93 protein-coding genes and 1 riboswitch (2 of these 94 running past the window's edge) are annotated in these 115,343 nt (G+C 70.6%); of the genes, 64 read left to right on the forward strand and 29 right to left on the reverse strand.

Annotated elements, in window-relative coordinates:
• Positions 1–1,231, forward strand: partial view of a sensor histidine kinase gene (locus ACTWOL_RS27555; RefSeq protein WP_474299484.1) — the 3' portion only. 179 nt of this gene lie to the left of the window's left edge; only the last 1,231 of its 1,410 coding nucleotides appear in the window; the start codon falls outside the window, past its left edge; the stop codon is at positions 1,229–1,231.
• A 163-nt stretch (positions 1,232–1,394) separates the two neighbouring features.
• Positions 1,395–1,826 carry a GNAT family N-acetyltransferase gene (locus ACTWOL_RS27560; RefSeq protein WP_474299485.1) on the forward strand — a complete coding sequence of 144 codons (432 nt, stop codon included), beginning with the start codon at positions 1,395–1,397 and terminating at the stop codon, positions 1,824–1,826.
• 46 nt (positions 1,827–1,872) lie between these two features.
• On the opposite strand, the gene ACTWOL_RS27565 is transcribed toward ACTWOL_RS27560, so the two are convergent.
• The 4 genes from ACTWOL_RS27565 to ACTWOL_RS27580 form a co-directional block, all read right to left on the reverse strand.
• Positions 1,873–2,868: a TAXI family TRAP transporter solute-binding subunit gene (locus ACTWOL_RS27565; protein ID WP_474299486.1), complete on the reverse strand. Its 996-nt coding sequence runs from the start codon at positions 2,866–2,868 to the stop codon at positions 1,873–1,875.
• A gap of 70 nt (positions 2,869–2,938) precedes the next feature.
• Positions 2,939–5,173, reverse strand: a complete 2,235-nt coding sequence (locus ACTWOL_RS27570; RefSeq protein ID WP_474299487.1) for a xanthine dehydrogenase family protein molybdopterin-binding subunit — start codon at positions 5,171–5,173, stop codon at positions 2,939–2,941.
• Between the two features lie 76 nt (positions 5,174–5,249).
• Positions 5,250–6,164 carry an FAD binding domain-containing protein gene (locus ACTWOL_RS27575; RefSeq protein ID WP_474299488.1) on the reverse strand — a complete coding sequence of 305 codons (915 nt, stop codon included), beginning with the start codon at positions 6,162–6,164 and terminating at the stop codon, positions 5,250–5,252.
• A 50-nt stretch (positions 6,165–6,214) separates the two neighbouring features.
• Positions 6,215–6,787, reverse strand: coding sequence for a (2Fe-2S)-binding protein (locus ACTWOL_RS27580; RefSeq protein ID WP_474299489.1), 573 nt, complete (start codon positions 6,785–6,787; stop codon positions 6,215–6,217).
• 279 nt (positions 6,788–7,066) lie between these two features.
• Here ACTWOL_RS27580 and miaB point away from each other — a divergent pair, with 279 nt between their 5' ends.
• Positions 7,067–8,578: a tRNA (N6-isopentenyl adenosine(37)-C2)-methylthiotransferase MiaB gene (gene miaB / locus ACTWOL_RS27585; RefSeq protein ID WP_474299490.1), complete on the forward strand. Its 1,512-nt coding sequence runs from the start codon at positions 7,067–7,069 to the stop codon at positions 8,576–8,578.
• A 369-nt stretch (positions 8,579–8,947) separates the two neighbouring features.
• On the opposite strand, the gene ACTWOL_RS27590 is transcribed toward miaB, so the two are convergent.
• From ACTWOL_RS27590 to ACTWOL_RS27600, 3 genes are all read right to left on the reverse strand, one after another.
• Entirely contained in the window at positions 8,948–9,283 is a 336-nt protein-coding gene (locus tag ACTWOL_RS27590; protein ID WP_474299491.1) for a hypothetical protein, read from the reverse strand.
• Positions 9,284–9,635: 352 nt separating this feature from the next.
• A complete protein-coding gene (locus ACTWOL_RS27595) occupies positions 9,636–9,902 on the reverse strand; it encodes an antitoxin (protein WP_474299492.1) in 267 nt (88 codons plus the stop codon).
• A gap of 23 nt (positions 9,903–9,925) precedes the next feature.
• Positions 9,926–10,183: a hypothetical protein gene (locus ACTWOL_RS27600; protein ID WP_474299493.1), complete on the reverse strand. Its 258-nt coding sequence runs from the start codon at positions 10,181–10,183 to the stop codon at positions 9,926–9,928.
• 264 nt (positions 10,184–10,447) lie between these two features.
• Here ACTWOL_RS27600 and miaA point away from each other — a divergent pair, with 264 nt between their 5' ends.
• From miaA to hflX, 6 genes are all read left to right on the forward strand, one after another.
• Positions 10,448–11,386 (forward strand): tRNA (adenosine(37)-N6)-dimethylallyltransferase MiaA, encoded by a 939-nt coding sequence (gene miaA / locus ACTWOL_RS27605; RefSeq protein WP_474299494.1) that lies wholly within the window; start codon positions 10,448–10,450, stop codon positions 11,384–11,386.
• A gap of 152 nt (positions 11,387–11,538) precedes the next feature.
• Positions 11,539–11,970, forward strand: a complete 432-nt coding sequence (locus tag ACTWOL_RS27610; RefSeq protein WP_474299495.1) for a hypothetical protein — start codon at positions 11,539–11,541, stop codon at positions 11,968–11,970.
• 99 nt (positions 11,971–12,069) lie between these two features.
• Positions 12,070–12,978, forward strand: a complete 909-nt coding sequence (gene dapF, locus ACTWOL_RS27615) for a diaminopimelate epimerase (RefSeq protein WP_474299496.1) — start codon at positions 12,070–12,072, stop codon at positions 12,976–12,978.
• Positions 12,979–13,187: 209 nt separating this feature from the next.
• Entirely contained in the window at positions 13,188–15,299 is a 2,112-nt protein-coding gene (locus tag ACTWOL_RS27620) for a RelA/SpoT family protein (protein ID WP_474299497.1), read from the forward strand.
• Between the two features lie 283 nt (positions 15,300–15,582).
• Positions 15,583–17,037 (forward strand): M1 family metallopeptidase, encoded by a 1,455-nt coding sequence (locus ACTWOL_RS27625; RefSeq protein WP_474299498.1) that lies wholly within the window; start codon positions 15,583–15,585, stop codon positions 17,035–17,037.
• Between the two features lie 375 nt (positions 17,038–17,412).
• Positions 17,413–18,819, forward strand: a complete 1,407-nt coding sequence (hflX, locus tag ACTWOL_RS27630; RefSeq protein WP_474301274.1) for a GTPase HflX — start codon at positions 17,413–17,415, stop codon at positions 18,817–18,819.
• Positions 18,820–18,960: 141 nt separating this feature from the next.
• Here the strand turns inward: hflX and ACTWOL_RS27635 are convergent, their stop codons facing one another.
• On the reverse strand, positions 18,961–20,160 hold the full coding sequence (locus ACTWOL_RS27635; protein WP_474299499.1) for a trypsin-like serine peptidase: 1,200 nt from the start codon (positions 20,158–20,160) through the stop codon (positions 18,961–18,963).
• Positions 20,161–20,462: 302 nt separating this feature from the next.
• On the opposite strand from ACTWOL_RS27635, the gene ACTWOL_RS27640 reads away from it, so the two are divergent.
• The 4 genes from ACTWOL_RS27640 to ACTWOL_RS27655 all read left to right on the forward strand — a co-directional run bounded on the left by ACTWOL_RS27640 (position 20,463) and on the right by ACTWOL_RS27655 (position 27,086).
• Entirely contained in the window at positions 20,463–21,833 is a 1,371-nt protein-coding gene (locus ACTWOL_RS27640) for a diaminobutyrate--2-oxoglutarate transaminase family protein (protein ID WP_474299500.1), read from the forward strand.
• 40 nt (positions 21,834–21,873) lie between these two features.
• Positions 21,874–24,015, forward strand: coding sequence for an IucA/IucC family protein (locus ACTWOL_RS27645; RefSeq protein WP_474299501.1), 2,142 nt, complete (start codon positions 21,874–21,876; stop codon positions 24,013–24,015).
• Between the two features lie 97 nt (positions 24,016–24,112).
• Positions 24,113–24,925, forward strand: a complete 813-nt coding sequence (locus ACTWOL_RS27650; RefSeq protein ID WP_474299502.1) for a GNAT family N-acetyltransferase — start codon at positions 24,113–24,115, stop codon at positions 24,923–24,925.
• 166 nt (positions 24,926–25,091) lie between these two features.
• A complete protein-coding gene (locus ACTWOL_RS27655) occupies positions 25,092–27,086 on the forward strand; it encodes an ATP-dependent DNA helicase (protein WP_474299503.1) in 1,995 nt (664 codons plus the stop codon).
• A gap of 213 nt (positions 27,087–27,299) precedes the next feature.
• Here the strand turns inward: ACTWOL_RS27655 and lexA are convergent, their stop codons facing one another.
• A complete protein-coding gene (gene lexA, locus ACTWOL_RS27660; protein WP_474301275.1) occupies positions 27,300–28,019 on the reverse strand; it encodes a transcriptional repressor LexA in 720 nt (239 codons plus the stop codon).
• Between the two features lie 607 nt (positions 28,020–28,626).
• Between lexA and nrdR the strand changes: the two genes are divergently transcribed.
• The 3 genes from nrdR to ACTWOL_RS27675 all read left to right on the forward strand — a co-directional run bounded on the left by nrdR (position 28,627) and on the right by ACTWOL_RS27675 (position 33,225).
• Positions 28,627–29,139 (forward strand): transcriptional regulator NrdR, encoded by a 513-nt coding sequence (nrdR, locus tag ACTWOL_RS27665; RefSeq protein WP_474299504.1) that lies wholly within the window; start codon positions 28,627–28,629, stop codon positions 29,137–29,139.
• Between the two features lie 168 nt (positions 29,140–29,307).
• On the forward strand, positions 29,308–32,211 hold the full coding sequence (locus ACTWOL_RS27670; protein ID WP_474299505.1) for a vitamin B12-dependent ribonucleotide reductase: 2,904 nt from the start codon (positions 29,308–29,310) through the stop codon (positions 32,209–32,211).
• A 213-nt stretch (positions 32,212–32,424) separates the two neighbouring features.
• Complete coding sequence (locus tag ACTWOL_RS27675) at positions 32,425–33,225, forward strand: uracil-DNA glycosylase (protein ID WP_474299506.1); 801 nt, start codon at positions 32,425–32,427, stop codon at positions 33,223–33,225.
• A 55-nt stretch (positions 33,226–33,280) separates the two neighbouring features.
• Here the strand turns inward: ACTWOL_RS27675 and ACTWOL_RS27680 are convergent, their stop codons facing one another.
• Positions 33,281–33,811 carry a TerD family protein gene (locus ACTWOL_RS27680; RefSeq protein ID WP_474299507.1) on the reverse strand — a complete coding sequence of 177 codons (531 nt, stop codon included), beginning with the start codon at positions 33,809–33,811 and terminating at the stop codon, positions 33,281–33,283.
• Positions 33,812–33,937: 126 nt separating this feature from the next.
• A complete protein-coding gene (locus ACTWOL_RS27685) occupies positions 33,938–34,171 on the reverse strand; it encodes a hypothetical protein (RefSeq protein ID WP_474299508.1) in 234 nt (77 codons plus the stop codon).
• Between the two features lie 91 nt (positions 34,172–34,262).
• Between ACTWOL_RS27685 and ACTWOL_RS27690 the strand changes: the two genes are divergently transcribed.
• From ACTWOL_RS27690 to ACTWOL_RS27705, 4 genes are all read left to right on the forward strand, one after another.
• Positions 34,263–34,868 carry a YdbC family protein gene (locus ACTWOL_RS27690; RefSeq protein WP_474299509.1) on the forward strand — a complete coding sequence of 202 codons (606 nt, stop codon included), beginning with the start codon at positions 34,263–34,265 and terminating at the stop codon, positions 34,866–34,868.
• Positions 34,869–35,030: 162 nt separating this feature from the next.
• On the forward strand, positions 35,031–35,696 hold the full coding sequence (locus tag ACTWOL_RS27695) for a histidine phosphatase family protein (protein WP_474299510.1): 666 nt from the start codon (positions 35,031–35,033) through the stop codon (positions 35,694–35,696).
• Positions 35,697–35,703: 7 nt separating this feature from the next.
• Positions 35,704–36,753, forward strand: a complete 1,050-nt coding sequence (locus ACTWOL_RS27700) for an ADP-ribosylglycohydrolase family protein (RefSeq protein ID WP_474299511.1) — start codon at positions 35,704–35,706, stop codon at positions 36,751–36,753.
• A gap of 248 nt (positions 36,754–37,001) precedes the next feature.
• Positions 37,002–38,906 carry a DUF4153 domain-containing protein gene (locus ACTWOL_RS27705; protein ID WP_474299512.1) on the forward strand — a complete coding sequence of 635 codons (1,905 nt, stop codon included), beginning with the start codon at positions 37,002–37,004 and terminating at the stop codon, positions 38,904–38,906.
• A gap of 174 nt (positions 38,907–39,080) precedes the next feature.
• On the opposite strand, the gene ACTWOL_RS27710 is transcribed toward ACTWOL_RS27705, so the two are convergent.
• Positions 39,081–40,631 carry an MFS transporter gene (locus ACTWOL_RS27710; protein WP_474299513.1) on the reverse strand — a complete coding sequence of 517 codons (1,551 nt, stop codon included), beginning with the start codon at positions 40,629–40,631 and terminating at the stop codon, positions 39,081–39,083.
• A 127-nt stretch (positions 40,632–40,758) separates the two neighbouring features.
• Here ACTWOL_RS27710 and ACTWOL_RS27715 point away from each other — a divergent pair, with 127 nt between their 5' ends.
• The 3 genes from ACTWOL_RS27715 (at position 40,759) to ACTWOL_RS27725 (ending at position 42,985) form a co-directional block, all read left to right on the forward strand.
• On the forward strand, positions 40,759–41,388 hold the full coding sequence (locus ACTWOL_RS27715; protein WP_474299514.1) for a TetR/AcrR family transcriptional regulator: 630 nt from the start codon (positions 40,759–40,761) through the stop codon (positions 41,386–41,388).
• A 161-nt stretch (positions 41,389–41,549) separates the two neighbouring features.
• Positions 41,550–42,257 carry a ribonuclease HII gene (locus tag ACTWOL_RS27720; protein ID WP_474299515.1) on the forward strand — a complete coding sequence of 236 codons (708 nt, stop codon included), beginning with the start codon at positions 41,550–41,552 and terminating at the stop codon, positions 42,255–42,257.
• 107 nt (positions 42,258–42,364) lie between these two features.
• Positions 42,365–42,985: a hypothetical protein gene (locus tag ACTWOL_RS27725; protein WP_474299516.1), complete on the forward strand. Its 621-nt coding sequence runs from the start codon at positions 42,365–42,367 to the stop codon at positions 42,983–42,985.
• A 155-nt stretch (positions 42,986–43,140) separates the two neighbouring features.
• Here ACTWOL_RS27725 and ACTWOL_RS27730 read toward each other — a convergent pair whose 3' ends face one another.
• The gene (locus ACTWOL_RS27730; RefSeq protein WP_474299517.1) at positions 43,141–43,767 is read right to left on the reverse strand and encodes a hypothetical protein; all 627 of its coding nucleotides are present in this window, start codon (positions 43,765–43,767) and stop codon (positions 43,141–43,143) included.
• Between the two features lie 454 nt (positions 43,768–44,221).
• Here ACTWOL_RS27730 and ACTWOL_RS27735 point away from each other — a divergent pair, with 454 nt between their 5' ends.
• A complete protein-coding gene (locus tag ACTWOL_RS27735; RefSeq protein WP_474299518.1) occupies positions 44,222–46,381 on the forward strand; it encodes a RecQ family ATP-dependent DNA helicase in 2,160 nt (719 codons plus the stop codon).
• 87 nt (positions 46,382–46,468) lie between these two features.
• Here ACTWOL_RS27735 and ACTWOL_RS27740 read toward each other — a convergent pair whose 3' ends face one another.
• Positions 46,469–47,158 carry an alpha/beta fold hydrolase gene (locus tag ACTWOL_RS27740; protein WP_474299519.1) on the reverse strand — a complete coding sequence of 230 codons (690 nt, stop codon included), beginning with the start codon at positions 47,156–47,158 and terminating at the stop codon, positions 46,469–46,471.
• A gap of 272 nt (positions 47,159–47,430) precedes the next feature.
• On the opposite strand from ACTWOL_RS27740, the gene ACTWOL_RS27745 reads away from it, so the two are divergent.
• The 5 genes from ACTWOL_RS27745 (at position 47,431) to ACTWOL_RS27765 (ending at position 54,651) form a co-directional block, all read left to right on the forward strand.
• Positions 47,431–49,158: a DUF4192 domain-containing protein gene (locus ACTWOL_RS27745; protein ID WP_474299520.1), complete on the forward strand. Its 1,728-nt coding sequence runs from the start codon at positions 47,431–47,433 to the stop codon at positions 49,156–49,158.
• 264 nt (positions 49,159–49,422) lie between these two features.
• Positions 49,423–50,184, forward strand: a complete 762-nt coding sequence (locus ACTWOL_RS27750; protein ID WP_474299522.1) for an NUDIX hydrolase — start codon at positions 49,423–49,425, stop codon at positions 50,182–50,184.
• A gap of 551 nt (positions 50,185–50,735) precedes the next feature.
• Positions 50,736–51,635, forward strand: coding sequence for a FadR/GntR family transcriptional regulator (locus ACTWOL_RS27755; protein ID WP_474299523.1), 900 nt, complete (start codon positions 50,736–50,738; stop codon positions 51,633–51,635).
• Between the two features lie 526 nt (positions 51,636–52,161).
• On the forward strand, positions 52,162–53,667 hold the full coding sequence (locus tag ACTWOL_RS27760; protein WP_474301276.1) for an RNA polymerase sigma factor: 1,506 nt from the start codon (positions 52,162–52,164) through the stop codon (positions 53,665–53,667).
• A 153-nt stretch (positions 53,668–53,820) separates the two neighbouring features.
• Complete coding sequence (locus ACTWOL_RS27765) at positions 53,821–54,651, forward strand: S1 family peptidase (protein ID WP_474299524.1); 831 nt, start codon at positions 53,821–53,823, stop codon at positions 54,649–54,651.
• Between the two features lie 256 nt (positions 54,652–54,907).
• On the opposite strand, the gene ACTWOL_RS27770 is transcribed toward ACTWOL_RS27765, so the two are convergent.
• Positions 54,908–55,141 carry a DUF7455 domain-containing protein gene (locus ACTWOL_RS27770; RefSeq protein WP_474299525.1) on the reverse strand — a complete coding sequence of 78 codons (234 nt, stop codon included), beginning with the start codon at positions 55,139–55,141 and terminating at the stop codon, positions 54,908–54,910.
• Between the two features lie 448 nt (positions 55,142–55,589).
• On the opposite strand from ACTWOL_RS27770, the gene ACTWOL_RS27775 reads away from it, so the two are divergent.
• The 4 genes from ACTWOL_RS27775 to ACTWOL_RS27790 all read left to right on the forward strand — a co-directional run bounded on the left by ACTWOL_RS27775 (position 55,590) and on the right by ACTWOL_RS27790 (position 61,248).
• Positions 55,590–57,707 (forward strand): DNA gyrase/topoisomerase IV subunit B, encoded by a 2,118-nt coding sequence (locus tag ACTWOL_RS27775; RefSeq protein ID WP_474299526.1) that lies wholly within the window; start codon positions 55,590–55,592, stop codon positions 57,705–57,707.
• A 163-nt stretch (positions 57,708–57,870) separates the two neighbouring features.
• Complete coding sequence (locus ACTWOL_RS27780) at positions 57,871–58,401, forward strand: DUF485 domain-containing protein (RefSeq protein WP_474299527.1); 531 nt, start codon at positions 57,871–57,873, stop codon at positions 58,399–58,401.
• A complete protein-coding gene (locus tag ACTWOL_RS27785) occupies positions 58,398–59,990 on the forward strand; it encodes a solute symporter family protein (protein WP_474299528.1) in 1,593 nt (530 codons plus the stop codon). Before ACTWOL_RS27780 ends, ACTWOL_RS27785 begins: the two co-directional genes overlap by 4 nt.
• A gap of 145 nt (positions 59,991–60,135) precedes the next feature.
• Entirely contained in the window at positions 60,136–61,248 is a 1,113-nt protein-coding gene (locus ACTWOL_RS27790; protein WP_474299529.1) for a CobW family GTP-binding protein, read from the forward strand.
• Between the two features lie 169 nt (positions 61,249–61,417).
• Here ACTWOL_RS27790 and ACTWOL_RS27795 read toward each other — a convergent pair whose 3' ends face one another.
• Positions 61,418–63,871 (reverse strand): DNA gyrase/topoisomerase IV subunit A, encoded by a 2,454-nt coding sequence (locus ACTWOL_RS27795; protein ID WP_474299530.1) that lies wholly within the window; start codon positions 63,869–63,871, stop codon positions 61,418–61,420.
• Between the two features lie 239 nt (positions 63,872–64,110).
• Between ACTWOL_RS27795 and ACTWOL_RS27800 the strand changes: the two genes are divergently transcribed.
• The 4 genes from ACTWOL_RS27800 to ACTWOL_RS27815 all read left to right on the forward strand — a co-directional run bounded on the left by ACTWOL_RS27800 (position 64,111) and on the right by ACTWOL_RS27815 (position 68,919).
• Positions 64,111–65,478: a M16 family metallopeptidase gene (locus ACTWOL_RS27800; RefSeq protein ID WP_474299531.1), complete on the forward strand. Its 1,368-nt coding sequence runs from the start codon at positions 64,111–64,113 to the stop codon at positions 65,476–65,478.
• On the forward strand, positions 65,475–66,878 hold the full coding sequence (locus tag ACTWOL_RS27805; RefSeq protein WP_474299532.1) for a M16 family metallopeptidase: 1,404 nt from the start codon (positions 65,475–65,477) through the stop codon (positions 66,876–66,878). Before ACTWOL_RS27800 ends, ACTWOL_RS27805 begins: the two co-directional genes overlap by 4 nt.
• Before the next feature lie 208 nt (positions 66,879–67,086).
• Positions 67,087–67,255: riboswitch (cyclic di-AMP (ydaO/yuaA leader) on the forward strand.
• A 12-nt stretch (positions 67,256–67,267) separates the two neighbouring features.
• Positions 67,268–68,041: a M23 family metallopeptidase gene (locus ACTWOL_RS27810; RefSeq protein ID WP_474299533.1), complete on the forward strand. Its 774-nt coding sequence runs from the start codon at positions 67,268–67,270 to the stop codon at positions 68,039–68,041.
• Between the two features lie 194 nt (positions 68,042–68,235).
• Positions 68,236–68,919: a GntR family transcriptional regulator gene (locus ACTWOL_RS27815; RefSeq protein ID WP_474299534.1), complete on the forward strand. Its 684-nt coding sequence runs from the start codon at positions 68,236–68,238 to the stop codon at positions 68,917–68,919.
• Positions 68,920–69,165: 246 nt separating this feature from the next.
• Here ACTWOL_RS27815 and ACTWOL_RS27820 read toward each other — a convergent pair whose 3' ends face one another.
• A complete protein-coding gene (locus ACTWOL_RS27820) occupies positions 69,166–69,447 on the reverse strand; it encodes an HPr family phosphocarrier protein (protein ID WP_474299535.1) in 282 nt (93 codons plus the stop codon).
• Between the two features lie 193 nt (positions 69,448–69,640).
• Here ACTWOL_RS27820 and ACTWOL_RS27825 point away from each other — a divergent pair, with 193 nt between their 5' ends.
• The 4 genes from ACTWOL_RS27825 (at position 69,641) to ACTWOL_RS27840 (ending at position 75,195) form a co-directional block, all read left to right on the forward strand.
• Positions 69,641–72,544, forward strand: coding sequence for a bifunctional acetate--CoA ligase family protein/GNAT family N-acetyltransferase (locus tag ACTWOL_RS27825; RefSeq protein ID WP_474299536.1), 2,904 nt, complete (start codon positions 69,641–69,643; stop codon positions 72,542–72,544).
• Positions 72,545–72,583: 39 nt separating this feature from the next.
• Positions 72,584–73,177, forward strand: a complete 594-nt coding sequence (locus ACTWOL_RS27830) for a DUF5998 family protein (RefSeq protein ID WP_474299537.1) — start codon at positions 72,584–72,586, stop codon at positions 73,175–73,177.
• Positions 73,177–74,388: an alkaline phosphatase family protein gene (locus tag ACTWOL_RS27835; RefSeq protein WP_474299538.1), complete on the forward strand. Its 1,212-nt coding sequence runs from the start codon at positions 73,177–73,179 to the stop codon at positions 74,386–74,388. Before ACTWOL_RS27830 ends, ACTWOL_RS27835 begins: the two co-directional genes overlap by 1 nt.
• Positions 74,389–74,544: 156 nt before the next feature.
• Complete coding sequence (locus ACTWOL_RS27840) at positions 74,545–75,195, forward strand: thymidine kinase (RefSeq protein ID WP_474299539.1); 651 nt, start codon at positions 74,545–74,547, stop codon at positions 75,193–75,195.
• A 58-nt stretch (positions 75,196–75,253) separates the two neighbouring features.
• Here the strand turns inward: ACTWOL_RS27840 and ACTWOL_RS27845 are convergent, their stop codons facing one another.
• Positions 75,254–76,033 carry a VOC family protein gene (locus ACTWOL_RS27845; RefSeq protein ID WP_474299540.1) on the reverse strand — a complete coding sequence of 260 codons (780 nt, stop codon included), beginning with the start codon at positions 76,031–76,033 and terminating at the stop codon, positions 75,254–75,256.
• Positions 76,034–76,261: 228 nt separating this feature from the next.
• On the opposite strand from ACTWOL_RS27845, the gene ACTWOL_RS27850 reads away from it, so the two are divergent.
• Complete coding sequence (locus ACTWOL_RS27850) at positions 76,262–77,119, forward strand: sulfurtransferase (protein ID WP_474299541.1); 858 nt, start codon at positions 76,262–76,264, stop codon at positions 77,117–77,119.
• Positions 77,120–77,311: 192 nt separating this feature from the next.
• On the opposite strand, the gene sepH is transcribed toward ACTWOL_RS27850, so the two are convergent.
• From sepH to ACTWOL_RS27865, 3 genes are all read right to left on the reverse strand, one after another.
• The gene (gene sepH / locus ACTWOL_RS27855; protein WP_474299542.1) at positions 77,312–78,340 is read right to left on the reverse strand and encodes a septation protein SepH; all 1,029 of its coding nucleotides are present in this window, start codon (positions 78,338–78,340) and stop codon (positions 77,312–77,314) included.
• A 682-nt stretch (positions 78,341–79,022) separates the two neighbouring features.
• Positions 79,023–80,345 carry a D-arabinono-1,4-lactone oxidase gene (locus tag ACTWOL_RS27860; protein ID WP_474299543.1) on the reverse strand — a complete coding sequence of 441 codons (1,323 nt, stop codon included), beginning with the start codon at positions 80,343–80,345 and terminating at the stop codon, positions 79,023–79,025.
• Positions 80,302–81,546, reverse strand: coding sequence for an MFS transporter (locus tag ACTWOL_RS27865; RefSeq protein WP_474299544.1), 1,245 nt, complete (start codon positions 81,544–81,546; stop codon positions 80,302–80,304). The genes ACTWOL_RS27860 and ACTWOL_RS27865 overlap by 44 nt, the downstream gene beginning before the upstream one ends.
• Positions 81,547–81,770: 224 nt before the next feature.
• Between ACTWOL_RS27865 and ACTWOL_RS27870 the strand changes: the two genes are divergently transcribed.
• The gene (locus tag ACTWOL_RS27870) at positions 81,771–82,913 is read left to right on the forward strand and encodes a ferrochelatase (protein WP_474299545.1); all 1,143 of its coding nucleotides are present in this window, start codon (positions 81,771–81,773) and stop codon (positions 82,911–82,913) included.
• Between the two features lie 66 nt (positions 82,914–82,979).
• Complete coding sequence (locus tag ACTWOL_RS27875) at positions 82,980–83,780, forward strand: inositol monophosphatase family protein (RefSeq protein ID WP_474299546.1); 801 nt, start codon at positions 82,980–82,982, stop codon at positions 83,778–83,780.
• An 88-nt stretch (positions 83,781–83,868) separates the two neighbouring features.
• Here ACTWOL_RS27875 and ACTWOL_RS27880 read toward each other — a convergent pair whose 3' ends face one another.
• Complete coding sequence (locus tag ACTWOL_RS27880) at positions 83,869–84,042, reverse strand: hypothetical protein (protein WP_474299547.1); 174 nt, start codon at positions 84,040–84,042, stop codon at positions 83,869–83,871.
• A 397-nt stretch (positions 84,043–84,439) separates the two neighbouring features.
• Between ACTWOL_RS27880 and ACTWOL_RS27885 the strand changes: the two genes are divergently transcribed.
• The 4 genes from ACTWOL_RS27885 to ACTWOL_RS27900 all read left to right on the forward strand — a co-directional run bounded on the left by ACTWOL_RS27885 (position 84,440) and on the right by ACTWOL_RS27900 (position 88,011).
• Positions 84,440–85,093, forward strand: a complete 654-nt coding sequence (locus tag ACTWOL_RS27885) for a response regulator transcription factor (protein WP_256525659.1) — start codon at positions 84,440–84,442, stop codon at positions 85,091–85,093.
• 4 nt (positions 85,094–85,097) lie between these two features.
• Entirely contained in the window at positions 85,098–86,324 is a 1,227-nt protein-coding gene (locus ACTWOL_RS27890) for a sensor histidine kinase (protein ID WP_474299548.1), read from the forward strand.
• A 427-nt stretch (positions 86,325–86,751) separates the two neighbouring features.
• Positions 86,752–87,048, forward strand: a complete 297-nt coding sequence (locus ACTWOL_RS27895; protein WP_166632484.1) for a DUF4193 domain-containing protein — start codon at positions 86,752–86,754, stop codon at positions 87,046–87,048.
• A gap of 264 nt (positions 87,049–87,312) precedes the next feature.
• Positions 87,313–88,011, forward strand: a complete 699-nt coding sequence (locus tag ACTWOL_RS27900; protein WP_474299549.1) for a hypothetical protein — start codon at positions 87,313–87,315, stop codon at positions 88,009–88,011.
• A gap of 79 nt (positions 88,012–88,090) precedes the next feature.
• Here the strand turns inward: ACTWOL_RS27900 and ACTWOL_RS27905 are convergent, their stop codons facing one another.
• Positions 88,091–88,573, reverse strand: a complete 483-nt coding sequence (locus tag ACTWOL_RS27905; RefSeq protein WP_474299550.1) for a DUF3093 domain-containing protein — start codon at positions 88,571–88,573, stop codon at positions 88,091–88,093.
• Positions 88,574–88,631: 58 nt separating this feature from the next.
• Between ACTWOL_RS27905 and ACTWOL_RS27910 the strand changes: the two genes are divergently transcribed.
• The 7 genes from ACTWOL_RS27910 to ACTWOL_RS27940 all read left to right on the forward strand — a co-directional run bounded on the left by ACTWOL_RS27910 (position 88,632) and on the right by ACTWOL_RS27940 (position 95,653).
• On the forward strand, positions 88,632–89,207 hold the full coding sequence (locus ACTWOL_RS27910; RefSeq protein WP_474299551.1) for a PaaI family thioesterase: 576 nt from the start codon (positions 88,632–88,634) through the stop codon (positions 89,205–89,207).
• Positions 89,207–89,734 carry a dUTP diphosphatase gene (gene dut, locus ACTWOL_RS27915; protein WP_474299552.1) on the forward strand — a complete coding sequence of 176 codons (528 nt, stop codon included), beginning with the start codon at positions 89,207–89,209 and terminating at the stop codon, positions 89,732–89,734. Before ACTWOL_RS27910 ends, dut begins: the two co-directional genes overlap by 1 nt.
• A 1-nt stretch (position 89,735) precedes the next feature.
• Positions 89,736–90,503: a DUF3710 domain-containing protein gene (locus tag ACTWOL_RS27920; protein ID WP_474299553.1), complete on the forward strand. Its 768-nt coding sequence runs from the start codon at positions 89,736–89,738 to the stop codon at positions 90,501–90,503.
• Between the two features lie 375 nt (positions 90,504–90,878).
• Entirely contained in the window at positions 90,879–93,422 is a 2,544-nt protein-coding gene (locus ACTWOL_RS27925) for an ATP-binding protein (RefSeq protein ID WP_474299554.1), read from the forward strand.
• A gap of 179 nt (positions 93,423–93,601) precedes the next feature.
• The gene (locus tag ACTWOL_RS27930) at positions 93,602–94,285 is read left to right on the forward strand and encodes a response regulator (protein ID WP_474299555.1); all 684 of its coding nucleotides are present in this window, start codon (positions 93,602–93,604) and stop codon (positions 94,283–94,285) included.
• 207 nt (positions 94,286–94,492) lie between these two features.
• Positions 94,493–94,900 carry an OB-fold nucleic acid binding domain-containing protein gene (locus ACTWOL_RS27935; protein WP_474299556.1) on the forward strand — a complete coding sequence of 136 codons (408 nt, stop codon included), beginning with the start codon at positions 94,493–94,495 and terminating at the stop codon, positions 94,898–94,900.
• A gap of 3 nt (positions 94,901–94,903) precedes the next feature.
• The gene (locus ACTWOL_RS27940; protein ID WP_474299557.1) at positions 94,904–95,653 is read left to right on the forward strand and encodes a DUF3159 domain-containing protein; all 750 of its coding nucleotides are present in this window, start codon (positions 94,904–94,906) and stop codon (positions 95,651–95,653) included.
• A 185-nt stretch (positions 95,654–95,838) separates the two neighbouring features.
• Here ACTWOL_RS27940 and ACTWOL_RS27945 read toward each other — a convergent pair whose 3' ends face one another.
• Together ACTWOL_RS27945 and ACTWOL_RS27950 are read right to left on the reverse strand one after the other, a co-directional pair.
• Entirely contained in the window at positions 95,839–96,519 is a 681-nt protein-coding gene (locus ACTWOL_RS27945; RefSeq protein WP_474299558.1) for a potassium channel family protein, read from the reverse strand.
• Positions 96,519–97,187: a potassium channel family protein gene (locus tag ACTWOL_RS27950; protein WP_474299559.1), complete on the reverse strand. Its 669-nt coding sequence runs from the start codon at positions 97,185–97,187 to the stop codon at positions 96,519–96,521. The genes ACTWOL_RS27945 and ACTWOL_RS27950 overlap by 1 nt, the downstream gene beginning before the upstream one ends.
• A 374-nt stretch (positions 97,188–97,561) precedes the next feature.
• Here ACTWOL_RS27950 and ACTWOL_RS27955 point away from each other — a divergent pair, with 374 nt between their 5' ends.
• Positions 97,562–99,610 (forward strand): APC family permease, encoded by a 2,049-nt coding sequence (locus ACTWOL_RS27955; RefSeq protein ID WP_474299560.1) that lies wholly within the window; start codon positions 97,562–97,564, stop codon positions 99,608–99,610.
• Between the two features lie 86 nt (positions 99,611–99,696).
• Complete coding sequence (locus tag ACTWOL_RS27960) at positions 99,697–101,019, forward strand: class I SAM-dependent RNA methyltransferase (protein WP_474299561.1); 1,323 nt, start codon at positions 99,697–99,699, stop codon at positions 101,017–101,019.
• 158 nt (positions 101,020–101,177) lie between these two features.
• Here ACTWOL_RS27960 and ACTWOL_RS27965 read toward each other — a convergent pair whose 3' ends face one another.
• From ACTWOL_RS27965 to ACTWOL_RS27980, 4 genes are read right to left on the reverse strand one after another with little or no spacing between them, the layout of a single operon-like run.
• A complete protein-coding gene (locus tag ACTWOL_RS27965; RefSeq protein WP_474299562.1) occupies positions 101,178–101,576 on the reverse strand; it encodes a hypothetical protein in 399 nt (132 codons plus the stop codon).
• Positions 101,573–101,857 (reverse strand): hypothetical protein, encoded by a 285-nt coding sequence (locus ACTWOL_RS27970; RefSeq protein WP_474299563.1) that lies wholly within the window; start codon positions 101,855–101,857, stop codon positions 101,573–101,575. The genes ACTWOL_RS27965 and ACTWOL_RS27970 overlap by 4 nt, the downstream gene beginning before the upstream one ends.
• Before the next feature lie 40 nt (positions 101,858–101,897).
• Positions 101,898–105,776, reverse strand: coding sequence for a caspase, EACC1-associated type (locus ACTWOL_RS27975; protein WP_474299564.1), 3,879 nt, complete (start codon positions 105,774–105,776; stop codon positions 101,898–101,900).
• Complete coding sequence (locus ACTWOL_RS27980) at positions 105,773–106,234, reverse strand: effector-associated constant component EACC1 (RefSeq protein ID WP_474299565.1); 462 nt, start codon at positions 106,232–106,234, stop codon at positions 105,773–105,775. The genes ACTWOL_RS27975 and ACTWOL_RS27980 overlap by 4 nt, the downstream gene beginning before the upstream one ends.
• Positions 106,235–107,138: 904 nt before the next feature.
• Here ACTWOL_RS27980 and ACTWOL_RS27985 point away from each other — a divergent pair.
• The 7 genes from ACTWOL_RS27985 to ACTWOL_RS28015 all read left to right on the forward strand — a co-directional run.
• Positions 107,139–108,170: a 2,5-dihydroxypyridine 5,6-dioxygenase NicX family protein gene (locus tag ACTWOL_RS27985; RefSeq protein ID WP_474299566.1), complete on the forward strand. Its 1,032-nt coding sequence runs from the start codon at positions 107,139–107,141 to the stop codon at positions 108,168–108,170.
• Between the two features lie 30 nt (positions 108,171–108,200).
• Positions 108,201–109,469: an FAD-dependent monooxygenase gene (locus ACTWOL_RS27990; protein WP_474299567.1), complete on the forward strand. Its 1,269-nt coding sequence runs from the start codon at positions 108,201–108,203 to the stop codon at positions 109,467–109,469.
• A gap of 85 nt (positions 109,470–109,554) precedes the next feature.
• The gene (locus ACTWOL_RS27995) at positions 109,555–110,958 is read left to right on the forward strand and encodes an MFS transporter (protein WP_474299568.1); all 1,404 of its coding nucleotides are present in this window, start codon (positions 109,555–109,557) and stop codon (positions 110,956–110,958) included.
• Positions 110,959–111,015: 57 nt separating this feature from the next.
• On the forward strand, positions 111,016–111,864 hold the full coding sequence (locus ACTWOL_RS28000; protein ID WP_474299569.1) for an FAD binding domain-containing protein: 849 nt from the start codon (positions 111,016–111,018) through the stop codon (positions 111,862–111,864).
• Positions 111,861–114,233, forward strand: a complete 2,373-nt coding sequence (locus ACTWOL_RS28005) for a xanthine dehydrogenase family protein molybdopterin-binding subunit (protein WP_474299570.1) — start codon at positions 111,861–111,863, stop codon at positions 114,231–114,233. Before ACTWOL_RS28000 ends, ACTWOL_RS28005 begins: the two co-directional genes overlap by 4 nt.
• Entirely contained in the window at positions 114,230–114,778 is a 549-nt protein-coding gene (locus tag ACTWOL_RS28010) for a (2Fe-2S)-binding protein (protein ID WP_474299571.1), read from the forward strand. The genes ACTWOL_RS28005 and ACTWOL_RS28010 overlap by 4 nt, the downstream gene beginning before the upstream one ends.
• A protein-coding gene (locus tag ACTWOL_RS28015; RefSeq protein WP_474299572.1) for an SRPBCC family protein crosses the window boundary here: on the forward strand, positions 114,769–115,343 show its 5' portion. The gene runs 82 nt beyond the window's last position; only the first 575 of its 657 coding nucleotides appear in the window; it begins with the start codon at positions 114,769–114,771; the stop codon falls past the right edge of the window. The genes ACTWOL_RS28010 and ACTWOL_RS28015 overlap by 10 nt, the downstream gene beginning before the upstream one ends.

The following is a 115,343-nucleotide window of genomic DNA, read 5'->3' on the forward strand; positions in this document are numbered from 1 at the left end:
TCAGGACGAGCGCCGTGAGCGGCTCGTGGAGGAGTTGAGCCGCTACCACGATGTGTACGGGATACAGACCGGCGTCTTCTACCGCAGCGAGGCGGCCATGGCCCGTGCGCCCGTGCGCTGGGAGATCCCCCGGGAGGGCGAGGGACGCCGGGCCTTCCGGGAGGCGTTGCTCGGACGGCGCAGCCACGATCCGCCGCAGGTGTGGCCGTGGCAGGAGAACGCCAGGCTGGTCGTCGCCTCACCGGTGGTCAGGGAGGGCGATGTCGTGGCGGTCGTCGTCACCGACTCTCCCACGGGACAGCTGCGTTCCCGGATCCTGGCCGGATGGCTGGTGATCGCCGCCGGTGAGTCGGGGGCGATGCTCCTCGCCCTGGGTGCGGCGGTGCGGCTCACGGGCTGGGTGCTGCGCCCGGTACGCGTCCTGGACGCGGCCACCCACGACATCGCCACCGGCAGGATGAACTCGAGGGTCGCGGCATCCGGCGGTCCGCCCGAACTGCGGCGGCTGGCACGTTCGTTCAACGAGATGGCGGACAACGTCGAAGAGGTGCTGGAGCAGCAGCGCGCCTTCGTCGCCGACGCATCCCACCAGCTGCGCAATCCGCTCGCCGCGCTCCTGCTGCGGATCGAACTGCTCGCGCTCGAGCTGCCCGAGGGCAACGAGGAGATCGCCTCCGTGCGCACCGAGGGCAAGCGGCTCGCCCAGGTCCTCGACGATCTGCTGGATCTGGCACTGGCCGAGCACGCCTCCGCGGACCTGCGGCTCACCGACATCGGTGAGCTGGCGTCCGAGCGGGTCGCGGCCTGGCGTCCGCTCGCCGAGGAGAAGGGCGTACGGCTCGTCGGCCACGGCCGGGCGGTCACGGCCTGGGCCGATCCCGTGGCCCTCTCCAGTGCCCTGGACGCCGTGATCGACAACGCGCTGAAGTTCACGCCCGGAGGGGAGGAGGTCACCGTGGAGGTCTCGGCGGACGGTGAGTCGTCCACCATCGTGATCACCGACCGGGGTCCGGGCCTGACCGACGAGGAGCTCGGGAGGGTCGGCGACCGCTTCTGGCGCAGCAGCCACCACCAGAACATCAAGGGTTCGGGGCTCGGCCTCTCCATATGCCGCGCCCTCCTCGCGGCCGCCGGGGGATCGATCGCGTACGCGCACAGCGAGCCGTACGGCCTGCGCGTGACGCTCACGGTGCCGCGTACGGGCCCCAGTCCCAAGGGCACCGACTCGTGAACCCGGCAGCAGCGGCCTGAGCCGGATTCCGAGCCCGTCACCGAGGCCGAGAGCCCGTGACCGAGGACGAGCCCATAGCCGAGCCCGAGGCTGCGAGCCCGTGACCGGTGGCCGAGCCGGTAATCGGTGGACCGCTCGCGACGCGGGCTGTTTGGATGCCGCCATGAGCACCGATCTTCCCGCCGGCTACGAGATATCCGCCGATCCCGACCGGCTCGACCGCCCGCTGATCCACGCATGGTTGTCGCAGGACGCCTACTGGGCGCTCGGGCGGAGCCGGGAGAAGCAGGACACCGCCATCGCCGGATCCCTCAACTTCGGTGTCTACGACGTCTCTTCGCGCACCCAGGTCGGCTACGCCCGTGTGGTCACCGACCAGGCCACCTTCGCCTGGCTGTGCGACGTCTACATCGCGCCCGACGTACGCGGGAAGGGCCTGGGGAACGCCCTGGTCGCCGCCGTCCGCGACCACCTCGCTCCGTACGGAGTGCGGCGGGTGCTGCTCGCGACCGCCGACGCGCACACGGTCTACGCCAAGGTGGGCTTCGCCCCGCTGGCGACGCCGGAGAAGTGGATGGTGTTCGGCGAGCAGTGAGCGAGTGAGGACCTCGCACGGCATGTCCGGGGCCTTGCGAAAGGACCTACGGCTTCGCCGAGAGGTAGTACCGCCGGGCGCCTTCGTGCAGGGGCAGCGGGTCGGTGTAGATCGCGGTCCTGAGGTCGACGAGCTGGGCCGCATGTACGTTGTGCCCGATCCGGTCCCGGCTGTTGATCACCGTGCGGGTGATCCGCTCGGTCAGCTCGAGGTCCGCAGCCGTGGTCGTGACCAGCAGATTCGTTACCGCGACGGTCTGCACGGATCCGCCGCGGATCCGCGGATACGCATCGGCGGGCACCACTGCCGAGCGGTAGTACCGCGCCGGGGAGCCTGTGTTGTGCAGCCGGTCGACGAGACGCTGGTCGAGCGGAAGCAGCCGGATGGGCATGCGCTCGGACAGCTTCTGCACCGCGTTGGTGGGCAGCCCACCCGACCAGAAGAAGGCGTCCAGATCGCCCCGTGCCAGCAGGTCCGGCATGGCGTCGATCCCCGCGGAGACCGGCGCGATGTCCTTCGCCGGGTCGAGACCGGCCGCCGACAGGACCCGGTCGGCGATCAGCCGCACACCCGAGCCGGGCTGGCCGACGCCCACCCGCTTACCGCGCAGCTGGGCGGGAGTGTCCACCGGGGACCCCTGGCGTACCACGAGCTGCACGTAGTCGTCGTACAACCGCGCGCAGCCGCGCAGCCGCTCCGCGCCGACCCGTTCGTCCCCCTGGTACTTCGCCACGGCGTCGGCGGTGGCGATGGTGAAGTCGGCCCTGCCCGTCGCCACCCGGGAGAGGTTCTGCTGGGATCCCTCGCTGGTCCGCAGGTCTATCGAGACCTGGGGCAGATCGTGGGCCAGTGCGCCTTCGAGGAGCTCGCCGTACCGGTGGTAGACACCGCTTGTCACCCCGGTGCTGAAGGTGATCCGACCGCTCGGGGTGCTCTCCCTGAGAGGCAGCAGCCACCACAGCAGGAGCCCGCACACCACGGCCAGCGCCGCGGACCCCTGGAGGGCGCGGCGCCGGGTGAGGCGGGGGAAGGCTCGGGGCATGAGCGCGATCCTGCCAGGTCACCGGCCATGATGGCCAGGCCCGCCCGCCGCGGGGATACGGCACCCGGGATCAGAGGACGTCCTCGATGGTGATCGGCAGCTTGCGGATCCTGCGTCCGGTGGCGTTGTGCACCGCGTTGGCTATGGCGGCGGCCGCACCCACCTGACCGATCTCGCCCACGCCCTTCACCCCGAGTGGGTTCACGACGGGGTCTTCGACCTCGACGAGCTCCACCTCCACATCGGGAGCGTCGGCGTTGACCGCGACGAGGTACTCGCCCAGATTCGAGTTCGCCCAGCGGCCGGTGCCCGGCTGCATGTAATTGGCCTCCAGCAGGGCCTGCCCCAGACCCCAGAGCATCCCGCCCATGAGCTGGCTGGTCGCCGTCTTCGGGTTGAGCACCCGGCCGGGGGCGAAGGCGCCCGTCATCCGGCGCACCCGGATCACACCGAGCTCGGGATCGACGGCGACCTCGGCGAACTGTGCACCGAACGTGAGCATGGCGTACTCCGCGTCCGCACCGGGAGGGCTCCAGGACCCGGTGGCTTCCGCATCCGGCTGGAAGGAACGCTGCAGCAGCCCGGCGTACGACTCCTCCGACGTGCCCGCGGTCATGACCCCGTCCCGGACGACGACGTCGACCGGGTTGTGGCCGTGAAGGGGAGAGCCCCTGTCGGCGACGGCCCGGGCGATCATCTGGTTGCGCAGCGCGGTGGCCGCGCTGTGCACCGCGGCGCTGATCATCGCCGCGCCCGCGGAGCCGACCGCGGCCGCGATGCTGGGCAGGTCGGTGTCGCCGTGCTCGAAGCGGCAGCGCTCGTAGGGCATCCCCAGGGCGTCGGCGGCGACCTGGGTCATGACCGTCGCCACACCGGTGCCGAACTCGGGCGTCGCGGCCTGCACGACGGCGGTGCCGTCGGCGTAGATCCGGGCTCGGGCACGCTGCGGGTTGCTGGGCGGGGCGACCGGGTACGCCGCGGCCGCCATGCCCGTCCCGATCAGCCAGGGCCCATCGCGCAGGGTGCCCGGAGAGCTGCTGCGCCGGCCCCAGCCGAAGCGCGCGGCGCCGCGCTCGTAGCACTCACCGAGCCCACTGCTCGACCAGGGCAGACCGGTGTTCGGGTCGTGGTCGCCGTGGTTGCGCAGACGCAGCTCGATCGGATCCAGGTCCAGCCTCTCCGCGAGTTCGTCCATCGCGCACTCGAGGGCGAACATCCCGGACGCCTCGCCCGGTGCGCGCATGAACGTGGGTGTCATGGTGTTGCCGCGGATCAGCCGGTAGACCCCTTCGTAGTGAGGGCAGGCATAGAGCTGCGACGACACTCCCAGGGACGGCTCCGCCCAGTCGTCGAAGTGCGAGGTGACCGAGAGCTTGTGGTGGCGTACGGCGGTCAGCCGGCCGTCACGGGTGGCGCCCAGGGTGACGTGTTGCTCCTGCTCCTCCCGGTGGCCGACCGAGGTGAACATCTGTTCCCGGGTGAGGACCAGTTTGACGGGGCGCCCCACCTCACGGGCGGCCATCGCCGCCAGCGCGCAATGGTTGTGGATCATGGCTTTGGAGCCGAAGCTCCCGCCGGTGAAGTGTCCGATGACGCGGATCTTCGACAAGGGGATGCCGAGCAGCCGGGCGACCGTGATCTGGGTGGCGTTGACGCCCTGGGTCGCGTCGTACAGCACCAGCTCGTCGCCCTGCCATTCGGCGGTCGTGGTCGAGGGCTCGATCGGGTTGTGGTTGTTCGCCGCATACGTGTATCCGGCCTCCACCGTGACGTCCGCCCGCGCGAGGCCCGCCTCGACGTTCCCGCGCTCCACCCGGCCGGGCAGGAACCCGCCGAAGATCGCCTCCGGCTCGTAGGCCTGCTCGCGCCCCTGGCCGATCGTGGTGAGGGAGGGGGATTCCTCGTAACCGACGCGGAGCAGACTCGCCGCGTGCCGGGCCCGCTCGTGGGTGTCCGCGACCACGAGCGCGACCTGCTGACCGGCGTAGTGGATGGCGTCGTCCTGCATCGGGAAGAACGTCTGGCCCGGCGCGGCCGTCCCGGCCAGCGACGGGACGAGCGGCGGCTGCTCCGCGATCCGCGGCAGGTTGCGGTGGGTCAGCACGGCGAGTACACCGTCCTCGGCCAGGGCGGCGGCCGCGTCGATGGACGTGATGCGCCCGCAGGCGATACGGGCGCCGACGACATGGGCGTACGCCAGGCCCGGGATCGGGATGTCGGCGGAGTACCGCGCCGCTCCGGTGACCTTGGCGCGGCCGTCGACGCGGTCGAGGGACTGACCGATCGCCGGGGTTGCGGTGGTCATGTCGGGCTCCCGTCGGCTGCGAGGGACTCCAGCGCGCGGATGATCGCGCGCTGAGCGAGTTCGACCTTGAAGGCGTTCATCGTGGTGGGCCGGGCGTCGGCGAGCTCCACCCGTGCCGCCTGCGCGAAGTTCGCCCGCTCCGCGGCAGCCCGATCAGGAAGTCCTCGGCGTGCCGGGCCCGCCAGGGTTTGGTGGCCACTCCGCCGAGGGCCATCCGTACATCCGCCACGGTGTGGTCCACGAGCGAGAGCGCCACGGCCACGGAGGCCAGGGCGAACTCGTAGGACTGGCGGTCGCGGACCTTCAGATACAGGGAGTTGCGGGCGACGGGTACTGGGGGGACCTCGATGGCAGTGATCAGCTCACCGTGAGCCATGGGGTGCTCACGGTGCGGGGTGTGGCCGGGGAGCAGGAAGAAGTCGTCGATCGGGTGGACATGGTCGCCGTCCGCGCCCTGGATGCGCACGCGCGCGTCCAGGGCCACGAGGGCCACTGCCACATCGGAGGGGTGCGTGGCGATGCAGTGCTCGCTGGTGCCCAGCACGGCGTGACCGCGGCTGAACCCCTCGATCGCCGAGCAGCCGGTGCCGGGCTCGCGCTTGTTGCACGGTGACTCGGCGTCCCGGAAGTACGAACACCGCACGCGCTGCAGCAGGTTGCCGCCCATGGAGGCCATGTGGCGCAGCTGCGCGGACGCCCCGAGCTCCAGTGCCCGGGCGATCACGGGATAGCGCTCGCGCACCACGGGAGAGGCGGCGACCTCACTCATCCTGGCCAGCGCACCGATGCGCAGACCGCCGTCGGGCGTGGTGTCGATGCCGGTGAGCGGGAGGTCGTTGATGTCGACGAGGCGGCGCGGATTGATGACGTTCTGCCGCAGGAGGTCGACCTCTGTGGTGCCGCCTGCGAGGAAGTCGCTGGTGGGGTCTGAGCTGACGGCCGCGACCGCGCTGGCCGCGTCGGGGGCGCGGGAGTAGGAGATGGACCGCACGGCGGGCTCCCTGGGCTCGGTCGATGTCCGGTGTTCGCGTTGTTGCGGGCCTACTCGGTCCGGCCGGTCCGGGGCTCCTGGTCCGCCCGCTCGGCCTGTTCGGCTCCGTCACGGACGGCACGGATCGCGGCCCGGATCCGCGGGTACGCCGCGCAGCGGCAGATGTTGCCGCTCATCCACTCGGCGATCTCGGTGTCGTCGCCGGCGTGCCCCTCCTTCAGGAGGGCCACGGCCGACATGATCTGACCCGGGGTGCAGAAACCGCACTGGAAGGCGTCCTCGGCGATGAACGCCTGCTGCATGGCATGCAGTTCGTCCTTCTCCGCGAGTGCTTCGACCGTGGTGATCCGGTGGCCCTCGCAGGCCATCGCCAGCGTGAGGCAGGCCAGTACGCGCCGGCCGTCGACCCACACCGTGCAGGCTCCGCAGGTCCCCTGGTCGCAGCCCTTCTTGGCCCCGGTCAGATACAGGTGCTCACGGAGGGCGTCGAGCAGACTCACGCGTGGCTCGATCTCCATCGCGTGCTCGGTGCCGTTGATGCGGAGAACGACCTCGGACGGGCCGGGACCGCGCTCTTCCAGAGTATGGCCACGTTCGGTGACGAAAGAGCCACGTTCAGGCATACGCTCCCTCCCGGGCAGCTACCACTCCATGCTGATACCGGTACATTTCGGGTGCAACCGGGTGTTCCATCAGGTGAACGGCTTCGCCCCCGCGAGAGTGCGGGCGGTCGCCGGGGCAGGGCGAACGGGCGGAAGGCGCAGTCAAGTTGAGCCCGGCCGCCCATGGGGGCGCCGGAGGGCCGCCATGGAAGCCGGACCGATGCGGCACATCACCGGTGGTGTCCCAGGGGCCCGGGATCCGGGTCCGGGGAGGTCCGCGCAACCGCCTACTCTTGATGCATGACCAGCAGCGACCGGAGCCAGGCAGTGGACGTCAAGCGAAGCTACGAGATCCGCACCTACGGGTGCCAGATGAACGTCCATGATTCCGAGCGTCTTTCCGGTCTGCTGGAGGAAGCGGGATATGTGCGGGCGCCCGAGGGTGCGGGCGAGGCCGACGTCGTCGTCTTCAACACCTGCGCGGTACGGGAGAACGCCGACAACAGGCTGTACGGCAATCTCGGACGGCTCGCCCCGATCAAGGCGGCACACCCCGGGATGCAGATCGCCGTCGGTGGCTGCCTGGCCCAGAAGGACCGCGACACCATCGTGTCCAAGGCGCCGTGGGTCGACGTCGTCTTCGGTACGCACAACATCGGCAAGCTGCCGGTGCTGCTGGAGCGGGCCAGGGTCCTGGAAGAGGCGCAGGTCGAGATCGCCGAGTCGCTCGAGGCGTTCCCCTCCACGCTGCCCACGCGCCGCGAGAGCGCCTACGCCGCCTGGGTCTCCATCTCCGTCGGGTGCAACAACACCTGCACCTTCTGCATCGTGCCCGCGCTGCGCGGCAAGGAGAAGGACCGCCGCCCCGGCGACATCCTGGCCGAGGTGGAGGCACTGGTCGCCGAGGGTGTCTCGGAGATCACCCTGCTCGGCCAGAACGTCAACGCCTACGGCTCCGACATCGGCGACCGTGAGGCGTTCTCCAAACTGCTGCGGGCCTGCGGAAAGATCGAGGGGCTGGAGCGGGTCCGCTTCACCTCGCCGCACCCCCGCGACTTCACGGACGACGTGATCGCCGCCATGGCGGAGACCCCGAACGTGATGCCACAGCTGCACATGCCCCTGCAGTCGGGATCCGACACCGTGCTCAAGGCGATGCGCCGCTCGTACCGGCAGGACCGCTACCTCGGCATCATCGAGAACGTCCGCGCCGCGATCCCGCACGCCGCGATCTCGACGGACATCATCGTGGGCTTCCCGGGCGAGACCGAGGAGGACTTCGAGCAGACCCTCCAGGTCGTACGCGAGGCGCGCTTCGCGCAGGCCTTCACCTTCCAGTACTCCAAGCGCCCCGGGACCCCGGCGGCCGAGATGGAGGGCCAGATCCCCAAGCAGGTCGTCCAGGCCCGCTACGAGCGTCTGGTCGCGCTGCAGGAGGAGATCTCCTGGGAGGAGAACAAGAAGCAGGTCGGCCGGACCCTCGAGGTGATGGTCGCGGAGGGTGAGGGCCGCAAGGACGGCGCCACCCACCGGCTGTCGGGCCGTGCTGCGGACAACCGTCTCGTCCACTTCTCGAAGCCCGAGGCGGAGGTGCGCCCGGGCGACGTCGTCACCGTCGAGATCACCTATGCGGCTCCGCACCACCTGCTCGCCGAGGGCCCGACCACCGCGGTGCGGCGCACACGGGCGGGCGACGCCTGGGAGAAGCGCCAGGCCGCCCCCGCCCAGCCGGCGGGCGTGCTGCTGGGGATCCCGGCGATCGGTGTGCCCGAGCCGCTTCCGGCCGCGACGGGCGGGTGCCCGGCCGGCTGACGGTCCGGCGCAGGGCTTGCCCGGCGTCGTCGGCGGTGCTGCCGGGGATCCGTGCCCGCACAGAGGTCCCGCACTCGCGGGTATTGCGGGACAGCCCTTAGGCTGCAGATCATGCTTGTCGCGGCCGCCGTCTGCCCCTGCCCCCCGCTTCTGGTGCCCGAGGTGGCCGCCGGCGCGGCGCCCGAACTCGACCCGGCGCGGGCCGCGTGCGTACAGGCGCTGGACGTTCTGGCCCTGGCGGACCCCGACCTGCTGGTCGTCGTCGGACCCGCGGGTCCGGGCGAGACCGGGACGTACGCGCAGGGTGCACGAGGGTCCTTCGGGGGCTACGGCGTCGACGTGGGCGTCCGCCTCGGTGCGTCCGCCGGCTCAGGCCCCGTCGATGTGTCCGCACGGCTGCTTCCCTCGTCGCTCGCCGTCGCCGCGTGGCTGCTCGACCGGGCCCGGTGGACCACCGCCCCCGTCGAAGGGCTCGGCATCGATCCGCTCCTGGCACGGGAGCGCTGCGCGGAGACCGGCCGTGAGCTGGCGGCCCGCGCACCGCGGGTCGCCCTGCTGGTCATGGGTGATGGCAGTGCCTGCCGCACAGTGAAGGCGCCCGGCTATCTGGACGGGCGTGCCGCCGGGTTCGACGCCGAGGTCGCCCGCGCCCTGGGTGCGGCGGACACCGAGGCGCTCGCCGGGATCGACGCCTCGCTCGCGCACGAGCTCATGGTCGCCGGCCTCGCGTCCTGGCGGGTGCTCGCGGCCGCCGCGGAGGGCCCGCGTCCGGCCGGTCGGCTGCTCTACGAGGACGCCCCCTACGGGGTCGGGTATTTCGTGGCCGCCTGGTCGGAGCGCCACCCGCGTCCCTCGTTCCGCGTCCGGGAGCCGGGAGCCGGGAGCCGGGAGCCGGGAGCCGGGAGCCGGGAGCCGGGGCCGGGGCCGGGGCCGGAGAGTGCCACCATGCCGCCGGCGGGCCAAAGCGGACGGCCGCGGAGCCGATCTCGCTCCGCGGCCGTCCGCCGTTGTCCTTCCGCGTTCCTCGCCGCGCGAACGAGGCGTGGACGCCGTGTGCTCAGGGAGCAGGCGGCATGGTGCCCTCGTCCTTGTGGCCCGCGCTGCCGTCCTTGTGGGCGAGGCGGTCCAGTGCCTCCTTGGCCTTGCCGGTGCCCGACTCGATCTTGTCGTGGTACTTGCCCTTGGTCCGGTGGTCGACCTTCGCCGCGGCCCTCTCCAGGCCGTGCTCGATCTTGTCGATCTTGTCCTCGTGCTGGTGCGCGAAGTCGGAGACCTTGTCCTTGGCCGGGGCGAGCTTGGCCTTCAGCGTGTCCAGGATGCCCATGGGTCACCTTCGCTCGTGGGGGACTACTTACGGGCGCCTTCGCCGGCCTCGTTGTCGGCGGCCTCGTCGGCGGACTGCTGCTTGGGGATCTCCACGCTCTCCGCGACCGGGGCCTGCGGCTCACCGGAAGCCGCGTCCGAGACCGTCGCCGCCTCGGGGGACACCCCCGTCGCCTCCGAAGCGCAGGCCGGATCCGATGACTGCGCTCCGGAACCGGGCTCCGTGCCGGACCCGGACTCGGTTCCGGTACGGCCCTCGGTTCCGGTGTCGGATTCGGCCACCGGAGTGCAGGCCGCGCCCTCCTCGGTTGACGCCCCGGCAGCTCCCTTGTCCTTCCGACGAAACCTTGCAAAAACGCCCATATCTTCTCCATAGGGTACTCGGGTGAGTGGAATTCCGCGCTGCCCGGGACGTCCCATTGCGCCCCCGGGAAGCGCCGGTTCGGAAAACCGGCGCGCGGGACCTCGCAACGGGAAACGACCGCGAGGAGGTGTCGTCACGTAACTCGTTCGGGGAGGCCCCGTGATGTTTGCGAGACTGGGCCGGTGAGAAGTGCAGCTCCCGCACCGCGGGTCATCGCCGTCGTCGGTCCCACCGCGGCCGGAAAGTCCGACCTGGGCGTCCATCTGGCCCAGCAGCTCGACGGCGAGGTCGTCAACGCCGATTCGATGCAGCTCTACCGCGGGATGGACATCGGCACCGCCAAGCTGACCCCCGGGGAGCGCGGCGGCGTCCCGCACCACCTCCTCGACGTGTGGGACGTCACCGAGACGGCGAGCGTCGCCGAGTACCAAAGGCTCGCGCGTGCGGAGATCGACCGGCTGCTCGCCGAAGGCCGCACGCCCGTCCTCGTGGGAGGCTCGGGGCTGTACGTCAGGGGAGCGATCGACGCCCTCGAGTTCCCCGGCACCGATCCGGGCGTACGTGCCCGGCTCGAGGAAGAGCTGGCGCAGCGGGGCCCGGGCGTCCTGCACGCGCGACTGGCCGCGGCCGACCCGGACGCGGCCCGTGCCATCCTCCCCGGCAACGGCCGCCGGATCGTCCGGGCCCTGGAGGTCATCGAGATCACCGGTAAGCCCTTCACGGCCAACCTCCCCGGGCACGACTCCGTGTACGACACCGTCCAGATCGGCGTCGACGTCGGCCGCCCCGAACTCGACGAGCGCATCACCGTGCGGGTGGACCGCATGTGGGAGGCGGGGCTCGTCGACGAGGTGCGCACCCTGGAGGAGCAGGGGCTGCGCGAGGGACGCACGGCATCCCGGGCGCTCGGCTACCAGCAGGTGCTCGACGCCCTGGCGGGGGAGTGCACCGAAGAGGAGGCGCGCGCCGAGACCGTGCGCGCCACCAAACGCTTCGCGCGCCGCCAGGACTCCTGGTTCCGCCGCGACCCGCGCGTCCACTGGCTGAGCGGCGCCGCCGTCGACCGGGGAGAACTCTGGGGCCGCGCCCTGGCGTTGGTCGAACGAGCGGTCACAGCCTGATCACGTGATGGCATCGGGACGCGCTGCCCGTCATTCCGATGCCCGGGACCGTGCCATCATCAATCATCGATCCACCAGTGGAGTCCGAGTTGGGAGGGCGCGTGGCGATGGAGGCCGGCCCTCGCGAAAGTGATCAGGGGCCCCGGGAAGGTGTGGCAGGCCTGAGTCCGGACGGTCCTGATGACTCTCTGGACGGCGTCCTGGACGTGCCCGTGGACGACTCGTCGGTGGGGGTCGTGGTCGGCGCCGAGGTCGAGGTCGAGCTGCGACCGCAGCGCAGACTGCGGATCTGGCAGCTCGCGCCCATCGTGGGACTCGCCGCGGTCGGTTCTCTGATGTTCGCCTTCCCGCTCGCCTTCGGTTCCGGTGACGGTGGTGCGGTCGTCGCCATGCTCGGCCTGCTGATCAGCAGCTGCGCCGCCGGCTGGGGTCTGATGGCCGCCCGCCGGGTCGGGCACACCTGGCCGGGGCTCCCCCAGCGGGGCTCGGGAGACCGGCCCGACTGGCGGATGGTCGCGCTCTACGCCGCCGTCACGGCCGCCTTGGTCGTGCTCGCGGTGTGGCGGGTGGCCCGGCTCCGCTGACGGGATCCGCGGCCGGGCCGCCGGCTGCCGGGCTGCCGGACGGAGGTTCTGCCAGAACCGCCGGTCGCGATGTCGTACCCGGACCGTACGATTGACCCCGTGAGCTCAGCACAGACCAGCCCAAACGTGACGTCGCCCGTATTCCTCAAGGGCCACGGCACCGAGAACGACTTCGTGATCGTTCCCGATCCCGACGGCGTCATCGACCTGTCCCCGGCCACCGTTGCCCGACTGTGCGACCGCCGGGCCGGGATCGGCGGGGACGGGCTGCTGAGGGTCGTGCGCTCCGCCTCTCATCCCGAGGCTCGTGCGATGGCCGACCGGGCCGAGTGGTTCATGGACTACCGCAACGCCGACGGATCCGTCGCCGAGATGTGCGGCAACGGCGTCCGCGTCTTCGTCCGCTATCTGGAGCACGCCGGTCTGGTGACCGCGGGGGACGTCCCGGTCGCCACCCGCTCCGGAGTCAAGCAGGTCCACCTCGCCAAGGCGGAGCCCGGCAGCGACAGCCCGGGGGACATCACCGTCGCCATGGGCCGCGCCCGGCTCCCCGAGGACGGGGTCACGGTCAGCGTGGACGGCCGCAGCTGGCCGGCCCGCAATGTGAACATGGGCAATCCGCACGCCGTGGTGTTCGTGGAGGACCTCGACCACGCCGGCCCTCTGTTCTCGCCCCCGCCGTTCGCCCCCGCGGGCGTGTATCCGGACGGAGTGAACATCGAGTTCGTGGTGGACCGCGGCCCGCGGCACGTCGCGATGCGTGTCCACGAGCGGGGCGCGGCGGAGACCCGCTCCTGCGGTACCGGCGCGTGCGCGGTCGCCGTGGCCGCGGCTCGGCGCGACGGCGTCGACCCCGCCGGGACCGGCGCGTCCGTGACGTACACCGTCGACGTCCCGGGCGGCACCCTGGTGATCACCGAGCGCGCGGACGGCGAGATCGAGATGACCGGCCCCGCGGTGATCGTCGCCGAGGGGCGCATCGCCCCCGCCCTGCTGACCGGCGACTGACGGCACCTCCTGGTGCCACGCACCGCCGGCGCACGCGCGGGTGGTGCGACACAAACGGCAGTCCTACCGAGCTTCGCTCGAATGGGTGATCCGTTTCACGCTCGGCGAGAGCTCGACTCCGCCACGTGGTGGGCTCGGTAGCATCAAGCACCGGCCCGGAGGGCAAGCCTGCCCGTCCCACCGCCGGTCGACGTTGCCGGAGGTGCCCCATGAGCGCAGAGGCCCCGGGCCCTGGTGCCCCCAGTCGCCGGCGCCGCGGCCCCAGACTCGACCTTCGTCGGCTGGGCCGTGCCGCACTGCTCGGCCCGACGGCGCGGGACCGGCTGCCCGACGCGATCAGCCATGTCGCCGAAGCCCACCGCGCCCACCACCCCGACGCCGACCTCGCCATCCTGCGCAAGGCATACGTCCTCGCCGAGTCCTCGCACCGCGGCCAGCTCCGCAAGAGCGGCGAGCCGTACATCACCCATCCGCTGGCCGTGACCCTGATCCTCGCCGAACTGGGCGCGGAGACCACGACCCTGACGGCTTCCCTGCTCCACGACACCGTCGAGGACACCGAGGTGACACTCGAGCAGGTACGGGCCGAGTTCGGCGACGAGGTCTGCTATCTCGTGGACGGCGTCACCAAACTGGAGAAGGTCGACTACGGGGCCGCGGCCGAACCCGAGACCTTCCGCAAGATGCTCGTCGCCACTGGAAGCGACGTGCGGGTCATGTCGATCAAACTGGCCGACCGGTTGCACAACATGCGCACCCTTGGCGTCATGCGCCCCGACAAGCAGGCCCGTATCGCACGGGTGACCCGGGACGTACTGATCCCGCTCGCCGAGAGGCTCGGTGTACAGGCCCTCAAGACCGAGCTGGAGGACCTGGTCTTCGCCATCCTCCATCCCGACGAGTACGAACGCACCCGCGCCCTCATCGCCGACAACGCCGATGCCGTCGACGCCCTTGACGCCATCGCCGAACGGGTGCGCACCGTGCTGCGCGAAGCCGGTATCCCCTCCGAAGTCCTCATCAGACCACGGCACTTCGTCTCCGTGCACCGCGTCCGCCTCAAGCGCGGCGAACTGCGCGGCACGGACTTCGGCCGGCTTCTCGTGCTCGTCGGCGAGGACGCCGACTGCTATGCCGTACTCGGCGAGCTGCACACCTGCTTCACGCCGCTGATCTCGGAGTTCAAGGACTTCATCGCCGCCCCCAAGTTCAACCTGTACCAGTCGCTGCACACCGCGGTCGCCGGGCCCGGGGGAGCCGTGGCGGAAATCCTCATCCGCACCCACCAGATGCACAACGTCGCCGAGGCGGGAGTCATCGCCCTCGGGAACCCCTACGCGGCGCCTGCCGACGGCCCCGAGACGGACGCCGCTCGGCAGACGGACCCCTCCGACCAGACCGACGGCGAGCGTGCCGACCCCACGCGCCCCGGCTGGCTGTCCCGGCTGCTCGAATGGCAGGAGTCCGCCCCCGACGCGGACACCTTCTGGACCTCACTCCAGGCGGATCTGGCAGAGGACCGTGAGATCACCGTCTTCCGCGCCGACGGCGGCACCCTGGGCCTGCCCGCCGGGGCGAGCTGCGTGGACGCCGCGTACGCGCAGTACGGGGAGGAGGCACACGCCTGCATCGGCGCCCGCGTCAACGGCCGGCTCGCCACCCTCGGTACGAAGCTCGGCGACGGTGACACCGTGCAGCTGCTGCTCGCCCAGGACGCCGCGTCCGGGCCCTCGCCCGACTGGCTCGACCACGCCCGCACTCCGGCCGCCCGGATCGCGATCACCAGCTGGGTCGCCGACCACCCGGAGGGCGCGAAACCCACGGCCTCGGCCCCCCGGGCGCCTGCCGCCGTCACCGCCGGCCGCCGCGCCGCAGCAAACGCCGTGACCGACCTGCCCGAGGCGCCGGTACGCCTCGCGGGCTGCTGCACCCCCGTACCACCCGATGCGGTCACCGGATTCACGGTGCGCGGCGGCACGGTCACCGTCCACCGGTCCGAGTGCCCGGCCGTGGTCCGGATGCGCGGCCTCGGGCGGGAGCCCGTAGGAGTGCGCTGGGGCGACGCCGGGGAATGCCGGGTCACTCTCGTCGTCGAATCCTTCGGACGGCCACGGCTGCTCGCGGATCTCACCGAGGTCATCGCGACGGCCGGCGCCGCGATCGTCTCCGCCGTCGTGGAGCCGCCGAGCGAGCAGCGGGTACGGCACACCTACACGCTGCAGCTCCCGGACGCCGCGGGACTTCCCGCACTGATGCGGGCCATGCGCGATGTCGCCGGGGTGTACGACGTGAACCGGGCCCAGCACCCCGCGGCCACCTGAGCGAGCCACAGCACTAGGGGGCTTCTGACGGATCTCCGTGGCGTCGCGACGCCCGGCACTCACTCTCGCCGCACCGGCCGAAAGCCCAAGTACGTCCAGTACGAGGGCTGGCCGGCACGCCGAGAGCACGCACCGGACGCCGCTCCTTCCTCCACGGAGATCCATCAGAAACCCCCTAGGACCGGGCCCCCGGCACCCACACCGAAGTCCGTTCGAGTGGGTACGGCGCGCGCCGTCGCCGTACACGCACACCGCGGGCACACCGCGCTGGTAGCGGTGGTGCATGCTGCACACCTCACGACGCCTGCGGGCCGTGCTGCTCGCCGCGGCCTCGGCCACCCTGCTGGCATCCGCCCCACCCGCACCCGTGCCGCTCGGCATCGGTGACCCGCTCTTCCCGCACCTGGGCAACCCCGGGTACGACGTGCTCGCCTACGATCTCGCGTTCAGCTACGGCGGCTCGAACAGCACTCCGCTGGACGCCGTCACGAAGATCGACGCCCGTACCACCGAGCGCCTGGAACGGATCAACCTCGACTTCACCCACGGCACCGTCACGAAGGTACGAGTCAACGGCAGCAGCGCCGAGTTCACGACCGCAGGCGAGGACCTCGTGGTCACCCCGGCGCATCCGGTGGCGGCGGGACGCCGGCTGGACATCACCGTGACCCATACGAGTGACCCGAACGGCAAGAAGGGGGTGGGCGGCTGGCTCAGGACTTCCGACGGGCTGGCGATGGCCAATCAGGCCGACGCCGCCCACCGGGTCTTCCCCTGCAACGACCACCCGGCCGACAAGGCGCGATTCACCTTCCGTGTCACCGCCCCGTCCGAGCTGACGGCCGTGGCCAACGGACTACTGGTGTCGAAGACCGCCACCGGTGAGAACACGACCTGGACCTACCGCTCCCGGCACCCGATGGCGACCGAACTCGCCCAGGTCGCCATCGGCTCCTCGACGGTCGTCGACCGTCCCGGGCCGCACGGTCTGCGCCTGCGGGACGTCGTACCGACGGCCGACCGGACACTGCTCGAACCCTGGCTCGAGCGGACTCCGGGGCACATCGAGTGGATGGAGAGCAAGGTCGGGCCCTACCCGTTCGAGACGTACGGACTGCTGATCGCCGGAGCCGACACCGGGTTCGAGCTCGAGACCCAGACCCTGTCCCTGTTCGAGCGGTCGCTGTTCACTCGCCGTGACCGCCCCGAGTGGTACGTCGAATCGATCATGGTTCACGAGCTGGCCCACCAGTGGTTCGGGGACAGCGTCACCCCCGTACGCTGGGCGGATCTCTGGCTGAACGAGGGGCATGCCACCTGGTACGAGGCCCTGCACGCCGAAGAGCGCGGCAAACAGTCGCTGGAGCAGCGGATGCGTCTGGCCTACACCCGCTCGGACGGCTGGCGCGCGGCGGGTGGTCCCCCGGCGGCGCCCAAGCCAGGGAACCCGGACCAGCAGCTGGGGATCTTCCGTCCGGTCGTCTACAACGGCAGCGCGCTGGTGCTGTACGCACTGAGGCAGGAGATCGGCACCACCGCGTTCGAGCTGCTGGAGCGCGCATGGGTGGCCCGCTACCGGGACGGCAACGCGACGACGTCGGACTTCGTGCGGCTGGCGTCGCAGATCTCGGGCCGCGATCTGTCCGCCTTCTTCACGGAATGGCTCTACGGCGAGAAGACACCGGCCATGCCCGGCCACCCCGACTGGCGCAGCGATGCCCCGAAACCGGCACGGTAGCCCGGGGCGGGCCGGGGGGCCGAGCGATCGGTACGGCCCGCCGGAAGCCGGTGGGAACGGTGCCGATCGCCCGGAAACCGGGGTGACGGCCGCGGCGGCACCGTGCGACTATCGACAGGTCGGCGGTGGCGCCGACCGGAAGCCCCAGCGTGACCTCCTGGACCCGTGCGGGTCCGGGGCTCGCCCCGGTTCCCTTCGGGAATTGATCCCGGCGGTCACGTGTTGTGACGGATGCGGGGCGTACGTTCCGTACGCTGTTGCTCATCGTTTCTCATCGACGTTAAGGATCCAATGACCTCCTCTTCATCCCCTTCCACTGACGCACAGAGCTTCGCGGACACCCACCGCACCGAGAGCCTTCGGGCCGATGCCCTGATGGAAGAGGACGTCGCCTGGAGCCACGAGATCGACGGAGCAAGGGACGGCGACCAGTTCGACCGCTCCGACCGTGCGGCACTGCGGCGAGTGGCCGGCCTCTCCACCGAGCTCGAGGACGTCACCGAGGTCGAGTACCGCCAGCTCCGGATGGAGCGCGTGGTGCTCGTCGGCGTCTGGACCTCGGGGACCGTACAGGACGCGGAGAACTCCCTGGCGGAGCTCGCGGCGCTCGCCGAGACGGCGGGTGCGCTCGTGCTCGACGGCGTCATCCAGCGCCGCGACAAGCCGGACCCGGCCACCTACATCGGCTCGGGCAAGGCGAGCGAACTGCGGGACATCGTCCTCGAAACCGGAGCCGACACCGTCATCTGCGACGGTGAGCTCAGCCCGGGCCAGCTGATCCATCTCGAGGATGTCGTCAAGGTCAAGGTGGTCGACCGCACCGCCCTGATCCTGGACATCTTCGCCCAGCACGCCAAGTCCCGGGAGGGCAAGGCGCAGGTGGCCCTGGCCCAGATGCAGTACATGCTGCCCAGGCTGCGAGGCTGGGGCCAGTCGCTTTCCCGGCAGATGGGCGGCGGCAGTGGCGGTATGGCCACCCGAGGCCCCGGTGAGACCAAGATCGAAACGGACCGGCGCCGGATCCGCGAGAAGATGGCGAAGATGCGCCGGGAGATCGCGGAGATGAAGACCGGCCGCGAGATCAAGCGCCAGGAGCGCCGGCGCAACAAGGTGCCCTCCGTCGCGATCGCCGGGTACACCAACGCAGGCAAGTCGTCCCTGCTCAACCGGCTCACCGGCGCCGGTGTCCTGGTGGAGAACGCCCTGTTCGCCACGCTGGACCCGACCGTGCGACGGGCCGAGACCCCGAGCGGCAGGCTGTATACGCTGGCGGACACCGTGGGATTCGTCCGGCATCTGCCCCACCACCTCGTCGAGGCGTTCCGTTCGACCATGGAGGAGGTCGGCCAGTCCGATCTGATCCTGCATGTGGTGGACGGTTCGCATCCCGCCCCGGAGGAGCAGCTCGCCGCAGTGCGCGAGGTCATCCGCGAGGTCGGCGCCGTCGACGTGCCCGAGATCGTGGTGATCAACAAGGCGGACGCCGCCGATCCGCTGGTCCTCCAGCGCCTGATGCGGATCGAGCGGCACGCACTCGCGGTGTCGGCCCGCACCGGAAGGGGAATCGGCGAGCTGCTGGAGCTGATCGACGCCGAACTGCCCCGGCCCAAGGTCGAGATCGAGGCCCTGGTGCCGTACACACAAGGTGCGCTGGTCTCTCGGGTCCACGCCGACGGTGAGGTGATCTCCGAGGAGCACACCTTCGAGGGCACCCTGCTCAAGGCACGCGTCCACGAGGAACTGGCGGCGGCCCTGGGGCCGTACGCTCCCGCGACGCGCTGACCCCAGTCAGGCGGCCCGGGCGCACGGCGCGGACACCATCGCGCAGCGGCTTCGGACGAGGTTCGCAACGATGAAGGCCCGCCCAGGAGGGCGGGCCTTCATCATGCGATGTCGCCCGGACAGGCCCGTAGGCCTTTCGTTCTAGCGGCCCGCGAACTTCTTGCTGACCGCCTCGTAGACGCCCTTGGCCTCCGGACCCAGACGGGGGCCGGCCAGCCACCCGGCAGACACCGGGCCTATGGAGGTGTTCGACACCAGGGCGGGCTTGCCGTCCCGGCCCTTGGCGACCCAGCCACCGCCCGAGGAACCGCCGGTCATCGTGCACCCTATGCGGTACATCGTCGGCTGCCGAGCCTCGATCGACAGCCGGCCCGGCTTGTCCTTGCACTGGAACATCCGTTCACCGTCGAACGGAGGTGCCGCCGGGTAGCCCGTCGCCGTCATATCGGCGATCTTGGACACGGCCGGGGCGTTGAAGTCGACCGGGAGCGCCGAACCGACCGTCTCCTCAAGGGACTTGCCGTTCCCGCCCTTCTCCGGCGTCACATGGATCACCGCGAAGTCGTACGGGGCGCCCTTGCCGCCGGTTGCCGCGCCCTGCGAGAGCCACTGGTCGCTGGTCTGGGCCCAGTCACCCCACCACACACCGTAGGGAGCGATCTCCTTGCGCGTGGCACCGGCCGCCTTGGCCTTGTTGTTGTACGACGGGACGAAGACGATGTTGCGGTACCAGCCGCCGTCCTTGCCCGCGTGCACACAGTGGCCCGCGGTCCACACCATGTTGGACTTGCCGGGGTTGGCCGGGTCCTTCACGACGGTGGCGGAACAGACCATCGTCCCCTGGGGGCCGTCGAACAGGACCTTGCCCGCCTCGGGGACGTTCTCGTGGTACGGGGTGCTCACCGGGCGCGCGCGAACGGGGTCCGGCGTCGGGTCGGTCTTCCCGTCGTCACCGGAGACATCCTCCCCGACCGGCTTGTCGGGCTGTTCGGCGTCCCGCATCCGGTCCGCGTCCCAGAGGCCCTCGATGATGGGGTTGACGTAGTCCTTGGCCTCGCGCAGCCAGGTCTCCTTGTCCCAGTTCTTCCACTCGCCGTTCTTCCACTTGTCCAGGTCGATCCCGTGCTCCTTGAGCCGGTCCTTGAGATCGTCCGGGATGGTGATCTTGCCGTTGGAAGAGGCGGCGGCGGTGGGGCTGCCACCCGTGTTGTCCTCGCTCGGGCCGCAGGCCGTGGCCGTGAGTGCGACCGACGCCGCGAGAGCGGCCGCCGCCAGCACCGGAGTTCTGCGACCGGCGCTCCTCCCACGGCGTTCTGCGAAGGTCGGGCGATTGAGTCGCATGTCGTGATCCCCCTGGGACTTCATGAGTTGCGTGGTTGCCGGGACGAACTTCCGTAGCACGTCAAGGCGATAGCCGTGCCAGCCGAGTGCGGCCCCCACTATGCCGGTGCCCATGGGGACGGCAGGGAGCGGGGGCCCGGTTCCCGACCGCAATGATCTTCCAAATGACCGTGATCCATGCGTTTCGCCGTCGTTGGTACGGGCGGGGGAGGCGAGGTCGGGCAGCCCCGCGGCGCGCGGTGGAGGAGCTCCGCACCGGTGTGGCCGCAACCGTGACAGCAGGAGGACCCTTGGACGTGGCCGTGAGCGAACCAGCCCCGGCGGCGCAGCCCGCCGCGCACGAGGGGATCCTGCGTCGGCAGTCGCTCCGGGAATCCGCGGCCCGTACGTATGCGCGCTCGCTCCCCATCGTTCCCGTACGGGCCAGGGGACTGACGATCGAGGGCGCGGACGGCCGCCGCTACCTGGACTGCCTCTCCGGTGCCGGCACTCTCGCCCTCGGCCACAACCATCCCGTCGTCCTGGAAGCCATCAGGAAGGTGCTGGACTCGGGAGCGCCGCTCCATGTGCTCGACCTCGCCACCCCCGTCAAGGACGCGTTCATCACCGAGCTGTTCGCCACCCTGCCGCGCCGGCTCGCCGACAACGCCCGCATCCAGTTCTGCGGGCCGGCGGGCAGCGACGCGGTCGAAGCGGCCATCAAGCTGGTCCGCACCGCGACCGGCCGTTCGGGATTGCTCGCCTTCACCGGCGCGTACCACGGCATGACCGCAGGAGCGCTCGACGCCTCGGGCGGCGCGACCGAGGCTCGCGTGACCCGGCTTCCGTACCCGCAGAACTACCGCTGCCCGTTCGGGATCGGCGGTGAGCGGGGCGCCGAACTGTCGGCCCGCTGGACCGAGAGCCTGCTCGACGACCCCAAGGGAGGCGTCCCCGCTCCGGCCGGTCTGATTCTCGAGCCGGTGCAGGGCGAGGGCGGGGTCATCCCCGCGCCGGACGCCTGGATGCGGCGCATGCGGGACATCACCGCCCGCCGTTCCATCCCGCTGATCGCCGACGAGGTGCAGACCGGCGTCGGACGTACCGGCGCCTTCTGGGCCGTCGAGCACAGCGGAATCACCCCCGACGTGATGGTGCTGTCCAAGGCCATCGGCGGCTCGCTCCCGCTGGCCGTGATCGTGTACCACCGCGACCTCGACGCCTGGCAGCCGGGAGCGCACGCCGGTACGTTCCGCGGCAACCAGCTCGCCATGGCGGCGGGCGCGGCCACACTCGCCTACGTCCGCGAGCACGGTCTCGCCGAACGCGCCGCCACACTCGGAGCGCGGATGCTCGGGCAGCTCCAGGGGCTGGCGGCGACACACCGCTGTATCGGTGACGTACGCGGCCGAGGCCTGATGATCGGCGTGGAGCTCGTCGAGCCGGACACCGACGACCCGGGCGCCGACACTCCGCCGCCCGCTCCCGGGCTCGCCGCCGCGGTCCAGCAGGAATGCCTGCGCCGCGGACTCATCGTGGAACTCGGCGGGCGTCACGCGGGCGTCGTCCGGCTGCTGCCTCCGCTCACCCTCACCGACGAACAGGCCGCCGCGGTACTCGACCGCTTCGCCGACGCCCTGACCGCGGCCGAAGGCTCCCTCCACCGGCGTTACGACACCGAGCCGTCTCACTGATCCCGGACGACAGCACGACGACAGCACAAGGAAGTCCTCTGTGAACCCCACCCCCGTCGCCCCAGGCGCTTCCGGCGCTTCCGAGCCCGACGGCCCGGCCGTCGCCCGAACAGGAGCACAGGGCGGGACACACGATTCCCTCTCGGCCGAGCCCTGCGGCCTGCCCCGGCAGCCCGGGGGGCTACAGCTGGATCCCCACACATCCGTGGCCGCGGAGGCACCCCCCGGTGTGCTCCGGGCCGGTGTCGCCGCACCCGGCGCACTCGGCTGCCCCAGCCTGCTGCGCGACGGGGAAGCACCGACGGGGACAGACGAACCGGCCGCGGGGGCTCCGTCGTCCGCGGCCGATCGGTGGGGCGAAACCGAGGCGGGGCGTGACGCCGGTCCGTCGGGCGAGTCCGATCCGCTGGACCACCCCGCCCCGGCTGCCGCCGCCGATGCGGCCGCGACCGAGAACCTGCTGCGCTGCTGGGTCAGGGAGAACGATCTTCCACGCCCCGACGGCGACATGCTGTGCATCCCCCTCCCCGCGAGCGGTACCGCACTGCTCGTCCCCGTGCGCTACTGGTCGGCTACGGGCTGGCACCGCTTCGGCGCCCCGGACCTGGCCGGCGCGCCCCGCGACGCGCCCCCGGCGGACGCCGTCACCGTGGCAGCGCTGCTCACCCGGGAGCAGGGCGGGAGCGCCACGGAAGAGCCCCCGCACCACCCGGGCACCGACCGCCTCCCGCGCGGCGCGGCCCGCCGCTCCGAAGGAGCCGATCTCGTCGGCAGGGTCGCCGACTCCCTGCGCCGTACCGCCGACTTCATCGCCGACCGCAGGCTGCGTCCCGGCCCCCAGCCCGATGCCGACGCGTTCCTCACCGCCGAACAGTCGCTGGTCCTCGGCCACCCACTGCACCCCACGCCCAAGAGCCGGGAAGGTCTCTCGGAAGCCGAGAACCGCCTCTACTCGCCCGAGCTGCACGGCTCCTTCCCGCTCCACTGGATGGCCGTCGACCGCAGCATCCTGGCCACCGACTCCGCCTGGACCGAGCACGGCCGCATCGTCGCGGCCGAGCAGCTCCTCGCCCGGCTCGCCGGCGAGTTCCCACTGCCCCCGGGCACGGTCCCGTTGCCACTCCATCCATGGCAGGCACGCGAGGTGACCGGGCGGCCCGCCGTCGCCGCGCTCCTCGAGGCCGGTCTGCTGCACGATCTCGGGGCCCTTGGCGAGGCCTGGCACCCCACCTCGTCGGTACGGACCGTCCACCGCTCGGGCGCACCGGCCATGCTCAAGCTGTCCCTCGGGGTACGGATCACCAACTCCCGCAGGGAGAACCTCCGCAAGGAGCTCCACCGCGGAGTGGAGGTCCACCGCCTCCTGCGCAGCGGACTGGCCGATCAGTGGCGCACCGTCCACCCCGGCTTCGACATCGTCCGCGATCCGGCCTGGCTGGCCGTCGACGGCCAGGACGGCGAAGCTGTCCCCGGGCTCGACGTGGTGCTGCGACACAACCCCTTCGGTCCAGGTGACGACGCCGTCTGCGTCGCCGGACTCACCGCACCACGGCCCTGGCCCGGCCGATCACGGATGCGCTCGCGACTCGCCGACATCGTGCACCGGCTGTCCGCCCGCTCGGGCAGGCCCGTCGGCGCTGTGTGCGCCGAGTGGTTCCTGCGTTATCTCCAGTACGTCGTACGTCCGGTGCTCTGGCTGGACGGCACGGCGGGCATCGCCCTCGAAGCCCACCAGCAGAACACGCTGGTGATCGTCGACCCCGAAGGCTGGCCGGTCGGCGGCCGCTACCGGGACAACCAGGGCTACTACTTCCGCGAGTCCCACCGCGCAGCACTGCAGCACAGACTTCCCGGCATCGGCGAGGCGAGCGACACCTTCGTCAGCGACGACGTCACCGACGAACGCTTCGCCTACTACCTGGGCATCAACAACGTCCTCGGTCTGATCGGCGCCTTCGGAGCACAGGGCCTCGCCGAGGAACGCGTCCTCATGGCCGCCTTCCGCCGGTTCCTCGGCTCTGCCAGGGGCCTCGGCTCGCCCCTGCCGGCCCTGCTACTGGAAGCCCGCACCCTGCGCTGCAAGGCGAATCTGCTCACCCGCCTCCACGGCCTCGACGAGCTCGTCGGTCCCGTGGACACCCAGTCCGTCTACGTCACCATCGCCAACCCCCTCCACTCCTGAAGGACTTCGCCCGTCCCGCACCCCAGAGCCGCCCGCCGCACCCGTTCGGTCCGCGGCGGCCGGGACCGCCGGGGCGCATCGCCGAGAGGAGAGCCCCATGCCTCCCACCGAATCGAGCACCGGCACCGGACCTGTCGGCGACCCGGGTCCCCCCGCTCCACACACCGGCGGGGGGCCCGAGGACACCCTCGATCTGCGGCTGCCCGAGGAACTCCTGTCCCTCCTTGGGACAGACCGGCCCGATACGAAGCCCCCGGACGCGCCGGACGCATGCAACGGCGCATGGCCCCCCGACGCACGCAATGGTGTGCCCCCCGCGCTGGGGGCGCACCACTGTGAGCATCTGCTCGACGATCTGCACGACTGGGGGACCGCCGGCACGCCGTTCGGCCCGTTCCGTCTCCTGCCCGTCCACATCGAGCGCGACCTACGCCTGATCAGTCACTGGATGAACGACCCCGCCGTCGCGGCCTTCTGGGAACTGGCCGGTCCGGAAGCGGTCACCCGTGCCCACCTTCGCTCCCAGCTGGAGGGTGACGGCCGCAGCATCCCCTGTCTCGGTGTCCTCGACGGCGCGCCCATGAGCTACTTCGAGATCTACCGAGCCGATCTCGACACCCTCGCCCGCCACTATCCCGCCCGTCCGCACGACACCGGTGTGCATCTGCTGATCGGAGGCGTCGGCGACCGAGGACGCGGTGTGGGCACGGCACTGCTCCGGGCCGTTGCCGGACTCGTCCTCGACAACCGCCCCCGCTGTGCACGGGTCGTGGCCGAACCTGATCTGCGCAACAGCCCATCTGTCTCCGCCTTCCTGAGCGCAGGCTTCCGCTTCTCGGCCGAGGTCGAACTCCCCGGCAAGCGAGCCGCGCTCATGGTTCGCGAACGCACACTGGGCGCGCTGCTGTGAACGACGACCCGCTGCATTCGATACACCACTCGCTCCGCATCGGTTCCCATGCGAGGTGTCCCCGTGCCGCGGTCCTCCGCCTCCGCAGACTCCGACAGGTCGCCGGCCTTGCGATGAAGGACTACATGAGCGGGGTGTCAGTGGTGCACCGTAGGGTGGACGGTCTATGACGAAGCCATCCCTCTCCGAGCTCCTCCACGCCGCTGTCACCGCCGTCGGCGGGGTGGAGCGGCCTGGCCAGGTCGCCATGGCCGAGTCCGTGGCCGCAGCTGTCGACGACAGCTCCCACCTGCTCGTCCAGGCCGGCACGGGCACCGGAAAGTCCCTCGGCTACCTGGTGCCGGCGCTCGCCCACGGGGAGCGGGTGGTGATCGCCACGGCGACACTCGCGCTGCAGCGACAGCTCGTGGAGCGCGATCTCCCCAGGACGGTGGACGCCCTGCATCCGCTGCTTCGTCGCCGTCCGGAGTTCGCGATGCTCAAGGGACGGTCCAACTATCTGTGCCTGCACCGGCTGCACGAGGGCGTGCCGCAGGACGACGGGGAAGGGCTCTTCGACCCCTTCGAGGCCCACACCGCGGCGGGCACCGCCTCGGCCGGGCCCTCGAGCAAGCTGGGCCAGGATCTGCTGCGCCTCAGGGACTGGTCGGACGAGACCGAGACGGGGGATCGCGACGATCTCACTCCGGGTGTTTCCGACCGCGCCTGGTCGCAGGTGTCCGTTTCCTCGCGTGAGTGCCTGGGCGCGAGCAAGTGCGCCTACGGCGCCGAATGCTTCGCCGAGATGGCGAGGGAGCGCGCCAAGCTCGCCGATGTCGTGGTGACGAATCATGCGCTGCTCGCCATCGACGCGATCGAGGGCGCTCCGGTGCTGCCGCAGCATGAGGTCCTGATCGTCGACGAGGCGCATGAGCTGGTGTCCCGGGTGACGGGCGTCGCCACGGGCGAGCTCACTCCGGGCCAGGTCAACCGCGCCGTCCGCCGGGCGGCCAAGCTGGTCAACGAGAAGGCGGCCGACCAGCTGCAGACAGCGGCCGAAGGGTTCGAGCGACTGATGGAGCTCGCGCTTCCCGGCCGCATCGAGGAAATCCCGGAGGACCTCGGATATGCGCTGATGGCGTTGCGTGACGCCGCTCGCACGGTCATCTCCGCGCTCGGGGCCACCCGGGACAAGTCCGTGCAGGACGAGGACGCCGTGCGCAAGCAGGCACTCGCCTCGGTCGAGACGATCCATGATGTCGCCGAGCGCATCACCAACGGCTCCGAGTACGACGTCGTCTGGTACGAGCGCCATGACCGCTTCGGTGCCTCCCTGCGCGTCGCTCCGCTCTCGGTGTCCGGGCTGCTCCGCGAGAAGCTCTTCGCCGACCGGTCGGTGGTCCTGACCTCGGCGACGCTCAAACTGGGCGGGGACTTCAACGGGGTCGGAGCCTCGCTCGGACTGGCCCCGGAGGGGACGGGAGGCGAGGACGTTCCCGTGTGGAAGGGCCTCGATGTCGGCTCTCCCTTCGACTATCCGAAGCAGGGGATTCTGTATGTCGCCCGTCATCTGGCCACGCCGGGCCGCGAGGGCAGCCGGGGCGACATGCTCGAGGAGCTGGCGGAGCTGGTGGAGGCGGCCGGTGGCCGGACCCTCGGGCTGTTCTCGTCGATGCGGGCGGCCCAGGCGGCGGCGGAGGAGCTCCGCGGCCGGCTCGACAAGCCCATCCTTCTCCAGGGCGAGGAGACGCTCGGTGAGCTGATCAAGAACTTCGCCGCGGACCCGGAGACCTGTCTGTTCGGCACCCTCTCGCTGTGGCAGGGCGTCGACGTTCCCGGGCCGAGCTGTCAGCTGGTGGTGATGGACCGCATCCCCTTCCCCCGCCCTGACGATCCGCTCATGAGCGCTCGCCAGAAGGCCGTGGAGGAGGGCGGCGGTAATGGCTTCATGGCTGTCGCGGCCACGCATGCGGCGCTGCTGATGGCGCAGGGAGCGGGCCGACTGGTCCGTGCGACGGGGGATCGTGGGGTCGTGGCGGTGCTCGATCCGCGTCTTGCCACCGCACGGTACGGAAGCTATCTGCGTGCCTCACTGCCCGACTTCTGGTACACGACGGACCGTAACCAGGTGCGTCGTTCGCTTGCCGCCATCGATAAGGCGGCGACAGCGGAGAGCCGGTAGGGGGCCGGGAGGTCGCCCGCCGCCGCGGTCGAAGAGGCCCGAGCTCACACATCGCTGACCGGCGGGAGTATCGGCCCCGCCGGTCGTTGAGGCGTACGTACGCAGGCGAAAGTGCGCGCGCATAACGAGGCACGCGTACATGGCAGCCGTACACAGTTGGGCCCCGGGACCGGCGCAGTGGGTCCCGGGGCCGGTCAGAGCCGACGAGTGGGATCACACCCGCCGAAGCACCGCCACCACTTTGCCGAGGATCGTGGCCTCGTCGCCGGGGATCGGCTGGTAGGCCGCATTGTGCGGAAGCAGCCAGACATGGCCGTCCTCCCGCTTGAAGCGCTTGACCGTCGCCTCTCCGTCCAGCATGGCCGCGACGATGTCACCGTTCTCCGCGACCGGCTGACGGCGTACGGTCACCCAGTCGCCGTCGCAGATCGCGGCCTCGATCATCGAGTCGCCGACGACCTTCAGCACGAACAGCTCACCGTCACCGACGAGCTGCCGGGGGAGGGGGAAGACGTCTTCGACCGACTCCTCCGCGAGGATCGGCCCGCCGGCGGCGATCCGTCCGACCAGTGGCACATAGGAAGCGGCGGGCTTGCCGGTGGTGTCCGTCGGCTGAGTGGCGGGCTGGTCGGATCCCCGTACCTCGTAGGCGCGGGGACGGTGGGGGTCGCGGCGGAGGAATCCCTTGCGCTCCAGAGCCATCAGCTGGTGAGCGACGGACGACGTGCTGGACAGGCCCACCGCCTGGCCGATCTCACGCATCGACGGCGGGTAACCGCGGCGCTGCACGGAGTCGCGAATGACCTCGATGACCCGGCGCTGCCGGTCCGTGAGTCCGGAGCTGTCCGCGCGAATCCCTGGGGGCCGACCGGGCAGCGAACGCGTAGGTCGTGAGGGTTCCGCCCCTTCGGGGGTCGTGGCTGCGTCGTTCATGGCATGCACCGGCTCGAATCGGTTCTGGGAGCGGTCCTGGGCAGTGATGGCGGCACTGTCTGCGGTGGTGGTCACGTCGGCCCCTCTCGAGATGGTCTCCCTAGCTGGACAACGGTAGTTGCTTTCGAAAGGTTGCGCCAAACACACGTTCGAGTGAAAAATCGCAATTGACCGGACGTTTTCGCGTGGCCAGGTGTATATGGCGGGCTGCGACGGCGGCTGGTGGTCGATGACCGTCACCGGCCCTCGCGGTCCGGCGTGGAGCCGCACGGGTGGACCCGTATGTGCTTCCAGTGTGTCATCCGCGGCCCCCGAATCCGGGTAGCCGCGTGTCTCCCGTAGGCTCGTCGCGGGCGGGTTCAGCCCTTCCTTTCGGACGTCATGCGGCCTCGGGCGGCTGTGTCCGCAGTGCGGCGCCGCGCGACACGCTCTGGAGGGTGTCGGGCGCCCAAACCCCAGATCTAGTGGTTGGATTGTGGCGGCCACCCAGAAGTTGTGGTCCCCGGGCATCCAGGGGTCGGGAGATCGCCTATGCTTGTGGCTGCTTCGAGGGGGCCGGCCGGCCCTGTCGGGCTATTCAGTCGTGCTGTGAAGGAGGGTTGGGACCATGCACTGCCCCTTCTGCAGGCACCCTGACAGCCGGGTCGTCGACAGCCGGACCACCGACGACGGGACGTCCATCCGGCGTCGCCGCCAGTGCCCCGACTGCTCCCGCCGGTTCACGACGGTCGAGACCGCCTCGCTCATGGTGATCAAGCGCAGCGGGGTGACCGAACCCTTCAGCCGTACCAAGGTCATCTCCGGTGTGCGCAAGGCATGCCAGGGACGGCCGGTCACCGAGGACGCCCTCGCCCAGCTCGGCCAGCGTGTCGAGGAGGCGGTGCGTGCCACCGGCAGCGCCGAGCTGACCACCCACGACGTGGGACTGGCCATACTCGGTCCCCTGCAGGAGCTCGACCTCGTCGCGTACCTGCGTTTCGCGTCCGTGTACCGAGCGTTCGACTCGCTCGAAGACTTCGAGGCCGCCATCGCGGAGCTCCGCGAGCAGCGGCCGCCCGCAGACGAACGCGGGCCCGGTTCCCCCACCGAGGTCCCGGTGCCCGTCGCGGCCGCCGACTGACCGATCGACCGGACCGGCCCGGGGAGAGGCCGGCGATCGGCTGTGGAAGCGGCATGAAACCTGCCCTGGACGCTGTGCGCGGCGCGACGTCCGGAGCATCAGACAGAAACTGTGCCACGGGAAGATCTGGGCACTTCAGGGCGTTTACGCCCGTATATGGGAGGCGGCATGACAGAGACGACGAGCGGCCCGGCACGGGGCTCCCGAGCCAAGGGCGCCAAGGCCGCGGCAGCCCGGCAGGGTCTGCGTATCGAGCGAGTCCACACGACCCCCGGCGTGCATCCGTACGACGAGGTCGTCTGGGAGCGCCGTGACGTCGTCATGACCAACTGGCGCGACGGCTCGGTGAACTTCGAGCAGCGTGGCGTCGAGTTCCCCGACTTCTGGTCGGTGAACGCGGTCAACATCGTCACCAGCAAGTACTTCCGCGGTGCGGTGGGCACGCCGCAGCGCGAGACCGGTCTGAAGCAGCTCATCGACCGGATCGTGAAGACCTACCGCAAGGCCGGCGAGGACTACACGTACTTCGCCTCGCCCGCCGACGCGGAGATCTTCGAGCACGAGCTGGCCTACGCCCTCCTGCACCAGATCTTCAGCTTCAACTCGCCGGTGTGGTTCAACGTCGGCACACCCCAGCCCCAGCAGGTCTCCGCCTGCTTCATCCTGTCCGTCGACGACTCCATGGAGTCGATCCTCGACTGGTACAAGGAAGAGGGCATGATCTTCAAGGGCGGTTCCGGCGCCGGTCTGAACCTGTCCCGCATCCGCTCCTCCAAGGAGCTGCTGTCCTCCGGCGGCAACGCGTCCGGCCCGGTCTCCTTCATGCGCGGCGCCGACGCCTCCGCGGGAACCATCAAGTCCGGCGGCGCCACACGCCGCGCGGCCAAGATGGTCATCCTGGACGTCGACCACCCCGACATCGAGGACTTCATCGAGACCAAGGTCAAGGAAGAGGAGAAGATCCGCGCGCTGCGCGACGCGGGCTTCGACATGGACCTCGGTGGGGACGACATCACCTCGGTCCAGTACCAGAACGCCAACAACTCGGTGCGGGTGAACGACGAGTTCATGAAGGCCGTCGAGTCGGGCGGCACCTTCGGACTGCGCGCTCGTATGACCGGTGAGGTCATCGAAGACGTCGACGCCAAGACCCTCTTCCGCAAGATGGCAGAGGCCGCCTGGGCGTGCGCCGACCCGGGCATTCAGTACGACGACACCATCAACCACTGGCACACCTGCCCCGAGTCCGGCCGGATCAACGGCTCGAACCCGTGCAGCGAGTACATGCACCTGGACAACACGTCCTGCAACCTGGCCTCGTTGAACCTGATGAAGTTCCTCAAGGACGACGGCGCGGGCAGCCAGTCCTTCGACGTCGAGCGCTTCACCAAGGTCGTCGAGCTGGTCATCACGGCGATGGACATCTCCATCTGCTTCGCCGACTTCCCGACGCAGAAGATCGGTGAGAACACCCGGGCCTTCCGCCAGCTGGGCATCGGCTACGCCAACCTCGGCGCGCTGCTGATGGCGACCGGCCACGCTTACGACTCCGACGGCGGCCGCGCCCTCGCCGGCGCCATCACCTCCCTGATGACCGGCGCTTCCTACCGGCGCTCCGCCGAGCTCGCCGCGGTCGTCGGCGCGTACGACGGCTACGCCCGTAACGCCGAGCCGCACCAGCGGGTCATGAAGCAGCACGCCGACGCCAACACCGTGGCCGTCCGCATGGACGACCTGGACACGCCGATCTGGGCCGCAGCCACCGAGGCCTGGCAGGACGTGATCCGCCTCGGCGCGAAGAACGGTTTCCGCAACTCCCAGGCGTCCGTCATCGCCCCGACCGGCACCATCGGTCTTGCGATGTCCTGCGACACCACCGGCCTCGAGCCGGACCTGGCGCTGGTCAAGTTCAAGAAGCTGGTCGGCGGCGGCTCCATGCAGATCGTCAACGGCACCGTGCCGCAGGCCCTTCGCCGTCTGGGCTACCAGCCGGAGCAGGTCGAGGCGATCGTCGCCCACATCTCCGAGCACGGAAACGTCATCGACGCCCCCGGCCTGAAGACCGAGCACTACGAGGTCTTCGACTGCGCCATGGGCGAGCGCTCCATCTCCGCGATGGGCCACGTCCGCATGATGGCGGCCATCCAGCCGTGGATCTCCGGCGCGCTCTCCAAGACCGTCAACCTCCCTGAGACGGCCACCGTCGAGGACGTGGAAGAGGTCTACTTCGAGGCCTGGAAGATGGGCGTCAAGGCGCTCGCGATCTACCGCGACAACTGCAAGGTCGGCCAGCCGCTCTCCGCGAAGAAGAAGGACACGGGCGACGCGAAGAAGGCCGAGATCGCGGCGAAGGCCGAGGAGACCATCCGCACCGCGGTCGAGAAGGTCGTCGAGTACCGCCCCGTCCGCAAGCGCCTCCCGAAGGGCCGGCCCGGCATCACCACCTCCTTCACGGTCGGCGGTGCCGAGGGCTACATGACCGCCAACTCCTACCCGGACGACGGTCTCGGCGAGGTCTTCCTGAAGATGTCCAAGCAGGGCTCGACCCTCGCGGGCATGATGGACGCCTTCTCGATCGCCGTCTCGGTCGGTCTCCAGTACGGCGTGCCGCTGGAGACCTACGTCTCGAAGTTCACCAACATGCGCTTCGAGCCGGCGGGCATGACGGACGACCCGGACGTGCGGATGGCACAGTCGATCGTCGACTACATCTTCCGCCGTCTGGCGCTCGACTTCCTGCCCTTCGAGACCCGCTCGGCGCTCGGCATCCACTCCGCCGAGGAGCGCCAGCGTCATCTGGAGACCGGTTCGTACGAGCCGTCCGACGACGAGGTCGACGTCGAGGGCCTGGCCCAGTCCGCCCCGCGCCAGCAGGACACGCTGAAGGCCGTGGCACCCCCGAAGGCCGAGGTGCCGGCCCCCAAGCAGGCGCACACCTCTGCGGAACTGGTCGAGATGCAGCTCGGCATCAGCGCGGACGCCCCGCTGTGCTTCTCCTGCGGTACGAAGATGCAGCGGGCGGGCTCCTGCTACATCTGCGAGGGCTGCGGCTCGACCAGCGGCTGCAGCTGATTCCGGGGAGCGTTCCCTGGCACCTGAGCACCCGGGGTTGACGCACGTCAGAGCGCACGTCAGGATCAGAGCGCACGTCAGGAGGGGACCGGCCGGCGCCGGTCCCCTCCGCCGTGTGTGTGACGGCGTGGTCGGCGCGGCCTCGGGCGTCTGCAGGGGGACGCGTCCGGCCGAGCACGCGCCGGCCGCGATGGGCGTCAGTAAGGTGGGTTCATGGCCGGACCGGACGAGGACGCAGGCGTTCCGGCCGCCGACGAAGCGGCCTTCCCGGCCCGTCACGCCGCCCGCTGCGGAGGGCTCGACGAGCTGGACGCCCTGGTGACCCGGTGCAGGGCGTGCCCCCGGCTGGTGGCGTGGCGCGAGGAGGTGGCCCGCGTCAGGCGCGCGGCGTTCCGGGACTGGGACTACTGGGCACGACCGGTCCCCGGATTCGGGCCGAAGGACGCGCCACTGGCCGTGGTCGGGCTCGCCCCCGCCGCGCACGGAGCCAACCGGACGGGGCGGATGTTCACCGGGGACGCCTCCGGTGACTTCCTCTACGCCGCGCTGCACGAGGTCGGACTGGCCTCGCAGCCGGTGTCCGCACACCGCGGGGACGGGCTCACGCTGCACGGTGTGCGGCTGACCGCACCGGTGCACTGCGCTCCGCCGCAGAACAGCCCCACCCCTCGGGAACGGGACACCTGCCGGCCATGGCTGTCGGCCGAACTGGAACTGCTCAGTCCACGACTGCGTGCCGTGGTCGCACTCGGCGGCTTCGGCTGGCAGGCGTTCCTGACGGCGCTCGGCACCACCGGCTGGCAGGCGCCGCGCCCCCGTCCGGCGTTCGCACACGGCGCACACGTCGTCCTGCCGGCCAGGGACGCGCGGCCTGATCTGCACCTCATCGGGAGCTATCACCCGAGCCAGCGCAACACCTTCACGGGCCGGCTCACCTTCGGCATGCTCGTCGACGTGCTCCGCCTCGCTGCTGAGCTGGCGCAACTGCCGCCGGGATCACCGCGCGCGCTCTGAGACACCCCGTGGCGACCGCCGGGCCCGGGATGGGACACCCCGTGGCGACGGGCGCTCAGGCATGCGCCGCGCCCATCAGCGCCGCGAACTCCGCCGGGTCGGCGACGAAGCCACGGACGGAGGTGTGCAGGTGCCACTCGCCCGTGTCGTTCCGGGCGAACTCCGCGATGGTCGCGGCCGTGGCTTCCGGGACGCCGGAGAGATCGTCGCCGGCGAGCTCGACATGGCCTTCGAGTATCCGTACGCCGGTGTTCCTGATGTCGGCGAACACCGTCCCACCGCCGCGCTGCTGAATGACCACCCCCACCACGACCCGCGTGTACTCGGCGGCCAGACGGTCGAGTTCCAGCGTCATGACCTCGTCCGGGCCGAAGCCCTGACCGGTCGTGCTGTCCCTGTTGAGGGTGATGGTGCCGTCGGGGGACCGGCTTCCGAAATACACGAGGTACGCGGGCGAACCGTGCGGGTCGTCCTCCTTGTAGGTGGCCGCGACGATGTCCAGATCGATCGGCTGAGCGCCGAGGGGACTCGGATCCCACTGGAGCGTCACCTGAACCTTGCGGAGCCCCTTGCTGAGACTGCTCACCCTGCTTCCCTTCCGTTGTGAACGGCCGCCGCGGGTGTCAACACCCTTTGCACACGCCCATGTTGTCACGCCGACCGGTGCCGGTCCGGACACTTTCGGTCGCCCGGCCGGCCGGCGGTGCGATGCTCAGTGGGGGATACGGCGCAGCGGCCGCTGCCGTACGACCCCGTCCCGGGAGGCCTCGATGGCGCTGAAGGACAGATGGGCCAGAAGCACGTCCTTGCCCTGGTGCCACAGCGAGAGCGCCACCGGCAGTCCCGTGTGGATGTCGAAGCCGCCGCCCGCGCCTGCGCCCGCGACGAGCACGCGCTCGGCCGAGTCCAGGCGGGCGAACGGCGGATTCACATGGAGGGGTCGCACGGAGATCATTCTCGTCGGAGCCGGGCGGCCGCGGAGGTCTCCTTCCGGCAGACAGTGACCAGCGCCACGCCGCGCGCCGTACGATGGCGCGGTGCTGGTCAAGTGGATTCGCTGCACCGTGGTGGACCGTCGGGGGTTCGAGCGGGGGCAGCGGAAATGGGCGGGGCTGCTGGGTGAGCCGGGATTCCGGGGGCAGGGCGGAGGATGGAGCCGTAGGCGGCCGGATGTCGCCCATGTGTTCGCGTTCTGGGAGACACGTGCGTTCTACGACTCCTTCATGGCGCGCTCGCACGACCGGCTGGCGGCGGCGCAGTCGGGCACGTACAAGGACGGGCAGGTCAAACTCTTCGACCACCGCTTCGATGTGAAGACGGGCTTCGAGCCCCGCTTCACCGAAGCCGACGTGGTCCGCGTCGCCCATTGCAGGGTGCACGAGCACCGCGTGGAGCACTTCTCGCTGATGCAGGAGAAGGTGTGGAACCCGGCGATGGCGGGGTCGCCGGGGATGGTGCGCGGGCTGTTCGGGGAGGCACCGGGGAACGAGTTCCTCGTGCTGTCCATGTGGCAGTCGGCGGCCGAGCACGGCAAGTACCGCGTGGAACGGGTGGAACGGCTCTCCTTGCGCGCGCAGACGGAGGCGGACATCGCGGCCCTCGCGGGAGACGTCGTGAACCTCGAGGCTTCCTGGACGGTCTGAACGGGGACGCACGGTGGCCGGCGGGTGCGGGTCCTGGGCACCCGGGCGCCGTGACCGGGCCGGGCCGGGACGCGTCGGCAGGGCCCGGACACGGCTGATGAACGCGTGGCCCCGGCCCGGTCGATGACTCGGCCGGTCGCCGGTCGATCTACTGTTTGTCCTATGGCACGTCCGCGGCGCATCGTTCTGGTCCGGCACGGAGAGTCGGAGGGAAACGCCGACGACTCGGTGTACGAGCGCGAGCCCGACCACGCCCTGCGGCTCACGGAGCGCGGATGGCGCCAGGCGGAGGAGACGGGAAAGCGGCTGCGGGAGCTCTTCGGGCAGGAGCGGGTCAGCGTCTATGTCTCGCCGTACCGCCGCACCCATCAGACCTACAAGGCATTCCATCTCGATCCGGCGCTCGTGCGGGTCAGGGAGGAGCCCAGACTGCGCGAGCAGGACTGGGGAAACTGGCAGGACCGGGATGACGTGCGGCTGCAGAAGGCCCACCGCGACGCTTACGGGCATTTCTTCTACCGGTTGCCCCAGGGCGAGTCGGGTGCCGACGTCTACGACAGGGTGGGGGCGTTCCTGGAGAGCCTCTACCGGAGCTTCGAAGCACCCGACCATCCACCCAATGTGCTGATCGTCACCCACGGGCTGACCATGCGGCTGTTCTGTATGCGCTGGTTCCACTGGACGGTGGCCGAATTCGAGTCACTGTCCAATCCGGAGAACGGCGCGACCCGCATGCTGCTGCTCGGTGACGACGGGCGCTACACACTGGACAGGCCCTTCGAGCGCTGGTGCACCCCCGAGTCGTACGGAGACCACCGGATAGAGTAGTCATGCGATGAGCTCTGAATCCTCCTCCGGCACCTGCGAAAACTCTGATAGATCCGGCAATTCCGGCATCGCCGATACCGTCGCGGACAGCGGCCCCAGCGAGAACGGCGGAGCGGGCGCTGCCCCCGACACCGCCGCGTCCGACCCGGCCGGTTCCGCCGACCGGCGCTGGACCCGTGCCCTGGCCAGCCTGCGAGGGCTGTCCGTCGGTGACGCCCTGGGCTCCCAGTTCTTCGTGCCCTCGAACTATCCGCTGCTGAAGCGGCGCGAGCTGCCGGCCGGCCCCTGGCAGTGGACCGACGACACGGAGATGGCGTGCTCCGTACTGGCGGTGCTCCTCTCCCATCACCGGATCGACCAGGACGCACTCGCCCGCTCGTTCGCGGAGCACCACGACTTCGACCGCGGCTACGGGCCGGCGGTCAACCGTATGCTCCGGCTGATCCGCGAGGGCGGCGACTGGCGTGAACTCGCCGCGGCCTTGTTCAACGGCCAGGGCTCCTGGGGTAATGGTTCGGCGATGCGCATCGCTCCCCTCGGTGCCTGGTACGCCGGTGATCCTGAGCAGGCCACCCATCAGGCGGAGATCTCGTCGTACACGACGCACCAGCATCGCGAGGCTGTGGTCGGCAGCATGGCCGTCGCGGCGGCCGCTGCGCTCGTGGCCTCCCCGTCGGGGCCGCCCACGCCCGGCGAGCTGCTCGACAAGGTGATCGCGCTGGTGCCGCGCAGCGCGGTCGGAGCAGGGCTTCGGCGTGCTCGTGACATGCTCGACTACGGCGACGCGACGACGGTCGCCGCTGTTCTCGGCAACGGTCGGCGTACGAGCGCCCATGACACGGTGCCGTTCGCCCTCTGGTCGGCGGCCCGGGCACTCGGCGACTTCGAGAAGGCGTTCTGGGAGACCGCACAGGTGGGCGGGGACGTGGACACCACCTGCGCCATCGTCGGCGGGGTCGTCGCGGCGGCCGCTGGGGGATCCCCGCCGGCCGAGTGGCTGGACCGGACGGAGACCTTGCCCTCCTGGCTGCCGTCGGGCTCTACCGGACAGGACTGAGGACTGTCCCCCTGTTCCGGTCTCGCGCGGAAGGGGAACCGCACGCCGGCCACCGTCGATCACGAACTCGTCCCCGACCTGAGTGTCACGGTCCTGCCACAGCGTGACCGTGGATGACCGTATGGTGCCGCCTGCCGCTACCCTTTCGCCACGCCGCCGCGTAGATCATGACCGGTGCGCCGACGAAGTACCGGGACCGCTCGCGCCGCAACAGTGGCGAGCGAGGGGCTCGGTGGGGAGGGGGTCCCGTGTCAGAGATAACGTCCAGCCCGCTCGGCGGCGAGCCGGAGCCCGAGGACCGGGTAGGAGACGAGGCACAGGAGGGCGGCCGAAGCCGGAGTCCGCAACAGCGACAGGGCGCGGAACCGGGCGAGCAGCAGCCTGCCGACGTACCTCGGGACACCGCCGCGGCATCGCCTCCACAGACTGCTGCCGCGTTCCCTGCAGCGGCGCCGCGCAATCCGCAGCCGCTGTCGTCCGCACCGCTGTCGTCCGCACCGGGAACCCCGTACCCGTCCGCTCCCGGCCGCGTCCCTCCTTCTCCCTGGCCCCCACCAGGGCAGCCGTGGCCGCCCCCGGTACGACGACCGAAGCCGCTGCTCGGTGATCTGCGTCCGGTGCCGCCCGCTCCGGTACGCGCCGCCACGCTCTGGAGCGTCCTCGCCACCGCGCTGCTGAGCGCACTGCTGATGGGCGACGGTCTGGGCGTGAACCTGCTGATCGTGACCGTGCCCGCCGCACTCGCCGCGTTCTTCGCCGCCCAGGGAGCCGGTCGCGTGCTCCGTCCCTGGACGGCCGTATGGGCCCTCGGCTCGCTGGCCCTGCTGGCCGTACCCGTACTGCGCGACGCGGGGTGGCCTTCTTTTCTGGCCGTCGTATCGGCGCTGGCCGTCGGTGCGCTCGCCCTGCACGGCGGCCGCAGCTGGACGGGAGTACTGCTCGCACCGGCCGGACTCCTCGACTCGCTGGCCACCGGTGCCGCCTGGGGCTGGCGGGGGCTGCGTGAGCGAGCCGACGGGTCCCACGGCCGCTGGGGTCCCGTGTTCCGGACCACCGCGGTGGCGGCCGGGCTGCTGATCGTGTTCGGCGCGCTGTTTGCCGGCGCGGACGCGGCTTTCGCCGATCTGCTCGGCGAACTGATCCCCGACGTCCCGGTCGGCGAAGCCCCCTGGCGGTTCTTCCTCTTCGTCGTCGGCCTTCTCGGTGCACTCGCCATGGCCCGCACGGCGGCCGCCCCGATCCGCTGGGACCGGCTCATGCTCCGGAGCGGCAAGCCGCGGGGCCGACTCGAGTGGGCGCTTCCGCTGCTGGTCCTCGATCTTCTCTTCGCCGCCTTCATCGCCGTCCAGCTCGCCGTCCTCTTCGGCGGATACGAGAAGGTGCTCAGCGAGACGGGGCTGACCTATGCCGAGTACGCGCGCCAGGGGTTCTGGCAGTTGCTCTGGGCCACCCTGCTCACCCTGCTCGTGATCGGGCTCGCGCTGCGCTGGGCGCCGCGCGACGGCGCCCGCGACCGCACCCTGGTCCGTGCGGTGCTGGGCTCGTTGTGTCTGCTCACCCTGGTCGTGGTGGCATCCGCGCTGCGCAGGATGGATCTGTACGTGGACGCGTACGGGCTGACCCGGCTGCGGGTCTCGGTGGCCGCGATGGAACTGTGGCTCGGCCTGGTGATCGTTCTCATTGTCGCCGCGGGGCTCCTCGGGAGCCGATGGCTGCCGAGAGCCGTCGTGGGCAGCGCCACGGTAGCCGTGCTGGCGTTCGGGCTCGTGTCACCGGACGCACTGATCGCCGAGCGGAACGTGCAGCGCCACGAGAAGAGCGGGAAGATCGACCTCGTCTATCTGCGGAAGCTCTCCGCAGACGCCGTGCCCGCCCTCGACCGGTTGCCTGAGCCCTTCCGGTCGTGTGCGATGAAGCAGATCGCCCGTGACCTCGACAAGGCGGACGAGCCTTGGTACGCGACCAGTTGGGGCCGTGCCAGAGCCAGGTCGATCCTCAAGGACCGGCCGGTCGATACCGGGGTCTCCCACTGCCCTGGCTCCGGTGACCGGCGGACCGGTGACGAGCGCGACCCGTACGGAGATGGCGACGCCCCCGATGACAGGGGGAGCACCGGCTCCGACGAGTACGACCCGGGCACCGGAATGGACTGATCCCGGCCCTACCGTCCCCGGGGCCTGGGCGGATTGGCCGGAGCAGTGCTCAGGCCGATCCGTCGAAGGCCGTCGTGTGCCGAGCGGCGGCGTGGGCCCGGCTTGCCGGAGCCCGGTCCGCGAAGGTCCGCCGCAACCGGCGGACCTCATATCGCGCTCCTCGATGTCTCGCGGCTAGGCGGCAGGCCCGGGGCCGGCCGCGCCGCTCAGCGCCTCCAGGTCGCTCTTGCGGACGCGTACCACCACGGACGCCGTGATCAGAGCGATCAGCACCATTCCCACAGCCGCCACGAAGGACGTCGCGATGCCTTCGGTCAGCACCTCGTGACCCCAAGGTGCGGGCAGCTCACTCGTCTTGGCGAACTGCGCCTTCTGCTCCGGAGACGACTGGGCCATGAACAGCGGCACCTGCGTCTGCGCCTCGTCCCGGCTCGCGGTGCCGAACACGGTGACCAGGATGGACAGCCCGAGCGAGCCGCCCACCTGCTGTGTCGCGTTGAGCAGCCCGGAAGCGGCGCCGGCCTCGTGCGGCGCGACGCCCGAGACGGCGGTCAGCGTGAGGGTCACGAAGTTGAGACCCATGCCGAAGCCGAAGAGCACCATCGGGCCCAGAACACCACTCACATACGAGCTCTCCGAGCTGATGAGCGTCAGCCAGAGCAGGCCGGTGCCGGTGATCGCGGAACCCGCGACCATGAACGGCTTGGGACCCAGAACCGGAAGCAGACGCTGGGAAAGCGCTGCACCGGTGACGATCGCGACGGTGACGGGAAGGAACGCCAGACCGGCCTTGATCGGGGTGTAGCCGAGCACGTTCTGCACGAACAGCACGATGAAGAAGAACATGCCGAACATCGCCGCGGCCAGGCTCAGCATGACGAGGTAAGAACCCGAGCGGTTGCGGTCGGCGAACATCCTGAGCGGGGTGATCGGCTCCCTGGCCCGGGACTCGACCAGCGCGAAGGCGCCGAGCAGGATGACCGCCGCGACGAACGATCCGAGCGTGAGCGGATCCCGCCAGCCCTCTTCCGAGGCCCGGATGAATCCGTACACCAGCGAGGCCATACCGGCTGTGGAGGTCAGAGCGCCCGCTATGTCGAAGCGGCCGGGGTGGCGCTCCGACTCGCCTATGTAGCGAGGGGCGAGGAAGGCGATCAGGATGCCGATCGGGACGTTGACGAAGAGCACCCAGCGCCAGTCGAGCCACTGGGTGAGCATGCCGCCTGCCAGCAGACCGATGGCGCCGCCGCCGGCCGATACGGCGGCGAACACCCCGAACGCCCTGTTCCGCTCAGGCCCTTCGGGGAACGTCGTCGTGATCAGCGCCAGCGACGTGGGCGAGGCGATCGCCCCGCCGACGCCCTGTAGCGCTCGTGCGGCGAGCAGTTGCCACGGCTCCTGAGCGAGCCCGCCGAGCAGCGAGGCGAGGGTGAAGATCAGGATGCCGGCCATGAACACACGGCGCCGGCCCAGGATGTCGCCCGCGCGGCCGCCGAGGAGGAGCAGACCGCCGAACGTCAGGGTGTAGGCGCTGAGCACCCAGGACAGATCGGTGGTGGAGAAGTGCAGCGCGTCCTGGATGTGCGGAAGCGCGATGTTCACAATCGTCGCGTCGAGTACCACCATGAGTTGGCAGGCGGCGATGACGGCGAGGGCGATTCCCGGACGCCCCTCCCGGCGGGCCGTGCCCGGCTTGCGTTGGTCTCTGAGCTGAGAGGTCGTCACTATGGGTCCCCCATGCAAGAGTCAGTGAACGGAGCCGTTCACTCGCTCGTCAAAGGTAGTGAGTCCCCGACAGGGAACGCAAGCGTTCTCTGAACGCTACCGACCCCGTTTCGATGGAGAGTTGTCGATGGTTACTTCACGCTCTGCGGCCTCCGCTCGGCCGCAGCCGGTGGCACCGCGCCGCCGCGGTTCCGTGCTCGAACAGGCGATCCTCAACGCCGCGCTCGACCAGCTGAGCACGGTGGGCTGGAGCGGACTCACCATGGAGGGTGTCGCCGCCGGGGCCCAGACCGGCAAGGCCGCGGTCTACCGCCGCTGGCCGTCAAAGGAGGAACTCGTCGTGGAGGCTCTGAGGGTCGGTCTCCCCAGTGTGGGTGACGCTCCCGACCACGGCAGCGTCCGTGAGGACCTCTATCAGCTCTGCCTGCGGATCCGCGAGGCCATGTACTCGAAGCCCGGCTGCGCTCTTCGCTCTGTGCTTCACGAGTGCGACGGTGGACGCGCTGCGGAGCGCTTCCGTGCCCTGATCCTCCGCGAGGTCACCGAGCCTGCGAACCGTCTCTTCGAGGAGATCGTCTCCCGGGGTGTACAGCGTGGTGACGTCCGCCCGGACGCCGTCGGGGGGCTGGTCGTCGATGTGATCCCGGCAGTCATGATGTACCGCACGAAGATGTGCGGAAGCGAATGGCGGGACGTGGAGATCGCCGAGATGATCGACCAGATCATGGTCCCGCTGCTGCGGCCCGCGGTCGGCTGAACATCGCCGGGCCGAGCCGGATCCGGGCGCTCGGAACGGCTGAACTCCGTTCCGAGGACCTGCCGGATCCGGTTCCCGGCGGGCGGCACGACCGGGATGGGGGCCTTGACCGATAACCGGGGTGTCGCGGGCCGCCGGAGCGGCGTACCCTGACTGGCGCCATGCCGTACGAACCACCCACCCACACCGTTGAGCGCTCCCTCCGGGCTACCACCGGCGCCAAGATCATCGCGGGAGTCGACGAGGTCGGGCGCGGGGCCTGGGCCGGACCGGTCACGGTATGCGCCGCCGTCACGGGTCTGCGCAGACCTCCCGCAGGCCTCACCGACTCCAAGCTGATCAGCCCCAAGCGCCGCACGGAGCTGGCTGAGCAGCTGGAGCAGTGGGTGACGGCGCACGCGCTGGGGCATGCCACCCCGGAGGAGATCGACGAACTCGGAATGACCGCCGCGCTCCGGCTGGCCGCCGTGCGCGCCCTCGACGGACTGCCGGTGCGGCCCGACGCGGTCATCCTCGACGGCAAGCACGACTACCTGGGTCTGCCCTGGCGCGTCCGTACGGTCGTCAAGGGGGATCAGTCCTGCGTCGCGGTGGCGGCGGCCTCGGTGATGGCCAAGGTGCGCAGGGATGCGCTCATGGCCGAACTGGGGCTGGAGCCGGCGTGCGAGGCCTTCGGCTTCGCCGACAACGCGGGCTATCCCGCGCCCGTGCACAAGGCGGCGCTGGAGGAGCTCGGTCCCACTCCGTACCACCGGCTGTCGTGGGCGTTCCTCGACGGTCTGCCGCAGTGGCGGCACCTCAAGAAGGTGCGCGTCCCCGCGGTGGCCGCCGTGCTGGAGAGCGAGGGCCAACTCGGCTTCGACTTCTGATCCAGACCGGCCTCCAGGCCGTTGTGTGAGGCGACCTACGTAACAGATCGCACTCATGTACCCACCCGCCGATGCCAGACGCGCCGGCGTTTGATAGATATCCACTCATGCCTCTCATCCCCGAGGAGCCTCAGATTCACGAGACTGCCCAGGGTCCCCGCACTGCTGCGGCCGCCGGCCGCACCGCGCCGACCCCTCGTCCCGTACCCGGCCCGCGTACCGTGGCCACGCCCCGTCCCGGACGCCCGGTACCCGGCCCGGCCCGGCCCGCTCCACCCGCACAGCGCACCCACAGTCCGGCGGGGCAGATCCCTTCGCCCCGGCCGGAGAATCGTTCCGGACCGCAGATCCAGCTGATCCCGGCCCCGGCCGCGGGCGCGCTGGACGCCGCGGGCGAGGCGGTCGACCTGCTGCTCGACTCCGGTCGGGCGCCCGGCGACATCCTGGTCCTCACCACCGGCGATCAGCACCCTTGGGCCGCGCACGAGCTGTCGTTCGGTGAGAGTGCCTACTGGGCACAGCACGAAGCCCGTGACGACGTCTTCTACGCGGACGCCGCCTCGGCGGACCGGGCAGCCTCCCGGCCGGTGGTCGTCCTCGCCGTCAACGGCAGCAGCGACGACGAAGCCGTCCGTGCCCTGCCCGTCGCCGTGAGCCGGGCGGGAGCGCTGCTCATCGTCTGCGGCGATCCAGAGCGCATCAACACCGTGCTCGGCGCGGGCGTCTGAGCCCGCGCCGGGTCGGCGGCGGCGGACCACGCGGTCGCGTGTGCTCGTCAGACCGGCCGTGTTTATCGCGGCCGGTCGCTTCGACGTGCCCGATCCGGCGGGGCCGTGCCGGTATCAGCCTGGTGGCCCTGCTCTTTCGGGCTGCTCCCGAAGTCTCAGCGGGCCGCCGTGCGGCGGAGAATCTCGGCAGCTCCGCTCGCGGCGCGCAACGGGGCCACTCCCGGTGCGGCGGCGATGCCCCAATCGTCCGGCGAGGACTCGGAGTTGGGTCGGCGGCCGCCGCGACCCTCTCCCAGTACCTGCCATCCACCGCGCGTCAGCGTGATGTACGCGCCGCAGCGCAGGCCGTGCAGGGTACAGGCGTCACGCAGGCCCCACATCCACGCCCCGTCCTCCTCCGTCCAGCGCTCGTCGCCTTCACGGCAGTAGAGCAGCACGGCGGTTCGGGCCGGGGTGCGCCGGCGCAGGTCGTGCGGAATCACCCGGCGCAGATGAGCCAGCAAAGCATTGCGGAAGTCCCAGCCGTCCGCGGGAACGGAGCGCCGGGCGAACGAGGCGCTGGCCGCGAGTCTCTCCTCATGGTCGAGCACGGCCACGACGGCCGTCGACGGGCCGGGCCGGTGACGGGTGTGCAGACCGCTGACCACTTCACGGGGGTTACGCAGCAGAGGTATCCCGGCGGCGGCCCATTCGGCGGGCTCCAGCATCCGGGCCAGGCGACTGGTCGAGCCGGCCGCGCCCTTGACCGAGGCGGCTGTGGACGAGGCGAATCCGAAGGTCACGTTCCTCCCTTCGCATACGCGCCCACAGTGCGGGCAGGGGTGGGTGAGGCGCGCCGCGACACAGCCCTTCCGGACCACGAACGGGCCGTGCGGGGGCGGTTCCAATTCTTGCGGGCCTACGGGCGGGCGGCAACGAGCAATTGAGCCCGCTGACTGGAATAGGCAGGTATGACGCTCATTTCCTTGCCCTTCCCGCGCTTGGTGCCTCTCATGCGGATGTGGCCGGGACCAGCGGGAACACCCTCTCGGCTTCGGCGCGGCGCGACAGCCGCTCCGCGAATGCGAGGAGCCGGCCGCAGTCCGGAAGATCGTCGATGAGTCCTGGCCGAAGATGCCGGGACGTCGTCCGGCGATGTGCGCTGTCTGACGGGCGCCTGCCCGTGGACTGTCCGAGTCTTGCCGGTCACGCGGGGTGAACTGGCCCGTTGTCAGTGCCATCGGGTTGCATGGAGGCATGGACGTTCTGGAGCTCCGTGCCGAAGCCGATGCCATCCTCGCCGAACTGGTCGGTGACCGTGAGGGTTCCGTACGGCTGCGGGAAGACCAGTGGCGGGCGGTGTCGGCGCTGGTGGAGGAGCGTCGGCGTGCTCTGGTGGTGCAGCGCACCGGCTGGGGCAAGTCGGCGGTGTACTTCGTGGCCACCGCTCTGCTGCGCCGACGCGGTTCGGGTCCCACGGTGATCATCTCCCCCTTGCTGGCGCTGATGCGCAACCAGGTCGAGTCGGCGGCGCGGGCCGGTATCCGGGCACGCACCATCAACTCGGCCAACCCGGAGGAGTGGGACTCCATCCATGAAGAGGTCGAGAACGGCGAGATCGATGTTCTCCTGGTAAGTCCGGAGCGTCTGAACTCTGTGGACTTCCGGGATCAAGTTCTGCCCAAGCTTGCGGCCACGACCGGACTGCTGGTGGTCGACGAGGCTCACTGCATCTCCGACTGGGGACACGATTTCCGCCCCGACTACCGCCGGCTGCGGGCGATGCTTGCCGAGCTCGCCCCCGGCGTACCGGTCCTGGCGACCACCGCCACGGCCAATGCGCGGGTCACCGCGGATGTGGCCGAGCAGCTGGGCACCGGCGGCGCCGAGGCCCTGGTGCTGCGGGGCCCGCTGAATCGGGAGAGTCTGCGGCTGGGGGTGCTCGAGCTGCCGGATGCGGCGCACCGGCTGGCGTGGCTGGCGGAGCACCTGGGGGATCTGCCGGGCTCGGGAATCGTCTACACGCTGACGGTGGCGGCGGCCGAGGAGGTCGCGGCGTTTCTGCGGCAGCGCGGGTATCCGGTGGCCTCCTACACGGGGAAGACAGAGAACGCCGACCGGTTGCAGGCGGAGGAGGATCTGCTGGCGAACCGGGTGAAGGCGCTGGTGGCTACTTCCGCACTGGGGATGGGCTTCGACAAGCCCGATCTGGGGTTCGTGGTGCACCTGGGGTCGCCCTCGTCCCCGATCGCGTACTACCAGCAGGTGGGACGTGCGGGGCGCGGGGTGGACCATGCGGACGTACTGCTGCTGCCAGGGCGTGAGGACGAGGCGATCTGGGCGTACTTCGCCTCGGTCGGCTTCCCTCCCGAGGAGCAGGTGAGGCGCACACTGGCGGCTCTGGAACAGGCGGGGCGTCCGCTGTCGCTGCCGGCGCTTGAGCCGTTGGTGGATCTCCGGCGGTCCCGCCTGGAGACGATGCTGAAGGTCCTGGACGTCGACGGAGCGGTCGCACGCGTCAAGGGGGGCTGGACCGCCACCGGGCAGCCGTGGGTCTACGACGCGGACCGTTATGCGTGGGTGGCCCGGCAGCGCAAGGCGGAGCAGCAGGCCATGCGGGACTACGTCGCGACCACCGGGTGCCGGATGGAGTTCTTGCAGCGGCAGCTCGACGACGAGAAGGCGGCTCCGTGCGGTCGCTGCGACTCCTGCGCCGGCTCCTGGCTCGATGCCGCCGTCGCGCCCGCCGCTCTCGCTGCGGCGACCGGTGAGCTGGAGCGCCCCGGGGCAGAGGTGGAGCCGCGCCGGATGTGGCCGTCGGGCATGCCCGCGGTCGGAATCGACCTCAAGGGCCGGATCCCCGAAGGCCAGCAGGCGGCGACCGGGCGTGCGCTGGGCCGGCTGTCGGACATCGGCTGGGGCAACCGCCTGCGTCCGCTGCTGTCGGAACAGGCGCCGGACGGGCCGGTCCCGGACGATGTGATGGCCGCCGTCGTGACGGTGGTGGCCGACTGGGCGCGCTCCCCGGGCGGCTGGGCCGGAGGTGGCCCCGACGCGGCGGCGCGTCCGGTCGGGATCGTGGCCATGCCGTCCCGTACCCGCCCGCAGCTGGTCTCCTCCCTGGCCGGGGGCCTGGCCCGGGTCGGCAGGCTCCCGCTGCTGGGGAGCCTGGCCTACTCCGCGCAGGCCGACGGGCATGGGGCACACCGCAGCAACTCCGCCCAACGGCTGCGTGCCCTGGCCGACTCGTTCGTCGTGCCCGACGAACTCGCCGCCGCCCTGGCCGGCACTCCTGGCCCGGTCCTTCTCGTCGACGACTACACCGACTCCGGCTGGACCTTGGCCGTCGGCGCACGCCTGCTGCGCCAGGCCGGTGCCGAGAGGGTGCTCCCGCTCGTCCTCGCCCTGGGCGGGTAGGCGAATCCCGCCGACCCGGCCGCCGGAACGGCCGGAAACCGAAGGGAGGATGGTGCGTCCGGGTCGTCATGTGTGCGGCTGCGGGCGTCATGTGCCCTCCCGCAGGAACGGCAGGACGAGGTCCACGAATGCCTGCGGGGCCGCCTCATGGATCAGATGCCCCACGGGCACGACAGCGAGCCGCCCGCGCGTAATCCGGGAGGCAAGCTCGGCCACCCCGTCCTGGGTCACATGGCTCTGCGGTCCGCCGGCCATGACGAGTGTCTCGGCGGTGACGTCGTCGAGCCGCTCGAGCCACGCCGGATCGGGCGTGTCGATCTGCGCCCTGACGGCCCTGACCATCTCCCAGTCGAAGGTCAACTCCCCCTCCGGCCGGGTCGCGGAGGTGCGCTTCCGGGGCCGTGGCGCCGGAACGTCCTCCAGTACGAGACGATCCACGCGCTGCGGATGCTCCTGGGCGAGCAGGTAGGCGACCAAGCCGCCCATGGAGTGGCCGATGACATCCACCCCTTCCAGCCCGAGCGCGTCGAGGCAGCCGAGGACGTCGTCGCGCATGGCCTCCAGCGAGTAGGACCCGGGCCAGTCGCTGCGGCCGTGCCCCCGGAGGTCGAGCGCGTGCACGCGCCGGTGCCGGGAGAGGACGGGCGTCACGTCGTCCCAGTCCGTTGAGTCCTTGCCCAGTGCGTGCAGCAGGACCAGCGGCCGAGCCCCCGGCGGGCCGGAGATCTGACAGGCCAGCCGGATCCCTCCGACGTGCAGGGTGTGGTGGTCGACCATGTCCGCAGGCTGTCCGGGGAGCCCGGGAGGGAAACGGTGTTCACTCACGGCCGAACCGCGCAGACAGCGATTCGGCCGTCGGACGACATCGAATTGAGAGCACGTCAGCGACTCGTGCGAACACCGGTGTTGAGGCTCGGGCGCCAGACAATCGGTTCAGAAGGTGTTCGTGATCGTGGTGCTCGCCTTGTCCTGGGCAACTGAGATCGAGCCTGTGGACAACGTTATCCACAGGGCTGGCGGGGACGGCTTGATCGCGGGACCGTCGAGGCATGCGAGAGAGCAACGAACACCAGCAGTCGCAAGAACGTCCTGCACCCCACGATCATGTCGGCACGCCACAGCCACCGGATGCCGATCCCGAGATCCGTTCGGCGGAGCCCCAGCCCGTCGAGCTCTGGGCCGAGGAGGCCGAGTTCCCCGTCCCGGCGGGGACATCCGCCGACGCGCTCGAGGAATCAGCCGGCTTGCCGGACGGGTTCCCCGCGAAGGAAGGAGAAGAGGAGTCCGAGGCGCCGCAGCGGGAGTCTGCGGAGTCGGCGGACCAGCAGTCCATCACCCTGCGCAGCCCGGCCGAGCTCGCCGATGCCCTGCCGTACCTGATGGGATTTCACCCGACGGATTCGGTGGTCATGGTCGCACTCCACGGCACGCGGGGACGCTTCGGCGGCAGGCTGAGAGTCGGCATCCCCGCCCCGCCGAGCGAGTGGCCTCCGATGGCCGAGCAGCTCGCCGAGTGCCTGATCGAGGCCTGCCGCCGGCGCCGGGCGGAGCCGGACGGCATCATCGTCTTCCTGTGCCAGGACCCTTCGGCCGGAGAGACGGGCCGCGAGGTGATGGAGCGGCTGCGTCCCCTCGCCCAGGGGCTGCGGACGGCCTGCGGCTCATTCGATGTGCCGGTGTACGAGGCGCTGTGCATTTCCGACGGTCGCTTCTGGTCCTACTGCTGCCCGGATCTTCGGTGCTGTCCGGCGGAGGGGACAGCCATGGTCATGCCGGGTACGTCAGTGATGGCAGCGGCGGCCGCGTATGCGGGGATCCAGGTAAGGGGGTCTTTGCGGGACCTTGAGGCTCGGCTGGAACCGCTGCGGACATCCACGGTGGTGGAGCAGGAGAGAGCCCTGGACCGGGCGGCCTCGGCGCTGGTGCCGAGGATCGCCGATCACGGAGGCCGGGAGCAGGTTGGTGCGGAGACGCTGCGACTCGCCCGGCGGCTTATGACGCGGCTGTCGGAGCGGATGGCCGCAAGCGCCGGCTGGTCCGAGGATGACGCCCGCGATGACCGGCTGATCACGCACGACGAGGCGGCGGCGGTGATTCTCGGGCTGCAGGACCGGCACACCAGGGACACGGCCGCGGCATGGATGGAGGGCCCGGCAGCCGACGACGCCCTGCGACTCTGGCGGGCGCTGTCACGCCGCTGTGTCGGGTCGTACGGGGAGCATGCCGCGGCGCCGCTCGCGCTCGCGGGGTGGGTCTCCTGGTCGACCGGCGACGAGCCCGCGGCGAGGGTCGCGCTGGGCCTCGCGCTGATGGCCGACCCGGAGTATCTCTTCGCGAGACTGCTGCACCAGGCGTGCAACGACGGACTGGACCCGGAGGAGCTCCGCCGCTGCCTTCGCGAGCAAGCGGCACCGGATACGGCGAAGTCCGGGCCGGACTGTGCCCCCGCGGCCGCCGGCGCCGGGGAAGCTCTGGCCGCTCGGTCTGCCCTGCCCCATCCGCTGCCTCCGACGGTTACGGCCACGGAGGTGCAAGAAGGAGCAGAGCAGAAGCCGCCGGGAAGCGAGCCGCGTGCGGGGTCCGGGGGCCGGGGATCCCAGGGCGTTCGGAGGCGGGGCGTGCCTGCGGGCCGTTCATCCGCAGCGGCTTCCCCTTCCCTTTCCATGCGTCGGCCCGTTTCCGGCCGGGGTCGTCCGGAGGCAGGGAGCCGGTCCCGGCCGCGTATGCCGGACCGGCGCCCGCGGCGGCGTTCGGACGCAGGCCACGACGGAGGCTGACCGCGCAACCGGGCGCGGGCTTTCCGGGCGCCGGTGGGGCGCGAAGGGGTGGAGACCTCCGCCGAGTGCTCGGGCGTGCAGCAGGGTCCGGGACCTGCTGCACCGAGTGTGCGACGGAGACGGCACGCCGCCGTAGGAGGACGACGGGACACGGTGCCGGACGGGGGAGTCAGGCACCCGAGCACGAAGGAGGCATGGGAGAAGTCGTCGGTTCCCGATCACGAAGGGAGTGTTTATCGTCAGGAAGACGACTATGATCGCGGCATGTCACCCTACGACCCGTCGGCTTTCCCGCCGTTCGCCGTCACCGTCGACCTGGTCGTGCTCACCGTACGCCGCCATGCACTCTGCGCACTGGTGGTACGTCGCGGGGAGCCTCCGTTCCAGGGGCGCTGGGCGCTGCCCGGGGGGTTTGTGCGGGCCGACGAGGATCTTGCCGCGGCAGCGGCTCGGGAGCTCGTCGAGGAGACCGGTCTGTGCGTCCACGATCCGGATTCGCCCGCCCCCGGCAACGGTGCGCACCTGGAGCAACTGGCCACGTACGGCGACCCGAAGCGCGATCCCCGTATGCGTGTGGTGAGCGTCGCCCATCTCGCGCTCTCCCCGGACTTGCCGGCACCGCGTGCGGGCGGAGACGCGAACAGCGCGCGCTGGGCGCCCGTCGAGTCGCTGCTGAGCCCGGAGAACGGGGGACGGGAGGAGGACCCCTCGGCTCAGCTCGCCTTCGATCATGCGCAGATCCTCTCGGACGGTGTCGAGCGGGCCAGGTCCAAGATCGAGTACTCCTCGCTGGCCACGGCCTTCTGCCCCCCTGCGTTCACGGTGGGAGAGCTGAGGCGGGTGTACGAGGCGGTGTGGGGTGTCGTGCTGGACCCACGGAACTTCCACCGGAAGGTCACAGGCACTCCGGGCTTTCTCGTGCCGGAGGGCGGGACCACGACCCGCCAGGGCGGCCGTCCCGCGCAGTTGTTCCGGGCCGGTGGGGCGACCTTGCTCAATCCGCCCATGCTGCGGCCCGAGGTCTGACGAGGGGCGACGGTGCGATGAGGGCCGGCTTCTGCTGGGCCCGGTGACGGCTGATGGCGTGCGGGTCGCGCCCCTTCGTCGGCCGCGGGTCGTGTCCGCATGGCCGCCTCGGCGCACATGGCGGCATCGGTGCCCATGAGTTGGCTCGCACCCGGCGCGAACCCTCCGGATGCGCGCTGGAGTTGGTGCGTCCCGGTCTCTGCGGTGCCCTGCCGGACCGTGAACGGGGAGTGCTTCGGGGTGTCTGTTTCGTGGGCGGTTGCGGGTAGTCGCGGGGTGGTGCGGCCGACTCGCGTCCTCCGTCAACTCCGGCAGCGGTCAGCGGCGTTGTCACGCGCGGAGTCGCCGGGCGGAGCCTGTCAGGCGACCTTCGGAGCCGGGCCCGAAGGTGACGCATACCGGCCCGCACGGTCATATGCCTTCGCAACTCCCCGCCGAGTGACCGTTTATTCCTGATAAGTCGTCAATTGTGGTGAGGGCGGTGATCACCCTTTCGTGTGCTTTTCACCAAAGACCTCAAGGGCTGCGCGGACGACGCCGACAAAGGATGCGTGAGTACCCTTGCGCACACCATGATGACCGCCGCCCGCCCCGCCGAGTCCGGCCTCGTCGGCCCGGGCGAACTCGACCGATATCCCTACCCGGAGGCACCCGGTGTCGACCGGGCGGGCCGCGTGGGCCCCCCGGCCTGGGACACTTCGGACGCCGAGCTGGGCCGTGCGGTCGGCCGCCGCGCGGCGGGCAGCCGGGGCCGTGGCCTCCACGGTCAACTCGTCCAGCAGTTGGGCCAGATGATCGTCTCCGGTGACCTCGGCGCCGACCGGCCCCTCGTTCCCGAGGAGATCGGCCAGCGCTTCGAGGTCTCCAGGACGGTCGTCCGGGAGTCGCTCCGCGTCCTCGAGGCCAAGGGCCTCGTCAGCGCCCGCCCCAACGTCGGCACCCGGGTCCGTCCGGTCAGCGACTGGAATCTGCTGGACCCCGACATCATCGAGTGGCGCGCCTTCGGTCCGCAGCGCGACGATCAGCGGCGCGAGCTCACCGAGCTCCGCTGGACGATCGAACCGCTCGCCGCCCGCCTTGCCGCCGGTCACGGCCGCGAGGATGTGCAGCAGCGCCTGGCGGACATGGTCGAGATCATGAATCACGCGTTCACCCAGGGTGACGGGATCACCTTCACGCGTGCCGACGCCGAGTTCCACTCCCTTCTGATCCAGATCGCGGGCAACCGCATGCTGGAGCACCTTTCCGGCATCGTCGGCGCCGCGCTCCAGGTCTCGGGGGGTCCCGCCGCCGGATGCGACCGCCCCTCCGAGGCGTCCCTGGCCCACCACGCCCGGATCGTCGACGCTCTCGCCGCCGGCGACCCGAACGGCGCCGAGGCGGCCATGCGTCAACTGCTCACCGCCCACCCCGAGGTTGACCGCGTCGTACCCGCCCCGCGCGAGCACTGACCGCGCGGCCGCAGCGGCGCCCGGGGGCGCACTCCGTCGTGCGTCACCGGATCGTGTGTCGCCGGACCTTCGGGTCCGGCGACACGATCGTGGCCGTGATCGTGGACAGGTCGGAAAGCGATCGCGTACGAGACCGTCCGGATGATTGCCCGGGCCGGTTGGCGGGAAGGTGGCAGAAGTCCCCCGCGAGGCGACCGAGCAGGTAAATGCGGGGCAATGTTCCTTTCTGGTCGTTTTGTCGTAAATGAGGTGTGACTCGGGCCACGCGTAATGGGCGTAACGCTCGTCGAAACAGTGCGATGACCTAAGAGGTGACAGCCGAGGAGGGAATGCAGACGCCGTTCACGGCGCTGTTCACCTCCGAGGTACAGCCCGCGCCGTCGGTACATCCCCAAACCGGCGGTCGTCGGCTCCGGTCCGAACGTGGGCGGGGCCGGAAGCCGTTTTCCATCGTTCCGAGAGGTTGTTCGTGTCGGCCAGCACATCCCGTACGCTCCCGCCGGAGATCGTCGAGTCCGAGTCTGTGATGGCGCTCATCGAGCGGGGAAAGGCTGATGGGCAGATCGCCGGCGATGACGTGCGTCGGGCCTTCGAGGCTGACCAGATTCCGCCAACCCAGTGGAAGAATGTTCTGCGCAGCCTCAACCAGATCCTCGAGGAAGAGGGTGTGACGCTGATGGTCAGTGCCGCGGAGCCCAAGCGCACCCGAAAGAGCGTCGCAGCTAAGAGCCCGGCGAAGCGCACCGCCACCAAGACCGTCGCGGCCAAGACGACCACGGCGAAGACCGTCGCCGCCGCCACCGCGGCTCCGGCGGCCACCGCCGGAGCCGACGAGATGCCGGCCGACGAGGCGGCGGCGTCCGCGAAGACGACTGCGGCCAAGAAGACCGCGGCCAAGAAGACGACTGCGGCCAAGAAGACCGCGGCCAAGAAGACGACGGCGGCCAAGAAGACCACCGCCAAGAAGGACGCCGACGAGCTCGTCGAGGGCGAAGAGGTTCTCGACGACGTGCAGCCCGGCAAGGGCGGCGCGGACGAGCCCGAGGGCGCCGAGAGCGCCGGCTTCGTACTCTCCGACGAGGACGAGGACGACGCGCCCGCGCAGCAGGTCGCCGCGGCCGGCGCCACCGCCGACCCGGTCAAGGACTACCTCAAGCAGATCGGCAAGGTTCCCCTCCTCAACGCGGAGCAGGAGGTCGAGCTTGCCAAGCGCATCGAGGCGGGTCTGTTCGCAGAGGACAAGCTGGCCAACTCCGACAAGCTCGCGCCGAAGCTCAAGCGAGAGCTGGAGATCATCGCCGAGGACGGCCGCCGCGCCAAGAACCACCTCCTCGAGGCCAACCTCCGTCTGGTCGTCTCGCTCGCCAAGCGCTACACCGGCCGCGGCATGCTCTTCCTGGACCTCATCCAGGAAGGCAACCTGGGTCTGATCCGTGCCGTCGAGAAGTTCGACTACACCAAGGGCTACAAGTTCTCCACGTACGCCACCTGGTGGATCCGGCAGGCGATCACCCGTGCCATGGCCGACCAGGCCCGCACCATCCGTATCCCGGTGCACATGGTCGAGGTCATCAACAAGCTCGCGCGTGTGCAGCGGCAGATGCTCCAGGACCTGGGCCGTGAGCCCACCCCGGAGGAGCTGGCCAAGGAACTCGACATGACCCCGGAGAAGGTCATCGAGGTCCAGAAGTACGGCCGTGAGCCGATCTCCCTGCACACCCCGCTGGGTGAGGACGGCGACAGCGAGTTCGGTGATCTGATCGAGGACTCCGAGGCCGTCGTCCCGGCCGACGCGGTCAGCTTCACACTCCTCCAGGAGCAGCTGCACTCGGTGCTCGACACCCTGTCGGAGCGCGAGGCGGGCGTCGTCTCCATGCGCTTCGGCCTCACCGACGGCCAGCCGAAGACCCTCGACGAGATCGGCAAGGTTTACGGCGTCACGCGTGAGCGGATCCGTCAGATCGAGTCCAAGACGATGTCGAAGCTGCGGCACCCGTCGCGTTCGCAGGTGCTGCGGGACTACCTCGACTAGTCCGGACGCGCGTCGTCCGCCGAAACAGCGGTACCAAGGGCCCGGCTCCCCGAACAGGGAGCCGGGCCCTTCGGCGTGGCACACCGGGTGCGGGCCCTCGCGGCGTGGCTGACTCTGAGTGGACGGACATTCACCGGAGAGTCTGGAGACGGTATGCGTCGCCCCATCGCCCGAGCACTGACACGACACCTGGCCCTGGCGGCGGCAGCGGTGCTGGTGCCGCTCGCCCATCCTGCCTCCGCCTCCGCCGACAGTGTGATCATCGGCGGTAGTGCGGCGCGGTCGGTGGACAACCCGTGGGTCGTCGCCCTGTCCAGCCGTAACCGGTTCGGCGGTATCCGGGCGGGTCAGTTCTGCGGTGGTGCGGTGGTCGCGCCGACGAAGGTGCTCACGGCGGCCCACTGTCTCTCCCGGGAAGTACTGGGGGCACCCGTGGAGCAGATCAAGGACCTTCGGGTCATCGTCGGACGGGACGAGCTTCTCGGCTCGGGCGGGCAGGAGATCGCGGTGCGGGAGACGCGGATCGCCCCCGCTTACGACCCGGTGTCGAACACTTCCGACATGGCTGTACTGACGCTTTCGAAGGCGCTTCCCGCCGCGCAAGTGATTGCCTTGGCGCGAGCCGGCGATGCGGCGTACACGGTGGGCACCGCGGCCCTGGTCTACGGCTGGGGTGACACCACGGGTGCAGGCGCCTATGCGTCCGCGCTGCATGCCGCGCCGGTGCAGGTGCTGGCGGACGAGGCATGCCGAACGGCGTATCCGGGCGTCCCTGTCGGCCGCTACGAGCCCACCACGATGCTGTGTGCGGGGGACGCGAAGGGCGGTCACGATGCGTGTCAGGGAGACAGCGGAGGGCCTCTCGTGGCGAACGGCCGTCTGATCGGGCTGGTGTCCTGGGGCAGCGGATGCGGCCGGGCGGACAGTCCCGGCGTCTACACCCGGGTCTCCGCGGTGCTGGATTCGGTCGCCGCCTACCTGTGACGCACGGGAGCAGGAAGCCTGTGGCCCGCCTGGGTCCAGCGGTGGCCTGCGGGGCGTTTGCGTCCCTGGCCGTCTGCGGTGCGCGCGCTGCCGCACGCCGCCCCCATGTCATCCGCGCCGGCGGCCGTACCGGATGCGGACCGTCGTCGGCCGTGCGCAAGGGGCCATGAGAACGGGCGACCGCCCCCTTGGGAGGGGGGCGGTCGCCCATCAGCCGGTCCTGGACCGGCCCTTGGCTCGTCGTAGGACGCGAGAGTCAGCGCTCGTCTTCTTCGCCGGAGCTGGCCTGTACAGCCGTCAGCCGCTCCGTCTCGTCCTGTATCTCAACGGCGATCTTCTTGAGTTCCGGCTCGAACTTGCGCCCGTGGTGAGCACAGAAGAGCAGCTCACCACCGCTGGTCAGGACGACGCGCAGGTACGCCTGGGCGCCGCAGCGGTCGCAACGGTCAGCGGCCGTCAGCGGGCTCGCGGGGGTCAGAACAGTAGTCACGTCGCCTCTTCTCTAGCTCGACGAGCTGTCGTACCAGGGTCAACATCCAACCAGGCCGAAAACGTTCCCGCTCGGGCCTTTTCCTCGAAACTTCTTCTTCGAGCTGCTTCAAGGCGGCTGGCTGCCGACGGCTGGCGGCGAATGTGCCGTATTGCTTCGCTTTACGGTTTCGCTTGCTTGCTTGTTGTCTCGGCGTCCTCCCGGCTGGCTTGCCGGTTGTTCATGAGGACGTGCCCGGAGCCTAAATGGTTCATGCGCCGAAGGGAACGTGATGTGCGCGTCACTCGATCGAGGGATCGAACGTGTATGCGACCGTGGACTAGCATGAACGCGCACGAGGGTGGCGTTACATCGGCTCTATCAGGCCTCGGTACCCTCTGACCGGCGACCGACGCCGGGGCCTTTACCCCACAGAGGCCAGATCCAAATTCAGCGAGGAGCGAACCGCGTGACCGCCGAAACGTCCGTGCCGTCCAGTGCGCTGCTGACCGCAGACCGTGACGGTTCCAACTACACCGCGCGGCACTTGCTGGTTCTCGAAGGGCTCGAGGCGGTCCGCAAGCGGCCCGGCATGTACATCGGGTCGACCGACAGCCGCGGGCTTATGCACTGCCTCTGGGAGATCATCGACAACTCGGTGGACGAGGCCCTGGGCGGGTACTGCGACCACATCGAGGTGATCCTCCACGAGGACGGATCCGTCGAGGTCCGGGACAACGGACGGGGCATCCCCGTCGACGTCGAGCCGAAGACCGGTCTGTCGGGGGTCGAGGTCGTCATGACCAAGCTGCACGCCGGAGGGAAGTTCGGCGGCGGCTCCTACGCGGCGTCCGGCGGTCTGCACGGCGTGGGCGCCTCGGTCGTGAACGCGCTCTCGTCCCGCCTCGACGTCGAGGTGGACCGGAGCAGCGCGACGCATGCGATCAGCTTCCGCCGCGGCGTCCCGGGCATCTTCACCGAGTCCGGCCCGGACTCACCGTTCGATCCGGCCAACGGGCTGATCAAGGGCAAGCGGGTGCCCCGGACCCGCACCGGCACCCGTGTGCGCTACTGGGCCGACCGCCAGATCTTCCTCAAGGACGCCAAGCTCTCCCTCGAGACGCTGCACCAGCGCGCCCGCCAGACCGCCTTCCTCGTCCCGGGCCTGACGATCGTCGTCCGCGACGAGCGCGACCTGGAGGGCGAGGGCAAGTCGCAGGAGATCTTCCGCTTCGACGGCGGTATCAGCGAGTTCTGCGAGTACCTCGCCCAGGACAAGGGCGTCTGCGACGTCCTGCGGCTGACCGGCCACGGCAGCTTCAAGGAGACCGTGCCGGTGCTCGACGACCGCGGCCACATGACCCCGACCGAGGTCACCCGCGATCTCGCAGTCGACATCGCCCTGCGCTGGGGCACCGGCTACGACACCTCGGTCAAGTCCTTCGTCAACATCATCGCCACGCCCAAGGGCGGCACCCACGTCACCGGCTTCGAGCGCTCCGTCACCAAGACGGTCAACGAGGTGCTGCGCTCCGCCAAGCTGCTGAGGGTGGCCGAGGACGACATCGTCAAGGACGACGCACTCGAGGGTCTCACCGCGGTCGTGACCGTGCGGCTCGCGGAGCCGCAGTTCGAAGGCCAGACCAAGGAGGTTCTCGGCACCTCCGCCGCGAACCGGATCGTGGCCAACGTGGTCGCCAAGGAGCTCAAGGCCTTTCTGACGTCGACCAAGCGCGACGCCAAGGCGCAGGCCAGGGCGGTCCTGGAGAAGGCCGTCGCCGCCGCCCGTACGCGTATCGCGGCCCGCCAGCACAAGGAGGCCCAGCGGCGTAAGACGGCCCTCGAGTCGTCCTCCCTGCCGGCCAAGCTCGCCGACTGCCGCAGTGACGACGTCGACCGCAGCGAGCTCTTCATCGTCGAGGGCGACTCCGCGCTCGGGACGGCCAAGCTCGCCCGGAACTCGGAGTTCCAGGCGCTGCTCCCGATCCGGGGCAAGATCCTCAACGTCCAGAAGTCCTCCGTCTCCGACATGCTCAAGAACGCCGAGTGCGGAGCGATCATCCAGGTCATAGGAGCGGGCTCCGGCCGCACCTTCGACATCGACGCCGCCCGCTACGGCAAGATCGTCCTCCTGGTCGACGCGGACGTCGACGGTGCCCACATCCGCTGCCTGCTGCTGACCCTCTTCCAGCGCTACATGCGGCCCATGGTCGAAGCCGGCCGGGTCTTCGCCGCCGTACCCCCGCTCCACCGGATCGAGCTCGTCCAGCCCAAAAAGGGCCAGGACAAGTACGTGTACACGTACTCGGACAACGAACTCCGTTCGACCTTGCTCGAGTTCCAGCGCAAGGGCATCCGCTTCAAGGACTCGATCCAGCGCTACAAGGGTCTGGGCGAGATGGACGCCGACCAGCTGGCGGAGACCACCATGGATCCGCGCCACCGTACGCTGCGCCGGATCAACATCGGCGACCTGGAAGCGGCCGAGCAGGTCTTCGACCTGCTGATGGGCAACGAGGTCGCCCCGCGCAAGGAGTTCATCACGAGCAGTGCGGCGACACTCGACCGCTCGCGCATCGACGCCTGACGCCGACCGCCCCGACGGTGCCTTATACCCGCGTTCCCAGCTGAATCGCGGCATCCGTCACCTAATGGGGTGAAGAGGAAGAGAGAAGAGTCAGGGATCTCCCCGTTCTGTCCATTCTGGGGCAAGCGACCGCAATGGTTCGCTGACAGGGAGAGAGCTGAGCGTGGAGAAGCAGGATTGCCGGGACGCCGGTGCGTTGCGCATCGACGACCCGTGGTACGACGCGCTGGCCTTCGGGTGGGGCGAGCTGGACGGGACGGGTATGCCCGCACCGGCCGCGCTCCCGGGGGCCGCGTACCCGGAGTACCGGCACCGACCGGCCGACATCTATCGGGATGTACAGCGCAGTGCGGCCTTCCAGGAGGTGCGCAGCCGCTACAGGCGGTTCGTCGTCCCGGCGACGCTCACCTTCTTCACCTGGTACGTGGCGTACGTCGTCGCCGCCACCGCCGCACCCGGTCTGATGGCAAGGCCCGTGGCCGGCGCCGTCAATGTGGCGATGGTGGCGGGGCTCGGGCAGTTCCTCAGCACCTTTCTGCTCACCTGGGCCTACGCGCGGCACGCTCGGCTGCGCAGGGACCGCGTGGCGCTGGATCTGCGGTGGACGGTCTTCGACCAGACGCGGGAGTCCGGGCACACGGGGGCGAGGCAGGCGGCACGGAACGTCGACCCGGGCTGGGGGGACGAGAGTTGACCGGCGACCACCAGACCCTGGCGCTCTTGCTGTTCAGCGCCTTCATCGCGGTCACCCTGGCCATCACCACCTGGGTGAGCCGCAACCGGCAGGGTTCGGCGGAGGAGTTCTACGCGGGCGGGCGGCTGTTCTCTCCGATGGAGAACGGTTTCGCCATTGCCGGTGACTACATGTCGGCAGCCTCGTTCCTTGGCATCTCCGGCCTCATCGCCCTCTACGGCTACGACGGGATGCTCTATTCCGTCGGCTTCCTGGTGGCCTGGCTCATCGTGCTGCTCCTGGTCGCCGAACTCGTCCGCAACTGCGGCCGGTTCACACTGGCCGACGTCGTCGCGGCCCGGATGCGGGAACGGCCGGTGCGTATCGCGGCGGGCGCGTCCTCGGTCACGGTGTCCGTGCTCTACCTGGTGGCGCAGATGGTGGGAGCGGGCAGCCTGGTCGCCCTGCTCCTCGGCGGGACGAGCGACACCGCGCGCTCCTGGACCGTCATCGGGGTCGGCGCCCTGATGGTGATCTATGTGTCCCTCGGCGGGATGCGGGCCACCACCTGGATCCAGATCGTCAAGGCCGTGCTGCTGATGGCGGGTGCGACGGCGCTGACCGTGCTCGTGCTGACGCGCTTCCACGGGGACTTCAACGCGCTGCTCGACTCCGCCGCACGGCAGAGCGGCCACGGCAGGGACTTCCTGGCGCCCGGGCTGCGTTACGGCGGGGACTGGACGGCGCGTGCCGACTTCATCAGCCTGGGACTCGCCCTGGTCCTGGGGACCGCGGGACTGCCGCACATCCTGTCCCGTTTCTACACCGTCCCCACGGCGCGTGCGGCGCGCCGTTCCGTCGTCTGGTCCATCGGACTGATCGGCAGCTTCTACCTGATGACGATCGTGCTCGGCTTCGGCGCCGCCGCCATCCTCGGCACCGAGCGGGTACGGGCCTCGAACGGCTCGGGCAACACGGCCGTTCCGCTGCTCGCCCTCGACCTCGGCGGTGGCGCCGGTTCCACCGGAGGCACGGTGCTGTTCGCCGTGGTGGCGGCGATCGCCTTCGCGACGATCCTGGCCGTCGTCGCGGGAATCACACTCGCCTCGTCGGCATCGGTCGCGCACGACCTGTATGCCTCGCTCCGGCGGCGCGGGGCGAAGCGGCACAGTGAGGTCGCGGTGGCCCGTCTCGCGGCTGCGGGTATCGGCGCGGCCGCGATCGCGCTCGGACTGATCGCCCGCGATCTGAACGTGGCGTTCCTGGTGGGCCTCGCCTTCGCTGTCGCCGCCTCGGCCAATCTGCCGGTCCTGCTCTATTCGCTGTTCTGGCGGAACTTCACCACCCGCGGCGCCGTCTGGTCGGTCTACGGCGGGCTGATCCCCGCCGTGCTGCTGGTGCTGCTGTCGCCGGTGGTGTCCGGCAGCCCCGAGGCGCTCTTCCCGGACGCGGACTTCCGGGTCTTCCCGCTGCAGAATCCGGGAGTGGTCTCCATCCCCCTGGGCTTCCTGTCGGGCTGGATCGGCACGGTGACCTCGTCCGAACCGCCGAACGAGACCAAACACGCGGAGACGGAAGTACGGTCGCTGACCGGCGCGGGTGCGGTGTAAGCACGGTGGCAGGCAGTGTTGATCGGCGGGTGTCCACGGTCCTCGTAGAGCGCAGGTCCGGGATACCCCCTGCCGGCCGTCACTCATGGACCGCGGACCTATCCTGGGAGGCTCGACCACGTACGAAAGCCCCTTGGGAGCCGCGTTGAGCCAGCCTCAGATCCCCGTCGTCGTCCTCGCGGGATTTCTGGGATCCGGCAAGACCACGCTGCTCAACCATCTGCTGAGAGCGAGCGGCGGGACGAGGATCGGCGCGATCGTCAACGACTTCGGGTCGATCGAGATCGATGCCATGACGGTGGCGGGCCAGCTCGGTGACTCCACCGTCTCTCTCGGCAACGGCTGTCTGTGCTGCGCGGTCGACGCGAGCGAGCTCGACGTGTTCCTGGAGAAACTCACCGGACCCGCTGCCCGCATCGATGTGATCGTGATCGAGGCGAGCGGTCTCGCCGAACCGCAGGAACTGGTCCGCATGGTCCTGGCCAGCGAGAACGAGCGGATCGTGTACGGAGGTCTGGTCGAAGTCGTCGACGCGGCCGAGTTCGAGGCGACGCGCGAGAAGCACCCCGAGGTCGAGCGGCATCTGGCCATCGCCGATCTGATCGTGCTCAACAAGGCGGACCGGGTCGGCGACGAGGCGGGGGAGCGGCTGCGGGAGTGGATCACCGGCGTTGCCGAGGGGGCGGCGGTGATCCCCGCGGTCTACGGCCGTATCGATCCCGCACTGCTCTTCGAGTGCCGCCCACGCGGGGAACGCGTGGGGCAGTTGTCGTTCGACGACATGCACGATGACACGTACGGCGACATGCACGACGACGGTTCAGAACACGGCCTTCACGGCCACGACGGCCATCTCCACGCCGCCTACGAGACCGCCTCCTTCACCGCGGCCGAGCCCCTCCACCCCCGCAGGCTGCTGGACTTCCTCGACTCCCGGCCCGATGGGCTCTACCGGATCAAGGGCTTCGTGGACTTCGGCGCCGCCGACCCCGCCAACCGCTACACCGTCCACTCCGTCGGCAGGTTCCTGCGTTTCTACCCGGAGCCCTGGCAGGAAACCGAAACAGCCGAGCGGTGCACCCAGTTGGTTCTCATCGGCTCCGGCATCGACACGGCAGTCCTGCTCGAGGAGCTCGGTGCCGCCCGGGTGGGCGGCCCCCAGGACGCCCCCGAGGAGCACACCATGTGGGGCGTGCTGCGGTATGTGCCCAGGCCCGTGGCCGCGTCCGAGAGCGAACAGGGCGAACCGGACGACTGACGAAGCGCGCCCGCCGTGGGGCGGGCGCGCTTCACCGAGCCAAGCAACCGGGCTGGCCGGGGGCGTCCGGGCGGACCCGGACCGCTCCCGCCGGCCTTCCGCGCCCTCCGGCCTTCCGCGCCCAAGGGCTGTCCCGCAGTACCCGCCAGGCGCGTAGTGCGGGACAGCCCTACGACACGGGACCGGCCAGCGCCGCCACCGGCTTGGTCGGCGGGATTCCCGAACCGTCGCGCCGCGGGTCGGTCTCCGGCAGTTCGGACGGCACTCCGTTCTGCTGCGCCGCACGGGCGGGTGCCGCACCGGCCCAGGCCATCACCAGCACGTCCTCACCCTTGAGGAAGCGCTGGCATCGCACACCGCCGGTCGCACGGCCCTTACGCGGGTACTGGTCGAACGGTGTCAGCTTCACCGTCGTGATCGAGTCGTCCAGCGTGTCCGTGGAGCCCGCCGCCGTGAAGACCATCGCGTCGGCCGCCGGGTCCACCGCGGAGAACGAGAGCACCTCGGCGCCCTCGGCGAGCTTGATGCCCGCCATACCGGCCGCCGGCCGGCCCTGCGGCCTGACCTGTGCCGCCTGGAAGCGCAGCAACTGGGCGTCGGAGGTGATGAAGACCAGGTCCTCATCGCCCGTACGCAGCTCGACGCCGCCGACGATCCGGTCGCCCTCCTTCAGGGAGATGACCTCGAGCTCTTCCTTGTTGGTCGGGTAGTCCGGCACCACGCGCTTGACCACACCCTGGCGTGTGCCGAGCGCCAGGCCGGGTGAGGCCTCGTCGAGGGTGGTCAGACAGATCACCGACTCGTCCGATTCCAGGGACAGGAACTCCGACAGCTGCGCCCCGCCCGACAGATTCGGCGCGGCCGCCGAGTCGGGCAGCTGGGGGAGGTCGATCACCGAGAGCCTCAGCAGCCGCCCGGCCGACGTGACCGCACCCACCTCGCCACGCGCCGTCGCGGAGACCGCGGAGACGATCAGATCGTGCTTGGTGCGCCTGCCGTCGCCCTGTGGCAGCGGCTCGGCGGTGACCGTACGGGCGAGCAGTCCCGTCGACGAGAGCAGCACCCGGCAGGGGTCGTCGGCGACCTGCAGCGAAGCGGGAGCGGTAGCCGGCGCGCCCGCGGACTCCAGCAGCACCGTGCGCCGCTCGGTGCCGAACTTCTTGGCCACCGCCGCCAGTTCCCCGGAGACCAGCTTGCGCAGCTCCGCGTCCGAATCCAGGATCCGGGTCAGCTCCGCGATCTCCGCGGTCAGCCTGTCGCGCTCGCTCTCCAGCTCGATCCGGTCGAACTTGGTCAGACGGCGCAGGGGCGTGTCCAGGATGTACTGCGTCTGGACCTCGCTGAGTGAGAAGTGCGCGATCAGGCGCTCCTTCGCCTGTGCGGAGTTCTCACTGGAGCGGATGAGGCGGATGACCTCGTCGATGTCGAGGAGCGCGACGAGCAGGCCCTCGACGAGGTGCAGCCGGTCGCGCTTCTTGCCGCGGCGGAACTCGCTGCGGCGCCGCACCACGTCGAAGCGGTGGTCGAGGTAGACCTCGAGGAGCTCCTTGAGGCCCAGCGTCAGCGGCTGGCCGTCGACCAGCGCCACGTTGTTGATGCCGAAGGACTCCTCCATCGGGGTCAGCTTGTAGAGCTGCTCCAGGACGGCCTCGGGGATGAAGCCGTTCTTGATCTCGATCACCAGGCGCAGTCCGTGCTCACGGTCGGTGAGGTCCTTCACGTCCGCGATGCCCTGCAGCTTCTTCGCGCCGACCAGGTCCTTGATCTTCGCGATCACCTTCTCCGGGCCCACGGTGAAGGGGAGTTCGGTGACGACGAGGCCCTTGCGCCGTGCCGTGACGTTCTCGACCGCCACCGTGGCACGGATCTTGAAGGTGCCCCGGCCCGTCTCGTAGGCGTCCCTGATCCCGGACAGGCCCACGATCCGGCCACCGGTCGGCAGATCGGGACCCGGGACGTACCGCATCAGGGTCTCGAGGTCGGCGCCGGGGTGCCTGATCAGATGGCGCGCGGCGGAGATCACCTCGACGAGATTGTGCGGCGGCATGTTCGTCGCCATACCGACCGCGATGCCCGAGGCGCCGTTGACCAGCAGGTTCGGGAAGGCGGCCGGGAGCGCCACCGGCTCCCGCTCCTGCCCGTCGTAGTTCGGTGCGAAATCGACCGTGTCCTCGTCGATCGACTCGGTCATCAGGCCGGACGCGTCGGCCATCCGGCATTCCGTGTACCGCATCGCGGCGGGCGGGTCGTCATTGCCGAGCGAGCCGAAGTTCCCGTGGCCGTCGACGAGCGGCAGCCGCATCGAGAAGGGTTGGGCCATCCGCACCAGGGCGTCGTAGATCGACGCGTCACCGTGCGGATGGAGCTTGCCCATGACTTCGCCGACGACCCGGGCGCACTTCACATAGCCCCGGTCGGGACGCAGCCCCATCTCGTTCATCTGGTAGACGATCCGGCGGTGTACGGGCTTCATGCCGTCCCGTGCGTCCGGCAGGGCCCGGGAGTAGATCACCGAGTACGCGTACTCGAGGAAGGAGCCCTGCATTTCGTCGACGACGTCGATATCGAGGATCCTCTCCTCGAAGTCGTCGGGCGGCGGCGTCTTCGTGCTGCGGCGGGCCATCGCTGCTGCGGCTCCTTCACCAACATGAACCATGAACGGGATCTGACGCGGACCATTGTGGACCGTGCCGCCGACAACGCCGACCGCGACCCGGACCCGGACGCCGAACCACGGTCCGCGGCACGTGACGTGACCACGTCCCGTAGCCGCGACGGAACCCGCCGGAACTTCGCCGACTGTCGGCGGCCTTGCATACAGTGGCAGGACACCTGAAACGCGATCGAAGGGACCACATGCCCATGGGTCACACGGCCACAGCGCAGGCCGGCTCCGGCGGCCTCACAGCGACCGAGCACCGCCTGGCCAACGGCCTGCGCGTGGTGCTCTCGGAGGACCACCTGACCCCGGTCGCCGCGGTCTGCCTCTGGTACGACGTCGGCTCGCGCCACGAGGTCAAGGGACGTACCGGCCTGGCTCACCTTTTCGAGCACCTGATGTTCCAGGGATCCGCACAGGTCTCCGGCAACGGGCACTTCGAGCTGGTGCAGGGGGCGGGCGGCTCGCTCAACGGCACCACCAGCTTCGAGCGCACCAACTACTTCGAGACCATGCCCGCCCACCAGCTGGAGCTCGCGCTCTGGCTGGAGGCCGACCGTATGGGCTCGCTGCTCACCGCGCTGGACGACGAGTCCATGGAGAACCAGCGGGACGTCGTCAAGAACGAGCGCCGCCAGCGCTACGACAACGTTCCCTACGGCACCGCCTTCGAGAAGCTGACCGCCCTCGCCTACCCCGAGGGCCACCCCTACCACCACACGCCGATCGGCTCGATGGCCGACCTGGACGCGGCGACGCTCGAGGACGCGCGGAACTTCTTCCGGACGTACTACGCGCCCAACAACGCGGTGCTGTCGGTCGTCGGCGACATCGACCCGCAGCAGACCCTCGCCTGGATCGAGAAGTACTTCGGCTCCATCCCGACCCACGACGGCAAGCAGCCGCCGCGCGACGGCTCGCTGCCCGACACCATCGGCGAGCAGCTGCGCGAGGAGCTCGTCGAGGAGGTCCCCGCACGCGCGCTGATGGCCGCCTACCGGTTGCCACAGGACGGCACACGGGAGTGCGACGCCGTCGACCTGGCGCTCACCGTCCTCGGCGGCGGGGAGTCGTCCCGTCTGCACAACCGTCTGGTGCGCCGCGACCGCACGGCCGTCGCCGCGGGCTTCGGCCTGCTGCGGCTCGCCGGGGCTCCGTCGATGGGCTGGCTGGACGTGAAGACGTCCGGCGGTGTCGAGGTGCCCGCCATCGAGGCCGCCGTCGACGAGGAGCTCGCCCGGTTCGCCGCCGAGGGCCCGACGCCCGAGGAGATGGAGCGCGCCCAGGCCCAGCTGGAGCGCGAGTGGCTGGACCGGCTCGGCACCGTCGCGGGCCGTGCCGACGAACTGTGCCGGTTCGCCGTGCTGTTCGGCGACCCCCAGCTGGCGTTCAGCGCCGTCTCTAGGGTCCTCGACATCACCGCCGAGGAGGTGCAGGACGTCGCGCAGGCCCGGCTGCGCCCGGACAACCGCGCGGTGCTGGTGTACGAGCCCATCGGGGCCGCAGCAGCCTCAGAGGACGCCGACGACAACGACGACGACGCACAGGACGCAGAGGGGGCCGGACAGTGACCGAGGCTGCCGTGACCATGGACTTCCACCCGCAGCCGCAGCCCGGGCAGGCCCGGCCGTGGGCGTTCCCCGCGCCAGGGCGCGGCACGCTCGGCAACGGGCTGACCGTGCTGCGCTGCCACCGGCCCGGTCAGCAGGTCGTGGCCGTCGAGGTGTTCATCGACGCTCCGCTGGAGGCGGAGCCCGAGGACCTCGACGGCGTTGCCACGATCATGGCCCGGGCGTTCTCCGAGGGCACCGACAAGCACACGGCGGAGGAGTTCGCCGCGGAGCTGGAGCGCTGCGGTGCGACGCTCGACTCGCACGCCGACCACCCCGGCGTCCGTGTCTCCCTCGAGGTGCCGGTCTCCCGGCTGCTCAAGGCCCTCGGTCTGCTGGCGGAGGCCCTGCGGGCGCCGCTGTTCGCGGACAGCGAGGTCGAGCGGCTGGTGCGCAACCGCCTGGACGAGATCCCGCACGAGACGGCGAATCCCGCCCGCCGGGCCGCCAAGGAGCTCTCCAGGCAGCTGTTCCCGGCGTCGTCGCGCATGTCGCGGCCCCGTCAGGGCAGCGAGGAGACCGTGGAGCGCATCGATTCCGCGGCCGTCAGGGCCTTCTACGAGGCCCATGTCCGGCCCGCATCGGCCACCGCCGTGATCGTCGGGGATCTCACCGGTGTCGACGTGGACGCCGTGCTGGCCGACACGCTCGGGGCCTGGACCGGCGGCGCGGGCGAGCACCGTCCCATGGCGCCGATCACCGCGGACGACACGGGCCGTGTGGTCATCGTCGACCGTCCCGGTGCGGTCCAGACCCAGCTGCTCATCGGCCGTATCGGTCCGGACCGCCACGACAGCGTCTGGCCGGCCCAGGTCCTCGGCACGTACTGCCTGGGCGGGACGCTCACCTCGCGCCTGGACCGCGTCCTGCGCGAGGAGAAGGGCTACACCTACGGTGTCCGCGCCTTCGCGCAGGTGCTGCGCTCCGCCGCCCCCTCGGCCCCGGGCGGCGCCACGGGCGCGGCGACGCTCGCGATCAGCGGCTCGGTGGACACCCCGCACACCGGCCCCGCCCTCGATGACCTGTTCACCGTGCTGCGCACCCTCGCCGCCGAGGGGCTGACGGACGCGGAGCGGGACGTCGCCGTACAGAACCTGGTCGGTGTGGCCCCGCTGAAGTTCGAGACCGCGGCGTCGGTCGCGGGCACGCTGGCCGACCAGGTCGAGCAGGACCTGCCGGACGACTTCCAGGGGCTGCTGTACGCCCGGCTGGCCGAGACGGGCACCGTCGAGGCGACGGCCGCGGTCGTCAACGCCTTCCCGGTGGACCGGCTTGTCACGGTGCTCGTGGGGGACGCGGCCGAGATCGAAGAGCCGGTCAGGGCCCTCGGGATCGGTGAAGTGACGGTTGTCACAGGCTGATTGACCGCCCGAGCGGTGAGGTGCCCGGGAAGGGCCTCGTTGGCGATGTGTCAACGGGGCCCTTTCGTATGTCCGTTTTGTTGGTGAGGCTACCCGTCTGACCTGTGGCATGCGCGACAAAAACGCGTGTCCGTTTGGTGATTGGAAGAAGATCGGCTTAGCGTCTTCTGCGCTGTCCGTTGGATGCATCTGCCGCACCCGCGGCATCGGACAGTCATCGCCGAGTCCCCGTCGGGCGCGAGCCTGGGGAGCCGGGGACCCATATGTCCCCTGGGGTGAATCGGAACGCCTTCGCGCTCACGCGTGGAGGGGATCCGTAGGAGACCTTCCTGCTCCGAACCCGTCAGCTAACCCGGTAGGCGAGAAGGAAGGAAAGGACAAGCCACTACATGGCGTTCACCCGTGCCACCGGGAAGCATCGTGGTCCGAGCCGGCTGTTGCGCAAGCGTGCGGGTATCGCCGGAGCCGCGGCCATCGCCACCACCGGCGTCGTCGGCGCTCTCGCCTCGCCGGCCCTCGCGGCCGACACGGACAGCGTCTCGGTCGAGGACACCGGTCTCAACCAGGTGATCGTGGCCGATGACACCCTCGCCGAGCAGGTCGGCGCCCAGGCCGACGTCCAGCAGGAAGAGGCCAATCTGGCCGCCGAGCAGGCCAGGGCCGAGGCCGAGGCGAAGCGCAAGGCGGAGATCCGGGTCCAGGCCGCCCGTGACGCCCAGGAGCGCGCCGCCCGTGAGGCCGAGCGCAAGCGCCTGATGACCTACAACCTGCCCGTCGCCGGGTCGTACGTCAGCACCGACTACCACGCGGGCGGTGCCGTCTGGTCCTCCGGCAGCCACACCGGCATCGACTTCCACGCCGCGTCCGGCACTTCGGTCGTCGCGGTCGGCACGGGCACCGTGGTCGAGGCGGGCTGGGGCGGTGCCTACGGCAACAACGTCGTGATCAAGATGCACGACGGCACGTACACCCAGTACGGCCATCTGTCGTCCATCGGCGTCTCCGTCGGTCAGCGCGTCACCCCGGGCCAGCAGATCGGCCTGTCCGGCTCGACCGGCAACACCACGGGCCCCCACCTCCACTTCGAGGCCCGCACGAGCGCCGACTACGGATCGGACATCGACCCGGTCGCGTATCTGCGCGGCCACGGAGTCAAGGTCTGACGCACTCGCACGGCCCGCAGCAATAGCGGTTGAAGGTCCCGCCGGTCATCTTACCGGCGGGGCCTTCGGCATTTTCCGGCCAAAAGATATCCATGAAGTGGTGGAGGCCATCGGAAATTCCGGCCCATTGGAATAGAGTCACCGGACAGACGTCGTCCGATCGGGTTTCGTGCGGATTAAAGCGGAGGTTCGGTATGCGCATTCCTGCGCGTTCGGTGTGCACGGCAATCCGCGACGACATCGTGTCCGGTGTCTTCGAGCGCGGCAGCCGGCTCGCCGAGGAGCAGCTGGCGGGCCGCTACGGCGTCTCACGCGTCCCCGTCCGCGAGGCGCTGCGCACCCTGGAGTCGGAGGGCTTCGTGGTGTCGCGGCGGCATGCCGGCGCGTGTGTCGCCGAGCCCACCGAACAGGAGGCCGCGGATCTCCTGGAAGTCCGCATGATCCTGGAGCCTCTGGGCGCGGCCCGGGCCGCGCAGCGGCGGACGCAGGCCCATCTCAAGGTGCTGCGCGGCCTGGTCAGACTCGGCCAGGAGCGGGCCCGCCGGGGTCAGGGAGAGGATCTGCGGTCGCTGGGCGGCTGGTTCCACGAGACGCTGGTGCAGGCGTCCGACAGCCCCGCCCTCGTCTCGCTGCTCACCCAGCTCCGGCACAAGATCGCCTGGATGTATGTGGTGGAGCAGCCGGCGCAGCCGGTGGAGTGCTGGTCCGAGCACGGCGCGATCGTGGACGCGGTGGCCCGGGGTGACGTGGAGCGGGCGCGTGCGCTGACCGCGCTGCACGCCGAGCGGACGACCGGGGCGCACCGATTGCGTATTCCGCCGCGCAGGGCCGTGAAGGGTTCGCAACAAGCCGTAAACACGGCGAGTGTCCGCTGTTAACAAAGGCGCCGTATACAAAGAAGGCCGCCTGGGTGCGGTGATCCTGACCAACCCTGAAAGTGCCCGCCATGGAAATGCGGCGAGATTGCGCCGTGGAAAATTCAGGTCCATGAGGATCATGAGGGTTATCGCGGTGAATCGCCTGCCATGAATTACGCGGGGCGCCGCCGATTTTTCTGATGTCCCGGTTTCCGGCAGTGCGCCGCGATGCCGGTGCGCGTGGCCGCACCGGCCGCGGCCGGCCGGTCAGACGGTTTCCGGGAGCTCCTCGAGCCCTTCGGCGACCAGCTTCGCCAGCCGGTCCAGCGCCACCTCGGCGCCGTCCGCGTCGGAGGCGATCACGATCTCCTCGCCACCCTCCGCGCCGAGGCCGAGCACCGCCAGCATCGAAGCGGCGTTGACCGGGGTGCCGTCGGCCTTGGCGATGGTCACCGGGATGCCGGAGGCCGTGGCGGCACGGACGAAGATGGAAGCGGGGCGGGCGTGCAGGCCCTCGGCCCAGCCGACGTTGACGCGGCGCTCAGCCATGGTGATGCCCTTCAAGTCCTAGCGGTTGTCTAGACCAGTCTCTCATGATGTGCGGAGTGCCCGGCAGCCGGGCGCCGACCCGATGTCCCTTTCCCGGGCCCGCGGGAGACGCCGGTCCCGGGCGCCCGGGTGACCTCAGCCTGCACCCGCGTTCCGGGCTTCGCGACCGGGGCCCGGCCCGTAGTCTTGGCCCATGCAGACCCCGTCGGATCACGCCTACCCCGACCACTGGGAAGCCGACGTGGTGCTGCGCGACGGTGGCACCGCGCGCATCCGGCCCATCACCACACAGGACGCCGAGCGGCTCGTCAGCTTCTACGAGCAGGTCTCGGACGAGTCCAAGTACTACCGCTTCTTCGCGCCCTACCCCCGGCTGTCCGCGAAGGACGTCCGCCGGTTCACCCACCACGACTACGTGGACCGGGTGGGCCTGGCCGCGACCGTGGGCGGCGAGTTCATCGCGACCGTCCGCTACGACCGCATCGACGCCGCCGGCATGCCGGCGTCCTCACCCGCCGACGAGGCGGAGGTCGCCTTCCTGGTCCAGGACGCCCACCAGGGCCGGGGCGTCGCCTCCGCGCTGCTCGAGCACATCACGGCGGTCGCCCGCGAGCGGGGCATCCGGCGGTTCGCTGCGGAGGTGCTGCCGGCGAACAACAAGATGATCAAGGTGTTCACGGACGCCGGCTACACCCAGAAGCGCAGCTTCGAGGACGGCGCCGTCCGGCTGACGCTGGAGCTGGAGCCGACCGCCCAGTCCCTCGCCGTCCAGCGGGCCCGGGAACAGCGGGCGGAGGCACGGTCCGTGCAGCGCCTGCTCGCGCCCGGGTCGGTGGCGGTCATCGGAGCCGGCCGGTCCCCGGGCGGAGTGGGACGAGCCGCGCTGCGCAATCTCGTGGCCTCGGGTTACACCGGGCGGCTGTACGCGGTGAACCTCGCCCTGGGGCCCGAGGAGCGGGACCTGGACGGCGTGCCCGCCCACCGCTCGGTCGGGGAGATCGGGGAGCCGGTCGACCTGGCGGTCGTGGCGGTACCCGCCGAACGCGTGCCCGACGTGGTCGCGGACTGCGGTGAGCACGGCGTGCAGGGGCTGGTCGTCCTGGCCGCCGGATACGCGGAGAGCGGTGCCCGCGGACGGGAGCGCCAGCGCGAACTCGTGCGGCAGGCGCGCACGTACGGGATGAGGATCATCGGGCCGAACGCCTTCGGCGTCATCAACACCGCGGACCGGGTCCGGCTGAACGCGTCGCTCGCCCCGGAGTCACCGGCCCGCGGCCCGATCGGACTCTTCACCCAGTCCGGTGCCATCGGTATCGCGCTCCTCAGCGGGCTGCACCGACGCGGTGCCGGGCTGTCGTCGTTCATCTCCTCGGGCAACAGGGCGGACGTCTCGGGCAACGACTTCCTCCAGTACTGCTACGAGGACCCCGACACCGACGTGGTCCTGATGTACCTGGAATCCCTCGGCAATCCGCGGAAGTTCACCCGGCTCGCCCGGCGCACGGCGGCGGTCAAGCCCGTGGTGGTCGTGCGCGGCGCACGGCACAGCGGAAGCGCGCCCCCGGGGCACGCGGTGCCGATCACGCGGGTTCCGTACGCCACGGTCTCGGAGCTGCTCGCCCAGGCGGGAGTGATCCGCGTCGGCACCGTCACGGAACTCGTCGACGTGGGGCTGCTGCTCGCCGGGCAGCCCCTGCCCGTGGGGCCCCGGGTGGGAATCCTCGGGAACTCCGAGTCGCTCGGGCTGCTCACCTACGACGCCTGCCTCGCGGAGGGCCTGCGGCCGCTGCCGCCGCGCGACCTGACGACGGCGGCGACACCGCAGGACTTCTGCGACGCCCTGGCCGAGGCGCTGAAGGACGAGGCGTGCGACGCGGTCGTCGTCAACGCCATCCCCTGGGTGGGGGAGGGCGGTGTCACCGAGTCGGGCGACGGCGAGGTGCTCGCGGCGGCGCTGCGCCGGGCGGCGGAATCCGGCCCTGCCAAACCGGTCCTCGTCGTCCATGTGGAACTGGGAGGGCTGGCGGACGCGCTGGCGGCGGCGACGAGTTCGGCCCCGCAAAGGTCCGGGGCAGTCGCCGCGCCCGCGGCCGACGCGGCTCCCGGCGATCGCCCGCCGGTCGGTCCGCCCGCCCCGCCCCGCGGACCGCTGTCCCCGCAGCCACCGGCCGGACGGCCCGAAGACGCCGCCCCGGGCCAGGGCGTCCCACCCGCGCTCCCGGCCGCGCCGCGCATCCCCGCCTACCCGGCCGCGGAGCGCGCCGTACGCGCCCTCGCCGAGGCCGTGCGGTACGCGCAGTGGCGGCGTGATGCCGCCCGCCCCGGCAGGGTGCCGGAGTTCGACGACATCGACGAGGCCGGGGCCGCGGCGTTCGTCGGCCGTGTGATGGAGCAGACCCGCGGCGCACACGGCGTCACTCTCACCGACCACGACACCCGCGCACTGCTCGCGCGCTACGGGATCGACGTACGGGCCACCGTCCCCGCGCCGAGCCCTGACGCCGCCGTCCGCGCCGCTGCACAGCTGGGCTACCCCGTGGCGCTGAAGACCATGGCACCTCACCTGCGGCACTGCGCGGACCTCGGGGGAGTGCGTCTCGACCTCGCCGACGAGCAGCAAGTCCGCCAGGCGTACGCCGAGTTGGCCGAGACGCTCGGCGGGCCCGCCGAGCTGAGGCCGGTCGTGCAGGCCATGGTCCCCCGGGGAGTGGACACCGTCGTACGCGCCACCGTCGATCCCGCCGTGGGCGCCGTGCTGTCGTTCGGGCTCGCGGGACCCGCGACGGATCTGCTCGGCGACACGGGCCACCGCCTGGTCCCGGCCACCGACCGTGACGCCGCGGAACTGATCCGCTCCATCCGGACCGCCCCCATCCTCTTCGGCTGGCGGGGCTCCGCCCCCGTGGACGGCGATGCGCTCGAAGAGCTGCTGCTACGGGTGTCACGACTGGTCGACGACCACCCGGAGGTGGTCGCGATCGGCCTGGAACCGGTCGTCGTCGCCCAGCACGGACTCTCCGTGCTCGGGGCGACCGTCCGGCTCGCCCCGCCGCCGCCCCGCACCGACCTCGGTCCCCGGACGCTCCCCCTTTACTGAGCGCACTCCCGGGTCCCCGGGCCCCGTAGGATGGAGCCCATGGCGAAGACCGGTACGACGACCCAGGGGCTGCGCGCGGCGATCGAGCGCAGCGGCTACTACCCGGCTCTCGTGGCCGAGGCGGTGGAAGCCGCCGTCGGCGGCGAGCAGATCGCGTCGTACCTGGTCCACCAGGAGACCACGTTCGACGCCAACGAGGTCCGGCGCCACGTCACGGTCCTGGTGCTGACCGCCACCCGCTTCGTCGTGAGCCACACCGACGAGCAGGCCGCCGACAGCAGCTCCCCGACGCCGTACGCCACCACCTCCACCGAGTCGGTCAAGCTGGGCCGGATCTCGTCCGTCGTCGTCAGCCGGGTCGTCGCCAACCCGGAGTCGTACAAGCCGGGCACCCTGCCCCGCGAGGTCGTGCTCACCATCGGCTGGGGTGCCGTCTCCCGCATCGACCTGGAGCCCGCCGCCTGCGGGGACCCCAACTGCGACGCGGACCACGGCTACACCGGCAGCTCCACCGCCGACGACCTCAGCCTGCGCGTCAGCGAGGCCGGTGACGGCCCGGACGCGGTCCGCCAGACGCTCGCCTTCGCACAGGCGCTCTCCGAGGCCACGGCCGCCACGACGGCCGGACGCTGATGACCCGGCCTGACTCCGGCCCGTACGGGGACTTCTGGCCCGGCGAGCCCGCTCCGCTCGCACTCGACAGCGCGGCCGTACCGGCGTACGGCTCCGGGTCGCTGGCGGACCTGCTGCCGACCATCGCCGCGGGCCAGGGGGTGCCCGGTGTGCCTGCCACGCTCACCGAACTCAAGCCCGCCGACCGCAACTGCGTCTTCCTGGTCGACGGCCTCGGCTGGGAGCAGCTGAGGGCGCACCCCGACGAGGCGCCTTTCCTGACCTCGCTGCTGGGCTCCTCACGGGGCGGCACCGGTGAACCGATCACCGTCGGCTTCCCCAGCACCACCGCCACCTCGCTGGCCTCCTTCGGCACCGGACTGCCGCCCGGCGCGCACGGTCTGCCGGGCTACACCGCCCGCAACCCGGAGACCGGTGAGCTGATGAACCAGCTGCGCTGGACGCCATGGACCTCCCCGCGCGTCTGGCAGCCGTATCCCACCGTCTTCCAGCTCGCCGACGAGGCAGGCGTGCACACCGCGCAGGTCTCGTCACCGGCCTTCCAGGACACCCCGCTCACCAAGATCGCGTTGAGCGGTGGGACGTTCCACGGGCGCCTCAGCGGTGAGGAGCGCATGGACTTCGCGGCCGAGCAGCTGGCGGCCGCCGACCGTTCGCTCGTCTACACGTACTACAGCGAGCTCGACGGCAAGGGCCATCGCTTCGGTGTGGACTCCGACGCCTGGCGCGGCCAGCTCATGTACGTCGACCGCCTGGTCCAGCGCCTCGCCGAGCAGCTGCCTCCGCGCACGGCGCTCTATCTGACCGCCGACCACGGCATGATCGACATCCCGTTCGACGAGGAGTCGCGCATCGACTTCGACGAGGACTGGGAACTGCGGGCCGGCGTCGCCCTGCTGGGCGGTGAGGGCCGGGCCCGGCATGTGTACGCCGTGCCGGGGGCCGAGGCCGATGTGCTCGCCGTCTGGCGCGAGGTGCTGGGGGACCGCTTCTGGGTCGCGAGCCGTGACGAGGCGATCGCCGCGGGCTGGTTCGGCGCCCAGGTCGACGACCGCGTCCACGGGCGCATCGGCGACGTGGTCGCCGCGGCGCACGCCGATGTCGTGATCACCGCTTCGGTGAGCGAACCCCGGGAGTCGGCCATGGTCGGCATGCATGGTTCCATGACGCCGGTGGAACAACTCGTCCCGCTCATCGAGGTACGCAGCTGACCCGCTGACCCGAGCGATCGGAGCCCACCGACGCCCGGGCACCCTCGAGCCCCAGACCTGACCGCCCCGTCAACCAGACCCCGGAACCAGACTCCGGACCGCGTGCCCACCCGGGTGTCCGCACCCGGCGAGAAACCGAAAGGCCGTCACTTCCTCATGCCCGAGCTGGTGTTCTTCTCCGGAACGATGGACTGCGGAAAGAGCACCCTCGCTCTTCAGATCGAGCACAACAGGTCCGCACGCGGGCTCCAGGGCATGATATTCACCCGTGACGACAGGGCGGGCGAGGGCAAACTCTCCTCACGGCTCGGCCTGGTGACCGACGCGATCGAGGCTGCCGAGGGCTTCGACTTCTACGCGTATCTGGTCGGCCGGCTGTCCCAGGGGAGCCGCTGCGACTACGTCATCGCCGACGAGGCCCAGTTCCTCGCCCCCGAGCAGATCGACCAACTCGCGCGTGTCGTCGACGATCTCGGCATCGACGTCTTCGCCTTCGGGATCACGACCGACTTCCGCTCCAAGCTGTTCCCCGGTTCCCAGCGACTGGTGGAGCTGGCCGACCGCGTCGAGGTGCTGCAGGTCGAGGCCCTGTGCTGGTGCGGAGCCCGTGCCACCCACAACGCCCGTACGGTTCACGGGGAGATGGTGGTCGAGGGTGCGCAGGTGGTCGTCGGCGATGTGAACCGGTCGGCGGACGTGATCGGCTACGAAGTGCTGTGCCGGCGCCACCACCGGCGCCGTATGACCAGTGCGAGCGCTCACGCGGGCGCGCTGTCGCCGGACGTACTCCCCGTCCCGCCCGTCTGACCGAGGACGGCGGCCTGGGCGGGGACGGCGGCCTGAAGGGGCTGGGGAAGCCCGGCCGTCACTCGCGCGTCGCGCTCCGGACGATCGTGAAGACCGCGCCCTCCGGATCCGCGACCGTCGCGAGCCGGCCGCTGGTGCCCTCACGCGGGGCGTGCAGGACATGGCCGCCGAGGTCCTGCACCCGGGCCGCGGTCTCGTCGGTGTCCTCGACCTCGAAGTACGTCATCCAGTGCGAGCCGCGGTCACGAGGCAGGGCGGACCCCACGCCGTGCAGGGAGGCCACCGCGCGGCCTTCCAAGTGCAGCGTCATGTAGTCGAATTCGGCCGAGACCACCGGCTCCGCGTCATAGCCGAAGACGAACTGGTAGAACTTGCTGACCGCTGACGTCTCTCTGGTGACCAGTTCGTTCCAGACGGGTGTTCCATGCGTGCCGAACAGGGCGGTCCCGGTGTGCGCGGCGGCCTGCCAGATGCCGAACACGCCCCCTTCCGGGTCCGAGGCGATCGCCATCCGGCCCGCGTCGGCCACGTCCAGCGGGCCGACGCCGACGGTGCCACCGCAGGACTTGATCTGCTCGGCGGTCTCGTCGGCGTCGTCGGTGGCCATGTAGGGCGTCCAGGCGATCGGCAGATGGCGGTCGAGGGGGAGCTGGCCGATGCCGGCGACCTCCTTGCCGTCGATCAGCGCGCGGACGTACGGCCCGAAGTGCTGCGGTCCGGGGATGAAGTCCCATCCGAACAGATCCCGGTAGAAGTCCTGCGTCGCGGAAAGCCCGTGCACCATCAGGCTCACCCAGCAGGGCGTGCCGGGCGTGCGCCGAGTCGCCTCGGTCGTCATCGTCACTCTCTCCTCGGACCATCGTCGTGGCCGTGCGGCGGGGGGCCGGGCGCGGGCCCTGCCGGGCAGCAGCCCGGTGCCCCCTGCAGATGCTTGCACCCCCCGGCGCGCGGCGTGTCCCGGCCGCGCCGCTTTTCGGGGGATCTCCCAGGAGGATGCCCGTTCTGACATGGCCCATCCCCTCCGTTGGCCTGAGGGCACGCCGTGCCCTGCGCGAGGATGGCTCGTATGAACCCCATCATCACCGCATCAGAACTGCTGAGCGAGTCGGCCGGTCCCCGACCTCCCGTCCTCCTCGACGTCCGCTGGCAGCTGTCACTGGCCAAGGCTGCGGGTGCCGCTCCGTTCGACGGGCGGGCCGCCTACGGGGCCGGGCACATCCCCGGTGCCGTCTACGTCGATCTCGACGCCGAGCTGGCGGGCCCGCCCGGGGTGGGCCGCGGCCGGCACCCGCTCCCGGACGTCGCGGCCTTCGGCGCGGCCATGCGATGCGCGGGCGTGTCGGGGTCCGCACCGGTCGTGGTCTACGACGGGGGCCAGGGCTGGGCGGCGGCACGTGCGTGGTGGCTGCTGCGGTGGACGGGCCACGGGAACGTACGGGTCCTGGACGGTGGGCTGGAGGCCTGGGACGGCCCGCTGACGACGGAGGTCCCCGCACCCGAGCCGGGAGACTTCACCCCGGCACCGGGTGCCGTCCCGCTGCTCGACGCGGACGGGGCGGCGGCGCTGGCCCGCTCCGGGCTGTTGCTGGACGCGCGGGCGGCCGAACGCTACCGCGGCGACGTCGAGCCCATCGACCGGGTCGGCGGTCATATCCCCGGCGCTGTGTCCGCCCCGACGACCGAGACCGTCACCCCGGGCGCCACGACCTTCCGCCCCGCGCAGGAGCTCGCCGTCCACTTCAAGCGCCTCGGCGCGGCCGATGCCGCCGAGGTGGGTGTCTACTGCGGCTCCGGGGTCTCCGGCGCCCATGAGGTCCTGGCCCTGGAGATCGCAGGCATCCCGGCCGCGCTGTACGCGGGCTCCTGGTCGGAGTGGTCCTCCGACGAGACCCGGCCGGTGGCCACGGGCCCGGACCCGCAGTAGCGACGGCGCTCACGGCGCAGCCGTCGGCGCGACCCCGGCGAACGGGCATCGGCGGACCGGGCCGCGGCATCCAGGCGCCGCCGTGAGGCCGCCGGCCCGTCACGGTGGGGCCGGAGGGCCGGCCCGGCCTCGCAGGCAGCACAAGGGCCCGTACGGACTGCCGTACGGGCCCATCGGGTGGCGCGGGGTGCGCTACTCCTGCTTCTTCCTCCGCGTCCCGAACACGATCTCGTCCCAGCTCGGTACCGCCGCGCGCCGACCGGGGCGGACACCGTCGGCCTCCGCCTGGCGGTCGGTGGTGCCGGTGAGGCGGTCGCGGTGACCGCTCACCGAACGGGGCATGAGGACGTCGGCGTAGGCAGAGCCGGCGCCCGCGGACGCGGCAGAGGCCGGGGGTTCCTCAGCCTCGACCGCTTCGGCCGCCTCGGCGGCGGGTGCGTCGACAGCGGCCGGACGTTCGGGCACGACCATGTCGCCACGGAAGTTCGGGACCGCTTCCAGGAGGCTCGTCAGGGAGTCGCGCTCGCTGTCCTCGGTCTCGCCGGCCGGGACCGGTGTGGGCCGGTCCAGGGTGCGGTCCAGCGGCCGATCGCGCGGCAGGCGCGCGATACGCGGGACGAACGGGAAGCTCGGCTCCTGGGCGATCGAGTCGTCCGTCTCACCGATCAGCGAGCGTGCCTCGTCGTCGACGGCCTGGACGAGGCGCCGGGGCGGGTCGTACGTCCAGCTCGCCGAGTGCGGCTCGCCCGCCACCCGGTAGACGAGCAGCACCTCCCAGGTGCCGTCGTCACGACGCCAGGAGTCCCACTGCACGCTGTCCTTCTCGGCACCGCGCAGCAGCAGCCGCTCCTGCACCGCCTCGCCGAGCTGGGGTCCGGTGTTCTCGCCGGGGCGGCGTACGGGCGTCTTGCGGGCCCGCTCCGCCATGAACGCGCGCTCGGCCAGCACGGGCCCCTCGAAGCGCCGCACGCGGTCGACCGGGATGCCGGCGAGCTGGGCGACCTCTTCGGCGGAGGCACCGGCCCGTATGCGGGCCTGGATGTCGCGCGGGCGGAGATGGCTCTCCACCTCGATCTCGATCTGGCCGAGACGGGCGCGGTCATTGCGGACGGCGGCGCGCAGCCGCTCGTCAATCGGAAGCGTGTACTCCGTGCTGTCCGCAGCCTTCAGCACCAGTCGTGTGCCGTCGTTGGAGACGGCCACGACACGCAGTTCGGGCATGGGGACCTCCCGGGTGGTGCCTGCCGACGTCACCTGCGTCGCTGCTTCCGCTAGTCGAGTGTGGCCTGCCCGGGTGCAGCCTGCCACAACCTTGCCGAGTTGCCCGGCGTGTCGGGCACGGGCCCTGGATCGCCGTTATGGCACGGTTACCTGTTTGCCACGCAGCGTGACGGACGTCGTTACGCTGGGCAGCAGGCAACCGTGCAGTGCCGCGGCGCCGCACGGTTCGAGTGCCGCTTTCGGCCCCCTTCCGCGAGTCCGGACGCCCGTGAGGGGACCGGTCCCAGGGCTCGCCACAGTACTCCATTCGGGCCACGGGGGTGGACCGGCGCGCCGCCGAACTTATGGCGGGGGGTGGGAGTTGAGTCCTCGTCCCGGAATCGAGGAGTGTCAATCTTCACGGAATCCCCTGAAACGGAATCATCCACTCCGTAGTTATGTCCCTTTCTGGTGCGTGATGGGATAGATGGGCAAGCAGAGGCTGAAGAGGAGTTCGAGCCGGGTGGCGAAGAGCGGACGACGGAGCAACGCAAGGGGCAGCGGCTCGATCTGAGCGTCCCCCAGGTCGCGGGAAGCATCCTCGCGGCGCTCGCCGTGGCCGTCATCGGCCCTGGTGCCCCGCGTCCTTCGCGGCGAAGTGCGGCGAAGCGCGGGGCAGACCGGTCCTGCGGGGCGGTCGCCGTCAGTCGCCCAGTACCCGCCGCAGATAGTCGTTGCCGAACACCCGCCCAGGGTCCAGCCGGTCCCGTAGCGCGGTGAACTCGCCGAACCGCGGATACACGCCTTCGAGGTACTCCGCATCGCGCGTGTGCACCTTGCCCCAGTGCGGGCGGCCGGCGTGCGCCGTCATGATCTGCTCGACCGCGGTGAAGTACGCCCGGTACGGCGTGCCCTTGTACATGTGCACGGCGATGTACGCACTGTCGCGCCCCGACGCCGTCGACAACGTGATGTCGTCCGCGGGAGCGGTCCGCACCTCCACCGGGAAGCTGATCCTCAAGGAGGAACGCTCGATCATCGCCTTGACCTCGCGCAGCGCCGGGACCACGGCCTCACGCGGCAGCGCGTACTCCATCTCCACGAAGCGCACCCGGCGCGGGCTCGTGAAGACCTTGTAGGGGATGTCCGTGTACGTGCGGGCGGACAGGGCCCGGCTGGAAACCCTGGCGATCGCCGGGATCGTCGCCGGCACCGCCCTGCCGAGGGAATTGGCCACCTGGAAGAGCCCGTTGGAGAGCAGCTCGTCCTCGATCCAGCCGCTCACCGTTCCGGGGGGCGCGGCGGGCCCGGCGCTGCGGTTGTTTCGCTTCGTGTTGCAGTTGCCCGTGTGGGGGAACCAGTAGAACTCGAAGTGCTCGTTCTCGGTGTGCAGTTGGTCGAACTCGGCTGTGACGCGGTCGAATTCCATCGGCTCCTCGCGTGCCCGCAGCAGGAAGAGCGGCTCCACGGCGAAGGTGATCGCGCTGATCACGCCGAGGGCGCCGAGCCCGAGCCGGGCCGCGGCGAAGACCTCCGGGTTCTCCTTCTCGGAGCAGCGCAGCACCGACCCGTCCGCCGTGATCAGCTCGAGTCCCCTGATCTGCGCGGCGATCGAACCCGAATCCCGGCCGGTGCCGTGCGTGCCGGTGCTGGTCGCGCCCGCGACGGTCTGCTCCATGATGTCGCCCATGTTCGTGAGGGAGAGGTCCTCACGGGCGAGCGCGGCGTTGAGCCGCTTCAGCGGCGTACCCGCCTCGACCGTCACCGTCATCGCCGTGCGGTCGATCTCGCGGATGCCGGTCAGCAGATCGGGCCGTATCAGCACCCCGTCGGTCGCGGCGATGGCCGTGAACGAGTGGCCCGTGCCGACCGTCTTCACCCGCAGGCCGTCCTCGGCCGCGGCGCGCACGGCCGCGGCCAGTTCGTCGGAGGTGGCCGGGGTGACCTCCCGTACCGGGCGGGAGGTCACCGTCCCCGCCCAGTTACGCCACGCGTTCCCCGTCCTGGTCCTGGATGTGCTCGTCATCCTGCCCCTCCCGCGTCGGCACCGGCTTCCTCAGCCGGCGGTACCCCAGGATCGCGATCACGACCGCGAGCACTCCCGCAACCGCGGGCACCGCGTACGCGGCACCGGCCCCGTACTCGTCCACCATCCACCCCGAGGCCGACAAGCCGAGTGCCACGCCGACCGCGAGCCCGGTGCCCGTCCAGGACATGCCCTCGGTCAGCTTGGTGCGCGGTACGTGTGCTTCGACGAGGGCCATCGTGGTCACCATCGTCGGTGCGATGGCAAGGCCCGCGACAAAGAGCGACACGGCCAGGGTCGCGAGATTCCCGGCCAGTTGGAGGGGGATCATACTCACGGACATCGCACAGACTCCCAGCACCCACCTGCGGGACGGTTCGCCCTTGAGGCGGAGCAGTCCGAAGACGGCTCCCGCGAGACAGGAGCCCAGTGCGTAGACCGCGAGGACCAGACTGGACGCGGCCTTGCTGCCCTGCTCGTCGGCGAAGGCCACCGTCACCACGTCCACCGAGCCGAAGATGGCGCCCGTCGCCACGAACGTAGCCACGAGCACCTGCAGCCCGGGGGAGCGCAGTGCGGAGCCGCGGGTGTGCTCCTCGCGCGGGCGCACCGCGGGCTCGGTCGCGCGCTGCGCCGTCAGCCAGAGGACGCCGACCGCGAGGAAGGCGGCGGCGAGCAGCGGACCCGCCTCCGGGAACCAGATCGTGGACAGACCGATGGAGATGATCGGGCCGACGATGAAGCACAGTTCGTCGACGATCGACTCGAAGGCATAGGCCGTGTGCAGGCGTTCCGGCACCCCCTCGTGGATCGCCGCCCAGCGGGCCCGGGTCATGGCGCCGACGGCGGGGATGCAGCCCGCGCAGGCGGTGAATACGAAGTAGACCCAGTCGGGAGCCCCTTCCCGGGCGCCGAGGAGCAGACCGGCCACCGCGGCGATCGAGATCAGCAGGGCGGGACGCAGCACCCGGCGCTGGCCGTGCAGGTCGACCAGCCGGGAGACCTGCGGGCCGAGTACGGCCGCCGAGAGGGCGAGCGTCGCGGACAGAGCCCCGGCGAGCGCGTAGCGCCCGGTCAGCTGGGAGACCATGGTCACGATGCCGACGCCCATCATGGACAGCGGCATACGGCCGAAGAAACCGGCGGCGGAGAACGCCAAGGCGCCGGGAGCGGCGAATATCGCGCGGTAGGGACTGGGCAAGGGGCGCTCCGTCGTGGGCGTGGGCGGACGGGCGCAGGAGCGCTCCGTAAGGCGTGTGGGCGGCTGGTACAGCTTACGGGTTAGGTAACCCTTACTCCAGTGGGGTTCCGGACCCGTGATCTCGGTCCCGGCCTTCCCGTCACAGAAGTCAGGGGTCTCCCCGCCGCAGGCGGCAAGGCTCACCGGACCCGTAGGGCCGGGGAGAAGGGTGGGAGGATCGCACCATGGCCGAACAGCTCGACACCGCTCCGCCCGACCCGTCCCCCTACGACGCCCTGCTGCTGCTCTCCTTCGGTGGCCCGGAAGGCCCGGACGACGTGGTCCCGTTCCTGGAGAACGTGACGCGAGGCCGCGGAATCCCCAAGGAGCGGCTGAAGGAGGTCGGGCAGCACTATTTCCTCTTCGGCGGCGTCAGCCCGATCAATGGCCAGAACCGGGCCCTGCTCGACGCACTCCGCAAGGACTTCGCGGCCGTGGGCCTCGATCTGCCGGTTTACTGGGGCAATCGCAACTGGGCGCCGTATCTGACCGACACCCTGCGGGAGATGGTGCTCGACGGACGCAGGCGGGTGGCGGTGCTCGCGACCAGTGCCTACGCCTCGTACTCGGGCTGCCGCCAGTACCGGGAGAACCTGGCCGACGCGCTCGCCACGCTGGAGGCGGAAGGGCTGCCGCTGCCCCGGGTGGACAAGCTGCGGCACTACTTCAACCACCCCGGATTCATCGGCCCCATGGTCGAGGGCGTACTGGCGTCCCTGGCCGACCTCCCCGAGGAGTCGCGCGCCGGGGCGCACCTCGCCTTCACGACCCACTCCATCCCGGACGCCGCCGCCGATGCCTCGGGTCCGGCGTGGGAGCACGGTGAGGGCGGGGCGTATGTGAAGCAGCACCTCGATGTGGCGCGCGTGATCGCCGATGCCGTACGGGACGAGACGGGGACCGGGCATCCGTGGCGGCTGGTCTACCAGTCACGCAGCGGGGCACCGCACATCCCCTGGCTGGAGCCGGACATCTGCGACCACCTGGAGGAGGTCCACGGGGCCGGGGCGCCCGCGGTGGTCATGGTGCCGATCGGGTTCGTCTCGGACCACATGGAGGTCCTGTACGACCTGGACACCGAGGCCACGGCCAAGGCCGCCGAGATGGGCCTGCCCGTGCGCCGTTCGGCCACGGTCGGTGCGGATCCCCGGTTCGCCGCGGCGGTACGGGAGCTGGTGCTCGAGCGGGCGGCCACCGAGCGGGCCACGGTGGTCGAGCGGTGTGCGCTGGGCGCGCTCGGACCGTCGCACGACCTGTGCCCGATCGGCTGCTGCCCGGCCCGGTCGGAGCGGCCCGCGGCGGCCGGGGCCGACAGCCCGTACGCATGAGCCCCCGGCGCGCACGACACCGTGCCGCCGTGCCCGACGACCTCGTACCCGAAGAGGGAGCACCTCGTGACCGACCCCCTGCTCGACGAACTGCTGTCCCTGGCCCTGGAGGCCGGGCGGCGGGCCGGCGCACTGCTGCGTGACGGCAGGCCGGACGACCTGGCCGTCGCCGCGACCAAGTCCAGCCCGATCGACGTCGTCACCGAGATGGACATCGCGGCGGAGAAGCTCATCACGGGGTGCCTCGCCGAGCGGCGTCCCGAGGACGGCTTCCTCGGCGAGGAGGGCGGGTCCACGCACGGCACCAGCGGAGTGCGCTGGGTGGTCGACCCTCTCGACGGCACGGTCAACTATCTGTACGGCCTGCCCACCTGGGCCGTGTCCATCGCCGCCGAGCGGGACGGCGAGGCCGTGGTCGGGGTGGTCGAGGTGCCGATGAGGGGCGAGACGTACCACGCGGTGCTCGGCCGCGGAGCCTTCTGCGGCGAGCGGCGGCTGCGCTGCCGGCCGGCCCCGCCGCTCGACCAGGCGCTGGTGTCGACCGGCTTCAACTACGTCCAATCCGTCCGCAGCCACCAGGCCGACGTCGCCCGTGAGCTGATCCCGCGCCTCAGGGACATCCGCCGCGGCGGCTCGGCGGCCGTCGATCTCTGCGATGTCGCCGCCGGCCGGCTGGACGGTTACTACGAGCGCGGGCTCCACCGCTGGGACCTCGCCGCGGGCGATCTGATCGCCCGCGAGGCGGGCGCCCTCACCGGCGCCCGCCCGGGGCAGCGGCCGTCCGGCGACCTGGCGGTCGCGGGCACCCCAGGGGTGTTCGAGCCGCTGCAGCGCCTGCTCGACGAACTGGGCGCCTGGCACGACTGACACCGGCACACACGAGGGCCCGGCGCCGCGGGACGGCGCCGGGCCCTCGTGCAGCCTTCTGCGACTGTCGGGCGTGCTTCTGCGATTGTCAGGCGTGTGCGGCGCCGACCTCCACACCGTGCTCGGCGGCGAGGCGATGCAGGTCGTCCAGCTCGGCCTGCTCGACGTCCGCCAGGAAGTCGTCGCCCGTCTCACGAGCCCGCGTGAGGTCGGTTTCCGTGGCCTTGATGCGCTGCAGGAGTCCTGCGGTGAATGCGTCCATGGTTGCGCCCCCTCGTCGTGGGTCGATGGCACGGGGGTGTGCCTACGGCGGGTTGATCACGCCCCCCTCCCTGGGGGACAGAGAGCGGGGTGTGGCAAGCCACATACATGGCGTGATCGCGGGTGTGCAGTCGTCCTGCCCAAGCCCTTCCGGTGAGAAACCTCAACTCTTCCGGTAATCCCGTGAATTCCCGGCGACCTGAGCGCGCCCTCCAGGGGGGCACCGTGACTTACCTCCGGTTTACGCGCGTAAGGGGCAGGATGGAGGCACACGGTGATGCCGCCGCAACACACGGCGTGCCCTGGTCACGGGGTGGTCCCGGCACGGCGGCGGGCACTGCGGACAGCACCACCACAGCACATCGGGAATCACAAACACCAGAGGAAGGACCAGCCACGTGCGCGTACTCGTGGTCGAGGACGAGCAGCTGCTCGCCGATGCGGTGGCCACCGGACTGCGCCGGGAGGCGATGGCGGTCGACGTTGTGTACGACGGCGCCGCGGCCCTCGAGCGCATCGGGGTGAACGACTACGACGTCGTCGTGCTCGACCGCGATCTCCCGCTCGTCCACGGCGACGACGTCTGCCGAAAGGTCGTGGAGCTGGGCATGCCGACCCGCGTGCTCATGCTCACCGCGTCCGGTGACGTCAGCGACCGTGTGGAGGGTCTGGAGCTGGGCGCCGACGACTACCTTCCCAAGCCGTTCGCGTTCACCGAGCTGACCGCCCGCGTCCGTGCGCTCGGCCGCCGCACGACGGTGCCACTGCCGCCGGTCCTGGAGCGTGCCGGCATCAAGCTGGACCCGAACCGCCGCGAGGTCTTCCGCGAGGGCAGGGAGATCCAGCTGGCCCCCAAGGAGTTCGCCGTGCTGGAGGTGCTCATGCGCAGCGAGGGAGCGGTCGTCTCGGCCGAGCAGCTGCTGGAGAAGGCCTGGGACGAGAACACCGACCCCTTCACCAACGTCGTACGGGTCACCGTCATGACCCTGCGCCGCAAGCTCGGCGAGCCGCCCGTGATCGTCACGGTCCCCGGCTCCGGCTACCGGATCTGATCCCGTGGCAGCAGCACCCGCGCCTCCCACGGCGCCCCCGAAACCCACCTGGGCTCCCGGTGAGCCCGTCCGCCCCTGGTTCCGGCCGACGATCCGGATACGGCTCACACTGCTCTACGGCGGCATGTTCCTGATCGCCGGGATCCTGCTGCTCTCGATCATCTACCTGCTGGCCGCGCAGGCCGTGCAGGTGGGCAGCCAGCTGCCGTTCAAGATCGTCGACGGCAGTGTGACCAGCGAGGTGTGCAACTTCCCGGACAAGGCACCGCCCGCCGAGTTCAACCAGGTCATGAACGCCTGTGTGACCGAGCAGCGCAAGCACGCCCTCGACGAGCTCCTCACCCGGTCTTTGTTCGCTCTGGTCGGTCTGAGCGTGATCGCGTTCGCCTTCGGATACGCGATGGCGGGCCGGGTGCTGTCCCCGCTCGGGCAGATCACCCGCACCGCCCGCCGCGTGGTGGGGTCCGACCTGGCCCGGCGTATCGAGCTGGACGGCCCCGACGATGAGCTGAAGGAGCTCGCCGACACGTTCGACGAGATGCTGGAGCGCCTGGAGCGGGCCTTCACGGCGCAGCAGCGGTTCGTCGCGAACGCCTCGCACGAGCTGCGCACACCGCTGGCGATCAACCGCACCCTGCTCGAGGTGCATCTCTCCGATCCCGGAGCGTCCGACGACATCAGGCAGCTCGGCAAGACGCTCCTGGCGACCAACGAGCGCAGCGAGCAACTGGTGGAGGGCCTGCTGCTGCTCGCCCGCAGCGACAACCAGATCGTCGAGCGCAAGCCTGTCGATCTCGCCGAGGTGGCCACCCGGGCCGTCGACCAGGCGCGGAGCGAGGCCGAGGCCAAGGGCGTGGAGTTCCGCGGGCGGCGGGCGCCGGCCCTCGTCCAGGGCAATGGCGTCCTGCTGGAGCGGATCGCCCTGAACCTCGTCCAGAACGCCGTGCGGTACAACGTTCCGGAGGGCGGCTGGGTGGAGGTCGCCACCGAGTCGGGACACGGTCAGGCGGTCCTTGTGGTGTCCAACACGGGCCCGGTGGTCCCGGCGTACGAGATCGACAACCTCTTCGAGCCGTTCCGGCGGCTGCGCCAGGAGCGGACGGGCAGCGACAAGGGAGTCGGTCTCGGCCTGTCGATCGCCCGGTCCGTTGCGCGGGCCCACGGTGGCCGTATCATCGCGGAGCCGCGCGAGGGCGGCGGCCTCGTGATGCGGGTGACACTGCCGGTCTGACACCGGTCCGGCAGGCAAATCCGACGGGGGTCCGCCCTCGTTGCCGGGAAAATGCTTCTGTTCGCTTTACGCGGAATTTTCGGGACTCGACCCCGGGAAGTCCGTGTGTGATCGATCACAGCGGCGGATTTCCGGCCCTCTACTCTCCGTGATCGGAAACCCTACGGAAAGCCGGTAAAAGTCCGGGTTTTCAGGTGTCCGTATCACGGGAAGTACACGGGGTGGCGCCCGTGTAGTGCGACATTCGGACCGTGTACGGTCCCGATCGCCATCCAACCCGATCACTCTCGAGGGGTCCGGTCGGGTGTCGATTGAGTAACAGACCTTGATGTGCGGCAAAATCTCCGCCTCGGGTCGGGCACAAGTCCGGCCTCTCACGCGTTACGTGCGCTGGAGACACCGCAGACACCCAGAGGGGGAGAGCGACATGGCAACCGATTACGACACCCCACGTAAGACCGATGACGACCTCAACGAAGACAGCATCGAAGAACTCAAGGCCCGTCGGAACGACAAGACGACGTCGACCGTCGACGTCGACGAGTTCGAGGCGGCGGAAGGCCTGGAGCTGCCCGGCGCAGACCTCTCCAACGAGGAGCTGGCCGTCCGGGTCCTGCCCAAGCAGGCCGATGAGTTCACCTGCATGAGCTGCTTCCTCGTGCACCACCGGAGCCAGCTGGCCCGCGAGAAGAACGGCCAGCCGATCTGCCGCGACTGCGACTGAGGTCCGGTCGCAGTGGCAGGCGAGACACCGCCGGAGCAGCCCTCCAAGAGGCGCCGCTTCCGGCGGAAGGGTTCTCCGGGTCCTCAGGCCCCCGAGGGCGCCCCGGGGCCGTGGGACGGCGCTGAGGCGCCCCACGGAGCAGGGCACGGGCATGCCGGTCACCCGCCTCCTCCGGACGGTGCACGTGACGACGAGCGAGGCCTCCCGGCCTCGCTCGAGGCACTGCCGGGGTCGCCGGCCAGAGCCCGGCGGCTGGACGCGGTCATGGGCGGCGTCCGCAGGACCGGCGAGGCAGGCAAGGCCCTCGTCAGCCTGATCACCGACAGGGTGATCGACATCGCGCCTCGAGTCCCGGTGCGCGATCTCGCCGCCCTGCGGGCACAATTTCCCGGCCTCGGCCCCGAGGAGCTCGCCGACAAGCTGATCGCGGGAGCGGCCAACGCCAGCTCGACCGTCGGCGCCGGCGTCGGCGCGGCGGCGATGCTGCCCGTTCCCCCCGCCCTGCCGGCCGAACTGGCCACCGAGATCATCTGCGTCGCCGCGGTCGAGCTGAAGCTCGTCGCCGAGCTGCACGAGGTCTACGGCATGCGGCCCCCGGGCAGCACCAGAGAGCGCGCCACCGCCTATCTGACCTCGTGGTCGGAGGAGCGCGGCATCGACGTGACCAAGCCCACGACGATCAACAACGCACTCGGCGGCCAGATGAAGCGCGAACTGCGCCAGCAGATCATGAAGCGCATGTTCCGCAATCTGCCGAACGTGATGCCGTTCATGGTCGGAGCCGCCGTGGGCGCCGTGATGAACCGCCGCGACACCAGGAAGCTCGCCGAGCACATCCGCAAGGACCTGCGGTCACGACAGGTCCCCTGGGCAGAGCTGCCCGAGCTGCCCCGGCTGGAGAAACCCACGGGGGAGCTGCCCGCCGAACTCCCGCCCGAGCTGCGCCGGGAGCTGGAAGGCTGATCCGGCCCGCCGGACCTGTCACGGGGTGCGCGAGACCTCCGGCCGCCACCCTCAGGCCACTACCCGGGCGCCACGCCGCTCATCGTGCCCGTACGGCGTCCAGGGCGGCCACCAGCGCCCGGGGATCCCGGGTCGAGACATAGATGTACGGCGTCGGGTCCTCGGGGTCCGTGACGGCCACGCGCAGCGCCGTCGGCACATAGCTGCGCAGCAGCATGTACGCCCGCGGATCCGCCTTGTACGAACGCCAGGCCCGGGCCTCCTCCGCGTCCAGGACCTCCGCCTCGCCCAGCGCGGTCACCGGGATGCGCGCATCCCCCGCGACCAGTGAGCCGGCCACCACCCGGATCCGGGCCGAGCCGTACGAACTCACCGCGGCCGCCGCCAGCGCACCGGCCCCGATCAGCCCGGCCAGCATCGGCACCGGCCCCAGCGGCAGCAGCACCAGACCGCCGGAGAGGGCCGCCAGAGCCGTGATCAACCACCAGGAGCGGGGGGCGGTGAGACGCTCGTCGTAGGACGGCGCGGAGGACGGGCCGGAGGGGGTGGCGGAAGGCTGCATGAATCCAAGCTTGGCACGGCGCGACCTGCGCCTACCGGCGCGGGTAAGGTCTGCGCCTGTGAGTACTGCACTGACCCCTCCCGCCGACGCCATAGCGCCGGTGCGGCACCCCGGCGCTCCCGCCCCGGGCGAGCTGCTCGGCGCGCACTACGACCACTGCTTCGGCTGCGGCGGCGGGCAGCCCCACGGGCTGCACCTGGAGGCCAAGGCCGGTGAAGGCGTCAGTCTGACCGCCGAGTTCACGGTCACGACCGCCCACCAGGGCGCCCCGGGCCTGGCTCACGGCGGCGTGCTCGCCACGGCGCTCGACGAGACGCTCGGTTCGCTGAACTGGCTGCTCCGTGTGATCGCGGTGACCGGACGGCTGGAGACCGAGTTCCTGCGTCCCGTGCCCGTGGACACCGTGCTGTTCCTGGAGGCCGAGGTCACCGCGGTCAGCGGCCGGAAGATCTACTCCAGGGCCACCGGCCGGATCGGCGGCCCCGAGGGGCCGGTCGCCGTCCGGGCCGAAGCCCTCTTCATCGAGGTCAAGATCGACCACTTCGTCGACAACGGCCGTCCCCAGGAGATCCAGGCCGCGATGGCCGACCCCGACCAGGTCAGGCGCGCCCGCGCCTTCGAGGTGAACCCCTGATGCGCAATCCCGTCGACGTACTGATCCGACGTCTCGACCCGGAGGTGCCGATTCCGGCATACGCACATCCGGGCGATGCCGGCGCCGATCTGGTGACCACCGAGGCCGCCGAGCTCGCACCGGGGGAGCGCACGGTACTCCCCACCGGAGTGTCCATCGCCCTGCCGGAGGGGTATGCGGCCTTCGTGCATCCGCGCTCGGGGCTGGCGGCCCGCTGCGGTGTTGCCCTCGTCAATGCCCCGGGGACGGTGGATGCCGGGTACCGTGGGGAGATCAAGGTGATCGTGGTCAATCTGGACCCGCGCGAGAGCGTGCGGTTCGAGAGGTTCGACCGGATCGCCCAACTGGTCGTCCAGCAGGTCGAGAAGGTGCGCTTCCACGAGGTGGCGGAGCTTCCCGGCTCGGCTCGGGCCGAGGGGGGCTTCGGGTCCACCGGCGGTCACACCGCCGGGGGCGGGTCAGCCGTGGGCGGCGTACAGGGTGGGAATCGATACGCTTCGGTCGTATCCGACCGGGAAGGACAATGACGTGTTCGGACGTCGCAAGAAGAGCGGTACCGCCGATGATGTGGCGGGCGAGGCCGAGCAGGTCGTCGACGAGCTCGACACACAGGACGCGGCGGAGGAAGACGCGCCGCGCCGGGTGAACCTTCCGCCGGCGCCCCGGCCCGACGGCCCGTGGGACGTCTCCGAGGTCTCCAGCCCCGGCGACGGCCGGGTGGACCTCGGCGGGCTCTTCGTGCCCGGAGTCGAGGGCATGGAGCTGCGCGTGGAGGTCGCGGGCGACGCGATCGTCGCGGCGACGGTCGTGCTGCGCGACAGCGCGATCCAGCTGCAGGCGTTCGCCGCGCCCAAGAAGGAAGGCATCTGGGGCGAGGTCCGCGAGGAGATCGCCTCCGGCATCACCCAGCAGGGCGGCGTCATCGACGAGGTCGAGGGCCCGCTGGGCTGGGAGCTGCGGGCGCAGGTGCCGGTCCAGCTGCCGGACGGCACCGGCGGCGTCCAGCTGGTCCGCTTCGTGGGTGTCGACGGACCGCGGTGGTTCCTGCGCGGAGTGATCTCGGGGCAGGGCGCGGTGCAGCCGCAGGCGGCCGGTCTGCTGGAGCAGATCTTCAGGGACACGGTCGTGGTCCGCGGCGAAGGCCCGATGGCACCGCGTGACCCGATCGTCCTCAAGCTGCCGAACGACGCCCAGATGGTGCCCGAGGGCGTCCAGCAGGATGAGCAGGAGGGATCCCGCTTCTCCGGTGGGATGGGCCAGCTCCAGCGCGGACCGGAGATCACCGAGGTTCGCTGAGGTTCACCGGCGCCCCCGGCGCCGGCATCCGGGTACCCACCGGAACCGATCCGTGAGGCCCTGTCCGGGCAACCGGTACCGGTGACCGATTGTGATGGGCCGCACACCTTTCCGGTGTGCGGCCCGTCGGTCGTATGGGAGCACGCAGGTCCGGCCGCGTCAGAATCCCGTCAATACGCCCCTCGCCTGCACCTTATGCGCGTTTTGCCGGATTTGGTGGAGGTAACTTCACAGAAGCGTCCCATCCGGCTGCGGCTCAGGCCCGATCCACTGCCCGACCCTCGGCCGGGGACCCCACCGGGGCGCTTTTGGCGTGCGCCGTGCCCCTTCGGCTCACTCACCTGCCCCGGGCGGCTACTGAAGGACAATGAGGCCATGGCACGCGGCAAGCTACGGATCTACCTCGGTGCCGCTCCGGGCGTGGGCAAGACGTACGCGATGCTCTCCGAGGCACACCGTCGCGTCGAACGGGGCACCGACTGCGTCGTCGGCTTCGTGGAGCACCACGACCGGCCGCGCACCGAGGTCCTGCTGCACGGCCTTGAGCAGATCCCGCGCCGGCAGATCGAATACCGCGGCACCACGTTCACCGAGATGGACGTGGACGCGGTCCTGGAGCGCCGGCCGACGGTCGCCCTCGTGGACGAGCTGGCCCACACCAATGTGCCTGGCTCACGCAACGCCAAACGCTGGCAGGACGTCGAGGAGCTGCTCGCCGCGGGGATCGACGTCATCTCGACCGTCAACATCCAGCATCTGGAGTCGCTCGGCGACGTCGTCGAGACGATAACCGGCGTGCGGCAGCGGGAGACCGTGCCCGACGAGGTCGTCCGGCGCGCCGACCAGATCGAACTGGTCGACATGTCGCCCCAGGCGCTGCGCCGCCGGATGGCGCACGGCAACATCTACAAGCCCGACAAGATCGACGCGTCGCTCTCCCACTACTTCCGTCCCGGGAACCTCACGGCCCTGCGGGAGCTGGCCCTGCTCTGGGTCGCCGACCGGGTCGACGAGTACCTCCAGCAGTACCGCGGGGAACACAACATCCGTTCCACCTGGCAGGCGCGCGAGCGCATCGTCGTCGGACTCACCGGCGGCCCGGAGGGGCGCACCCTCATCCGCCGGGCCGCCCGGGTCGCGGCGAAGGGGTCGGGGAGCGAGATCCTCGCCGTCTACATCGCCCGAAGTGACGGACTCACCTCCGCCTCGCCGAAGGAGCTGGCGGTCCAGCGCACCCTGGTCGAGGACCTCGGCGGCACCTTCCACCACGTCATCGGCGACGACGTGCCCGCCGCGCTGCTCGACTTCGCCCGCGGTGTCAACGCCACCCAGATCGTGCTCGGTTCCTCGCGCCGCAAGCCCTGGCAGTACGTCCTCGGTCCCGGCGTGGGCGCGACCGTGGCCCGTGAATCGGGTCCCGACCTCGATGTCCACATCGTCACGCACGAAGAGGCCGCCAAGGGCCGGGGCCTGCCCGTGGCAAGGGGAGCCCGGCTCGGCCGCTCCCGCATCATCGCGGGATGGCTGACCGGCATCCTGGGTCCCGCCCTGCTGACGCTGGTGCTCACCCATGTCGACGTCCAGCTCGGCCTCGCCAACGACATGCTGCTCTTCCTGTCGCTGACCGTCGCCGCCGCGCTCATCGGCGGACTGTTCCCGGCTCTGGCGTCGGCCGCCGTCGGCTCGCTCCTGCTGAACTACTACTTCACCCCGCCGCTGCACCTCTTCACGATCGCCGACCCCAGGAACATCGTGGCGATCGTGATCTTCGTCTCCGTCGCCATCTCGGTCGCCTCGGTCGTCGACCTCGCGGCCCGCAGGACCCACCAGGCCGCCCGGCTGCGCGCCGAGTCCGAGATCCTTTCGTTCCTCGCGGGCAGCGTGCTGCGCGGCGAGACCACCCTCGACGCGCTGCTGGAGCGGGTACGCGAGACCTTCGGCATGGAGTCGGTCGCCCTCCTGGAGCGCGGCAGCGAGGTGGAACCCTGGGCGTGCGCGGGCAGCGTGGGCCCCACGCCCGCCGCCCGGCCCGACGACGCCGACGTCGACATGCCCGTCGGCGACCACATGGCCCTCGCCCTGTCCGGCAGGGTGCTGCCCGCCGAGGACCGCCGTGTCCTCGGCGCGTTCGCGGCGCAGGCGGTCGTCGTCCTGGACCGTCAGCGGCTCGTCGACAAGGCGGAGGAGGCCCGTAAGCTCGCCGAGGGCAACAAGATCCGCACGTCCCTGCTCGCCGCCGTCAGCCACGATCTGCGCACCCCGCTCGCGGGCATCAAAGCGGCCGTCAGCTCGCTGCGCTCGGACGACGTCGACTGGTCCGAGGAGGACCGGGCAGAGCTCCTCGAAGGCATCGAAACGGGGGCCGACCGGCTCGATCACCTGGTGGGCAATCTGCTGGACATGTCCCGGCTGCAGACCGGCACGGTCACGCCCCTCATCCGGGACATCGACCTCGACGAGGTGGTGCCCATGGCGCTGGTCGGCGTCCCCGACTCGGCCGTCGAGCCGGACATCCCCGAGACCCTCCCGATGGTCCACGTCGACAAGGGGCTGCTGGAACGTGCCGTGGCCAACATCGTCGAGAACGCCGTCAAGTACAGCCCCGACGCGACACCCGTCATGGTGTCGGCGAGCGTGCTCGGCGACCGCGTCGAGCTAAGGGTCGCCGACCGCGGCCGCGGTGTACCCGACGAGGCGAAGGAGCGGATCTTCGAGGCGTTCCAGCGTTACGGGGACGCGCCCCGCGGGGCCGGGGTCGGACTCGGGCTCGCCGTCGCCCGCGGTTTCGTCGAAGCCATGGGCGGCACACTGACCGCCGAGGACACCCCCGGCGGCGGTCTGACGATGGTCCTCACGCTCCGGGCCGCGCACGGCGGCACGACGGCCGGCTCCGAAGCCCCCGCCTGGACCGCCGTCTGACTCCGCCCCTGACCCGGACCCCGGAGCACGCACCGGGGCGCCTCCTCCGTACCACCCAGCCCCTTACGCCCCGCCCGCACAGCCCCCGCACGGGGCGACCTCCCGCGCAGAGCCCGCACGGGACGACCTCCCCGCACAGAGCCCGAACCACGGACGAGAGAGACGAAAGGAAGGCACTCATGACCCGAGTGCTCGTGGTCGACGACGAGCCGCAGATCGTACGCGCCCTCGTGATCAACCTGAAGGCGCGCAAGTACGACGTCGACGCGGCATCCGACGGGGCGACCGCGCTGCAGCTCGCCGCCGCGCGCCACCCCGACGTCGTCGTCCTCGACCTCGGGCTGCCGGACATGGACGGCGTCGAGGTGATCAAAGGCCTGCGCGGCTGGACGCGTGTCCCGATCCTGGTGCTCTCCGCCCGGCACACCTCCGACGAGAAGGTCGAGGCACTGGACGCCGGAGCCGACGACTATGTGACCAAGCCCTTCGGGATGGACGAGCTGCTCGCGCGGCTGCGCGCCGCCGTGCGCAGGGCCGAGCCGGTGGGCGGCGACGACGAGATCGTCACCGTCGATACGGAGGAGTTCACCGTCGACCTGGCGGCGAAGAAGGTCAACCGCGGCGGCAAGGACGTCCGGCTCACGCCGACCGAATGGCATCTGCTGGAGGTCCTGGTGCGCAACACCGGGCGGCTCGTCAGCCAGAAGCAGCTGCTCCAGGAGGTGTGGGGGCCGTCGTACGGCACGGAGACCAACTATCTGCGGGTCTACATGGCGCAGTTGCGGCGCAAGCTCGAGGCGGACCCCTCACACCCGAAGCACTTCCTCACGGAGCCGGGGATGGGATACCGCTTCGAGCGCTGAAGGGGCGTTCCGGGCGTGCTGGCGCGGCTCCCGCGCGCTGACGCGGCGTTGCGGGCGCGCTGCCGTGGCTCCCGCGCGCTGAAGGGGCCTTCCGGGCGCGCTGGTGCGGCTCCGCGCGTCACCGGGCCATGACCGGTGCGAACGCGACGAATCAGTCATGATCGGCTCGTGGGCGGGACCTTGGGAGCTCCCCGGTACGCTTTCGGTATGAGTGCTGTATCTCGATCCGAGAATGGCGAGAAACCGGCAGGCCGCTTCCGCCGGATGCTCGACCGTCTGTCCAGCTCCCAGCAGGACCTCGAGTCCGAGGAGCTTCAGGAGGACTCGCAGGCATCGGGCTGCACACGCATCTCCGACTGCGGGGACCGGCAGATCGTGAAGGTGACTGGTACCTTGCGCACGGTCACCCTGCGCCCGAGGGCCGGGGTACCGGCTCTCGAAGCCGAACTGTTCGACGGCTCCGCCGCCCTCGACGTGGTGTGGCTGGGCCGGCGCTCGATCGTGGGCATAGAACCGGGCCGCAGGATGATCGCCTCGGGCCGGATCGCCATGAGCCACGGCCGGCGTGTGCTGTTCAACCCCAAATACGAGCTGCGACCGCTCGGACAGGAGTAGCCGGTGACGTCCCTCGACAAGCCGACCGCGCAGGACCAGGAAGACGGCGGCCACGAGCACGCCAAGGCCGTCACGGAAGCGGCCCTGTTCGAGGCCTTCGGCGGGGTCCGGGGCATGGTGGAGACGGTCCTGCCCGGACTGCTCTTCGTCACGATCTTCACGATCAACAAGGACCTGCACATCTCGGCGATCGCCGCACTCGCGGTCTCGCTGCTGCTCGTCGCCGTACGGCTGATCCGCAGGGACACCGTGAAGCACGCGTTCAGCGGTGTCTTCGGGGTGGCCTTCGGTGTCGTCTTCGCGATGATGACCGGCAACGCCAAGGACTTCTACCTGCCGGGCATGCTGTACACGCTGGGCCTGGGGCTCGCGTACATCATCACGACACTCGCGGGCGTGCCGCTGATCGGCCTCATCCTGGGCCCGGTCTTCAAGGAGAACCTCTCCTGGCGCACCCGCAACCCGGGGCGCAAGAAGGCGTACGCCAAGGCCAGCTGGGCCTGGGGCCTGATCCTCCTGGCAAAGTGCGCGATCCTGTTCCCGCTCTACTGGTGGGCCGATACGACGCAGTTCGGCTGGGTCCTGGTCGCCCTCAAGATCCCGCCCTTCCTGCTCGCGGTCTATCTGACCTGGGTCTTCCTGGCGAAGGCGCCGCCGCCCATCGATGTGTTCGCGGAGATGGAGGAACAGGAGCGGGCCGAGCGGGCCGAGGCGGAGCGCAGGGCCGGTACGGCGGGCGATCCCGAGGTCTGAGGTCTGTCGTCCGGATCCTGCAGGATCCGGGACCCGGACGGCTCGCGTGCCGCGCGCGTCCGACAGCACGCGTACCGACCGGCACGACGCACAGGCCCATGACGCACAGGCGTATGACGCACAGACGAGGGGCCCGGGAATCTCGGTCGATCCGAGAGTCCCGGGCCCCTCGCCCGTTGCGCGTGTCAGCTCGTCGCGGGATTCTCGCGGCGGACCGACAGCAGGTCCTCCAGCTGCTCCTCACGGGCCTGGGCGGCGACGAAGAGAAGCTCGTCACCCGGCTCCAGCGTCTCCTCACCGTGCGGCGTCAGCACCCGCGGACCGCGGATGATCGTCACCAGCGAGGTGTCCTCCGGCCAGGCCACGTCCCCGACCTGGGTGCCGGCCAGCGCCGACTCCGGCGGCAGCGTCAGCTCGACCAGGTTCGCGTCACCGTGGCTGAAGCGCAGCAGCCGGACCAGGTCGCCGACGCTCACCGCCTCCTCCACCAGCGCCGACATCAGCCGCGGTGTGGAGACAGCCACGTCCACGCCCCAGGACTCGTTGAAGAGCCACTCGTTCTTGGGGTTGTTCACCCGGGCGACCACGCGCGGTACGCCGTACTCGGTCTTCGCCAGCAGCGACACCACCAGATTGACCTTGTCGTCACCGGTGGCGGCGATCACGACGTTGCAGCGCTGCAGCGCGGCCTCGTCGAGCGACGTGATCTCACAGGCGTCGGCCAGCAGCCACTCCGCCTGCGGCACCCGCTCCACCGAGATCGCGGTGGGTGCCTTGTCGATCAGGAGCACCTCGTGCCCGTTCTCCAGGAGCTCTCCCGCGATGGAACGTCCCACCGCGCCGGCCCCGGCAATCGCGACCCGCATCAGTGACCGCCCTCCTCAGGACCCTGGGCGAACGCCGCCTCGACCTTCTCGATCTCGTCCGTGCGCATCATCACATGGACCAGATCGCCCTCCTGCAGGACCGTCTGCGAGGTCGGCAGCACTGCCTCGCCCAGCCGCGTGAGGAACGCGACACGCACGCCGGTCTCCTCCTGCAGCTTGCTGACCTTGTGTCCGATCCAGGCAGGCGACGTGTGGACCTCGGCGAGCTGCACGCCCCCGCTCGGGTCCCGCCACAGCGGCTCCGCACCGGACGGCAGCAGCCGCCGCAGCATCTGGTCGGCGGTCCAGCGGACCGTGGCCACGGTCGGGATCCCGAGGCGCTGGTAGACCTCGGCACGCCGGGGGTCGTAGATCCGTGCCGCCACGTTCTCGATGCCGAACATCTCCCGGGCGACCCGCGCGGCGATGATGTTCGAGTTGTCCCCACTGCTCACCGCGGCGAAGGCGCCGGCCTCCTCGATGCCCGCCTCGCGCAGGGTGTCCTGGTCGAAACCGACTCCGGTGACCCGCCGGCCCCCGAATCCGGAGCCCAGTCGGCGAAAGGCCGTGGGGTCCTGGTCGACGACGGCGACCGTGTGCCCCTGCTGCTCCAGGGTCTGCGCGAGTGCCGATCCCACCCGGCCGCAGCCCATGATGACAATGTGCACCTATCTACCCCGCAGTCCTGGTCAACCCGCTGACCTGCGCAAACACCCTGGTCACTCTTCTCTCTCGGCTCTGCCGGGCCATGACAGGGGCAACGGCGTGCGATGTTGCCCTTGACGAGCTTATGACGCAGTGCCCACGTTGCCCTCATCCGCGGTGCCGATACGGGCGTTCCCGGCGTGGATCACGTGCGGACGCGCCGCGGACGGGCGGGGACGACGCAGGCTCCGGCCACGGAAAGACGCAGCGGACGCGACGGCCTGTGCGGTAGCCCTCCGTGGCGCTACCCCACCGCAGCGTGGCGGTCAACGGGAAATCCGGGCCGAAGAGGGCCGCGGCTGGGCGTCCTCCGTATGGAGCCCTTACGATCCTCTGCGTGTCCAAACTGACCGACCTGCCCAAACGGATCCTGATCGGCCGGGCCCTGCGCAGCGACAGGCTCGGGGAAACGCTCCTGCCGAAGCGCATCGCGCTCCCCGTCTTCGCCTCCGACCCGCTGTCCTCGGTGGCGTACGCCCCGGGCGAAGTCCTGCTGGTCCTCTCGATCGCGGGTGTGTCGGCCTACCACTTCAGCCCGTGGATCGCCGTGGCCGTCGTGGTCCTGATGTTCACCGTGGTCGCCTCGTACCGGCAGAACGTCCACGCGTACCCCAGCGGCGGCGGCGACTACGAGGTGGCGAACACCAACCTCGGCCCCAGAGCCGGACTCACCGTCGCCAGCGCGCTGCTGGTCGACTACGTCCTCACCGTCGCCGTGTCGATCTCCTCCGGCGTGGAGAACCTCGGCTCCGCGATCCCCTTCGTGGTCGAGCACAAGGTCTTCTGCGCCATCGGCATCATCGTGCTGCTGACGCTGATGAACCTGCGCGGCGTCAAGGAGTCCGGCAAGCTCTTCGCGATCCCGACGTACGTCTTCGTCGCCGGCGTCTTCATCATGGTCGCTTGGGGTGCCTTCCGGGGCCTCGTCCTCGGCGACACCATGCGCGCGCCGACCGCCGGCTTCGAGATCAAGCCCGAGGCACAGGGACTGGCCGGCTTCGCCCTCATCTTCCTGCTGCTGCGCGCCTTCTCCTCCGGCTGTGCCGCGCTCACCGGTGTCGAGGCCATCAGCAACGGCGTCCCCGCCTTCCGCAAGCCCAAGAGCAAGAACGCCGCCACGACGCTGCTGCTCATGGGCGCGCTCGCCGTCACGATGTTCTGCGGGATCATCGGCCTCGCCATGGCCACCGACGTCAGGATGGCCGAGAACCCCGCGCACGACCTGATCAACAACGGCGCCCCGGTCGGCTCCGGTTATGTCCAGGACCCGGTGATCTCACAGGTCGCGGCCGCCGTCTTCGGCGACGGCACCTTCTTCTTCGTGATCCTCGCGGCCGCCACCGCTCTCGTGCTCTTCCTGGCGGCGAACACCGCGTACAACGGCTTCCCGCTGCTCGGCTCGATCCTCGCCCAGGACCGCTATCTGCCGCGCCAGCTGCACACCCGTGGTGACCGGCTCGCCTTCTCCAACGGCATCGTGCTGCTGGCCGGGGCCGCCGTCCTGCTCGTCTGGGTCTACGGAGCCGACTCCACCAAGCTGATCCAGCTCTACATCGTCGGCGTCTTCGTCTCCTTCACGCTCAGCCAGACCGGCATGGTCCGGCACTGGAACCGTCATCTGAAGACCGAGCGGGACCCCGCCAAGCGCCGCCACATGGTCCGCTCCCGGGCCATCAACGCCTTCGGCGCGTTCTTCACCGGCCTGGTGCTGGTCGTCGTCCTGGTCACCAAGTTCACCCACGGGGCCTGGGTGGCCCTGCTCGGCATGGTGATCTTCTACGGAACGATGACGGCGATCCGCAAGCACTACGACCGCGTATCGGAGGAGATCTCCGCGCCGGACGAGCCGACCGACGACACCGTGCGCCCCTCCCGGGTCCACTCCATCGTCCTGGTGTCCAAGGTCCACCGGCCGACACTGCGCGCCGTCGCCTACGCCAAGCTGATGCGCTCCGACCGTCTCGAAGCGCTGAGCATCAACGTGGACCCGGCCGAGACCAAGGCCCTCAAGGAGGAGTGGGACCGGCGCGGCATCAATGTGCCGCTGAAGATCCTCGACTCGCCCTACCGCGAGATCACCCGGCCGATCATCGAATACGTGAAGAGCCTGCGGCGCGAGAGCCCGCGCGACGCGGTCAGCGTGATCATCCCCGAGTACGTGGTCGGCCACTGGTGGGAGCACCTGCTGCACAACCAGAGCGCCCTGCGCCTCAAGGGCCGTCTGCTGTTCACACCCGGGGTCATGGTGACCTCGGTGCCCTACCAGCTGCAGTCCTCCGAGGCCGCGAAGCTGCGGGCCAAGAAGCGCCAGGAGTGGAACGCTCCGGGCGCCGTGCGCCGCGGCCCCGTGAACGAGCGGTCCGGTGAGCCCGGCGGCAAGGGCTGAGGGGCCCGCGCGCCCACGTAGACTGGGGGGCTGTCGTCCGCGCACGGACGACAGCCCCCTCTCGTATCCCTGGAGCCGTCCCCGTCATGCAGAACGCACCTGAGTCTTCGCTCGTCGGGGAGGAGTACGAGGTCGAGGTCGGCCCCGTCGCGCACGGCGGGCACTGCATCGCCCGCACCGACGGGGGCCGGGTGCTGTTCGTCCGCCACGCGCTGCCCGGCGAGAAGGTCGTGGCCCGTGTCACCGAGGGCGAGGAGAGCTCCCGCTATCTGCGTGCGGACGCGGTCCGTGTCCTCGAGGCGTCCAAGGACCGCGTCGAGGCGCCCTGCCCGTACGCCGGCCCCGGCAAGTGCGGCGGCTGCGACTGGCAGCACGCCAAGCCCGGCGCCCAGCGCCGTCTCAAGGGCGAAGTCATCGCGGAGCAGCTGAAGCGGCTCGCGGGCCTCACTCCCGAAGAGGCCGGCTGGGACGGCACCGTCATGCCGGCGGAGGGTGACAAGCTGCCCCCCGGCGAGGTGCCCGCCTGGCGCACCCGGGTCCAGTACGCCGTCGACGCCACCTCCGGAAAAGCGGGTCTGCGCCGCCACCGCTCCCACGACGTCGAGCCGGTCGAGCACTGCATGATCGCCGCACCGGGCGTGAGCGAACTCGGCATCGAGAAGCGCACCTGGGAAGGCATGGCATCGATCGAGGCCATCGCCGCGACCGGGTCCTCCGACCGGCAGGTGGTCCTCACCCCGCGTCCCGGCGCCCGGCTGCCGCTGGTGGAGCTGGACAAGCCGGTCTCGGTCCTGCGGATCCACGAAAAGGACGGCAGTGTCCACCGCGTCCACGGCCGCCCCTTCGTCCGCGAACGCGCCGACGACCGCACCTACCGCGTCGGTATGGGCGGCTTCTGGCAGGTCCACCCGAAGGCGGCCCAGACCCTCGTCGAGGCCGTGATGCAGGGCCTGTTGCCCCGCAAGGGCGACATGGCGCTCGATCTCTACTGCGGCGTCGGCCTGTTCGCGGGCGCGATCGGCCAGCGCGTGGGCGAGAAGGGCGCGGTGCTCGGCATCGAGTCGGGCAAGCGCGCGGTCGAGGACGCCCGCCACAACCTCCAGGACCTGCCCCGGGTCCGCATCGAACAGGGCAAGGTCGAGTCCGCCCTGCCCCGCACCGGCATCACCGAGGCCGACCTCGTCGTCCTCGACCCCCCGCGCGCGGGCGCGGGCCGCTCCACCGTCGAGTACATCTCGGGCCTCGGCGCCCGCCGTATCGCGTACGTGGCATGCGACCCGGCGGCGCTGGCGCGGGACTTGGCATACTTCGGGGAGAACGGGTACAGGGTGCGGACGCTGCGGGCGTTCGACCTGTTTCCGATGACGCATCACGTGGAGTGCGTGGCGATTCTGGAGCCGGCGAAGTAAGGCGCGGGCTGGACGCCACCGTCATCGCGGCCGCAGTGCTCACCCCGCCTCGGGCCTGCTCGCCGCCCGCTGATCACCGAGCACCGGCCCGGCCCCCGCTGAACCACCGGCTTCCCCGTCCCGGACGGCTCCGGGATGAGAGGCCAGGGCGACGCGGATCAGACCTTCTCGGCGGTCACACGGGGGTGGTCGGCGGTGAGCATGGTGATGTCCTCGACGTCGGACGTCAGGATGGTGACGCGGCCCGGCTGGGCGACGGCGGTGGCGCAGAGCATGGCGTCGATGGCGTACTTGTGGCCGTGCAGGCCGGCCGTGCGCAGCAGTGCGGCGGCGAACTGGGCGAGGGCCTGGGTGACGGGCTCGACCCGCAGCCGGGACAGCGTCCACTTGAGGGCGGCGTCGTTGATCCGGGGGTGTATCACCTCGACGAGTACGGCGGCCGAAGTGATCACCGGAAGGTCGGCTTCGCGGGCGGCGGTGAGCCACTCGTGAACCTCGCGGTCGCGCTGTACGGCCTTGGCCAGACCCTCGCTGTCCACGATGAGCGCGCCGCTCACGCGGCCGCCCCGGTTCCGGAAGAGGTGCCGCCGGTGAGCCTGGCCCGCTTGGCGGCCACGGCCTCCGGGTCGGCAGGGCCGTGGGTCTTGTCGAAGTCGGCGATCAGCTCGTCCAGGTTGTCGCGCTCGATCTGCCGTTGCGCGGCCCTCTCCAGGTAGGCGGACACGCCGCGCTTGCCGACCCGCTCGCGGATCGCTTGGAGAGTGCCGGCGGTCAGGGAGACGGAGATACCGCTGCTGGGGCCGTCGCCGGGAGGGAAGTCGGTGTCTTCGTCAGCCATGGCACGAGTATGGCATTTGGAATGCCATACGGCGAGATCGTCAGGCGAAGAGGGGATCCAGCGTCGCCTGTCCGGCCGGCACCCGCCAGGCCGGCAGCCGCACCGCCCGGGCCACCGGCGCGGGCTTGGCCCCCCGGCCGCCGGAGGGCAGCCCGATCAGCAGGTCACCGCGTGCGTGGATGAGCCGCAGATGGCGGGCGGGGTCCTGCCCCGGCAGGGGGCCCGTGTCGATGAGCACCGCCGTGTTCTCCCCGTCGACCGTGAACAGCAGGTCCACCGTGTGCCCGCCGACCACCGCCGAGCGTTCCAGGTCGGTGATGCCACGGGCACCGAGATAGTCCTGCAGCCGGTCGGCGAGCTCTTCGCGGAATCCGGGCGAGGCCGGGGGACCGGCGATCGTCTCCCGGTCTGCGGAGGCCTCCGCGCGCAGCACCGTCGAGCGCTCCGAGAGCACGGCCGGCAGCCCCGCCTGACCCTGCCAGAAGCGATGGCTCCCCACGGTGATCAGCTGCGACTTCGCCCGGGTGACCGCGACGTTCCAGAGGTTGACCTGGCTCGACACCCAGTGCGTCGTCTTCGGCGGGGTGTTGCCCGTGGCCACCGGGCTCAGGACCATGACGTCGCGCTGACCGCCCTGGAACGCGTGCACCGTACCGACCCGGACACGGTCGTCACCGGCCCACACCCTGGCCAGCGCCTCCTTCTGCGCGCGGAAGGGCGTCACCACCCCGACCGTGGCGTCCTCGGGCAGCCGTGCCAGCAACTCGTCCACCGTCCGCCGCACCTGCTCCGCCTCGGCCTGGTTGCGCCAGGACCGGCCGCCGCTGCCGGCCGCGGACTCGCCGTACGGCACGTCCACCCAGCCGAGCACCGGAGCCGGATCGGCCGCCCCCGCCGGATCGACCGGCGGGACCTGCCTGCGGACGTCGGTGAGGACCTGCAACTGGCCCGCGTAGCAGTAGCCGTTGACCACGCCCGCGATCTGCGGATGGCACCGGTAGTGCTCGTCGAGCAGCAACGCCGCCTCACCGTGCTGCGCCGCCGCGTGGTACGAGGCGTACACGTGGTAGGTGAGCCGGTGGTCCTCCAGCTGCGCGGCAGTCAGGCCCGCCCGCACCCGGGCCTGCCGCTCCTGCTCCGGACTGATCCCGGGAATGTGCCCGAGCTGCATCGGGTCGCCGATGATCAGCGCCCGCTTCGCCCGGAACAGCAGTGGCAGCACCGACGGGATCGAGCACTGGCTCGCCTCGTCGATCACCACGAGGTCGAAGAGTTTCGGGGTGAGTTCGAGCTGGCGCACCGAGTGCGTACTGATGGCCCACGCCTTCAGGTGCGTCATCAGGTTGCGCTGGCTCTTCTGGAAGCCCGAGCGCCGGCGCAGCGCCTGGAGCCGCTGGTTCATCAGCGAGCGGCCCCGCACCATGGCCTCGGCGGCCACGGACTGCGCCAGCTCCCCCGCCACCGCGGAGGACGCGGCGGCGCTCTCCAGCCGGGCCTGCTTCAGCGCGTCCTCGTCCCAGGCCAGATGTGCCGGTACGAGCTCCCGCAGAGCCCGCTCCACGGCCAGGGTCTCCGCGAGGTCGCGAAGCAGCTCGGGCGAGGCCGGGTGCTCCGAGGCCCAGGCCGGCCACGCCCCGGATCCGCCGCCGGACGAACTCACGAGGGCGGCAAGAGCGCGCCCGCGGCGCCACCCGCCGAAGGTCGGCCATCCGGCTCCGGCGGCCCTGCGGGCGCGGTCCTCCCAGCGGGCGAGCGCAGTCGGCTCCTCCGCCGCCCAGACGCTCTCCAGCAGGCGTACGGGCAGCGCGAGCCCGTCCGCCCGCCGGGCCCTCTCACGGACCAACTCCAGCAGACGCGCCTCCTCGACGATCCGCCCTGCCGCCTCCGCCCGGTGCGCGGCCGTACGCGCGTGGCGGCTGCGCAGCTCACCGGCCACGGTCGCGGCACCCCGATCCGGGGCCGCGACCGGCTCGGCCAGCAGCCCGGCCAGCTTCTCGGCCTCCCTTTCCCGGGCTTCCACGTTTCCGGTCCGCATGAGCAGGCCGGGCGAGATCTCGTCGCACCGTTCGGCCACCACGTTGACGGCCTCGTTGTTCGTGGACGCGACGAGCACGGACTGCCCGGCGGCGACGGCGGTCGCGACCACGGCCGTCACCACCTCGCTCTTGCCGGTACCGGGCGGGCCGGTCGCGACGGTGAGCCGACGGGTCATCGCCGAGGAGATCACCTGCTCCTGGCTCTCGTTGCACGGGCCGGGGGAGACCACCGTCGCGGCCGCGGCGTCAGGACCCGTCCCGTCATCGCGGTCGCCGCCGGTGAGGAGGGCGTCCAGCGCGGTACCCGTGATCTGACCGGCGCGCGTGGACATCTGGAGCAAGTTGTCGACCAGGCCCTCGGTCGCGACCCGCTCCATGCCGGAGGGCGCCAGCAGTACGGCGGCGTTGTGGGCGCCGGGTCGCAACGAGTCCATCACGGACCGCTCGCTGAGCGAGGAGAGGTCGAGGGGCTCCAGCTCCGGAACACCGAGCTCGGTCAGGAGCTCCCGCACCGCCTTGACCATCTGGGTGCCGTTGCCCTCCTGCCAGCTCGGCTGCCAGCGGGCCAGCAGCTCGGCAGTCTCGTCGTCGGACAGCAGCTCGCTGATCACACCGGTGTGCAGGGACGGGACCCCGCTCGGACGCAGCAGGTCGCGACCGTTCTCGTCCGGGGTGAGGTCCATCGGCTGGATCAGCAGCGGCGCGATCCGCACCGCTGCCCGCCGACGGCCTTCCCCACGTTCGGGAAGGGTGATCGCGGGATACCCGTACCAGTACTCCTGGAGCCCGGCCCCGTCGGCCCGCGCACCGGTGCTCTTCGGCTTGGGCAACTGCCCGGGGGCGGGGAAGGAATGCCCGAGCCCGGACTGGATCGTCTCCGGGCCCTGGCCCAGCAGGAAGTACGCCGATCCCCGGCCGACGTCGCGATCGGGCAGCATGCCGGACGCCGCCTGGGCGCCGAGGCAGTGCGCGTAGTACCGCAGCAGCCGCTGCGGGTCGATGCCCTCTCCGGCGTCGTGGGCGACCAGTTGCCGCGCTTTCAGCAGGGCGGGGGAGCCTGCGGACCGAGCGGCGGCCCGGGGGGCGTCGCGCGGCGCGTCGGGAAGGCGGACCGGTCGAGCGACCGAGCGGGCGAAGGGCAGTGAACGGGTGGCCCGGATCGTGGACTTGGTCGGCCGCTGTTCCTCGGGGACGCCCTTGATCACCATTTGCGCGGTCAGGTACTCGAAGAGGTCGTCCGGGGTGATCCAGCCGCCCTCCTTGATCCGTCCGCTCCGCAGGCCTTCCACGATCTCCCCGGTGAACCGGGAGGTGCCGAGGGAAGACCCTTCCGGAGCCATCGCGGACGCCTCCTGGAGAGCGTCGGAGGCGGTGATGAAGTACACGCCGGTCGGGTGCAGCAGCGTACTGGGCGCGGACCGTTCGCCGGAGTCCGTACCGCCCTTGGCCGTCCACCCCTGAACGACGGACCCGCTGGAGCAGCAGTCCAGCAGCACCAGCTTGGACGCGGCCCGGCAGGACTGGAGCATCCGCTCCAGGAACTGGGCCGGGACCGCCGTGCCCGGCAGGTCGTCCGGGTCGGCGTCCCGGGTCAGGAAGTACAGCTGCCCGTCCGCCTCGCAGAACTGGCCGTGCCCGCTGAAGTAGAGCAGCGCCGTCTCGCTGGACTGCCGCTCCTCCAGGAACTGCTCGACGGCGTACAGCATTTCGGCGCGCGTCGGCTCGGCGACCATCGCGCAGTCGTTGTACATGCCGATCTCGGTGCTCTCCAGCACCGCCCGCATGTAGTGCAGGTCGGCCCGGACCGGCGGCAGGTTGTGGTAGCGGTCGCTGTCGTACGTGGATACGCCGATGAGCATGGCGTACCGGTCGTTGTCGCTCACTGCGCGCCCGGCCCCGCTTCGCTGCCGTCCTCGTCCTCGTTCCCGTCCCCGTTCCCGTCCCCGTTCCGGTCCTCGTCCCGGGCGTCGGTCGTACCGCCGGCAAGGAACCGGTCGATGAGCTCGCTGTCGGCGCGGGCCTCCTTGCCGGACACGCGGAGCGTCGCCCCGTCGGCTCGGGTGATGACGATGGTCCGCTGGGGTATGCGGGCCAACCAGACCTGGATGGCGGCGGCGATGAATGAGCCCCCGCTGAATACCAGCCCGATCAGGTCGGTGACCGAGCCGCCTTTGAAGGTCTCGTCCTCGGGCCCGGGGCGTGGGAGGTCGAGCGCGGCCTGCGGATCGGCATCGGCGAGGGCGGTGAGCAGCTCGCGCGCTTCGCGCCGGGCGCGCAGCGGGTCCTCGTCGACGATGGCGATGCGGTGGCCGGCGGCGGCCGGGTCGGTGGTGGTGCTCACGTTCTTCGTCCCCCTAGGGCCTTTCGTTTGGATCTTGCCGGGATCGCGTGCCCTGTTGCCATGCCTCGCCGCGTTGTCGTCAGTCGCCGACGTCCCCCAGCTCGCGCTGGGAGGTACCCCCACCGCGTCGACTCCCTCCTCCGCCTTGCGATCCACAGCAACAGGCCCCGCTCACTGATCCGGCCTGATCCAAACGAAAGGCCCCAGATCTCCCGTGTGACGGGCACACGGACCGGGGAGCGTACCGAAGATCCCTGGCGGTAGACGCGCCAATTTCCGAAAACCTGCTGGTCATTGGCTCGAAACGGCCGGCTCCGTGCATGCGGCCCTACCGGGCGCCCCGACTCCGCGTCGCCGGTGCGTCGTGGTGGGTGAGCAGTGGCAGACCCGCCCGGTCCGGGTGTCGGTGATCTCGGCAGGTAGTCCGTGCCCGTGCCGCCTTCGGCGCGGTAACCGGCGGGGGAGAGCGACCCATTCGTCAGAGGCGGCGTGCACCGTCGGGAATCGGCCATCGAGCGTCGCCCCGGGTGCATGGTCCGGATGCGGATGAAGGAGATCCGAGCACGCATGGCTCCCGGCGCGCAAGGTTCCGTGCCTCCTGCATTCAGTGCCCGGCTGCATATGACACCCGAGGGCCTGGGATCGACATGCATAAAGCTCCAGGCCAGGCCCACACAGCGTCAACATGTGACGCACGTCACATGTGGATGAGGCATCAATTCCGGTTCCGACCTCTTGCCGGATCGAGATCGTACGTGCTCGGATTAATTACGTCAGCGGCGTTCCGGAGCACTGCAACCCCGGGCGTCGGCATCAACCGGCATGGCTGGATCCATGCTTGCGGTCGCATGCTCAGGCCGTGCGGCCACCGTCTCTCACCTCTTCCATCGCTTAGGAGCGAGACATGCTCGACCTCACCTCCGTTGATCTGCTCGACGCGTTCACCCGGGAGCTGAAGTTGTGCAAGCTCAGGCCTGACGAGCACGTCGTCGTCCTGTCCGAGCCGACCAGCCGCGGTGACTACGTGGCGGCCGCCTTCGGTGCGGCGAAGGCGTGCGGCGCGCACGTCATCGCCGCCACCGTCCCCGGCGGCAACCCGTCTCCCGCGGACAGCACCCGCACCGGCGCCGGGCCCGGGCTGAGCGCGGTGCTGAACGACTCCACCGCGCAGGAGCTGCTCAAGGGGGCCGACCTGGTCGTGGACCTCACGCGGGAGGGCTTCATCCACGCCCCCCTGCAGCAGGAGATCCTGCGGACGGGCACCCGCATTCTCTTCGTCTGTGACGCCCCGGACGTCCTCATCCGCAACCTGCCCAAGGAGCAGGACAAGGCGGAGGTCCTCAAGGGCGTGGAGCTGCTGAAGAGCGCGTCCGTGATGCGGGTGACCTCCGAGGCCGGCACCGACCTCGTCGTCGAACTTCCGGGATCCAAGCCGGAGTTCCAGGTGGGATTCGCCGACGACCCCGGACGTTGGGACCACTGGCCGAGCACCATGGTGCTGTGCTGGCCGCAGCTTTCCGACGGCCGGATCGTGCTGGCCGAGGGCGACGTCCTGCTGCCGTTCAAGGAGTACGTGCGTCAGCCGGTCACCCTGCAGATCGCGGGCGGGCACATCGAGAAGGTGTCCGGCGGGGCCGAGGCCCAGCTCCTGAACACGTTCTTCGAGGACGCGAACGACGAGTGGGCGCGCAGTCTGTCCCACATGGGCTGGGGCCTGATGCGGACCGCGGACTGGTTCGCCACCGCCCTGTACGGCAAGGAAGAGCTGATGGGCATGGACGCGCGGGCGTTTGCCGGGAACTTCCTGTGGTCCACCGGTCCGCACCCCGTGCTCGGCCGTGAGTCGTACGCGCATCTCGACATCGCCATGCGCGGCTGCTCCATCTCCGTCGACGACCAGGAGGTCGTCACCGTCGGCCGACTCGTCGACTACTGATACCGCCTGCGGCACGCACCCGGAGAACACATGGCATCTACCCAATCATTCGAAGCCGTCATCGTCGGAGGCGGGCTCGGTGGGATGACCGCCGCGCTGTCGCTGAGGCACCGGGGCCTGCGGGTCACCGTGCTGGAGCAGGCACCGCAGTTCGGCGAGATCGGCGCGGGCATCCAGACCGCGCCGAACGCGAGCCGGATCCTGCTCGGGCTGGGGCTGCGCAAGCAGCTGGAGGCCGTCCGCACCGAGCCCCAGGAACAGGTGCGGCGCAGGTGGAAGGACGGCAGCATCGTCGGGCTGACCCAGCTCGGCGACGTCTGCAAGCAGCGCTACAACGCGCCGTACTGGCACTACCACCGCGCAGACCTGCACCAGGTCCTCACGGACGCGTGCATCGACCCGGCCGGTCCCGGACCGGTCGTCGAACTGCGCACGGCGAGCCGGGTCACGGCACTGGACCGCGGCAACCCCCGCCGCCCGGTCGCGGTGACCGAGGACGGCCGGCGCTTCGAAGCCGACGTACTGATCGGCGCCGACGGCATCCGCTCCCGCGTCCGCGACCTCATGGGCCTGCCGGACACCCTGGAGTTCTCCGGGGAGATGGCCTTCCGGGCCCTGATCCCCGGCGACCTCATCGCCGCGGACCCGGCGACCCGTTTCCTGATGGACCGTTTCCAGAGCACCATCTGGTACGGCCCCGGCCGGCACCTCGTCCACTACATGATCCGCGGCGGTGAGTACCTCAACATCGTCGGCTGCGTCCCCTGCACCGACGTTGCCGAGGAGCGAGTCGTCACCGCCACCACCGACGATCTCGTCAACGCGTACTCGGACTGGGACGACCGTGTTTCGGCGATTCTGTCCAAGGCCAAGGACGACGTTCTGGCCTTCGCTCTCCACTACCGCCGCCGCGACCCGATCTGGGTGGACGGCCATGTGGCCCTCCTGGGCGACGCCTGCCACGCCATGCTTCCCTACCAGGCTCAGGGCGCCTCGCAGGCCATGGAGGACGCGGCCGTTCTCGCCGAGGAACTCGGCCGTGTCGCCGCCGCCGGCGTCGGCACCGCGCTGCGCCGCTACGTCGACCGGCGCGCCAAGCACGCCGGCATGGTCCAGGACGCGTCTCTGCAGAACAAGGACTTCTACCACTACCCGGACGGCCCCCAGCAGGAGGGCCGGGACGAACTGCTCAGGCGCGGATTCGACGGCGAGTCCGACGTCTCCTACCACTGGTTGTGGAGCGGCACACCGCTCAACGACCCGGACCTGGGCGCCTACGACTACCGCTTCGCCCGCTGACCGAACCGCGCCAACCCCCCCACTCTGCCCACCCTGGTGTCCGCACCGTGCGGGCGCGTCCCTCTCGAACACCCGTGGAGTGAACGTGAAAACAGGCGACCAGATTGTTCAGGAACTTCCCTGGAGATGGGGAGTTCAAGGCAAGATCTTCATCATCGGCGGCCTCGGCTACCTGTTCGACGCCTACGACATCGCCCTCAACGGCTTCCTCATGCCGCTGGTGGGTGAGCACTTCGAACTCACGCTCCCCGAGCGCGGCCTCGTGGCCACAGCCAATCTGATCGGCATGGCCGTGGGCGCAGTGGCCTGGGGCGCGGTTGCCGACCGCATCGGCCGGAAGAAGGCGTTCAGCATCACGCTGCTGATCTTCGCGCTGTTCTCGGTGCTCGGCGCCCTCGCCCCGAACTACCCCCTCTTCCTGGCCCTGCGCTTCCTGGCCGGCGTCGGGCTCGGCGGATGTATCCCCGTCGACTACGCCCTGGTGGCGGAGTTCTCCCCGAGGAAGTACCGCGGGCGCATCCTGACCGCCCTGGACGTGTGGTGGCCCGTCGGTGTGACGCTGTGCGGACTGGTGTCGACGGCCATGCTGACGCTCGACGACAACTGGCGATGGATGCTCACCACCATGAGCATCCCGGCGCTGCTGCTGTTCTGGGTGCGCCGCGGCGTCCCCGAGTCGCCGGTCTACCTCAGCAAGAAGGGCAGGGAGACCGAGGCACGCGTCGTCATCGACGACCTGGTGGCCCGCACCGGAGCGCCGGTCGAGTCGTATGTCATCCCCGCCCCGGTCGACGACGCCGGAGCGAAGGGTCTCCGGGCCGCGCTCGAGCAGCTGCGCGGCATATGGAAGTTCAGCGCGCGCATCACCTCCGCCGCCTGGCTGATGTTCGCCACCGTCATGCTGGTGTACTACGCGGCGCTGAGCTGGATGCCGTCCATTCTCAAGGCACAGGGCCTCGGCGACAGGGTCGCCTTCATGAGCACCACGCTGATGAGCGGCGTCGGCATCATTGCCGTCCTGGTGTCCACCGCGCTGGTCGACGCGGTGGGCCGGAAGTGGCTCATCGGTGTCACGGCGCCGCTCGCCGGGCTCGCGCTGGTGGCGTTCGCCGTGCTGATGGACATGCCGACCGGATCCGTCGTGGCCATCGGCGTCTTCGGTTTCCTGATTCAGCTGACCATTCCCGCGATGTACGCCTACGTGTCCGAGTTGTATCCGACGTTGCTGCGAGCCAGCGGCTTCGGCTGGGCGTCTTCCTTCAGCCGGGTGCTGACCGGCTTCGCCCCGCTGCTGTTCGGCTCGGTGATGTGGCCGCTGCTGGGGCTGCCGCTGACCTTCGCGGTGCTGACCCTGGCCGTGTTGGTGTCCGTCGTCTGGATGGCGGTCGCGGCTCCCGAGACCAAGGGGCGGGCACTGGACGACAGCGCCGATGAAGCTCCGCAGGTCCTGCCGGCCCCGGCAGCGGTACCGGGTCAGGTGGTGCTCTGAGGTTCGCCCTCCCTGACCGGGGTCATCTGCCGCCGCACTCCGTAAGACAGGAGAGACATGAAGCCCGCTCCCTTCCGCTACCACCGGGCGCGCGACGTCGAGGGCGCCACGGCGCTCCTCGCCGAGCTGGGTGACGATGCCAAGGTCATCGCCGGCGGCCAGAGCCTGGTCGCGATGATGAACTTCCGGCTGGCCCGTCCGGCCCACCTGGTCGACATCGGTGGGCTGCGTGAGCTCGACCACATCGGTGTCGGCACCGGCGGCGAGCTGCGTATCGGGGCACTCACCACCCACCACACGGTGGAGAGCGCCCCTCCGGACCGGCTGGGGGCGGGCTTCGGCGTCATCCGTGACGCCATGGCGTGGATCGGCCATCTGCCGATCCGCACCCGCGGCACGGTCGGCGGCAGCATGGCCCACGGCGACTCGACCGCCGAGTGGTGTCTGCTCGCCGTACTGCTGGACGCCGAGTTCACGGCTCGCAGTCCGCGCGGACAACGCCGGATTCACGGCCGGGAGTTCTTCTTCGGCTACTACACGACCGCCCTGGACCCCGACGAGATCCTTGTCGAGATCGTCTTCCCGCGTCCCGCGCCCCACGCGGCGCTCACCGAGTTCGCCGAGCGCCGCGGGGACTTCGCCATCGTGTCGGCCGCCGTCGACCTGGACACCGACGGCCGGGCCGTCCACGGCGGCCGGGTCGCCCTCGGCGGTGTGGCCGCGATGCCGGTGCGGGTCCCGGAGGCGGAGGCGGTGCTGGCCGCCGGTGGCTCCTTCCGCGACTGCGCGGAAGCGGCATCGGCCGCCGTGGACCCGCCGGGCGACGCGAACGGCAGCACTCGATACCGCAAGCACCTCATCCGCACCCTGGTCGAACGCGCCTGCGAGGAGGCGATGTCCCGATGAAGTCCGTCAAGGACGACCGGCTGGTCGGCAGGTCAGTGGCCCGCCGCGAGGATCCCCGGCTGCTGACCGGGCACGGCCGTTTCGTCGACGACATCGAACTGCCCGGCATGCTGCACGCGCAGTTCGTCCGCAGCACGGTCGCTCACGGCCTGATCACCGCGGTCGACCTCACAGAGGTCCGCCAAGTGCCGGGCGTTGTCGCGGCGTTCTCCGCCGCCGATCTCGAGCTCGGCGAAATCACGGCCCAACTCGACCGTCCGCTCAGCGAGTTCGTGCCGACCGCCATGCCTGTCCTCGCCCACGACCGGGTCCGTTACGTCGGCGAGCCCATCGCCGTGGTCGTCGCCCGCGACCCGTACGCGGCCGAGGACGGCCTGGAGGCGGCCAAGGTGTCGTACGAGTCGCTCCCGCCGGTCATGAGCGAGGAACAGGCCCTCGCTCCCGGAGCCGCGCTGGTGCATGAGGAGGCCGAGCGCAACACCCTGGTGGACGTGTCGCTGTTCGCCACCGAAGGAATCGACGAGATCTTCGACAACGCTGCCTGTGTCGTCCGCGTGGACGCGCGGACCGGCCGGCAGAACGCGCTGCCGATGGAGACCCGCGGCGCTGTCGCGGCATGGGACGACCGGGAGGAACAGCTCGTCCTGCACACCTGCACCCAGATCCCGCACCAGGTGCGCACCGTCGCCTCGCGCCGTCTGCGGCTCGACGAGCGCGCGGTGCGCGTGATCGTCCCGGACATGGGCGGCGGCTTCGGCCTCAAATGCGTCGTCGGCCGTGAGGAGATCGCCGCCGCAGCGGCCGCACTGCGGCTCCGCCGGCCCGTCAAGTGGATCGAGGACCGCAAGGACGCTTTGTCCGCGTCCTTCCTCGCCCGCGAACAGCACTACACCGCACGAGCGGCCTTCGACGCCGACGGACGGATCCTCGGCCTCGACGCGGATGTGGTGTGTGACATGGGCGCTTACTCCTGCTACCCCTTCACGGCCGGCATCGAGCCCCTCATGGCCGCCGGCGAGATGCCGGGCGTCTACAAGGTCCCCGCCTACCGGGTGCGCGGCCGGGCGATCGCGACCAACAAGGCGCCCACCGCCCCCTACCGGGGCGTGAGCCGCCCGCAGTACGTGATGGTCGTGGAGCGGCTGATGGAACGCGCGGCCCGCGAACTGAACCTGGATCCGGTGGAGATCCGGCGGCGCAACGTCATCACCGAGTTCCCGTACACCGGTGTCAACAACATCACCTACGACCCCGGTTCATACCTGGAGTCCCTCAACCTCTGCGAGCAGTCACTGAAGGAGGCGGGCTGGTACAAGCGGCAGGCCGCCGCCAGGGCCGAGGGACGGCACATCGGGATCGGCTACAGCTGCTTCAGCGAGCGCACCGGCTACGGCTCCACCACCTTCGCCGCGCGCAAGATGGACGTCGTGCCGGGCTTCGACCTCTCCGAGGTCCGGATGGACACCAGCGGCGCGGTCACCGTCACCACCGGAACCATGAGCCACGGGCAGAGCCACGAGACGACCATGGCGCAGATCGTCGCCGACGCACTGGCCGTCGACATCGCCAAGGTCAGACTCCACCAGGGCGACACCGACCGCATCACCTACGGCTGGGGCACATTCGCCAGCCGCTCGATCACGATCGGCGGCAGCGCCGTACGCCTGGCGGCGGCCAAGCTCGGCGACAAGCTCCGCGCCATCGCCGCCGCCGAGTGGGGCGTCCCCCTGGAGGAGACGGAACTGGACCGGGGCCGGGTCCGCCGCCGCGACGAACCGGACATGGAGCTCAGCTACGAGCACCTGGCCGACACCGCCTACCTCAAGTCCCATCTTCTGCCCAAGGACATCGAGCCCGGCCTCACCGCCACCGCTGCCTTCGACGTCGACACCGACGGCACCTTCTCCAACGCCACCCACGGAGCCGTCGTCGAACTGCACGAGGGCACCGGCCAGGTGGAGATTCTCGCCTATGTCTGCGTCGAGGACTGCGGTGTGGCGATCCACCCGCAGGTCGTAGAGGGTCAGTGCCGCGGCGGCATCGCCCAGGGCATCGCCGGAGCGCTCTTCGAGCAGATCACGTACGACGCGCAAGGCGAGCCGTCGGCGACCAGCTTCATGGACTACAAGGTCCCCACCGCCCACGAGATCCCCGACGTCACCATCCACCACCTGGAAACCCCGTGCGCCTTCACCGAGACCGGTGCCAAGGGGGCCGGGGAGGGCGGCACCATCGGGGCCCCGGCCGCCGTGCTCAACGCCGTCAACGACGCGCTGCGTGCCACCGGTGTCGAACTCGACAACACCCCCATCACACCGGAGACGGTTCACCGTGCCCTGACCTCACCCGCAAGGGAGCAGACACCATGAACGACACGAGCGGCCTGGGTGACGACGTCCAGCTCATCACCCTCGAAGTCAACGGCACGTCGCACGAGGTGATTACCGCGCCGCGCCACACCCTGGTGGACGTGCTCCGCCACCAGCTGCGGCTGACCGGTACCCACGTCGGCTGCGAGCACGGCATCTGCGGAGCCTGCACCGTGCTCGTCGACGGGCTCCCCGTGAGGGCCTGCCTGATGTTCGCCGCACAGGCGGAGGGAGCGCGGATCACCACCGTCGAGTCTCTCGCCGACCCCCGCACCGGCGAACTCGGCGATCTGCAGCGAGCCTTCACCGAAAACCACGGCCTGCAGTGCGGATTCTGCACCCCCGGCTTCCTGATGCTCGCCCAGGGCTTCCTCGAGGAGCGGCCCGAGGCGAGCAAGGAGGAGATCCGGGAGGTCGTCGCCTCGAATCTGTGCCGGTGCACCGGCTACCAGACCATCGTCGAGGCGATCGACGCCTGCGCGAGCGCCCGGCGTGCCCAGCGGGCCCAGCGAGCCGTGGACACCGAGGAGACACCATGCAACTGATCAACACCGTTCCCGTCAAAGCCGCGCCCGAGGCGGTGTTCGCCCTGATCAGCGACGTGCAAAGAGTGGCGTCCTGTATGCCGGGCGCTGCTCTCGAGGGCCGTGACGGCGACGCCTGGCGCGGCGCCGTCAAGGTCAAGGTGGGCCCGATCACGGCCGCCTACGCCGGTAGTGTGCGCTTCCTGGAGGTCGACGCCGAGAAGCGGTACCTGCGTGTCCACGCCAGGGGCGCCGACACGCACGGCAGCGGCGACGCCGAGGCCGAGGTCCGTCTGGAGGTGCTCCCCGCACCGGAAGGCGCACAGCTGAGCCTCACCACCGATCTGGTGATCCGCGGCAAGGTCGCCCAGTTCGGCAAGGGCGCCATCGCCACCGTCTCGGACCGGATCCTCCAGCAGTTCGCCCAGAACCTCGGAAACCTCCTCCTCGCCCAGGGCGGCGCGGCGACCCCGACCGCCGCCCCCGGCGCGTCCACGACTTTCGCCGGCGCGGCCCCTGGGGTGTCCGCCGTCCCGGCTCCCTCGCCCTCCGCCGAGCTGAACGGACTCTCCATGGTGGCCGGCCC

Source organism: Micromonospora sp. IBHARD003 (assembly GCF_056106285.1).

Excerpts from the sequence above, each read along its gene's own strand:
- ACTWOL_RS27560 (WP_474299485.1), top strand. The coding sequence starts at position 1,395 with ATGAGCACCGATCTTCCCGCCGGCTACGAGATATCCGCCGATCCCGAC.
- ACTWOL_RS27565 (WP_474299486.1), bottom strand. The coding sequence starts at position 2,868 with ATGCCCCGAGCCTTCCCCCGCCTCACCCGGCGCCGCGCCCTCCAGGGG.
- ACTWOL_RS27570 (WP_474299487.1), bottom strand. The coding sequence starts at position 5,173 with ATGACCACCGCAACCCCGGCGATCGGTCAGTCCCTCGACCGCGTCGAC.
- ACTWOL_RS27580 (WP_474299489.1), bottom strand. The coding sequence starts at position 6,787 with ATGCCTGAACGTGGCTCTTTCGTCACCGAACGTGGCCATACTCTGGAA.
- miaB (WP_474299490.1), top strand. The coding sequence starts at position 7,067 with ATGACCAGCAGCGACCGGAGCCAGGCAGTGGACGTCAAGCGAAGCTAC.
- ACTWOL_RS27595 (WP_474299492.1), bottom strand. The coding sequence starts at position 9,902 with ATGGGCATCCTGGACACGCTGAAGGCCAAGCTCGCCCCGGCCAAGGAC.
- ACTWOL_RS27620 (WP_474299497.1), top strand. The coding sequence starts at position 13,188 with ATGAGCGCAGAGGCCCCGGGCCCTGGTGCCCCCAGTCGCCGGCGCCGC.
- ACTWOL_RS27625 (WP_474299498.1), top strand. The coding sequence starts at position 15,583 with ATGCTGCACACCTCACGACGCCTGCGGGCCGTGCTGCTCGCCGCGGCC.
- hflX (WP_474301274.1), top strand. The coding sequence starts at position 17,413 with ATGGAAGAGGACGTCGCCTGGAGCCACGAGATCGACGGAGCAAGGGAC.
- ACTWOL_RS27635 (WP_474299499.1), bottom strand. The coding sequence starts at position 20,160 with ATGCGACTCAATCGCCCGACCTTCGCAGAACGCCGTGGGAGGAGCGCC.
- ACTWOL_RS27650 (WP_474299502.1), top strand. The coding sequence starts at position 24,113 with ATGCCTCCCACCGAATCGAGCACCGGCACCGGACCTGTCGGCGACCCG.
- ACTWOL_RS27655 (WP_474299503.1), top strand. The coding sequence starts at position 25,092 with ATGACGAAGCCATCCCTCTCCGAGCTCCTCCACGCCGCTGTCACCGCC.
- lexA (WP_474301275.1), bottom strand. The coding sequence starts at position 28,019 with ATGAACGACGCAGCCACGACCCCCGAAGGGGCGGAACCCTCACGACCT.
- nrdR (WP_474299504.1), top strand. The coding sequence starts at position 28,627 with ATGCACTGCCCCTTCTGCAGGCACCCTGACAGCCGGGTCGTCGACAGC.
- ACTWOL_RS27670 (WP_474299505.1), top strand. The coding sequence starts at position 29,308 with ATGACAGAGACGACGAGCGGCCCGGCACGGGGCTCCCGAGCCAAGGGC.
- ACTWOL_RS27675 (WP_474299506.1), top strand. The coding sequence starts at position 32,425 with ATGGCCGGACCGGACGAGGACGCAGGCGTTCCGGCCGCCGACGAAGCG.
- ACTWOL_RS27695 (WP_474299510.1), top strand. The coding sequence starts at position 35,031 with ATGGCACGTCCGCGGCGCATCGTTCTGGTCCGGCACGGAGAGTCGGAG.
- ACTWOL_RS27700 (WP_474299511.1), top strand. The coding sequence starts at position 35,704 with ATGAGCTCTGAATCCTCCTCCGGCACCTGCGAAAACTCTGATAGATCC.
- ACTWOL_RS27715 (WP_474299514.1), top strand. The coding sequence starts at position 40,759 with ATGGTTACTTCACGCTCTGCGGCCTCCGCTCGGCCGCAGCCGGTGGCA.
- ACTWOL_RS27720 (WP_474299515.1), top strand. The coding sequence starts at position 41,550 with ATGCCGTACGAACCACCCACCCACACCGTTGAGCGCTCCCTCCGGGCT.
- ACTWOL_RS27725 (WP_474299516.1), top strand. The coding sequence starts at position 42,365 with ATGCCTCTCATCCCCGAGGAGCCTCAGATTCACGAGACTGCCCAGGGT.
- ACTWOL_RS27735 (WP_474299518.1), top strand. The coding sequence starts at position 44,222 with ATGGACGTTCTGGAGCTCCGTGCCGAAGCCGATGCCATCCTCGCCGAA.
- ACTWOL_RS27740 (WP_474299519.1), bottom strand. The coding sequence starts at position 47,158 with ATGGTCGACCACCACACCCTGCACGTCGGAGGGATCCGGCTGGCCTGT.
- ACTWOL_RS27745 (WP_474299520.1), top strand. The coding sequence starts at position 47,431 with ATGCGAGAGAGCAACGAACACCAGCAGTCGCAAGAACGTCCTGCACCC.
- ACTWOL_RS27750 (WP_474299522.1), top strand. The coding sequence starts at position 49,423 with ATGTCACCCTACGACCCGTCGGCTTTCCCGCCGTTCGCCGTCACCGTC.
- ACTWOL_RS27760 (WP_474301276.1), top strand. The coding sequence starts at position 52,162 with ATGGCGCTCATCGAGCGGGGAAAGGCTGATGGGCAGATCGCCGGCGAT.
- ACTWOL_RS27765 (WP_474299524.1), top strand. The coding sequence starts at position 53,821 with ATGCGTCGCCCCATCGCCCGAGCACTGACACGACACCTGGCCCTGGCG.
- ACTWOL_RS27795 (WP_474299530.1), bottom strand. The coding sequence starts at position 63,871 with ATGGCCCGCCGCAGCACGAAGACGCCGCCGCCCGACGACTTCGAGGAG.
- ACTWOL_RS27800 (WP_474299531.1), top strand. The coding sequence starts at position 64,111 with ATGGGTCACACGGCCACAGCGCAGGCCGGCTCCGGCGGCCTCACAGCG.
- ACTWOL_RS27810 (WP_474299533.1), top strand. The coding sequence starts at position 67,268 with ATGGCGTTCACCCGTGCCACCGGGAAGCATCGTGGTCCGAGCCGGCTG.
- ACTWOL_RS27815 (WP_474299534.1), top strand. The coding sequence starts at position 68,236 with ATGCGCATTCCTGCGCGTTCGGTGTGCACGGCAATCCGCGACGACATC.
- ACTWOL_RS27820 (WP_474299535.1), bottom strand. The coding sequence starts at position 69,447 with ATGGCTGAGCGCCGCGTCAACGTCGGCTGGGCCGAGGGCCTGCACGCC.
- ACTWOL_RS27825 (WP_474299536.1), top strand. The coding sequence starts at position 69,641 with ATGCAGACCCCGTCGGATCACGCCTACCCCGACCACTGGGAAGCCGAC.
- ACTWOL_RS27830 (WP_474299537.1), top strand. The coding sequence starts at position 72,584 with ATGGCGAAGACCGGTACGACGACCCAGGGGCTGCGCGCGGCGATCGAG.
- ACTWOL_RS27835 (WP_474299538.1), top strand. The coding sequence starts at position 73,177 with ATGACCCGGCCTGACTCCGGCCCGTACGGGGACTTCTGGCCCGGCGAG.
- ACTWOL_RS27840 (WP_474299539.1), top strand. The coding sequence starts at position 74,545 with ATGCCCGAGCTGGTGTTCTTCTCCGGAACGATGGACTGCGGAAAGAGC.
- ACTWOL_RS27845 (WP_474299540.1), bottom strand. The coding sequence starts at position 76,033 with ATGACGACCGAGGCGACTCGGCGCACGCCCGGCACGCCCTGCTGGGTG.
- ACTWOL_RS27850 (WP_474299541.1), top strand. The coding sequence starts at position 76,262 with ATGAACCCCATCATCACCGCATCAGAACTGCTGAGCGAGTCGGCCGGT.
- sepH (WP_474299542.1), bottom strand. The coding sequence starts at position 78,340 with ATGCCCGAACTGCGTGTCGTGGCCGTCTCCAACGACGGCACACGACTG.
- ACTWOL_RS27860 (WP_474299543.1), bottom strand. The coding sequence starts at position 80,345 with ATGACGAGCACATCCAGGACCAGGACGGGGAACGCGTGGCGTAACTGG.
- ACTWOL_RS27870 (WP_474299545.1), top strand. The coding sequence starts at position 81,771 with ATGGCCGAACAGCTCGACACCGCTCCGCCCGACCCGTCCCCCTACGAC.
- ACTWOL_RS27880 (WP_474299547.1), bottom strand. The coding sequence starts at position 84,042 with ATGGACGCATTCACCGCAGGACTCCTGCAGCGCATCAAGGCCACGGAA.
- ACTWOL_RS27895 (WP_166632484.1), top strand. The coding sequence starts at position 86,752 with ATGGCAACCGATTACGACACCCCACGTAAGACCGATGACGACCTCAAC.
- ACTWOL_RS27900 (WP_474299549.1), top strand. The coding sequence starts at position 87,313 with ATGGGCGGCGTCCGCAGGACCGGCGAGGCAGGCAAGGCCCTCGTCAGC.
- ACTWOL_RS27905 (WP_474299550.1), bottom strand. The coding sequence starts at position 88,573 with ATGCAGCCTTCCGCCACCCCCTCCGGCCCGTCCTCCGCGCCGTCCTAC.
- dut (WP_474299552.1), top strand. The coding sequence starts at position 89,207 with ATGCGCAATCCCGTCGACGTACTGATCCGACGTCTCGACCCGGAGGTG.
- ACTWOL_RS27925 (WP_474299554.1), top strand. The coding sequence starts at position 90,879 with ATGGCACGCGGCAAGCTACGGATCTACCTCGGTGCCGCTCCGGGCGTG.
- ACTWOL_RS27930 (WP_474299555.1), top strand. The coding sequence starts at position 93,602 with ATGACCCGAGTGCTCGTGGTCGACGACGAGCCGCAGATCGTACGCGCC.
- ACTWOL_RS27935 (WP_474299556.1), top strand. The coding sequence starts at position 94,493 with ATGAGTGCTGTATCTCGATCCGAGAATGGCGAGAAACCGGCAGGCCGC.
- ACTWOL_RS27945 (WP_474299558.1), bottom strand. The coding sequence starts at position 96,519 with ATGCGGGTCGCGATTGCCGGGGCCGGCGCGGTGGGACGTTCCATCGCG.
- ACTWOL_RS27960 (WP_474299561.1), top strand. The coding sequence starts at position 99,697 with ATGCAGAACGCACCTGAGTCTTCGCTCGTCGGGGAGGAGTACGAGGTC.
- ACTWOL_RS27970 (WP_474299563.1), bottom strand. The coding sequence starts at position 101,857 with ATGGCTGACGAAGACACCGACTTCCCTCCCGGCGACGGCCCCAGCAGC.
- ACTWOL_RS27985 (WP_474299566.1), top strand. The coding sequence starts at position 107,139 with ATGCTCGACCTCACCTCCGTTGATCTGCTCGACGCGTTCACCCGGGAG.
- ACTWOL_RS27990 (WP_474299567.1), top strand. The coding sequence starts at position 108,201 with ATGGCATCTACCCAATCATTCGAAGCCGTCATCGTCGGAGGCGGGCTC.
- ACTWOL_RS28000 (WP_474299569.1), top strand. The coding sequence starts at position 111,016 with ATGAAGCCCGCTCCCTTCCGCTACCACCGGGCGCGCGACGTCGAGGGC.
- ACTWOL_RS28005 (WP_474299570.1), top strand. The coding sequence starts at position 111,861 with ATGAAGTCCGTCAAGGACGACCGGCTGGTCGGCAGGTCAGTGGCCCGC.
- ACTWOL_RS28010 (WP_474299571.1), top strand. The coding sequence starts at position 114,230 with ATGAACGACACGAGCGGCCTGGGTGACGACGTCCAGCTCATCACCCTC.